Origin of the sequence: Pseudomonas nicosulfuronedens, assembly GCF_005877905.1 — a bacterium.
In the GTDB taxonomy this organism is placed as follows: domain Bacteria; phylum Pseudomonadota; class Gammaproteobacteria; order Pseudomonadales; family Pseudomonadaceae; genus Pseudomonas; species Pseudomonas nicosulfuronedens.
The window spans coordinates 1-114,236 of the sequence record NZ_SWDV01000004.1; the positions used below are offsets into that span (position 1 = coordinate 1).

The window sequence follows — 114,236 nt, forward strand, 5'->3', positions numbered from 1 at the left end:
GACCGGTGGTAATAATTAAAATCGGAGGTAGTCCAATTGTCGGTATAGTCAACAAGACGCGTAGCCAATCTGGCTTTCGCAGGAGGATATTTTTATGTCGAATATTTATTTGGATCGAGTGAGATCGGAGATAATTGCGAAAACTGAAGAGTTTTTGTCGCACGGCGGCGAAATTCAAGAGGTCAGACCAGGTAAAACTGGTTATAAGCCACCCGTCAGAAGATCCGAATGGGTCAAAGATATAGCTAAGAAACCTGAGCCATGACTGCTTATCGCGCTACTCCTGGTGGCATTGCTCAGGGCGCAACTGAGTAAGTCACGCTGCTCTTCGACACTTTTTCGACACCTTTCCGGCCCAGAAAACGCAAAACCCCCGAAACGCTAGGCATTTCAGGGGTTTGGCAGGGTGTTCTGGAGCGGGCGAAGGGAATCGAACCCTCGTCATGAGCTTGGGAAGCTCAGGTAATGCCATTATACGACGCCCGCTTGGGGGTGCCTTTTTACCAGAAGGGCGGGGCTTAGTGAAGCCTCGGCGTTCAGGTAGGGCGAGTGGGCGGAATTCGTGAGCGGGATGGTGCAGTGAAACACCGGGGACGGAGGGTCTGGGGCCGGCCCCCGGCTGTGTGCGCTGGCTGCATCAGCCCACCATGGCGGCGATGGGCACGCCCTGGCTGGCGGGCAGGTAGGGGTTGGCCAGGACCGGGTGGCGCTGCGGCTGGAGGAAGGTCAGGAGGGCGTCCTGGGTTTCCTGCCAGGCCTTCTTGTGCTCCACGTCGATGAAGTGGCCGGCGTTGCGGATGGTGCGGAACTCGCAGTCACGGATCAGTTGCTGGAACAGCTTCGCCTCGGCCGGGGTGGTGTAGATGTCCAGCTCGCCATTCATGAACAGCAGCGGGATGTCGATGGCCGCGAACTTCTCCATGTAGCTGTCCGCGCTGAGCTTGAGCACTTGGCAGATGTGGAAATGCATCTGCTGGTATTCGTGCTCGTCGAGGCCGCTGACGTGGCGGAAGTTGTAGCGCTTGAACAGCTGCGGCAGGTACTGGCCGATGGTGTCGTTCACCAGGTTGCCGACATTGGTGCGGTCGCAGGCGGACAGGTAGTCCAGGCCGCGGTGCAGGTAGTCGAGCATCGAGGCGTTGAGCAGCGGCGAGAAGGAGTTGATCACTGCCTTCTGGATCCGCGCCGGGCGTTCTGCCAGGGCCAGCAGGGTGGCGACGCCGCCCCAGGAGAAGGACATCACCACGTCGGCGCGGTAATGCTCGATCAGGCCGAGCAGCAACTGCGCCTCGTACTCCTTGGTGATGAACTCGCGGCAGTCGTTGTGCACCTTGGACTGGCCCGCATACGGCTGGTCGTAGCAGACCACGTTGAAGTGCGGTTGCAGGTATTTCACCGTTTGCGCGAAGGAGGCGGTGGTTGCCAGCGATCCGTTGACCAAAATGATGGTCTGGCGCGCTTCCCTGTTGGCGTGAAACTCCGTGTGTACCCGGTGTTGCTGAATCTCGACGACGGCGGTTTCCGGCCTCATGTCGTATTCCTCCAGACGCAGGTCATGGTGCGCATCCACCATCGGATGCGAAGAAAGTACCCAGGCAGAGGAAAGCGTCTTGACGTGACAGCTTCATGTCACTCGACGAAAGTTAACAATCTCTTGATTTTCAAATGGTTACGACACCAAAAGACAGCTATCCGAAGCCGGTTAGGCGCGGAGGATTGGCTTCTGATCAGGCGGGGGAAGGTGCGGCTTGGGGAACAGCTGCCGCGAAAATCATTGTTGGTTGCGCTGCGTGACTCATTGGTCATGCTTGAGCCTGAGTTAAGCAGGGTGGTCCGGCGCCTGCAACCGCCACTGGGCGCCTGAGTCACATCGGTTTGCCGAAATCCGACGAAATGACATTTCTCATCGCGATTCTCCGGCGCTTTGGAGAAGCCGGATTACACTCATGTGATGGCTGTAACGCCCCCTGCCGAAGACGAGCGATCTCGCCGTGCTCCCCCTGAGGCCGATACCGCGTGCGGAGCGGTTCAATGGCACTTCATCCACGGTTCTCCACATTGCTGGTCCTGGCCCCGGCCGCTTGGCTGTGTGCGGAAGCCATGGCCGAGGATCGCTACGGTTGCGAGCAGCCGATCTCCGTGGCCTATACCCGCAACGTCGTGTTCTTCCATGACGACGTGGGCATCGATCCAGACCTGATCGCCGAGTTGGGCAAGCGCACTGGCTGCCAGTTCGAGACTTCGATTCGCCCGCGCGACGAAATCTGGCGCAAGCTGGAAAACGGCGAGCTGCAGATGGGCACCAGTGGCGTGGCGACGCCGCAGCGCCGTGCCTACACCTACCTGCTGCCGTACCTGTACATGCGCAACAAGCTGATCGTGCGTGACGACCTGGGCGAAATGAACAGCCTGGATGCCTTCCACGACATGCCTGGTGCGCGTCTGGGAGTGATCGCCGGTTACCGCCACGGGGCCTATATCGATGGCATGTTGCGCATCCTCAGGGCCGAAGGACGAGTGCTCGAGTACAAGGACGACGCGACGCGTTTCACTGCGTTGCTCAACGGCAACGTGGAAGGCGTCATCGGCCATGAGATGAACCTTGAGGGCGCGGTGAGTGATCGTCGTCAACGGGACCGCTTTCATGTGATAGATGTGATGCCCGGGCCGGCGACACCCCATAACCTGATGCTTTCACGCAAGCGCTTTACCCCGGCGCAGAGCGCCGAGTGGATGCGCTTGATGGAGACATTATGGCTGGATGGAACCCTGGCCCGGATCATGCGTAAGAATGCACCGCCGCAACAGGCGGAAGGACTGCTCGACAGCGGCTATCGCTACAGCTCCACGGACAGAGGCTGGTAAAGGATGAAGGCATTCGAACGGGGCATTCCACTGCAACTGCTGGTGGCCGGCGCCATCATCGCCAGCATGCTGGTGCTGGCGGGGGCGTTGCTTATCCAGGGATACCGCGGTGTGGAAGGCGCGCTGGTGACGGCGGCGGGGGAGTCGGCCAGTCAGTTGGGCGCGACCATCAACGAACGGATCCGCCGCCTGATCGACCCGGCGGAAAGCGCACTGCGCCTGCTGACCCACGATCCCATTTCGCAGACCGACAACTTGCCGGCCCGCCTCGATCGCCTGCCGATGCTGGTGGAGAACCTGCGCGCCAACCGCACCCTGAGCGCGGTTTACATCGGCTATCCGAACGGCGAGTTTCTGCTGATCCGCGCGCTGCGGGTGCCGGAGGTGCGCCGTACGTTGCAGGCGCCGGACGCGGTGAAATACCTGGTGCAGAGCCAGACGCTCAACGGCCAGGGCGGCCTGCTCGGCGAGTGGCGTTTCTACGACAGCGACTTGCGCCTGCTGCGCGTACAGGAGCGCCCCGACTACAACTACGACCCGCGACAACGTCCCTGGTACAACGAGGCGCGTCTCACCAGCAAGACGGTGCTGACCCAGCCCTACGTCTTCTTCACCACCCGCGAGATCGGCCTGACCCTGGCGCACCGCAGTGTTGACGGTGCTGCGGTGATCGGCATGGACGCCTCGGTCAACGACCTGGGCGGCGAGATGGGTGACCTGCGCCAGACTGCCCACACGGAACTGGCGGTGGTCGACGGCAAAGGCACGGTGATCGCCTACCCGGATCTGTCCAGGCTGATGGTCCATGAAGGCAAGGACCTGCGCCTGGCCACGCTGGCCGAGCTGAAGGTGCCCGCCCTGAGCGAGCTCAATGCCGAGAATGTGCCCTCCGGTACGCCGCAGTCTTATCGGGTGAGTGGCGAGGACTGGTATGGCATCTGGGTGCCGCTGTCGAACTTCACCAGCAACGAGGTGAAGGTGCTGATCGCCATTCCCGCCGTGGAGCTGCTGGCAGGCGCGCGGCAACTGCTGTTCAACCAGGCCCTGTGGAGCGGCACGCTGCTGCTTGTACTGCTGCTGATCGGCTGGTACATCGGCCGGCGCATCGCCCGCCCGCTGACCGCGTTGGCTGACCAGGTCGGCGCGCTGGCGGCTTTCGACTTTGCCCGGCCGGTGGGCGTGGAGTCGAAGATCGCCGAGGTTCGTGACCTGAGCAGTGTGATGGGCAGCATGTCGCGCACCATCCATAACTTCCAGGCGATCACCTTGACCCTGAGCCGTGAGACGCGCCTGGAAAGCATGCTCGAGGGCGTGCTCTCGCGCCTGGTGGAAGCGACTGGCGTCATGGGCGGGGCGGTCTACCTGCTGGACGATGAGGAGTGCCGTTTGCGCCTGGCCTGCTCGGTGCAGGGCGAGCAGTACCCGCAATCCATGCTGATCGAAGGCTTCACCGAGTCGGAGCTGGCCGAGCGGGTGGACCTGGCGCTGGCCAATCGCGGACAGTACCTGGAGGTTTCCCTGCGCAACCGCTCGGACGAGCTGCTGGGCATTCTGGTCCTCCAGCTGGCTGAAGAAGGAGCCCTCAGCCGCCAACCGCGCAAACCGTTCAAGCGTTTCGTCGAGGAGCTCTCCGGCGCCGCCGCCGTGGCCATCGAGACCCGGCAACTGATCGAGGCCCAGCAGCGTCTGCTGGATGCGATCATCAAGCTGCTCGCCGACGCCATCGACGCCAAGAGCCCCTACACCGGCGGCCACTGCGAGCGGGTGCCGCAGCTGGCCGACCTGCTGCTGCAGAAAGTCATCGACTCGCATGACGGCGAGTACGCCGGCTTCACCATGAGCGACGCCGAGCGCTACGAGTTCCAGATCGCTGCCTGGCTGCATGACTGCGGCAAGATCACCAGCCCCGAGTACGTGGTGGACAAGGCGACCAAGCTGGAGACCCTGTATAACCGTCTGCACGAGGTGCGCACGCGCTTCGAGGTGATCTGGCGCGACATCGAGCTGGACTACTGGCGCGGCATCGCCGAAGGCAGCGATATTGGCCTGCTCGCCGCCCGCCGCGACGCGCTGCACGAGTCGCTGCGCGACGACTACGCCTTCGTCGCCCAGGCCAACGTTGGCGGCGAGTTCATGAAGGACGAGGACATCGAACGCCTCAAGCAGATCGGCGAGCGCCGCTGGCTGCGCTATTTCGACGACCGCCTGGGCATCTCCCATGACGAGGCCGAGCGGTTGCAGGGACGACCGGAACGGCCGCTGCCGGCGGAGGAGTTCCTCCTCGCCGACAAGGCCGAACACCGCGTGCCCTGGGGCGAGCGCAAGCCGCCGGTGGTGAAGGACGACCCGCGCAACATCTGGGGCTTCGACATGCGCCTGCCGCCTTACGCGAGCAACTATGGCGAGCTGTACAACCTGGGCATTCGACGCGGCACGCTGAACGATGAGGAGCGCTTCAAGATCAACGAGCACATCGTGCAGACGCTGATGATGCTCACCACCCTGCCGTTGCCGCGCAACCTGCGCCGTGTGCCGACCATCGCGGCCAACCACCACGAGAAAATGGACGGCACCGGCTACCCGCGCAAACTCTCCCGCGAACAGATGAGCATCCCCGAGCGGGTGATGGCGATCGCCGACATCTTCGAGGCGCTGACCGCCGCCGACCGCCCCTACAAGGCGCCAAAGACGCTGTCCGAGTCGCTGAAGATCCTCGCCTTCATGGCCCGCGACCAGCACATCGACGCCGACCTGTTCCGTCTGTTCATCAGCCAGGGGGTGTACCGCGAATACGGCGAGCGTTTCCTCCAGCCCGAGCAGATGGACTCCGTGGATGTGCGCGCGATCCTGGAGATACTCGATGGGGTGAAGGCGTAGTCCTTCCAGCAGGCCCCTGAAACGCAAACCGCCGGCATCAGCCGGCGGTTTGCGTTTGTGGGGCGAGATCAGCGCTTGGCGAGGTTGGTGGCGTAGCGGTTGATCTGCGGATTCTTCGCCACGGTGCAGCTCTGCCCGGCGAGGAACTGCGAGGTCTTCAGGTAGTTCTGCTGTGGGTAGTAGGCGAACACGTAGCTGCCGTTCTTCACCGTGTCGATCAGCTTCTGCGCGACTTGCGGACGCACCGCCGGGCAGCCCAGGCTGCGGCCGAGGCGACCGAGGCCGGGGACGACCTTGGGGTCGGCATAGGCAGCGGCGTGCATGACGATGGCGCGCTCTTCGCTGTTGTCGTTGAAGCCGGGCTCCAGGCCCAGCAGGCGCAGGGAGCGACCGTGCTTGCCGCTGTAGGTCTGGCCGGTCTGGTAGAGGCCGATGGAGGACTGGTTGCTCTCCGGGCGGTTGGAGAAGGAAGTGGCCATGTCGTCGCCACTCTTCTTGCCATGGGCGACCCACTCCTCGAAGAGCAGCTTGCGCTGCTTCAGGTCGAAGACCCAGAGGCGCTTGTCGCGGGACGGCTTGGAATAGTCGATTACCGTCAGCAACTGGTTCTGGCCACCCAGCTGGGTGCTGGCGCACTGCAGCGCGCTGAGCGCCAGACGCAGGGTTTCGGTGTTGGTCGCCGGCGCGAGGCGGTGCAGTTCCTCGGCCGTGGGCAGGCGGGCAGCGGACGCGGTCTGCCAGCTACCGATCGCGAAAAGCGCGGCACTGGCGAGCGAAATCCGGAAGAACCCCCGTAACTTCAAAAAAGTCAGCATGAATACAACATTCCCGTTGAATCGATATGGTTTTTTCTGGGAAACGCCGCATTGTGCGCGATTTTTGACCAGTAATGTGGTTGTTTTTTAATCAAGTATGGTTCCGCCCGTCGGTAATTACGAACTTTTCAGTGCGGGAAAGCGCCGCAGCGCGCCGGTTTCCGGGAAGGAGGGCGAAATAAGCTCGCCCCGGACAGGTGCCTGGATTCTTTGTGTTTCGAGATTCTTCGGCTGCTTGCACGGCAGGCTTGAGGCCGTCTGTCCGCGGGGGAGTGCTGGCAGTTTGAAGGGCGCTGGAGAGAGCCGGTGCAGTGGAATGATGAAGACACTGTCAGGGAAATCCGGAGCGCCCTGTCGTCGCTCCGGTTCATCGCGTTACTGCACGCTCTGGTTCTTGACCGGCTTCTGCTCGGCCTTGCGGTCGTTGGTGGTGATCACGGTGAAGTCCGGGTTGCTACGCATGTCGCGGGTGGACGGCAGGTCGGTGATCACCAGGGTGCTGCCCACATCCATGCTGGCCAGCAGGTTGCGCAGGAACTCGCGGTCGAGGCTGAACTTGCCCAGTTGCTCGGCGGGTGAAAGGCCGCGCTGCGGGTCGCTGACCTGTACGCTGGTCCAGCGCAGGTTCGGGTTTTCGCTGTCGATCTCGGCCTGGGAAGGTTTCTCCATGAGGGAGAAGGCGGCGACGCCGGTCTTCTCCTCCGGGTGCTCGAAGGCGACCGGCGCGGTGCCGATCTGCAGCCCGCCGCGGTAGACGTAGAGACGGCGGTCGGCGCGGCTGACCAGCACGGAGACCGGGCCCTTTTCGGCGCCAGGGTCGCTCCAGAATGGCACCACCATGCCGCTGTCGTCGTGCGGGCCGGCGGCGCGTCCGTCACTGACGATGGGGGCGAGCAGGCCGGGGTGGTAGACCTCCACGGGGGAGCTCTTGGCGTCGGAGATGATCACGGTGGTGGTACTGAAACCGGTGACCTCGTAGAGCTTCTTGGCGAAGGCCATGGGCAGTCGGATGCAGCCGTGGGACGCCGGGTAGCCGGGCAGGTTGCCGGCGTGCAGGGCGATGCCGTCCCAGGTCAGGCGCTGCATGTAGGGCATGGGGGCGCTGTTGTAGAGGTCGGAGTGGTACTCGACCTTCTTTTGCAGGATGGAGAAGACGCCGGTGGGAGTTTCCTTGCCCTTCTTGCCGGTGCTCACCGTGGCTACGCCGATGGCAATGCCGTTGCGGTACACGTAGGCACGCTGTTCAGTCAGGCTGACCACCAGGGTGACCGGACCCGCCGGGGAGATTTCCGGGTACCAGAGGAACTGGCCGGGCTTGAGTGTCTTCAACGCGGCCTGCAGGTCCGAGAGCGGCGAGGGCTTGCTCGGATTGGCAAAAGCGACGCTGGCGCTCAGGGCGATCAGCAGGGCAACCGACAGTTTCTTCATTACCTTTCCTTGGATCGCGGGCATGGCAGGGAGCTTAGCCAAGCGGCGCCGGAGGCTGCAAACTGCCGGGCTGAACGGTGCGCGTAGGGTTTTTCGGAACGTTGCTCAGGGCGTGGTACGCAGGAGCGGCTCAGCCGAGGTTGGCGATTTCCTGCGCGGTCAGTGCGCGGTATTCGCCCGGTTGCAGGGCGGCGTCGAGCGCGAGGCTGCCCATGCTCTCGCGATGCAGCCGCGTCACCTTGTTCTGGAAGTGGCCGAACATGCGCTTGACCTGGTGGTAGCGGCCTTCGTGCAGGGTCAGGCGCGCGGCACGCGCGCCGAGGATTTCCAGTTGGGCGGGCAGGGTGGTGAGGTCTTCGAAGGCGAAGTACAGGCCGTGCTCGAAGGTCGCGATGTAGTGCTCTTCGATAGGGTCTTCGGTCTCGACGTAGTAGACCTTGGGCAGCTTGCGCCCTGGCAGGGTCATACGCCGCGACCACTGGCCGTCGTTGGTGATGAGCAGCAGGCCGGTGGTGTTGTAGTCCAGACGGCCGCCGATGTGCAGCTCGTGCTTGTCCGGCTCGTCCAGCAGGTCGAGCACGGTGCGGTGCTCGGCGTCGCGGGTGGCGCTGACGCAGCCCGCGGGCTTGTGCAGCATGAAGTAGCGCGCCGGCTTGCCGGCCTGCAACAGTTCGACGTCCAGTTCTACGCGGGAGAACTCGCGCACCTCGTGGCGCCCGTCACGCACCACCTGGCCATCGACGCGCAGGCGGCCTTCGGCGAGCAACTGGCGGGCCTGTTGTCGGTTCAGGTGTGGCAGGTTGGCGATGAAACGATCCAGACGCATCAGGCGTTCTCGTCGTCCATGCCCTGCGGCGAAAGCCCGGCGGCGCAGCGTGGGCACAGGCAGGCGCGGTCGACCAGCTCCGGGGGGATGCGCTCCAGCGCGTTGCGGTCGATACGCGTGCTGAAGCACCAGCAGGACTGGCCTTCCAGCGCCGGGTCGGCCTGGGTGCAACGGTTGGACTGACCGCAGAGCGGGCAGCGATTGGGATCGGGAGCGACGTCGTTCATGGCCGGCCGGGCGAGCGTAGGCAGTGGAGCGGGCGCACAGGGTGCAGCGCCGATCCGCCTCGCGCAAGCGGATTCGGATCGGCGCGGGGTGTCGGTCAGGGAACTTCGACGCGTTCGATCCAGGGCTCCAGGCGCCGGCCGAAGGCGACTTCGGCGACGAAGGGCAGGGGCAGGCCGTCTGCGGTCCGATGCGGCTGCGCCGTGATTGCCTCCAGGCGTTCGCGCCACGCGTACGGCACGTTGATGTTGTCGGTGCTGATGGCGCTGGCGGTGCCGCCGAGTGTCCAGATGTGCTGGTAGTAGTTGGAGATGGGGCGCACACGACCGTGGATGATCAGGTAGCGCTGGCGGTCGGGGTAGCGCGCCCGAAGCGTCTGCAGGTCCAGGCCGACGTCCTTGAGCAGCAGGCGCGTGTCGGTCTTCTCCTCGCTGTCCAGTTCACGCCGGATGAAGTCGCGCTCGTCGGCCAGACGCGCATTCTGCGGTGCGGCGTCGGCGGCCTGGCGGGCCTCGTCGAGGCGCTTGCGCGTCAGTTGGACTTCGCGCTCGTACAGCGGGCCGGCCAGTTCCAGCACCAGCAGGGCGTTGCGCGATTGCTGGCGACCAAATTGTCGGGCGCTGTCGTCGTCCACCTGCTGGGGCATGTCGAAGCCGAGTTCCGCCATCTTGCGACCGTCGAGGGCAGGCTGCCAGCCGCGGTTGTGCTGGCGCGCCTCTTCATCCCGGCTGGGAGTGCGCCAGCGCAGGCGCAGGCTCAGGCCGCTGTTCTCGTTGTGCCAGGTGTTGTTGCGGAGTAGTTCGCGCTGGCTGAGGGGCAGTCGGCTGTCAGGCTCGGCCGAGCGGTTCCAGGCGACGCCGCCCAGGGCCACGGCATTGACCAGCAGGATCAGGCCGACGCCGCCGACCAGGGCGTGGGTGCGCGTCCAGTTCATGACGAAGTCCCTCCCAGCAGGCCATGGGCACGGCGCAGGCGGCGCAGCACCAGCAGGATCAGTACGGCGCAAAGGCCCAGCACGAGGAAGAACAGGTACTTGGGCATCACCTCCCACCACCAGTCGAAGAACTTGGTGTAGAGGAAGATCACGAAGAAGGTCAGCCCGGTGTTCACCACTTCCGGCCACTCGCGACGTGCGCCAAGCCAGATGACCAGCGCGGAGACGACGAAGCCTAGTACCTGGTAGAGATTCTCCACCGCGGCGAAGCCCAGCGGCAGGTAGCTGCCGCCACCCCAGTTGGCCAGTACCAGCATCGGCAGGAACAGCCCGAGGAGACCGAACACCCGGTAGATCGTGGCGAAGCCGTCGAAGCGGTTCTGCCCGATGAACGACGGGACGAGGAAGATCAGCAGGGCGGCGGGGAAGAAGTTCTCCGGGCGCTCCCCCACATCCAGCCAGTAGACGCCGCTCCAGGTGCCGACCCGCGCGGCGACGTAGCCCATCAGACAGATCAGCGCGGCTGCCAGCAGCAAGCGTGTATTGCAGGTGTAGGCGAGCAGCAGGGCGTAGGCGGCCCAAGGCAGCAGGGCCTTGTCCGAAGGCGTGATGTTGAAGATCTGCCCGACCATCACGACGTTCAGCACAAAGCAGGCGAACGCCAGCATGGCGCCGAGCTTGGCGAAGTAGCCGGAAGCGTCGCGGCGTTGCAGGAAGAGCGTCAGCAGCAGGCTGATCAGGGAGGCGCCGATGAGGGTGAGTACCTGGGCGGTTTCCGCGAACAGGCCCCAGAATTGGTAGAACAGGAAGAACAGGCTGGCGGCCAGTGCCAGCGCGCCGAGGAAAGAAGCGATGCGCATGCCGAGGGACAGGCGGTGGTCCTGGCTGTCGCGGTCGATGTCGAAGCGCGCGTGGTAGTCGGCGAGCAGGCGTTGCTGGTGGTCGTGCAGGCGGTCGCGCTGGGCGGTGTCGAGGACGAGGGCTCCCTCGTCGTGCAGGCGGCGCAGCTCGCGGTCGAAGGCCAGGATATCGTTGACGCGGTGCTGCGCCTGCTGGTGGCTGAGGTCGGGCATGACCGGTCCTTGCGGCGGGTGATGCTGGAACTCTAGCGGGTGGCGCGGCGGGGTTCCATGGGCGAATGGCCGCGGTGGGGCAAGCGTGGCGTTTTACGCCATCGCGGGCATGGCCCGCTCCTACAGGTCTGTGCCTCCTGCAGGAGCGGGCCATGCCCTCGATCACCGAGCGAAACGCGATTCAGAGCGCAAGGTCGTAGGATGGGTGGAGCGCAGCGATACCCATGCTGGCGGAGCATAGGACTGATGGGTATCGCTGCGCTCCACGCCATCCTACGGGGAGCCTGCCGTACTTAGCTGCGGCTCTGCAGCCAGGCTCGCCAACCGCCGAAGCGGCTGATGTCCTCGGCGCCATTCAGGCCCCAGGCGTCGCAGATGAAGCCGGTTTCCCAGCTGTCGTCTTCCAGCTGCACCTTGCCCAGTCCCAGTGGCGCCGGGATGCCGGTGAGGAAGGAGCCCAGCTCGGCGCTGGGCAGCTCCCAGACTTCCACCTCGATGGCCACGCCACCCTCGTCCACTCGCAGCATGCCGGGGCGCAGCGGCGGGCCGCCGGCGAGGGCGTAGAGCTTGTAGGTCGGGGCGCTTTGAGTCGCGCGCAGCAAGCGCGCGCCGCGCTGGCGCAACTGCCAGTTCAGCGCCAGGCCGTCCAGGTGCGCGCCGCAGACCACCAGGCGCACGCGGTCGTTGCGCGCGGTGTTGGCGGAAGACGCCGGGGCAATGGCGTTGCCGCCAGTGAGCGGCAGGTTGTGCCGGCGCTGCAGTGCATCGGCCACGCCGAGCAGGTACTGGTCGGTGAAGGCGCGACCGAACAGCGTCACGCCCCACGGCAGGCCGTTGTCCATGAGGGCGCTGGGTACGGCGACGGCGGCGTAGTCCAGCAGGTTCATGAAGTTGGTGTAGTACCCCAGGTCGGAGTTGCGCTTCACCGGTTCGGCGTGCAGTTCGTCCAGTGTCACCGGACGGCCGATGGTGGGCGTCAGCACGCAGTCGAGGTCGGCGATGATCGCGTCGCATTGCGCCTTTAGCTCCTGCAGCCGGTATTGCGCTTGGAATGCCTGTACGGCGGTTGCGCCGGGGGCTTTCGCCAGCACGTCGCGTATCACCGGCAGCACCGCCTGCGGGTCACGTTCGATCAGCTCGCCCGCCACGCTGTAGCGCTCGGCTACCCACGGGCCTTCATAGAGCAGGCGCGCGGCCTCGAGGAAGGGCGCGAAGTCGATTTCCCGCGCCTCGCCGCCGAGGGCCTTGAGCTGGTCCAGAGCGTCGGTGAACAGCACCGGGCCTTCGTGGCAGCCGAAGAATTCCAGCTGATTGGCGCGGGGGACGCCAAAGCGAAAGCGTTTGGGGGCGCCGAATGCACCGGCATCGTTCCACGCCGGGTTGGCGCGGCTGTAGCCGTCCTGCGGATCGAGCCGTGCAGTAAGGGCGAGCAGCTCGCTGGCCTCGGCGGCGCTGGCGGTGAAGTAGGTGATGCAGTCCAGTGTGCGGCAGGCCGGCACCAGGCCGTGATTGGACAGCAAACCCTTGCTCGGTTTCAGTCCCAGCAGGCCATTGAGCGCCGCCGGCACACGGCCGGAACCAGCGGTGTCGGTGCCCAGGGCGAAGCTCGCCACGCCCAGCGCCATGGCCAGCGAGGAACCGGCGCTGGAGCCGCCCGAGGGGTACTCCGGCAGCACGCTGTTGCGGCATTCGCCGTAGGGCGAGCGGGTGCCGTTGAGACCGGTGGCGAACTGGTCGAGGTTGGTCTTGCCCAGCGGGATGGCGCCCAGTTCGATCAGTTGCCGGACCAGTGTCGCGGAGGTTTCCGGTGTGTAGGCGAAGGCCGGGCAGGCGGCGGTGGTGGGGATGCCGGCGAGGTCGATGTTGTCCTTGATGGCGAAGGGGATGCCGTAGAGCGGCAGGCTTTCCGGGGACTTGCCGTCCAGGGCGGCGAGGTAGGGCTCCAGCTCTTCCAGGCTCAGCAGGTGGATGAACAGGTGGTAGTCCGGGTTCAGGGTGGCGGCCTTGTCACGCAGTTGGGCGATCAGCTGGCGCGGGGTGGCGCGGCCCTCGCGGTAGGCGGCGCGCAGGGTGGGCAGGCGGAGGTCGAAGGTGTTGGGCATGGTTGGGGTTCCTGTGCTGGGCGGCTACCCTCTCCCCGGCCCTCTGACTGGGCGTCCCCCCCATGAAGGGAGAGGGGGAAGAGCAGTCCGGCGCGGGGTTGAGTTCAATCCAAAGGCTTGGCCGTGGTTTCAGGATGAATCAGTTGCTGCTCCCTGCTCCGAACGGCTCCCTCTCCCGCTTGCGGGAGAGGGTTGGGGAGAGGGGCTCTCTGCAGTCGACTACGTCAGCTCAAGCCTCCTCCATCACCACCACCCGCTGCCCGGCCCGCACCGGCGAGCCGGGCTGCACGCGGACCTCGCGCACCACGCCGTCGCGCGGGGCGGTGAGGGGGATTTCCATCTTCATGGATTCGAGGATCACCAGGATGTCGCCGGCCTTCACGCTGGCGCCGGCTTCCACCTGCACCTGCCAGAGGTTGCCGGCGATGTGGCTTTCGACCGCGTGCTGGCCGACGCCGAGCGGAGCGTCCTCGCCGGTGTCGACGGCGGCTTCTTCGCTCTCGAAGTGCGCCTGGCCGGAGGCGATCCAGCGCTCGCGCTCGGCATCGAAGGCGGCACGCTGGTGGCTGCGGAAGGCGTCGATGCTCTCGGCTTCCTTGGCGAGGAACTGTTGGTAGTCGGCCAGGCGCAGTTCGCTGTGCTCGATGTGCAGCGGGTAGCGGCCCAGCGGGAAGTCGCGGCGAATGCGCAGCAGCTCCTCGGCCGAGACCGGGTAGAAGCGCACCTGGTCGAAGAAGCGCAGCAGCCAGGGCTTGCCGTCGAATGCCGCGACCTCGCGGTAGCGGTTCCACATCTGCAGGGTGCGGCCGACGAACTGGTAGCCGCCAGGGCCTTCCATGCCGTAGACACACATATAGGCGCCGCCGATGCCCACGGAGTTTTCCGCCGTCCAGGTGCGCGCCGGGTTGTACTTGGTGGTGACCAGGCGGTGGCGCGGGTCCAGCGGCGTGGCCACCGGTGCGCCGAGGTAGACGTCGCCCAGGCCCATCACCAGGTAGCTGGCCTCGAACACGGTGCGGTACACCGCTTCGAGGTCCGGCAGTTCGTTGATGCGGCGGATGAACTCCAGGTTGCTCGGGCACCAGGGCGCGTCCTTGCGCACGGTGGTCATGTATTTCTCGATGGCCAACTGGCAGGCCGGATCGTCCCAGGACAGCGGCAGGTGCACGATGCGGGACGGCACCTTGAGGTCCTGGGCGGCGCAGACCGCGTCCCAGAGACCAGCGACGGTTTCCAGCAGGCTTTGCAGCGGCAGGGTTTCCGGCTGGTAGTGCACCTGCAGCGAGCGGATGCCGGGGGTGAGATCGATCACCCCGGCGAGAGCTTTGGCTTCCAGCGCCTGCATCAGCGCGTGGGCGCGGAAGCGCAGCACCAGGTCCAGCTCGGGCTGACCGATTTCCAGCAGCAGGTGGGTATCGCCGGAGAGGCGGGCAACCAGGCGGGTGTCGTCCTGGCCGAGGTCGAGGACGATGGGAGACGTGAGTGAGGCGCTCGGACTGCCCTCACCCCCCGCCCTCTCCAGCAAGCGGGGGAGTGGGCTGTCTGTGCCACCGGCAAGCGCTGTGCTCGCAGGCGGCACCGAACTGCCCCCTCTCCCTCCGGGAGAGGGCTGGGGTGAGGGCAGACCGGCGGTGCCGGAGCTGACATCTCCTGTAGGAGCGAGCTTGCTCGCGAACCCGCCCAACTCCTGGAGCTCCGGCAGAATGCTTTCGCGAGCAAGCTCGCTCCTACAGAGAGCTCGGTATTCGGTGGTTTGGGAGCGGCTCAGCGATCGGGCGGTGGACAGGTCTACCGGCAGGAAGCGCACCTTGTCCCCTGCCTTGAGCTGGCCGAGCTGCCAGAGGTCGGCTTCGATCACCGTCACCGGGCAGACGAAGCCGCCCAGGCTCGGGCCGTCCGGGCCGAGGATCACCGGCATGTCGCCGGTGAAGTCCACCGCGCCGATGGCATAGGGATTGTCGTGGATGTTCGACGGGTGAAGGCCGGCCTCGCCGCCGCTTTCGCGCACCCACTCCGGTTTCGGGCCGATCAGGCGAACGCCGGTGCGGCTGGAGTTGAAGTGCACTTCCCAGTCGGTGGCGAAGAAGGTGTCGATGTAGGCCGGGGTGAAGTACTCCGGCGCGCCGTGGGGCCCATAGATCACGCGGACCTGCCGCACGGCCGGCAGAGAGGTGCGCAGTTCAGTCGGAAGGCTGGCGCCGTGAGTGTCGTCTGCCAGCTCCGCCAGGTGCAGCACATCGCCAGCCCGCAGGGCACGGCCGCCGTGGCCGCCGAACTGGCCGAGGGTGAAGGTGCTCTTGCTGCCCAGATAATCCGGCACCTGCAGGCCGCCGCGCAGGCACAGGTAGCTGCGCGCGCCGGTGCCGCCGACAGTGCCGAGGCTGAGCGTCGACCCGGCGGCGACGAACAGGGATGTGTCCATCGGCTGCTCGACGCCATCCAGGCTGATCGGCAATGCCGCGCCGGTGACGGCCACGACGGCATCGGTGTTGAAGCGCAGGGTCGGGCCGCTCATGGTGATTTCCAGCGCGGCAGCGCCTTCGGGGTTGCCCAGCAACTGGTTGCCCAGACGCAGAGCACGATCGTCCATCGGCCCGGACGGCGGCACGCCCACGGCCCAGTAGCCGAGGCGGCCGGGGTAGTCCTGCACGCTGGTCTGGGTACCGGCGCTGAGTACCTCGAAGGTTGTCGCGCGGTACCGTAGGCCTTCCAGGCAGCGGGTCCAGGGCGAGCCGCTGGCGAAGGGCGCGTCCGCCAGGATCTGCCGCAGGTAGTCGCGGTTGCATTCCACGCCGTAGAGCAGGCTGCCTTCGAGGGCGCGGTCGAGGCCAGCGCTGGCCTGCTCGCGGGTCGGCGCCCAGGCGATCAGCTTGGCGATCATCGGGTCGAAGTAGGGCGGAATCTCGCAGCCGGCCTCGACCCAGGTGTCGATGCGCAGGGTCTTGCCGTCGGTCGTCGGGAACTGCACGGCGGTGAGCAGGCCGGGGCAGGGCTGGAAGTCGCGACCGGGGTCTTCCGCGTACAGGCGCGCCTGGATCGCATGTCCGCTGGGCTTCAGCGCGTCGGCCAACTCGGCCAGGGGCGGCAGGTCACCGGCGGCCAGTTCGATCATCCAGCGCACCAGGTCGACGCCCCAGACCTGTTCGGTGACACCGTGCTCCACCTGCAGGCGGGTGTTCACTTCGAGGAAATAGAAGCGCTGTGCCTGGCTGTCGTAGACGAATTCCACAGTGCCGGCGCTGCGGTAGCTGACGGCTTTCGCCAGCTGGATCGCCGCCGCGCACAGGGCCTCGGCCATGCCGTCGGGCAGGTTGGGCGCCGGGGTTTCCTCCAGCACCTTCTGGTTGCGTCGTTGCACCGAGCAGTCGCGCACGCCGAGGGCGATCACCTCGCCCTGGCCGTCGCCGAACACCTGCACTTCCAGGTGGCGGGCGCGCTCGATGTACTTCTCGATGAACACGCCGGAATCGCTGAAGTTGTTCTGCCCCAGGCGTTTCACCGCATCGAAGGCGTCGCGCAGCTCATCCGCCGAGCGGCACACGCGCATGCCGATGCCGCCCCCGCCGGCGGTGCTTTTGAGCATCACCGGGTAACCGACTTCTTCACCCGCGAGCAGGGCGGCTTCGAGGTCGGGCAACAGATCGGTGCCTTCGAGCATCGGCACGCCCTGTTCGCGGGCCAGGGCGCGTGCCGTGTGCTTGAGGCCGAATACCCGCAGTTGCTCCGGCGTCGGGCCGACGAAGGCAATGCCGGCAGCTTCGCAGGCTTCGGCGAAGGCGGCGTTCTCGGAAAGGAAGCCGTAGCCGGGGTGGATCGCTTTGGCACCCGTGTCGCTGGCGGCCTGAAGAATCTTCTCCACCATCAGGTAGGTGCTGGATGCCGGGCCCTCGCCGAGGCTGATGGCCTGGTCGGCCTGCTGGATGTGCAGGCTGGCGGCATCAGCTTCGGAGTACACGGCTACGCCTTCTACTTGCAGCTCACGAAGGGTGCGCAGGATGCGGCAGGCGATGGCGCCGCGGTTGGCGATCAGGAGCTTGTCGAACATGAGGGCGTCCCCATGGGGTGGCGGGCCGTCCCGCCGTCATTCGGTGCGCGCCACGGTCGTCCGTGGCGTCGTTGTGCACTTCGTAGGAGCGAGCTTGCTCGCGAACCCGCTTAGCGCTGCTGTGTCAGGGGGGCTTGTTCGCGAGCAAGCTCGCTCCTACAGGTTCCGGTCACGCGCAGCGTGGGGCTGCACTGGGCGCTGCGGCTCTGGCAGAGCGCGAACAGCCAGCGGCGCAGGCGAGAGGTCAGTCCCATACCAGCAACTCCGCCGGCGTCGGGTTCCAGCCGTTGCAGGGATTGTTGAGCTGCGGGCAATTGGAGATCAGGACGATGACGTCCATGTGCGCGAGCAGCTCGACGTACTTGCCGGCAGCGGAGATGCCGTCCTCGAAGGTCAGGCCGCCTGCGGCGGTGACTGGCACGTTCATGAAGAAGTTGATGTTGTGGCTGATGTCGGCCTTGCTCAGGCGGCCGTCGTGAAGGCTGGCGCGCAGGAAGTTGTCGCGGCAGCTGTGCATGTAGCGCTTGTCCAGGGCGTAGCGCACGGTGTTGCTTTCCTGGGCGCAGGCGCCGCCGAGGGTGTCGTGGCGGCCGCAGGTGTCGGCGGTGATGGTCAGCATCGGGTTGCCGAGGTTGGACCAGAGCACGCTGCCGGCGCTGAGGTAGACCTGCCCCTGTTTGCGCAGGGTGCGCTGCACGTCGTAGCGCTCGCGCGGGTTGGCGGCGCTGAAGAACAGCGTGTCCACCGCCTGGTTGCCCTCCAGGTCGAGGATGCGCAGGGTCTGCCCGGCCTTGAGTTCGGTGAGGCTGGGTTCGCCGGCCGGGATCAGGGTGCGCGAGACACAGGCTTCGGGGTGTTTGTCGCTGGGGACGATGGGCATGCTCGCGCTCCTTACAGGTACTGGCGTTCGGTGTTGTGGAAGCCGCGGCCGTTCTCCGCGCGGGAAGTGCGGCAGAGCACGCTGATGCCGTCGGCGGCGACCTGCTGCCAGGTCAGGCCGATGGGCTTGGGTGCGTATTGCGGGTTCGGGTCCAGCGGGTGTTGCAGGGCGGTGAGGACGACGAGGGTGTCCATCGGTGCGTAGAGCTCGACGAAGTCGCCGGCTTTCGAGTTGCCCGGCGCGAAGTGGAAGCAGCCATCGGCGTCGACGTCCACGCGGCTGAACAGGTTCAGGCACATCAGCAGGTCCTGCAGGCGCATGTCCCACTTGCCCATTTCCACCAGCAGGTTGTCCACGCCGTTGCGGTAGAAGCCGTTGCGCAACTCCTGGTAGCGGCCCTGGCCGTATTTCTCCTGCACTTCGGCGGCGTTGAGCACGCCGCCGAAACTGTCGTGCCAGCCACAGCTGTCGGCGGTGATGGCAGCCAGTACGCGGCCCATGTCCGAGTACAGGCAATGGCCAGCGGTGAGCTTGGCGGTGTGCTGGCACTTGAGGCTGTCGGGCAGGTTCAGTCGCTCGCTTTTCTCGGCGGCACTGAACAGCAGCACGCTGGCGTTGCTGCCACCTTCCAGGTCGGTCAGGCGCAGCAACTGGCCGCGCTTGAGAACGAACGAGGTGTGGCCGCCGCCGGGGACGGTTTCTTCGTAGAGGGTGGTACGCAGGTCATTCATGGCGGGCTCCTTAGTAGGCCGGCGTGATCAGCGGGGCGGCGGCCGTTTCCAGGCGCGCGGCGAGCGGTTCGGGCAGGGCGGCGCGGGCGGCCTTGCGGTCGGCGTTGAGCGGGATGTCGTAGGTGATGCGGGCGCCATAAGCGGTGGGCGCCTGCGGATCGTGGCGGACCTTGTCGAAGACCAGCAGGCGGGTGCCCAGGCTGAAGCCCTCGGCCAGGTCGTGGGTGACCATGAATACGGTGAGGCGGGTTTCCTGCCACAGCTCCAGCAGCAGGGCGTGCATGTCCTTGCGAATGCCTGGGTCGAGTGCGCCGAAGGGCTCGTCGAGCAACAGCACGCGCGGCTTCATCACCAGCGCCTGGGCGATGGCCAGGCGCTGCTGCATGCCACCGGAGAGGGCGCTGGGATACTGCTTGAGCGCATGGCTGAGGCCGACCCGTTCCAGCAAGGCGGCGGCCTGTTCGCGGGCCTCGCGCTTGGCGCTGCCCAGCAGCCGTCCGAGCAGCGGCGAGCGTGGCAGTTCCAGGCCGAGGGCGACGTTGTCGAGCACGGACAGATGCGGGAACACCGAGTAACGCTGGAACACCACGCCACGGCTCGGGTCGGGTTCGCCGGGCAGCGGCTGGCCTTCGAGCAGCAGCTCGCCACGGCTGGGGCGCTCCTGGCCGAGCAGCAGGCGCAGGAAGGTGGACTTGCCGCAGCCGGAGGCGCCAACCAGGGTGCAGAACTCGCCTTCCTTCACCTCGAGGTTGAGGCGTTCGAGCACCACGTTGCCGTCGTATTCCTGCCAGACATTCTTCACGCTGATGAAACTCATGCCTTGCCTCCTTCGTACCAGGGGAAGGCGCGACGGGTGAGCGCACGCAGCGCCCAGTCCATCAGCCAGGCCAGCGCAGTGATCCACACCACGTAGGGCAGGATCACGTCCATGGCGAGGTAGCGGCGCACAAGGAAGATGCGGTAGCCCAGGCCGTCGGTGGAGGCGATGGCTTCGGCAGCGATGAGGAACAGCCAGGCTGAGCCGAGCATCAGGCGCAGGGAAATGAGCAGGCGCGGCATCAGTTGCGGCAGTACCACGCGCAGGATCAGCGTCCAGGTGTTGGCGCCCAGGGTCTGCGCCTTGATCAGCAGTTCGCGGGGGATTTCCCTCGCGCGCTGCTCGATGTCACGGGCGATGCAGGGAGCGACGCCGATGACGATCAGCACCACCTTGGACAGCTCGCCGAGGCCGAAGACGATGAACAGCACGGGCAGGATCGCCAGCGGCGGGATCATCGACAACACGGTGAGCAGCGGCGAGAGCGGCGCGCCGAACAGCGGCACGCTGCCGGCGGCGATGCCCAGCACCAGGCCGAGCAGGGCGGCAATGCCCAGGCCCAGACCGAGGCGTTGCAGGCTGGCGCCGGTGTCCCTCCAGAACAGCACGTCGCCGGTGCGCTTGTCCTCGCTGAAGGCCAGGCGGTTCACCGCGTCGGCCATCTGCGCGGCGCTGGGCAGCAGCTTGTCGTTGGGGTTTTCCGCCAGCCGCGATGCCGACCCGGTGAAGTAGGCGAACAGCAGCAGGGCGAAGGGCAGCAGTACCAGGAACAGGCGGCCGCTGCGGTCGGGGGTTCGGTTGATCAGGCGCATGGAGTGTACCTGTGGGGTTCCGGTTGAAGCCTCCCTCTCCCTAACCCTCTCCCTGAAGGGAGAGGGGACCGTTCTGTGCAGGTTGAAACTACGGCGTCAGTCGGCACGGACAGCTCCCTCTCCCTTCAGGGAGAGGGCGGGGGAGAGGGGCTTCGGGAATGAAATGAGGTGCCATGTGAGGGCGCCTTAGAGCTTCCCGTCAGCCGCCATCTGCACGTAGGTCGGGTCGAAGCGCAGCTTGAGGTTCTGCGCGTCACCGGTGGTCAGGCCGCCGGCGAAGCTCATGCCGACCGCCTCGGCGCTTTTCGCACCCTCGCCGAGCAGGCCGTGGCTGAAGGAGAAGGCCGCGACCTTGTCCATGGTCGCCGGCAGTTTCGGGCTGGTGGCGAAGGCCAGCGCTTCCTTCGGCGTGGCGAACAGCTTGGTGGTGGCGAGCTGGCCCTGGTAGCCGGCGAGGTCGGTGCCCGAGGCCTTGGCCATGTGCTCCAGCGCGGCGCGGGTTTCGGCGCTCTCGCCCTGCATCAGCGCTACCGTCTCGAACCAGGCGCCGGTCAGCGCCTTGCCCAGCGCAGGGTTGTCTTTCAGGACCGCGCTGTTGACCACCATCATGTCCATGATCTCCCCAGGGACCTGGCTGGAGTTGAACACCTCGGTGGTGCCCGGCTTGGCGCGGGCCTCGGCGAGCATCGGGTTCCAGGTGGTCACGGCCTGCACTTCATCGGTGTTGAAGGCGGCGGCGATATCGGCGTCGGAGGTGTTCACCGTCTTCACGTCCTTCTCGGTCAGGCGGGCACTTTCCAGCGCTCGGGCGAGCAGGTAGTGGGAGACCGAGAGTTCCACCAGGTTGACGTCCATGCCCTTGAGATCGGCCAGGGTCTTGCCTTCGCCCTTGAGGACGATGCCGTCGTTGCCGTTGGAGAAGTCGCTGACGATCAGCGCGGTGGAGTCGACGCCGCCGGCAGCGGGGATGGTCAGGGCGTCCATGTTGGTCATGGTGCAGCCATCGAACTGGCCAGCGGTGTACTGGTTGATCGACTCGATGTAGTCGTTGAGCTGGGTGACCTTGATCTCGATGCCGTACTTCTTCGCCCACTTGTCGACGATGCCGTGGCTGGCCGCGTACTCCCAGGGCATCCAGCCGGCGTAGAGGGTCCAGCAGAGGTTGAAGCTGTTCTTCGCGGCGGCGGAGGCAGAGAGGCTGAAGGCGGTAAGGCCGGCGGCGAACAGGGCGGTCAGAAGGGGCTTGCGCATGGAGCATCTCCAGTCGATTGTCGGGCAGGCAGGAGTCGGGCGGCACTTGTCGCTCTCGTCTCCCGGGCTTTTGTCCCGCCGTGTAACCTCGCTGGAGGTCGATGACTCTCGGACCAGTCACTCGCTGCGCGAGCCGGAACCCTAGTCATCCATTGTCAGATTGTGGTGCCGCTGTCCGAGTGGTTCGGATCGTTCCTGCACAGCCGATGCAAAGCGAGCGGCGTGCCAAGTTGGCGAAAGTGCCGAAGCAGAAGGGCTGCGGTGGCTCGGGGTGGATGTTTCGCTGCAAGCCGGGGCGTTCGCTCGCCCTCAAATGAAGCGCGACGCCGCATCCTGGTGCGTGGGCCAGTCGAAAGGCAGGAGCGTGCGCGGCGTGCCGGGCGGCAGACTGCGGTGACCTTCACTTGAGGAGTCCATCGCCATGTCCGAGTTGCTGAGCTTCGCCAAGGGCGCGCTGACCACGTTCTGGGTCGCTGCCGTGCTCAACCTGATCTACCCCTTCGGCGAGCTGCATCGCCCGCTGCTGTGGCTCTCCGCGATCCTGCTGGTGGTGCATGCGGGCGAGGTGCTGCTGCTGGCTCGCCGCCGTTCGATCACCGAGAAAGTACAGGTCCTGCTGTTCGGTGTGCTGCACCTGCAAAGCCGCAAGCTTCGTCGCCTGGAAACGGTAAACGGCTGATTTACCCAAGCTTTACCTTCGGCTGTGGCACCGCCTTCTGACAGACATGTCTGATCTAGCGAGACCGGAAGAATGTACGCCCCGCATCCCGGTGGGGCGGCCGGCTCGCCTGATGGAGGCGCCATGCGTCGTATCTTTGCTGCTGCACTGTTGTTTCTCCCGCTGGTTGGCTGCGTGATCCTTCCGCCGCCGGGACACGGTCACGGCGGTTGGCGGGATGGTCCTCGCTATTACCAGCCGGCACCGCCGCCGGCCTACTACGGTGGGCCGCACCAGGGGTGGCGTCGTTGACCTTCACGACGCGGCGTTGAACGCCGCGTCTTCCTCCAGCAGCAACTCGACGAACTGACTGGCCGCCGGCGACAGGCTGCGGCTGGCGTGGCGTACCAGGGCGTAGGCGGAGCCACGCCCTGAGGCGTCGGTACCGCCGGGCCAGGGCAATATTGCCAGGCTGCCGGCCTGCACGTCGGCTGCTACCACGTCCCAGGTGGCGAGGCAGAGTACGTCGCTGCCTTTCACCAGTTCCTTGAGCATCAGTACGTCGTCGCATTGCACGCTGAGCGGTTGGTCGCGACCCAGGGTGCGCACCATGCCTTCGTGGGCATCACGCGGCAGGCGCGGGCCGGCCAGCGGGAAGTCGAGCAGGCGCTCCACCGAGGGCGCGCTGCCGATCAGTGGATGTCCCGGCCGACAGAACAGCACACTGCGATGCACCCGCAGCGGCAGGATGTCGAGGCGGTTGTCGCCTTCGAGTTCGCGGTAGTCGGCAATGAACAGCTCCAGCTCGTCGTCCAGCAGACGCTGGTGCAGCTCGCTCCAGTTCTCGATGGAGAGCAGGACCGACACCTTCGGGTGTGCGCTGCAGTAGCGCGTGAGCACCTGGGGCATCAGCCGTGCGCCGGGGAATGGCCCGGCGCCCAGGCGCAGCTCGCCGGTTTCCAGGTCGGCCATCTGCAGCACGGCATTTTTCAGAGCCCGGTCACCGGCCAGCAGGCGACGGGCGTGCTCCAGCACCAGCTTGCCATGGGCGGTGAGGGTGACGCCGCGTGGGTTGCGGTCCACCAGTTGGCAGCTCAGTTGGCCTTCCAGCGCCTGGATGCTCCGCGACAGGGCGGGTTGACTAAGATTCACCGCATCCGCGGCGCGGGCGAAGTGACCGTGCTCGGCGAGGGCGACGAAGTGGCGTAGCTGGCGGAGATCGCTCATGCGCTTCCTGCATTGATTGTGAAATTGGAATGCATTGGAATTATTGGCGCGACGGCCGGCATAGTGCGAGCACAACTACAAATACCGGAGCCCTCCGATGTCCCGTCTTTCCGCTGCCGTGCTGCTGGCCGGCCTTTGCCCTGGCCTGCTGGCTGCCGCCGAGCAACCCAAGGCGCCCACGTCCTTTACCACTGCCGCCCAGGAGCAGGTGCGCCAGTCGCTGCCCTTCAGTGACCGCGCCGATTTCGACCGGGTGGAAAAGGGCCTGATCAAGCGCCCCGAGAACCTCGTGATCAAGAACGAGGACGGCACGGTGGCCTGGCAATTGGGCGACTACGACTTCATCAAGGCCGCCAAGGACGTGGCCAGCGTCAACCCGAGCCTGATGCGCCAGGCGCAGCTGAACCTCAGCTACGGCCTGTTCAAGGTCACCGACGGCATCTATCAGGTGCGCGGCTTCGACCTCGCCAACACCACCTTCATCGAGGGCAAGACCGGCTGGATCGTCATCGACACCCTGACCACCCCGGCGACCTCCAAGGCCGCCTACGCCCTGGTGAGCCAGGAGCTGGGTCAGAAGCCGATCCGCGCGATCATCTACAGCCATGCCCATATCGACCACTTCGGCGGCGTGAAGGGCCTGGTCAGCCAGGAACAGGTCGATAAGGGCGAAGTGCAGATCATCGCGCCCAAGGGCTTCATGGAAGCGGCGATCAAGGAGAACGTGCTGGCCGGCAACGCCATGCTGCGTCGTGCCACCTACCAGTACGGCACGCTGCTGCCCAAGGGGCCGAACGGCCAGGTCGACATGGCCATCGGCAAGGGGGTCGCCCACGGCCCGATGAGCATCATCGCGCCGACCAGGCTGATCGAGGGCAACCTGCAGGACCTGGAAATCGACGGCGTGCCCTTCACTTTCCAGAACACTCCGGGCACCGAATCGCCAGCGGAAATGAACGTCTGGCTGCCGCAGCAGAAGGCTCTGCTGATGGCCGAGAACGTCACCGCCACCCTGCACAACCTCTATACCCTGCGCGGCGCCGAGATTCGCGACCCGCTGGGCTGGAGCAAGTACATCAACGAGGCGCTGCACCGCTTCGGCGACCAGGCCGAGGTGATGTTCGCCGTGCACAACTGGCCGCGCTGGGGGCACGAGGACATCGTCCGCACCCTGGAGAAACAGCGTGACCTGTACGGCTACCTCAATGATCAGACCCTGCACCTGGCCAACAACGGGGTGACCATCAACCAGATCCACGAGCGCCTGAAAGTGCCGCCGGAGTTGGCCAACGAATGGTTCAACCGCGGCTACCACGGCAGCGTCAGCCACAACGTGCGCGCGGTGGTGAACAAGTACCTGGGTTACTACGACGGTAACCCGGCGACCCTGAACCCGCTGGCGCCAGAGGATTCGGCGGTGAAGTACGTCGAGTTCATGGGCGGCGCCGACCACCTGCTGCAGATGGCCAAGGCGTCCTACGACAAGGGCGAATACCGCTGGGTGGTGGAGGTGGTGAACAAGCTGGTCTTTGCCGACCCGAGCAACCAGGCGGCACGCAGCCTGCAGGCCGACGCCCTGGAACAGCTCGGCTACCAGGCGGAGAACGCCGGTTGGCGCAACAGCTACCTGGCGGCAGCGCAGGAACTGCGCAACGGCGTGCCCCGTGACCTGCCGCCGATGAAGTCGGGCAGCCCCGATGCGCTGGCGGCGATGGATACCGGCCTGCTGTTCGACTACCTCGGCGTGCGTCTGAACGCGGAAAAGGCCGAAGGCGAGGACTTCGCCATCAACCTGGTGCTGCCGGACAAGAACGAGCAGTACCTGCTGGAGCTGAAGAACTCGCACCTGAACAACATCAAGGGCGTGCAGAGCGAGAACGCCGGGCAAACCGTGACCATCGACCGTGCCGACCTCAATCGCCTGATGCTCAAGGAAGTCTCGCCGGTGCGCCTGGTGTTCGAGGGCAAGCTCAAGAGCTCGGGCAATCCGCTGCTGCTGGCCAAGCTGTTCGGCATGCTGGAGGACTTCAACTTCTGGTTCGACATCGTGACCCCGCCCGAGAAGAGCTGATCCCGCTCAAGCCCGCGTCACCCGGTGATGGCACAATGCAGTGATTGCATTGTGCCATTGTTTTTTTCGCGGCCAGTCTGCACCATGCCACCCCTGCGCCCGCAGCTGGTTGTTGGCGCTCGCAGTCGGGTAGTCGCGATCGTGTTCAGCCGTTGTTCCAGGACGTTGCGCCGTTGCTGGCCGGGCCCTTTGGCCCTGGTGCTGGTGACATCGCTCGGCGTCCTGGCGGGCGCCCAGCAGCTCGAGTGGGACTTCAAGCGCATTGGCGAACAGTCCACGCGGCTCTACGGCCCGCTGGGCGACGGTCAGGTGCGCATCGACGCCTGGCAGAAGCTGCTCGCGCAGCAGGCCTCCGCCAGCGAGCGCGAGCAGTTGCAGGCGGTCAACCGCTTCTTCAACGACCAGCTGCGTTTCACCGACGACCTGAGCCTCTGGCACGAAGTGGATTACTGGGCCACGCCGGTGGAGGCGTTGCTCAAGGGCGCCGGTGATTGCGAGGACTTCGCCATCGCCAAGTACATCAGCCTGCGACACCTGGGCGTGCCGGCACAGAAGCTGCGCATTACCTACGTCAAGGCATTGCGTTTGAACCAGGCGCATATGGTGCTGACTTATTACCCGAGGCCCGACGCCGTGCCGCTGGTGCTGGACAACCTGATCGGCAGCATCCTGCCGGCCAGCCAGCGCAGCGACCTGCAGCCGGTCTATGCGTTCAACGGCGAGGGCCTGTGGCTGGCCGGCAGTGGCGCGGGCGGCGGCAAGCAGGTGGGCGACAGCAAGCGGCTGTCGCGCTGGCAGGACCTGTTGAAGAAGATGAAGGCCGAAGGCTTTCCCGAGAACGAATAGCTCCTCTGACTGAGGCGAATAGCTCCATCGACGGAGCCTGGAGACACGATGTCCCTGTTCAAACAGTTGTTGATCGCCATCTGCCTGTTCCTGGTGGTCGCCTTCAGCGGCAGCTTCATGGTCGGCCTGGAAAGCTCGCGCGAGCAGTATGGCAACCAGCTGCGCTCCCATGCCCAGGATGCGGCTACCGCGCTGGGCCTGTCGCTGACGCCGAACATCGACGACCCGGCGATGGTCGAGCTGATGGTCAGCTCGATCTTCGACAGTGGCTACTTCGAGAGCATCCGGGTGATCGACCTGTCGACCAACAAGGTGATCGTCGAGCGCACTGGCGTGCCCGACGCGGTGGCAGCCAAGGTGCCGCAGTGGTTCATCTCGCTGATCGACCTGCACTCGGCCGGCGGTGACGCCATCGTCAGCCGTGGCTGGACCCAGGCGGCGCGGGTCGAGGTGCTCAGCCACCCGATGTTCGCCATCGCCAAGCTCTGGCAGAGCGCCCTGGGCAGCCTGCTCTGGCTGGTGCTGTGTGGCATCGCCAGCGCCGTGCTCGGCGCCATCCTGCTGCGCCGCCAGCTCAAGCCGCTGGACTACATGGTGGAGCAGTCCCACGCCATCGCCCGCCGTGAATTCCTCAGCCTGCCGGAACTGCCACGCACCCCCGAGCTGCGTCGCGTGGTGCAGGCCATGAACCAGATGGTGGAGAAGCTCAAGGCACTGTTCCAGGAGCAGGCCCAGCGCAGCGAACGCCTGCGCGACGAGGCCTATCAGGACAGCCTGACAGGGCTGGGCAACCGGCGCTTCTTCGACATGCAGCTGAACAACCGGCTGAGCGCCGAGGACCGGGTCAGCAGCGGCGTGTTGCTGGTCCTGCGGGTGAATGATCTCGCCGGACTGAACCAGCGCCTGGGCGGCCAGCGTGTCGACCAGTTGCTCAAGGCCGTGGCCGACCAGTTGCGCCTGGCTGGACAAGGGGTGGGCGCGGGCCTGACGCTGGCTCGCAGCCGTGGCGGCGAGTTCGTCATGCTGGCGCCCGGGCTGATGCCCGAGGACGCGCCGGCCCTGGCGATGCGCCTGGAAGGCATGCTCGCTGCGCTGGTCACCACCGGTGCCAGCGACGTCAGTCCGGTTGCCTGCCTGGGGCTGGTGCCTTTCGTTTCCGGCGAATCCGCCCAGGCGCTGTTGCAGCGCGCGGACGAGGCGCTGGTGCAGGCCGAGCGGCAGAACGACAGTTGCTGGGCCTTCCTCCAGGGCGGCGCTAAGCCGGTCGCCGAGGAGCGTCACAGCTGGCACCAGTTGCTGGACGAGGCGCTGGTGCACAAGCGCTTCCAGTTGCACTTCCAGGCCGTGGTGTCCTGTGCCGACCCGCAGGTGGTGCTGCATTACAAGGTGCTCTCGCGCCTGCCGGACGGACAGGGCGGCAGCATCGCCGCCGGGCGCTTCCTGCCCTGGCTGGACCGCTTCGGCTGGACCGCGCGGCTGGATCTGCTGATGCTGGAAAGCGTGCTGGCGGACATGGCGAAGCACAATCGACCGCTGGCGTTGAACCTGTCCGCTGCGCTGCTGCGTGACGAATGGGCGACCACCCGGGTGTTCGACCTGCTGAAGCAGCACCCGCAATTCGCCGGGCGCCTGACCCTGGAGCTGGAAGAAGACCAACTGCCGGCGCAGCCAGTGCTCGAAGCGCTGACCCGCCGTCTTGGCGAGCTGGGATATCGTCTGAGCCTGCAGCATTTCGGCGGGCGCTTCAGCATGATCGGCAACCTGGCCCGGCTGGGGTTGGCGTACCTCAAGGTCGATGGCAGCCACATCCGCCATATTGATCAGGAGAACGACAAGCGCCTGTTCATCGAGGCGATGCAGCGCGCGGCGCACAGCATCGACCTGCCGCTGATCGCCGAGCGCGTGGAGACGGCCGGAGAGTTCCGTGTGCTGAAGGAGATGGGTATCCAGGGCGTGCAGGGGCAGCTGTTCGGTGGGCCGGCGCCCTGGTGATTGACGTCAGGGCGGGGCGCTCCTGCGGGTAATTCGCCATGGCTTTGGCTCTGGCTCTCGAAGATTTCCAGAGAAATTTCCGCACGCTCCGGAGTGCCCCTTTCAGGAGGCCTCGTTGAACCGGAGTTTCAGGGGTTGAGCGGCATGGATGCCGCGAGAGCCGCGATGGGCCAGGGATGGCCCTTCGCGGCGTGCCCCTGAAGCTTCGGTTCAACGAGGGTATTTTTCGCCCCAAGCGAAAAACCGGATGGCAGGGGCGAGACCTTTGCCTCCTTTGGGTCTTTCCAAAGGAGGTCGCCCGAGGGGGCGAAACACGAAGTCCGCGCATACGCCGAAGCGGCGCAGAAATCCCCAGCCTGAGGCAAAAGCATTTCGAGCAAAGACTGATCTTGCACGTGGAAAGCGACGGCTTGGGCAGCGTCCGTAGTGGGTCGTGCCATGCGGTTCGCGAACAAGCTCGCTCCTACAGGGAGGGCTATGCAGCCGTCGCGCAAAAGAAAACGGGGCTCAGATCAGCCCCGTTTCCTCGTCGTCGTTGATCAGCCGGGTCAGCCCGCCCAGGGCTTCCCGAGCCTGGGTGCGGTTGAGCAGCTTCGAGCGTGCCGCCGGCGGCAGGTCGGTGATACGGATCACCCCCTTGGTGATCAGCACCGAGATCAAGTCCTCCAGTACCCGGATCATGTCCAGGTCGCTCTGCTTGAGTTGCAGCAGGCTGCTCTCGGCCGCCCAGGCCTGGATGTCCGGATGGTCCGCCGGCAAGGTACCGGTGGCGCCTTCGAACTCGGCGTCCTCGACGCGCGCGACTTTTCCCTCGGCGTTGCGCTGGATGTACAGCATCGACCCGTCCCCATGTCTCTTGATGTGAAGGAACGACAGCGGGACCACCCCGAAGGGTGGCCCCGCTGTCGTCGTGTCAGAGCCTGACCGTTTGGAAGCCTGGCGGCAACCGCGGATCAGTGATGCTCAGTCTTGACCACCGGGTCGGAACCCGCCACCAGCTTGTTGACGATCTCGGTGGAGGTCGAGCCGTAGCTGGAGAGGTCGACGCCGCTCAGCTTGATGGTCACGTCCGCTGCACCGCCACTGTTGATCTGCCCGGTGGTGCTCACCTGCAGAGTCGAGGTCGCGGTGTCCACCTTCAGGTAGCTGAGGATGTCGTTGTGCGCGGTCTCCGGCAGCAGGTCGCTGATATCGATGCGGTCACCTTCGCCGGCCTTGAAGTCGGTGATGGTGTCGTTACCGGTATCGCCGGCCTTCCAGATGAACAGGTCCGCGCCCGCACCACCGGTGAGGATGTCGTTGCCCTTGCCGCCGGTCAGCTGGTCGTCGCCGGTGCCGCCGATGAGGATGTCGTTGCCATTCTCGCCGAACAGGAAGTCGTTGCCGCCCTGGCCGTAGAGGATGTCGTTGCCCTCGCCGCCGTAGAGGTTGTCGCTGCCTCCACGGGTATCGCCCTCGACGTTGAACAGCGTGTGGTTGTTCTTGATGTAGTCGTACATCTCGTCGCTGGTCGCGGCGTGGCCGTTCTTCAGCTCCAGGAACGCCGACAGCGCGCTGACGCCGGAGCCCGCCGGCATGTCGGCCGGTTTCGCCGGATTGCCGTTGACGCCCCAGGGCAGGTTATCGGTGTTGATGGTGTCACCGAAGATGATGTCGTCGCCGGCACCGCCGTGGATGGTGTCGTTGCCCGACGGCGCCAGCTCGGTGCTGGTGGAACCGCCATGCAGCGCGGCAGTGAGGTCGCTGGCCTGCTTGACGATATCCACCTGGCCGACGGTTGCGTAGGTGGTGGTAGCCTGCTTGATGTTGTCGAGGTAGACCGTCGCGGTGCCGGTACTGGTGTTATCGGTCAGCACGAAGTCGAAACGATAGGTGCCTTCACCCACGCTCTTGCTGCTGTAGGTGTCGTTACTTGCGTTGTAATTCAGTGTGTGCGACTCGACCTCCGTCCAGACACCTTTGACGTTCTGCATCAGCTTCCAGGTGAAGGTGTCGCCGTTACGCATGGAGTCGCTGAATTCGAAGCTGAAGACCGAAGTGCTGTTCTTGCCGACCGTCAGGTCCGAGCTGTTGGCGGTGGTCGAGCCGGCCGCGTTGGTATCGGTCAGACGCAGCTCGCCTCCAGAGATCGCGGCCGTGCCGGTGGAACTCGGAGACAACGTCCAGCCGGTGAGTGCGGTGCCGTTGTTGAAGGTGAACAGCGTGGAGGACGAGCTCCAGTTCATCGACGAATCGATACCGGTGACGCTGCTGTTGTCGAAGTACTTGAGAATGTCCGAATTGACGTTGGTGCCGATGCCGATGGCGCGTACTTCGCTGAGGTCACTGAGGGCAACGAAGGCCTGGGCCGACTCCTTGACGATACTGTTGCTGGTGCTGGAGCCATCACCGTAGGTCTTCGACTCGGTCGGGTCGCCGTCGGTGAGGAACAGCGTGAGGTTGGTGTAGCCCTTGGTCTGGCCGTTGAACCAGCTGACCGCCTGCTCGAACGCCGCCTGGTAGTCGGTGCCGCCGGTGGCGGACAGGCCGTTGATGGCGGTGACCAGCTTGTCGATGTTGGCGCTGGTCAGGTCGGAGACGCTGACCTTCAGGCTGGCGGTGCTCTGGAAGCCGATCAGGGCGATGTTGACGACGCCGTCGTGGCCCTTGAGTTCGTTGGCCAGGTTGATCAGCGCGTCCTTGACCAGCTTCATGCGCGAGTCGTTGTACGCCGCGCCGGACTGGCCGGCGAGGTTGTAGGCCATGCTGCCGGAGGTGTCGATCACCAGGGCGATGTTGTAGTTGGTGCCGCCCTGAGTGAGGGTCTTGACGCCGCCTACGTCGCCGAGGATCACGTCGTCGCCCGAGCCACCGGTGAGGGTATTGTCGCCGTTGGGCGTGGTGCTCGGTATCTGCACCTGGCCGACGTGGATGTCGAAGCCATAGGTCGCCGAAGTATCGACGCCACCGTTGGCAGTGCCGCCGCTGTCCTGTACGGCGAAGCTGAAGTGAGCGTTGCTGCCCGAGCTGTCCGGGACGAAGGTCAGTTTGCCGCTGGAGATGTCACTGACGCTGATGGCCTGGCCGGCTTTCACCGCGGTGCCGTTGAGCAGCAGGCTGCCGGAGTCCGGCAGGGCCTTGACGATGACGTTCTGCAGGCTGTGGTTCTGGCCGTTGGCGGAGTCCGCTGTGTCGCTGAAGGCGAAGTCCTTGGTGCCGAAGGTGTAGGTCTTGCCGGCGTAGACGCTGGCCGAACCGTCCGCCGACAGCGGCGCATCGTTCACCGCGGTGACGGCGAAGGTCAGGGTACTCGACGAGCTGGAGAAGCTGTCGTGGCTGTCCTGCACCGAGAACTTCAGCGTCGCGTAGGTGGAGCCGGCGGCGTTGGCCAGGGGGGTGTAGACCAGGCTGGTGAGCAGGCTGACGGCGATCACCTGGCCGGCGGTCACCGACTGGCCGTTGAGGGTCAGGCTGCCGGCAGTGGGCAGGTTGTCGATGCGGATGGCCTTGAGCGCATCGCCAGCGTCCTTGTCGGCGAATCCGAAGTCGGCGGCGGTGAAGGTGCGGCTGCTGTCCTCGTTCAGGCTGACGGTCTTGTCGGTGCCGGTGGGGGCGTCGTTCTCGCCATTGATGGTGATGGTCACGGTGGCCGGAGCGCTGACCGCGCCCTGGACGTCCTTGGCGGTGTAGGTGAAGGTCACCTGGCGGGTTTCGCCGACGTTGAGCGAGTCGAACGCCGTGCCCGGGTTGTAGACGTAGCTGCCGTTGGCGTTGAAGGTCAGGGTGCCGGCGCTCGGGCCGCTGACCAGCGCGTAGCCGTTGGCGTCCACGGCGCTGTCGATATCGGTGGCGGTCGGAACCTGGCCGCTGATCGAGGTGTTCTCGCCAGTGGTCTTGCTGTCGCCCTTGGCTTCCGGCGCATCGTTCACCGCGTTGACGCCGACGGTGACGGTCGCGGTGCTGGTGCCGCCATGGCCGTCGCTGATGGTGTAGGTGAAGCTACCGCTGCCATTGAAGTCCTTGGCCGGAGTGAAGACGACGTTGCCGCCTTCGAGCTTCACGCTGCCGTTCACCGCGCCCTGCACGCTGACGATGGACAGGCTGTCGCCGTCCACGTCGCTGTCGTTGCCCAGCAGGGTCTGCGGGGCAATGGTCAGCGGGGTGTCCTCGTTGGTCACCAGCTCGCCCACGGCGTGGGTCAGCGCGGTGCCGCCCACGGTGGTGTAGGTGCCGCCCTGCGGACGCATTTCCACCTGCAGCTGGGCCTGGCCACCCTGATCCCAGTAGACGATCTCGATGCTGTGGTTGCCGCTCTGGGCGATGGTGAACACCGCCGATTCGCGACCAGTCGGGCTCTGGATGGCGTCGTACTTGAATACCTCCACGCCGTCGATCTTGATGCTGAAGCCGTCGTCGGCGTTCACCCGCAACTGGTAGCTGCCGGCGTTGAGGTTGATCGCGCCGGTGAGCTGGATGATCGCATCGGAGGTGTTCGCCGGGTCGGTGTTCAGCGAGCCGGCATCGTTGCCGAGGAACTTCTGCAGGTTGCCGTCGCCGCCCAGGTCACCGCCGCTGAGGTTGTAGTTCAGCGTGGTGGAGGTGAAGGTGGCGCTGGCGGCGTGACCGTTCATGAAGGCGGTCACCTGGCTCAGGCTGGTCAGGTTGCTGCCATCCGGGCCTTCGTTGTAGCCCCAGTATTTGCCGGTCAGGCCGCTGACGGTGAAGGTGTCGTTGACTGCCACCGGTGCATCGTTCACCGGGGTGACGTTGAAGGTCACCTTGTTCGGGGTGGCGTCGAAGGCACCGTTGCTGTCCTTCACCGAGAAGGTGAAGTTGGCGTAGTTGCTGCCGTTGCCATTGGCGGCCGGGGTGAAGACCAGCTTGCCGAGGTCGGCGGCGTCGATCACCTGGCCGGCGGTCACGGCGTTGCCGTTGAGCTTCAGGCTGCCGTTGGTGGGCAGGCTGTCGATCCGCACGGCGCTGAGGGCGTCGTTGTGGTCGACGTCGCTGAAGCCGAAGTCGCTGGCGCTGAAGCTGCGGCTGCTGTCCTCGTCCAGGGTGATGGTCTTGTCGGCGCCATTGGGGGCGTCGTTGGCACCGTTGACGGTGATGGTCACGGTGGCCGGTGCGCTGACTGCACCCTCGGCATCCTTGGCGGTGTAGGTGAAGGTCACCTGGCGGCTCTCGCCCGGAGCGAGGGAGTCGAAGTCAGTGCCCGGGTTGAACACGTAGCTGCCGTTGGCGTTGAAGGTGAGGCTGCCGTTGCCGCTGCCGACACCCTGGACCAGCGTGTAGCCGTTGGGGTTGACCGCGCTGTCCACGTCGGTGGCAGTCGGCACCTGGCCGTTGAGCGTGCTGTTCTCGCCGGTGGACTTGCTGTCGCTCTTCGCTTCCGGCGCATCGTTGACCGGGGTGACGTTGAGGTTCACTACGGAGTTGACGGTGCCGCCTTTGCCATCGCTGACCACCACGGTGAAGCTGTCCGAGCCGTTGTAGTCCTTGGCCGGGGTGTAGGTGTAGTCACCGGTGGCCGCGTTGAGCGTGACGGTGCCGTGGGCCGGCGCGCTGCCGGCCTTGAGGGTGTAGGACAGGGTATCGCCGTCGACATCGCTGGCGATGATCTTGCCGGTCACCGCGGTATCTTCGGCGGTGGTCTTGGACTGGTCGGCGGTGGTCGGCGCGTCGTTGACCGGGTTGACGGTGATGCTCACCACCGAGTCGACGCTGCCGCCCTTGCCGTCGCTGACGGTGATGGTGAAGCTGTCCGGGCCGTTGTAGTTGGCAGCCGGCGTGTAGGTGTAGTCACCCGTGGCGGTGTTGAGCACCAGTTGACCATGGGCGACGCCGCTCTTCACGGCGTAGCTCAGGGTGTCGCCGTCGACATCGCTGGCGATGATCTTGCCGCTCAGCGGGCTGTCTTCGTCGACGGTCTTGGTCTGGTTGCCGGTCGTCGGCGCGTCGTTCACCGGGGTGATGGTGAGGCTGACGACCTGATCCACCACGCCACCGTGACCGTCGTTGACGGTGACGGTGAAGCTGTCGCCGCCGTTGTAGTCCTTGCTCGGGGTGTAGGTGTAGTTGCCGGCGGCGTCGACCACGATGCTGCCGTGGCTCGGCCCCGACTTCAGGCTGTAGGTGAGGCTGTCGCCATCGACGTCGGTGGCGCTGACCTTGCCGGTCAGCGGGGTGTCTTCCGGCGTGGTGGTATTGCTCGGCGCATTGAACACCGGTGCATCGTTGACCGGGGTGACGGTGATGCGCACCACCGAGTCCACGCTGCCGCCCTTGCCGTCGCTGACGGTGATGGTGAAGCTGTCCGGACCGTTGTAGTTGGCAGCCGGCGTGTAGGTGTAGTCACCCGTGGCGGTGTTGAGCACCAGTTGACCATGGGCGACGCCGCTCTTCACGGCGTAGCTCAGGGTGTCGCCGTCGACGTCGCTGGCAGCGATCTTGCCAGTCAGCGGGCTGTCCTCGGCGACGGTCTTGCTCTGGTCGCTGGTGGTCGGCACGTCGTTGACCGGGTTGATGCCGACCTTGACCACCTGCTCGACGCTACCGCCTTTGCCATCGCTGACCACCACGGTGAAGCTGTCGCTGCCGTTGTAGTCCTTGGCCGGGGTGTAGGTGTACTGGCCGTCACTGCCGAAGGTCACGGAACCGTGCGCTGGGCCGCTGCCGCTCTTCACGGCATAGCCGAGGCTGTCGCCGTCCACGTCGCTGGCGTGGATCTGCCCCGAGACCGGGGTGTCCTCGTCGGTGGTCAGGTTCTGTGCGCCACTGACGGTCGGCGCGTCGTTCACCGGGTACACGGTGACGTTGAGGTCGACGGTACGGGTCGCCGCATCGTTGTTGCTGCTTTCGGTCGCGGTGGCGCTGACTTCCAGCTTGATGGTGCCGTTGAAGTCGGCTGGCGGAGTCAGGGTCAGGGTATCGAGGTTCCAACCCTTGAGGTCGACGCTGTTGTGGGTGGCGTCGGCGGTGAAGCTGTTCTTGCCGTCGCTCAGGGTGGCGCCGACCGGAATCTTGCCGATGCTGACCGAGAGGGTTTCCGAGCCGTCGGTGTCGACCAGTGCAGCCTTGATCTTCGACAGGTTGATGGCGGTGTCTTCGTTGCCTTCATTGAGGCCGAAGACCTTGTAGTGGGTCTGGCCAGAACTGCCGGTCAGGTCGGACAGGCGCTCGCCGCCGGAAGTCAGTTCGCCGGCGTTGTGGTACACCAGCGCACTGCCGGTGCCCAGCACCTGCGCGCTGCTGCCGTTGTCGGAGATGCTCAGGGTGTAGTTGCCCGGGCCGCTCTGGTTGTGCTGGTAGAGCGCGATCGGGTAGTAGCCGCTTTCGGTCGGGGTGAAGGTGCCGCTGAACTGGCCGCTGGTGCCGCCGGTGCCGCCCCAGGTGGCCTGGGCGACGGTGCTGCCGCCGATGACCAGGCGCACGCTGTCATCGCCTACACCGGTGAAGGTGTAGGTGTGGCCGGCCTCGAGGAAGATCAGGCCGCTGACCTTGGTGGCAGTGCCGGCGGTGACGTCGGTGTTGCTCACGCTGTTGGTGGAGCCATGGGTGGTCGGGGTGCCGGCGGCGTCGATCTTCGCCTGCAGGTCGGCCGGCGCTGCGCCGTTGCCGCCATTGCCCAGGGCCAGGCCGGTCCAGGTGTCCACAGTCAGGCCGGTGGCTTTCGGATGGCTGCTGCTGCCGTCCAGGCTCAGGCTGGGTTTGTCCGCCACGGCCTCGATGCTGACCGTCACGGTGGAGGTGGAGGTGCCGCCTTTGCCGTCGCTGATGCTGTAGGTGATGGTGTCGGAGCCGCTGAAGTTTTCCTTCGGCGTGTAGCTCAGGCTGCCGTCCTGGTTGATCACGACGGTGCCATTGCCGGCGCTGGCGCCGGTGACGATCAGGGCGTCGTGTTCGGCGTCGGTGTCGTTGCCCAGCACGTCGATACGGATGGCCGTGTCTTCGTTGGTGTGTGCGGTGTCAGGTACAGCCACCGGCGCGTCATTGGTGCCGGTGACGGTGATGGTGATGGTCTGCGGGTCGCTCAGGGCGCCGTTGTTGTCCTTCGCCTGGTAGGTGAAGGTGACGTTCTCGCTCTGGCCGGCGGCGAGGTGATCGAAGGCGGTGCCGGGGGTGAAGGTGTAGCTGCCGTCGGCGTTGAAGGTCAGCGTGCCTTTGCCCTGGGCCACATCGGTCGCCAGCTGGTAGCTGGCGATGGTGCCGTCGATATCGGTGGCGACCGGGACTTGCCCCTGGAGAACGGTGTTCTCTTCGGTGGTCTGGGTGTCGGCGTAGGCCACCGGCTTGTCGTTGGTACCGGTGACGGTGATGGTGACCGTCTGCGGATCGCTCAGCGCGCCGTTGTTGTCCTTCGCCTGGTAGGTGAACGTGACGTTCTCGCTCTGGCCCTGGGCCAGGTGATCGAAGGCGGTGCCAGGGTTGAAGCGGTAGCTGCCGTCAGCGTTGAACGTCAGGGTGCCCTTGCCGGCAGCGACGTTGGTCGCCAGCTGGTAACTGGCGATGGTGCCGTCGACGTCGGTGGAGGCCGGTACATGGCCATCCAGCACGGTGTTCTCGCCGGTGCTGGCGGTGTCGGCGAAGGCTACAGGTTTGTCGTTGGTACCAACGATGGTCACGGTCACGGTGGCGCTGGTGCCGTCGGCGGCCTTGACGGTGAAGCTGTCGGTCAGTTTTTCACCTTGCTTCAGTTCGTTGTAGGCGCTGTCGGCGACATAGGTCCAGGCACCATTGGCGCCGATGCTGAACTTGCCATAGTCGCCGGCGGAGTTGGTCTGCGCCTGGAAGCTGGCCGGGCTGTCGACGTCGCTGATGTCCAGCTTGCCGCCGATGGTGACCGGGGCATCGGTTTCGTTGGCGCTGCCGCTGGCCTGGCCGGTGATCACGGCCGCGTCATTGCTGCCAGTGACGGTGATGGTGATGGTCTGCTGATCGCTCACGGCACCGTTGTTGTCCTTCGCCTGGTAGGTGAAGGTGACGGTCTCGCTCTGGCCGGCGGCCAGGTGGTCGAAGGCGGTGCCCGGATTGAAGGTGTAGCTGCCGTCGTCATTGAAGGTCAGCGTGCCCTTGCCCTGGGCGACGTCTTTGACCACTTCGTAACGGACGATGGTGCCGTCGATGTCGGTGGCGACCGGGACCTGGCCGTGGAGTACGGTGTTCTCCTCGGTGCTCTGGCTATCGGAGAAGGCAACCGGGCGATCGTTGGTGCCGATGATGTTCACGGTCACGGTGGCGCTGGTGCCATCGGCGCTCTTGACGGTGAAGGTGTCGGTGTAGCTCTGGCCGACTTTCAGCTCGTTGTAGGCGTCCTTGGCGACATAGGTCCAGGTGCCATCGGTGCCGAGGTTGAAAGTGCCGTACTTGCCGGCGACGTCGGTCTGCGCCTGGAAGGTTTCCGGGCTGTCGACGTCACTGACGGTGAGCTTGCCGCCGGTGCTGATCGGCGCATCGGTCTCGTTGACGGAGCTGGACTTGACGCCGCTGATGACGGCCGCGTCATTGCTGCCGGTGACCGTGATGGTGATGGTCTTGGGTTCGCTCAGCGCGCCGTTGTTGTCCTTCGCCTGGTAGGTGAAGGTGACGGTTGCGCTTTCGCCGGCGGCCAGATGGTCGAAGTCGCTGCCCGGATTGAAGTGGTAGGTGCCGCTGGAGTTGAAGTTCAGCGCCCCCTGGCCCTGGCCGACATCGGTGACCAGCTGGTAGCTGGCGACGCGGCCGTCCGGATCGGTGCCGGCCGGCACTTTGCCGTTCACGCGGCCGTTCTCGTCGACGCTGACGCTGTCGTCGTAGGCGGTGGGGGCGTCGTTGGTGCCGAGGATGTTCACGGTGACGCTGGAGCTGGTGCCGTCGGCGGCCTTCACGGTGAAGGTGTCGGTCAGGGTCTCGCCCGGCTTGAGTTCGTTGTAGGCGTCCTTGGCGACGTAGGTCCAGGCGCCATCGGTGCCGAGGTTGAAGGTGCCGTACTTGCCGACGACGTTGGTCTGGGCCTGGAAGGTTTCCGGGCCGTCGACGTCACTGACGCTCAGCTGGCCACCGGTGGTGATCGGCGCATCGGTCTCGTTGACGTTGACGATCTTCGCCCCGCTGATGATCGCGGCGTCGTTGTTGCCGGTCACGGTCAGGGTCAGGACGCTCTCGTCGGTCGCGCCGTGCTCGTCGGTGACGATGAACTTGATCTGCAGCTCGAGGGTTTCACCTGCGCCAAGCTGCTGGTAGTCGGCATGGTTGCCGTCGAAGCTCCAGGTGCCGTCCTGGTTCAGAGTGAAGCCGCCGGGCGCTGCGTCTTTCAGGCTGAAGGCGAGCGTGTGACCGTCATCCACGTCGGTGGCGGTGAGCGTGCCGCTGGAGAGGTTGTCTTCGTTCACCGAGGCGCTGGCGGCCTGAGCCTGTGGCGCATCGTTGGTACCGATGACAGTGATGGTCAGGGTGCTGGAGCTCTTGGCGCCGTACTGGTCGGTGACGCTGTAGTTGACGGTGAAGGTCTGCGTGTCACCTTCGGCCAGGTGCTGGTAGGCGGGGTTGTTGGCGTCGAAGCCCCAGCGACCGCTGCTGTCGCTGCCGAAGCCTGCCGGCAGCGGGCCGGTGGTGCTGTAGGTCAGTTGGGCGCCGTGGTCGACGTCGCTGCCGGGCAGCGACCCGCCGATCCAGTTGTCTTCGTGGACGGTGCCTTCCGCCGGACCGGCTACCGGGGCGTCGTTGGTCCCGGTGACGGTGATGGTGATGGTCTGCGGGTCGCTCAGCGCGCCGTTGTTGTCCTTGGCCTGGTAGGTGAAGGACACGTCGCGGGTTTCGCCCTGGGCCAGGCTGTCGAAGTCGTTGCCGGGGTTGAAGCTGTAGCTGCCGTCATTGTTGAAAGTGAGGGAGCCGTTACCGGTGCCGACATTGCTGGCCAGCTGGTAGCTGACCACGGTGCCGTCGATATCGGTGGCCACCGGGACCTGGCTGGAGAAGGTCGCGTTCTCGCCGGTGGCCTTGGTGTCGCCATAAGCCACCGGTGCATCGTTGGTACCGACGATGTTCACGGTGACCGTGGCGCTGGTGCCATCAGCCGCCTTGACGGTGAAGCTGTCGGTCAGTTTTTCGCCCTGCTTGAGCTCGTTGTAGGCGTCGCTGGCGGTGTAGGTCCAGGCGCCGTCGGTGCCCAGGCTGAAGGTGCCGTACTTGCCGCTGACGTTGCTCTGTGCCTGGAAGCTGGCTGCACCGTCGACATCACTGACGGTCAGCTGCCCGCCGGTGGTGATGGGGGCGTCGGTCTCGTTGACATCGACCGTGGCCACGCCGCCGATGACGGCCGGGTCATTGGTCCCGGTAACGGTAATGGTCAGCGTCTGGGTATCGGTGGCGCCGTGCTCGTCGGTGACGATGTACTTGACCTGGATGTCCTTGGTCTCACCCTCGGCCAGGGACTGGTAGGCCGGGTTCTTGCCGTCGAAGGTCCAGCTACCGTCAGTCTTCAGGGTGAAGCCGGCGGGCGGGTTGCCGGAGACGCTGAAGCTCAGCTTGGCGCCGTCGTCCACGTCGGTGGCGGTGAGCTGGCCCTTGCTGACGGCGTCTTCGGTGGCGGCTGCGGTGGCAGCGTCTGCCCGCGGTGCGTCGTTGGTGCCGGTGACGGTGATCACCAGCACGCTCTGGGTGCTGGCGCCGTGCTCGTCGGTAACGGTGTAGGGGACGTTGATGATCTGTACGGCACCGGCCTTCAGGTGCTGGTAGGCGGCATCGCTGGCATCGAAGCTCCATTTGCCGTCGCTGCCCAGGGTCAGGCCGGCCGGGGCGGCCTTGTTCAGGCTGAACGTCAGCTGGGCGCCGTTATCGACGTCGATGGCCTTGAGCTCGCCGCTGATCTGCGCGTCTTCGCGGACGAAGGTCAGCGAGGGCAGGGCGATGGGGGTGTCGTTGGTGCCGGTGACGGTCAGCGTCAGGGTGTTGGTGATGGTGGCGCCGTGTTCGTCGGTGACGGTGTAGTCGATCGACAGCACCTTGGTCTCGCCAGCGGCCAGGCTCTGATAGGCCGGGTCGAGGCCGTTGAACAGCCAGCTGCCGTTCTTGGCCAGGGTGAAGCCGGCCGGAGCTTTATCATTCAGGCTGAAGCTGAGCTTGGCGCCGTCATCGACGTCGGTAGCGGTGAGTTTGCCGATGCTGAGCTTGTCTTCGCTGGCGTTGGCGCTGATGGCATCGGCCACCGGCGCATCGTTGGTGCCGGTGATGGTGATGGTCAAGGTGCTGGAGCTGGTGGCGCCGTGTTCGTCGGTGACGGTGAACGGCACGCTGATGACCTGGGTGGCACCGGCTTTCAGGTGCTGGTACTCGCTGGCGCTGGCATCGAAGGTCCACTTGCCGTTGGCGTCGACGCTGAAGCCGGCCGGGGCGGTCTTGTCCAGGGTGTAGCTGAGCTGGGCGCCGTTGTCGGCGTCGGTGGCGGCGAGCTGGCCGCTGATCTGTGCGTCTTCCTTCACCGCGCCGCTGGTGGCGCTGGCGACCGGCGCGTCGTTGCTGCCGGTGACGGTGATGGTGATGGTCTGCGGGTCGCTCAGTGCGCCGTTGTTGTCCTTCGCCTGGTAGGTGAAGGTAACGGTGTCGCTCTCGCCGTCGGCCAGGTGGTCGAAGTTCGTGCCTGGATTGAAGCTGTAGCTGCCGTCGCTGTTGAAGGTCAGCGAGCCTTTGCCCTGCGCCACATCGGTGGTCAGCTGGTAGCTGGCAATAGTGCCGTCGACATCGGTGGCCGCCGGGACCTGGCCGTTGAGAACAGTGTTCTCTTCGGTGGTGACGGTATCGGCGTAGGCGACCGGGGCGTCGTTGGTGCCGGTGACGGTGAGGGTCAGCGTCTGGGTATCGGTGGCGCCGTGCTCGTCGGTGACGATGTACTTGACCTGGATGTCCCGGGTCTCACCCTCGGCGAGGGACTGGTAGGCCGGGTTCTTGCCGTCGAAGGTCCAGCTGCCGTCGGTCTTCAGGGTGAAGCCGGCGGGCGGGTTGCCGGAGACGCTGAAGCTCAGCTTGGCGCCGTCGTCCACGTCGGTGGCGGTGAGCTGGCCCTTGCTGACGGCATCTTCGGTGGCGGCCGCGGTGGCAGCGTCTGCCCGCGGTGCGTCGTTGGTGCCGGTGACGGTGATCACCAGCACGCTCTGGGTGCTGGCGCCGTGCTCGTCGGTGACGGTGTAGGGGACGTTGATGATCTGTACGGCACCGGCTTTCAGGTGCTGGTAGGCGGCATCGCTGGCATCGAAGCTCCACTTGCCGTCGCTGCCGAGGATCAGGCCGGCCGGGGCGGCCTTGTTCAGGCTGAAGGTCAGCTGGGCGCCGTTATCGACGTCGATGGCCTTGAGCTCGCCGCTGATCTGCGCGTCTTCGCGGACGAAGGTCAGCGAGGGCAGGGCGATGGGGGTGTCGTTGGTGCCGGTGACGGTCAGCGTCAGGGTGTTGGTGCTGGTGGCGCCGTGTTCGTCGGTGACGGTGTAGTCGATCGACAGCACCTTGGTCTCGCCAGCGGCCAGGCTCTGATAGGCCGGGTCGAGGCCGTTGAACAGCCAGCTGCCGTTCTTGGCCAGGGTGAAGCCGGCCGGAGCTTTATCATTCAGGCTGAAGCTGAGCTTGGCGCCGTCATCGACGTCGGTGGCGGTGAGTTTGCCGATGCTGAGCTCGTCTTCGCTGGCGTTGGCGCTGATGGCATCGGCCACCGGCGCATCGTTGGTGCCGGTGATGGTGATGGTCAGGGTGCTGGAGCTGGTGGCGCCGTGTTCGTCGGTGACGGTGAACGGCACGCTGATGACCTGGGTGGCACCGGCTTTCAGGTGCTGGTACTCGCTGACGCTGGCATCGAAGGTCCACTTGCCGTTGGCGTCGACGCTGAAGCCGGCCGGGGCGGTCTTGTCCAGGGTGTAGCTGAGCTGGGCGCCGTTGTCGGCGTCGGTGGCGGCGAGCTGGCCGCTGATCTGTGCGTCTTCCTTCACCGCACCGCTGGTGGCGGTGGCGACCGGGGCATCGTTGGTGCCGTTGATGGTGACGGTCACTGTGGTGCTGGTGCCGTCGGCGGCGAGGACGGTGAAGGAGTCGGTGAGATGTTCGCCAACCTTCAGTTCGTTGTAGGCACTGTCGGCAACGTAGTTCCAGGTGCCGTCGGCAGCGACGCTGAACTTGCCGTAGGTGCCGGCGGTGTTGGCCTGGGCCTGGAAGCTGGCCGGGCTGTCGACATCGCTGATGGTCAGTTTGCCGTTGAGGCTGACCGGTGCGTCGGTCTCATCGGTACTGCCGCTGGTCTGGCCAGCGATCACGGCGGCATCGTTGGTGCCGGTGACCGTGATGGTGATGGTCTGCGGATCGCTCAGTGCGCCGTTGTTGTCCTTCGCCTGGTAGGTGAAGGTGACGTCGCGCGATTGACCGTCAGCGAGGCTGTCGAAGTCCTTGCCCGGGTTGAAGACGTAGCTGCCATCGGCGTTGAAGGTCAGCGAGCCATTGCCTTTGCCGACGTCGCCCACCAGCTGGTAGCCGGCGATGCTGCCGTCCACGTCGGAGGCGGCCGGGACCTGGCCATTGAGCACGGTGTTTTCTTCGGTGGTGGCGGCGCCCGGCAGGGCGACCGGCGCGTCGTTGGTGCCGGTGACGGTGATGGTGATGGTCTGCGGGTCGCTCAGTGCGCCGTTGTTGTCCTTCGCCTGGTAGGTGAAGGTGACGTCGCGGGATTGGCCATCGGCGAGGGCGTCGAAATCCTTGCCGGGGTTGAAGCTGTAGCTGCCGTCCGGGTTGAAGGTCAGGGTGCCGTTATTGGCGCCGACGCCGGTGGTCAGCTGGTAGCCGGTGACGTTGCCATCCACGTCGGAGGCGGCCGGGACCTGGCCGTTGAGCACGGTGTTCTCTTCGGTGGTGGCCGCGCCCGGCAGGGCGACCGGTGCGTCATTGGTGCCGGTCAGGGTCACGGTGAGGGTGGCGGTGCTGGTCGCGCCGTGCTCATCGGTGACGGTGTAGGGCACCTGCACGACCAGGGTCTCGCCCTCGGCCAAGTGCTGGTAGGCCGGGTCCTTGCCATCGAAGGTCCAGCTGCCATCCGGCTTCAGGGTGAAGCCCGCTGGCGGATTGCCGTTGGTGGTGAAGGTAAGGGTGCTGCCGGTGTCGCGGTCAGTGGCCACCAGTTGGCCGCCGATCACGCTGTCTTCGTTGCCGCTGGCCTGGCCATCCTGGGCGACCGGGGTGTCGTTGGCGCCCTGGACGTTGATGGTGATGACGCGGGTGTCGGTGGCGCCGGACGGGTCGGTCACGGTCACCGTGAAGCTTTCGCTCGGGTTCTGGCCCAGGGGGAGGGCGTTCACCGCGTTGGCGTCGACCACATAGGTGTAGCTGCCGTCGGCGTTGACGGTCAGCTCGCCGTAGGCGCCCTTGGCGCTGCCGCTCCAGGTCAGGTTGGTGTCGTCGACATCGGTGGCGGTCAGTTGGCCCTTGATGTCGGCGAAGCTGTCGTTGGCGGCGGTGTCAGTGACGCTGCTGGTGTAGGTGCCAGTGGCCACCGGGGCGTCGTTCACCGGGGTGATGCCGACGTTCACCACCAGAGTGCTGGTCGCGCCGCGGGCGTCGGTGACGATTACGCTGAAACTGTCGGCACCGTTGTAGTCGCCATTGGGGTTGTACTGCCAGGTGCCGTTGGGGTTGAGCACCAGCAGGCCGTTGGCCGGAGCCTGACCGACGCTGTAGCTGATGGTGTCGCCATTGGGATCGCGGGCGGCGAAGGCGCCGGTGAGCAGGGTGTCCTCGGCGGTGGTGAGGTTCAGCACGCCGTTGCTGCCTTCGGAGAATTCCGGGGCGAGGTTGGGCGGCAGTTCGCCCTGCCTTTCGTCGGATGCGTCGCCGCCGTTGCCCAGGCCGGCGGTGTCGTAGCCGATGGTCGGATCGACGCGCCCGGCCGTAGCGTCCAGCACCACGAAGCTGTGACCACCACCGACGCCACCGTTGCCGGCGGCCGAAGGCGCGGCGCTCGGGCCGGCTGCAGTGGGGGCGAGGGCCTGGGTCGGGTCGAGGCCGGCGGCGATGGCCTTCTGCAGGTCCTCGGTACTCGGCACGTCGTTGGCCTGCGTGGTAGCGCGGGGAGCCTCGGCCTGCGGCAGGTCGGCGCTGCTCCACTGGCTGTCACGGCCCAGGTCCACCAGCTTGCCGTTGCCGACGTCGAGTGTCACCGCACCCGCGGCGCCGGTGAGCAACTGATCGCCCTGGTAGATGCGGTCACCTTCCACCAGGACGCGCTGGACGCCTTCGGGGGATACCGCAATCACTTGGCCGATGATGCTTTTGACGACGGCGACGACGCTGCTCATGCACTTCTCCTGGTGAGGCTTGCCTGGTTGCCGACCGGCCGGATCGTAGTCGGCTCAGGAGGCATTCCCTTGTCTGTAAGAGCAAAAAGTTTGGCGTCAAAAACATGGCTTATAGCGGATGGAAATTACGTATATGCCAATGTATTGACCATTCGATTGCCATCCTAAACAATTGGCAAATCGATGTCACTTTGATATCGGGTGCTCGCGTAAAAAAATTTAGCGTGAAATACATCACGCTTTTCGATGCTTCCTAGCAGCGCATTCGCCGGTCTTTTGACGCTATTTGCGGCAATCGAATCGCTGCGGCTATCCCATTGATAAGGATGTTTTCCTCATGCGCATGCGATTCGCTGCTGTAGTGCCCTTTGCCCTCTCCTTCGTCCTGCCAGCCCACGCTGACACGCTCAACCAGGCCATGCAGAAGGCCCTGGAGTACCACCCGGAAATCCAGGCCGGGGTGAATTCGCGTCTCGCTGCGGACAAGCAACTGCGCGCCGCGAAGGGTGGTTACCTGCCGTCCGTCGACCTGACCGCCGGTTACGGCCGCGAAGGCTCCGACAACACCACTACCCGTGGCCAAGGCGACCACTGGGAAACCCTGAACCGGGGCGAGTCCAACCTCGCCCTGCGCCAGATGGTGTTCGATGGTTTCGCCACCTCCAGCGAAGTCGGTCGTCAGCAGGCCAACGTGAACTCCCGTGCCTATGCGCTGCTGGGTACTTCCGAGCGCACCGCGCTGAACGTCGCCCAGGTCTACACCGACGTGCTGCGCCGTCAGGAAATGGTTCGTCTGGCCGAGGAAAACCTGAAGAGCCACCAGCGCGTCTATGACCAGATCAGCCTGCGCAGCGCCCGTGGCGTTGGCCGTCTCGCCGACCAGGACCAGGCCGAGGCCCGCCTGGCCCAGGCGCAGAACAACCTGATGACCGAGAAGACCAACCTGGCCGACGCCCGTACCAACTACTACAGCGTGGTGGGCAGCGATCCGGTGGAGCTGAGCGAGCCGACCGGTCTTGTCGGCCAGCTGCCGGAAGACCTGCAGGCAGCTCGCCGCCAACTGGTGGAGAACAGCCCGATCCTGCGCTCCGCAGAATCCGACGTGGCCGCCGCCGAGAAGCAGTACGACGCGGCGAAATCGACCTTCTATCCGAGATTCGATGCAGAACTTTCCCGAGGTGCCGATAACAACCTCGACGGAGAAGAAGGCCACAACAACGAATGGCAGGCCATGTTGCGCATGCGCTACAACCTGTTCGCCGGTGGCAGCAACAAGGCCGAGCTGGAAGCCAAGTCCTACGAGGCGAACCAGGCCCTGGATATCCGCAACAACGCCTTGCGCCAGCTGAACGAGGAACTCGGATTGTCCTGGAACGCCCTGAACAACGCCCGCGACCAGCTGCCGATCGCCCGCCAGTACGTGGACTACAGCACCCGCGTGCGCGAGGCCTACCAGAAGCAGTTCACCATCGGCGAGCGCACCCTGCTCGATCTGCTGGACAGCGAGAACGAACTGTTCAACGCTTCGCGCCGTCTGGTCGACCTGAAGTACACCGAGCTGTTCACCCAGTACCGCATCAAGGCCACCATGGGCGAGCTGCTCAAGAGCCAGGGCGTGGTCGCGCCGATGGCCGCGGTGGCTTCCGAAGACATCAAACCGAAAGTCCAGCTGCCCGGCCTCAACTAACCTGCCCGAGAGAGCATCCGCGTGGATCAAGAAGTCAGCGAAGTACCCCTAAGCCATGATCCGCGCGGTCTGCTGGATGACCCGCTGCTGGACAGCCTGCTGACGCTCTGTCAGCTGCACCAGAAGCCGGCCAGCCGCGCCATGCTCACCAGCGGCCTGCCGCTGCCCGGCCAGCGCCTGTCCGCCGAGCTGCTGCCTCGTGCGGCGGCCCGTGCTGGCCTGCAAGGACGCCTGCTGCAGCGCAAGCTGGAGCAGATTCCCGCGTTGGCGATGCCCGCCATGCTGTTGCTGCGCGAGGGGCGCTGCGCGGTGCTGCTGGGCTGGGAAAACAATGGCGATGCCCGCTTGCTGCTGTCCGAGAGCGACGGCGGCGAGGTGCGCGTCACCCGCGAGTTGCTCAGCGAGGACTACGCCGGCCAGGCGTTCTTTGCCCAGCCGCAGCACAAGTTCGACCTGCAGCACGGCGAGCTCATCCCGCGCGCCAAGAGCTGGTTCCGCGATACCCTCAAGCGTTCGCGCTGGCTCTACGTCGACGCCGTGGCCGCGAGCCTGCTGATCAACCTGATCGCCCTGGCCGCGCCGCTGTTCGTCATGAACGTCTACGACCGCGTGGTGCCCAACCAGGCTGCCGCCACCCTCTGGGTGCTGGCCATCGGCATCAGCGGCGCCTACCTGTTCGACCTGCTGCTCAAGACCATGCGCGGCCTGTGCCTGGACCTGGCCGGCAAGAAGACCGACCTGATCATTTCGGCGACGCTGTTCGAGCGCATCGTCGGCATGAGCATGAAGTACCGACCGGCGCGGGTCGGCTCGTTCGCCCAGAACATCCATGAGTTCCAGACGCTGCGTGACTTCCTCAACTCGCTCACGCTGACCACCCTGATCGACATGCCCTTCACCCTGCTGATCCTGCTGGTGATCGGCATCATCGGCGGGCCGCTGGTGTTCGTTCCGCTGATCGCCTTCCCGCTGGCCGCGGGCCTGGGCTGGCTGCTGCAGAAGCCGTTGGTGGAGACCATGAACCGCACCATGGCGCTGGCCGCCGAGCGCCAGTCGAGCCTGATCGAGACCCTCGCCAGCCTCGACGCGGTGAAGGTCAACAACGCCGAGAGCGAGCGCCAGTACCTGTGGGAACAGACCATCGGCACCCTCAGTCGCCTGGAACTGCGGGTCAAGCTGCTGTCGACCCTGGCGATGAACATCACCGTGCTGATCCAGGCCCTGGCCGGGGTCATCATGATCATCGGCGGCGTCTACCTGATCATCGCCGGCGACCTGTCCATGGGAGGCCTGATCGCCTGCTACATGCTCAACGGCCGCGCCCTCGGCCCGCTGACCCAGCTTTCCGGGCTGATCCAGCGCTACCAGCAGGCGCGCCTGTCCATGGCCACCACCAACCAGATGATGGAGCTGCCGCAGGAGCGCAACGCCGACGAACGTCCGCTGACCCGCTCGCAACTGCGTGGCGGCATCGAGATGCGTGGCCTCGACTTCGCCTATCCGAACCAGCAGGTGGCGGCGCTGCACGGCATCAACCTGCAGATTCGCGCTGGCGAAAAGATCGGCATCATTGGCCGCAGCGGCTCGGGCAAGAGTTCGCTGGCCAAGCTGATCGTCGGCCTGCACCAACCCGAGAACGGCAACCTGCTGGTGGATGGCGCCGATGTGCGCCAGCTGGACATCAGCGAGTTGCGCCACAACATCGGCTACGTGCCGCAGGACATCAGCCTGTTCAGCGGCACCTTGCGTGACAACCTGGTCAGCGGCGCACGCTACATCGATGACGAGCGCGTGCTGGAAGTGGCCGAGCTGACCGGCGTGAACGAGTTCGTCCGCCTGCACCCGCAGGGTTACGAACTGCAGGTCGGCGAGCGCGGCCACAACCTCTCCGGCGGCCAGCGCCAGAACGTCGCCCTGGCCCGCGCCTTGCTGCTCGACCCCCCGATCCTGCTGTTGGACGAACCCACCAGCGCCATGGACAACGCCGGCGAAGAGCGCCTGAAAGCGCGCCTGCAATCGATCATGGGCGAGAAGACACTGCTGCTGGTCACCCACCGCGCCTCCATGCTCAGCCTGGTGGACCGCCTGGTGATCATCGACAAGGGCCGCATCATCGCCGACGGTCCAAAGGACGTGGTCATGGATGCACTGAAGAAGGGGCAGATCAGTGTCGCTTAATCCTCTGGGCAGTATCCGCCACTCTGTCCGTGGCTATTTCAAGGGCGGCGACAACCTCTCCGGCCAGCCGCTCCCGGAAGTCAGTAAGGCGCTGATCGAGGACGCACCGCGCGTGGTGCGCCTGACCATCTGGATCCTGATCGGCTTCGTTGCCTTCCTGCTGCTCTGGGCGCATTTTGCGCAGATCGACGAAGTCACCCGTGGCGAGGGCAAGGCGATTCCTTCGTCCAAGGTGCAGAAGATCCAGAATCTGGAAGGCGGCATCGTCTCGCAGATATTCGTCCATGAAGGGCAGGTGGTGCAGGCCGGCGAACAGCTGATGCGCCTGGACCCGACGCGCTTCCAGTCCAACGTCGGCGAGACCGAGGCCGACCGCCTGGCGATGTTCCTGCGCGTGGAGCGCCTGTCCGCCGAGGTGGAAGAGCGCCCGCTGAACATTCCCGACGACGTCCGCGCCAAGGTGCCGGGCCAGGCCAGCAGCGAAGAAGCGCTGTTCCACAGCCGCCAGCAGCAGCTCAAGGACGAGACCGACGGCCTGCAGCAGCAACTGGTGCAGAAGCAGCAGGAACTGCGCGAGTTCGTCTCCAAGCAGGCACAGTACCGCAACAGCCTGAACCTGCTGCGCCAGGAAATCTCCATGTCCGAGCCGCTGGTGGCCCAGGGCGCGATGTCCCAGGTGGAGCTGCTGCGCCTCAAGCGCGGTGAAGTGGAGAACCGTGGCCAGCTCGACGCTACCACCCTGGCGATCCCGCGTGCCGAAGCGGCCGTGAAGGAAGTGGAACGCAAGGTCGCCGAGACCCGGTCGCGCTTCCGTAGCGATGCGCTGAAGGAACTCAACGAAGCCCGCACCGAGCTGAGCAAGGCCACGGCCACCGGCAAGGCGCTGGAAGACCGCGTCAGCCGCACCCTGGTCACCTCGCCAGTGCGCGGCATCGTCAAGCAACTGCTGGTGAACACCATCGGCGGCGTGATCCAGCCGGGCAGCGACCTGATCGAGATCGTCCCGCTGGACGACACCCTGCTGGTGGAAGCGCGCATCCGTCCGCAGGACATTGCCTTCCTGCGCCCGGGCCAGCATGCCATGGTCAAGTTCACCGCCTACGACTACACCATCTACGGTGGCCTGCAGGCGGACCTGGAGCAGATCGGCGCGGATACCGTCACCGACGAGGACGGCAACAGCTTCTACCTGATCAAGCTGCGCACCCGCAAAAGCCACCTGGGCACGGATGACAAGCCGCTGCTGATCATCCCTGGGATGATCGCCACCGTGGACATCATGACCGGCAAGAAGAGCATCCTGAGCTATCTGCTCAAGCCCATTTTGCGGGCCAAGGCGGAGGCATTGCGGGAGCGGTAAGCCGGGGCGACCCGCGTAGAAAAGGCCATCCCGTGGGATGGCCTTTTTTGTTTGCGCGGGGTTAAGAACACTCGGGCTTCGGCTGGAGCAGGAGCGGACGTTCTCGGCGAAACCCTCCGCCCCGTGATCAGCTGTAACCGGCGAGCTTCGCGTATCAGCTAGCGCAGGAGCGGACTCCGTCCGCGATGTGTTTGCCTCGCTCGGAGGCTTCCAGCGCCGCCTCGGTACGCGCGCTGGCTTCCTGTTTCGCCCCCTCGGGCGACCTCCTTTGGCAAACGACGGATGTCCGCCCCACCCAAAGGAGGCAAAGGTCTTGCCCCGGACATCCGGTTTTTCGCTTAGGCGAAAAATTCCCTCGTTGAAACGAAGTTTCAGGGGCCCGCGTTGACGGGCCATCCCCGGCCCGACAACGCTCTCGCGACAGCCATGTCGCTCAACCCCTGAAACTCCGCTTCAACGAGGCCTCCTGAACAGGGCGGCTCGGAGTGTTTGGGTATTTCTCTGGAAGCTTTAAGGAGCCAGAGCCAGATCGGGGCGGGAGCGTCTCGCCCTTTTGTAGGAGCGAGCTTGCTCGCGAACCAGCCGATGCGAATCAATAAGCCACGGTGAACCGCTGCTGGTGATGGTTGGCCTGTTCGGCCTCGTCGATCATCGCCACCGCCAGGTCCGGCAGGGAGATGCGACTTTCACCGTTGCCATCGAACAGTACCTGGTCGCCGCCGACGCGGAAGCTGCCGGTGCGGGTTTCGCCGTCGAGCAGCATCGCCGGGCTGAGGAAGGCCCAGTCCAGTTCCTTTTCGCCACGCAATTGCTCCAGCGCGTCAGCGGCGCCCAGCGCGCCTTGCTTCCACTGCTCCGGGAATTCCGGGCTGTCCACCAGGCGCTGGCCGGGGGCGATTTCCAGGCTGCCGGCGCCGCCAAGCACCAGCAGGCGCTTCACGCGTGCCGCCTTCACACCGTCGAGGATGGCTCGGCTGCCATTGGCATGGGCTGCACGGATATCCGGGTTGGCCCAGCCGGCGTTGAACGCGCTGACTACGACATCCTGGCCAGCTACGGCTTGGGCGACCTGGGCCGGATCGTAGATGTCGGCCTGGACCACCCGGAGATTGTCACGCGCCGGCAGCTTCGCCGGATCGCGCACCAGCGCGGTGACCTGATGGCCGCGCCGCAGGGCTTCTTCGAGGAAGTAATGGCCGACGTGGCCGGTGGCGCCGATCAGGGCAATGTTCATGGAATCACCTTTGTGGGATGGCTTGCCGCACGGTGGCGGCGGGTGATTCATCTTCGGCTTGTGAAGGTTGACGATAAAGACGGGTTGAAACCATGCACTCGTAAGCCTGGCTTCACAATCAGTCCTTGCTGTCGTCGCTCATCAGGCTCAACCCTCTCGCTACTGCCAGTGCGATGAATAATGCTCCCATGATGGCCTCGCTGCCCGCCAGCAGGCGCGGCAATGGGTGCACCGGGACAATGTCGCCGTAACCGATGGTGGTCAGGGTGATCATGCTGAAGTAGACAAAACTGGCCATGTCCAGCGGGCCGTTGGCGGACACGAAACTATGGGGACTCAGACGTTCGATCAGGTTGTAGGTGAGGGCGAAAGCCAGCACGAAGTTCAGGTACAGCGCGCAGAGCCCGTAGAGTAACTCGCGGGTGACCGGCCGCTGCTGGGTGACCCGATGGAAGATGCTGACGACCAGCAGCAGGAGGAAGGTGATCTGCGGAATGCCGCGTTTCAGGAAGGGATGGATGTGCCAGCTGGGAGGGACGAATGTCATGAACAGGCTCAGCGTGCCCATCGCGCAAATCAGGTGGAACCAGCGGTTGTGGCTACGCACGGTGTTGATGCCGGCCAGGACCAGCAGTAGCAGGCTGCTCAGCTCCAGCAGCAGGGGCGGAGAGGGGATCGACAACACCAGCAGCACCAGCAGGACGCTGTTGAGCAGCAGGCGGAAACGGTAGTGCGACAGAAACTGCTTCAAGAGGGCCGCCAGGGGTACAGCTCGGGAAGGGCTGGCCAGTCTGATTCAGCGCCTCATCGGACTTCCAGGCACGAGCCTAGGAATCGAAGAGTTTCTGTATGACGGAAAAGTCCTGTTCACCATGGCCTTGTTTCACCAGCAGCCGATACAGCGCCAGCGCCAGGCTGCCCATCGGTGTGCTGTTGCCGCTGACCTGTGCCGTCTCTTGCGCAAGGCCCAGGTCCTTGGTCATCAGGGCGGCCATGAAACCGCCGGTATAGCCACGCGAGGCGGGGGCGTTCTCCATCACGCCGGGCCAGGGGTTGTACACCTCCAGCGCCCAGTTGCCGCCGGAGCTGCGGCGCATGATTTCCGACAGCACCACTGGGTCCAGGCCATTGGCCGCGCCGAGGGCGAGGGATTCGGCAGTGCCGATCATCAGCACGGCGAGCAGCTGGTTGTTGCACACCTTGGCCACTTGTCCGGCACCGTCGCCGCCGGCGTGGAAGATGTTCCGGCCCATGGCGGAGAACACCGGGTGGGCGCGTTCGAGCACCTGTGCGTCGCCGCCGACCATGAAGGTCAGGGTGCCGGCGATGGCGCCACCGGTGCCACCGGAGACCGGGGCGTCGAGCATCGGGATCTTGCGTTCGGCGGCGGCCTGGTGGACTTTGCGCGCCGAGGCGGGGGCGATGGTGGAGCATTCCAGCACCAGGGTGCCGGGGACAATGTGCGCCAGCAGGCCCTCGTTGCCGAGGTAGAGCCCCTCGACGTGCTGGCTGGCCGGCAGCATGGTGACCACCACGTCGGCGCCGTCCACCGCGTCGTGGGCGCTGCGCGCGGCACTGGCGCCCTGGGCGATCAGGCCGTCGATGGCGCTCTGCACCAGATCGAACACGCGCAGCAGGTAGCCGGCCTTGATCAGGTTGGCGGCCATGGGGGCGCCCATGTGGCCGAGGCCGATGAAGGCGATGGTTTGCATGCTGGTTTCCTCCTGTTCACCGACGACAGGCACTCCAGCGCTTGGCTCTTCGTAGGAGCGAGCTTGCTCGCGAACAGACTCGCAGCGTGGGCCGGTTCGCGAGCAAGCTCGCTCCTACAGGGGACGGCAGGGGCGGCTACAGGTCCGCCAGCGGATGCTCGCCCTCCCAGGTCGCGTCGAAGTGCGCATTCACCACAGCAACAGGTATGGCAGCGATATCCGGCCAGTGCCAGTGCGGGGTGTTGTCCTTGTCGATCAGCCGGGCGCGCACGCCCTCGGGGAATTCCGGGTGGCGGCAGCAGTTCAGGCTCATCGCGTACTCCATGCGGAACACCTCGGCAGTCGACAGATGGCGCGCTCGGCGGATCTGTTCCCTGACCAGATGAGCGGTCAGCGGGCAGCCGGAGGCGAGGGTCTTCGCCCCGCGGGCAATCAGCGCGTCCTCGTCGTCGACCAGCGCGGTCAGCGCGTTCCAGGCCTCGGCGATGTTGGCGCTGTCGAGCACCGCATCCAGGCGCGCGCGGCGCGGTAGCAACTGGGCTTCGGGCATTTCGCCACGGGCTTCATGCTCCAGCGCCTGGAGCAGGCTGTGCAGCTGCACGTCGGCCTGTTCGCGCCAGTTCAGCTGAACCAGGCCTTCGATCAGGTCTTCCTGCTGGGTGTCGAGCAGGAAGCGGTCGGCGAGGTCCAGGTCCAGCGCGTCGCGGGCATTCATCTGGGTGGCGGTCAGGCCGAGGAACAGGCCGAGGCGGCCGGGCAGGCGGGCGAGGAACCAGCTCGCGCCGACATCCGGGTACAGGCCGATGTTCACTTCCGGCATGGCCAGTCGGCTGCTCGGGGTGACGATGCGCACACCGGCGCCCTGCATCAGGCCCATGCCGCCGCCCATCACGTAGCCGTGGGCCCAGCAGATCAGCGGCTTGGAATAGGTGTGGATGAGGTAGTCCAGGCGGTATTCGTCGGCGAAGAAGCGGCGGGCCAGTTCCGGTACTTCGCCGGGCTTCTCGCGGCAGGCATCGACCAGCTTGCGCACGTCGCCGCCAGCACAGAAGGCCTTGCCGCCGTTACCGCGCAGCACCACGCAGGCAATCTGCGCGTCGTCCTGCCAGACGCGCAGCTGGTGGTTCATCGCCTCGATCATCGGCAGGCTGAGGGCGTTCAGGCTCTTTTCCGCGTCCAGCGTCACCACGCCGATGCGGAAGCCGTGCAGGCCGGGGCGTTCTTCGAACATCACATTCATGGTTGGGGCCTTATTGGTTGCGCCAGTGCGGGTCGCGTTTTTCCAGGAAGGCATTCACGCCTTCGCGGGTGTCGTCGGCGTCGAACAGGTCGACGAAGCGTTCACGCTCCTCCGGCAGCCAGGTGGTCGGGCCGCGCTCGCGGGCGCCCTGGATCAGCGGCTTGATGGTGCGTACCGCCACCGGGCTCTGCCGCGCGACCTTGGCCGCCAGCAGCAGGGCGGTGCCGCGTGCCTCGCCGGTATCGACGACCTGCTCGATGAGGCCGATGCGCAGGGCGGTGTCGGCATCGACGCGCTCGCCGCAGAGAATCATGCGCTTGGCCCAGCCTTCGCCGACCAGCCACGGCAGCGCCTGGGTGCCGCCGGCGCAGGGCAGCAGGCCCACGGTGGCTTCGGGCAGGGCCATCTGCGCCTGGCGTTCGGCGATGCGGATGTCGCAGGCCAGCGCGCATTCCAGGCCGCCACCCATGGCGTAGCCATTGATCGCGGCGATGGACACGCCGCGGAAGTCGCGCAGCGTCTCGAAGGCTTCGCCGAAGCGGCGGGCCATCTCGCGGGCACGGGCCTTGTCGCCGTCGGCGAACATGTTCAGGTCAGCGCCGGCGGAGAAGAATTTCGGGCCCTGGCCGGTCACCACCAGGGCGTAGATGTCGTCGTCGCGGTTCAGGTGTTCGACTACCTGGCGCAGGCCGATCAGCGAGTCACGGTCCCAGGTATTGGCCGGCGGGTGGTTGATGGTGATCAGCGCGGTATGGCCGTGCTTTTCCACCGTCAGCTTGTGGGTCAGGTCGAAGACTCCGGGTTTGTAGGGTTCCAGGGCGTTGCTCATGGGCATCTCCTTGTCGGTCATGGGCATGGACTCTAGGTGTGCGCGGCAGGGCGCGTCCATGTCCGATCTGTTCGATTGCGCCCGCGTTGGCGGGCGGTTTTTCCAGTGGTTCCACTGCGGACCACAACCGCTGGCGCTTCATGTAGGGCGCATAACGCGTCAGCGTTATCCGCCATCCAGGGGCCGGCGGATAACCTGTTCCAGGTTATGCGCCCTACGGTTCGGCCATTTGATTTCAGAGCAAACGGTCCAGCATCCCGCCCTGTTCCAGCAGGCGGCGGGCGACGATGACGCGCATGATCTCGTTGGTGCCCTCGAGGATCTGGTGCACACGGCTGTCGCGCACCCAGCGCTCCAGCGGGTAGTCATTGAGGTAGCCGTAGCCGCCATGCAGTTGCAGCGCCTCGTTGCACAGGGCGAAGCAGCGGTCGGTGGCGAAGCGCTTGGCCATGGCGCAATACAGCGTCGCCTCGCCGTCCTTGTGGTCCAGCTTGTGCGCAGCCAGGCGCACCATCTGCCGGCTGGCGGTGAGGTCGGTGAGCATGTCGGCGAGCTTGAATTGCAGCGCCTGGAACTCGGCCAGCGCCTTGCCGAACTGCTTGCGCTCCTCGACGTAGCGCAGCGACTGCTCCAGCGCGGCCTGGGCCGCGCCAAGGGAGCAACTGGCGATGTTCAGGCGGCCGCCGTCCAGGCCCTTCATGGCATAGACGAAACCCTGGCCTTCCGGGCCGATGCGGTTGCCGGCGGGGATGCGCACGCCCTCGAAGGTGATGGTGCGGGTCGGCTGCGCTTTCCAGCCCATCTTGTCCTCGTTGCGGCCGTAGCGGATGCCCTCGGCGTTGGCCGGCACCAGGAAGCAGGAGATGCCCTTGGCGCCTTCCTCGCCGGTGCGCGCCATGACGATCAGCACGTCTGTGCTACCCGCGCCGGAAATAAAGGTCTTGGCGCCATCGAGCACATAGTCGTCGCCGTCGCGTTTGGCGCGGGTGCGCAGGCGCGCGGCGTCGGAGCCGGCGTCCGGTTCTGTGAGGCAGTAGGAGGCGAGCAGCTCGCCGCCGATCAGCCCCGGCAGCCACTGCTCCTTGAGCGCGGCGTCGCCGAAGCTGGCGAGCATCCAGCTGGCCATGTTGTGGATGGTCATATAGGCGGTGGTGGCGACGCAGCCCGCCGCCAGTTGCTCGAAGATCAGCGAGGCGGACAGGCGTGACAGGCCCAGGCCGCCGTCTTCCTCGGCGATGTACAGGCCCAGGTAGCCCTGCTCGGCGGCGCGGCGGATCACCTCCACCGGGAAGTGGTGCTGGCGGTCCCAGTCGGCGGCGTGGGGGGCCAGTTCGCGGCTGGCGAAGGCGCGAGCGCTCTCCACCAGCAGGCGTTGTTCTTCGGACAGATCGAAATGCATGCAGCTACCTCTGCTTGTTCTTGTCGGCTACCGCTTCGCGCTTGTGGCGCGCGCTCTTTGGTAAAGAGGCTCTTGGGTAAAGAGTCCTTCGGTTATAGCCGTTGCGCCATCGGCTGTGGATTGACGATCTTGTGTTGGAGATGGACGATCTTGGCATTGTTGCCTTCGGATTCGCACCCATGTCCCGCCCACTGATTTCCACCTGGCCGCTGCCGCAGCAGGGCGTGCGCTTCATCACCCCGCCGCGCCTGCGCCGTGCGTTGGACCGTCATCCGCTTGGCCAGGCTTGCTATCCGCTGGCCCTGGGTTATTACCCAGCAGCGGTCGGGCATCGTATGGAGCGGGAGAGCCCGGATGATCACCTGCTGATCTACTGCAGTGCCGGGCAGGGCTGGCTGGAGACGGCGGATGGACGATTCGAGGTAACCGGTGGTGATCTTCTGGTACTGCCCAAGGGCCGCGCCCACGCCTACGGGGCCGACCCCCAGAGACCCTGGTCGATCTTCTGGGTACATCTGGAGGGCCGGCTGGCCGAGGACTTTCTACGCCCGCTGGGCAAGTCGCCGCGCCTGCGCGTGGGAGTGCAGCCGCGCCTTCTGGGGGAGTTCGACGCGCTATTGGCGCTGCGCCGCCAGGGCCTGAGCCTGCCGCACTTCATCCATGCCGCCCATCTGCTGCAGAGCCTGCTGACTTCTCTCGCCCTGCGCCCGGCGCGGGCGAGGTTGAAGTCTGGGCGCATGTTGGACGTCGAGGCGGTGCAGGCCATGATGCACGAGCACCTGCACGATGCTCTGAATCTCGACGAACTGGCGGCGCAGTTCCGCCTGTCACGCTTCCACTTCGCCAAGACCTACCGCGCACTGACTGGCCAGGCGCCGATCCAGGATTTCATCCGGCTGAAAATGACCCACGCCTGCCGCCTGCTCGACCAGGGCAACCTGGAGGTACGCCAGGTTGCCGAGCAATTGGGCTACGCCGATCCGTACTACTTCTCGCGGCTGTTCAAGCGTGTGGTGGGCATGGCGCCCAGTCACTACCGGGCGCTGCATACCGGCTGAGTTACTGCAGGGTCAGCGGCTTGCCCGCGGCGCGGCGTTCGGCCTGCCATTCGGCGAGGGTCGGGGCCGCTTCTGGGCCGTCCATGTGCTCGACGATCTCGAAGTAGTCCTGGTGCAACGGATCGCGCAGCACCTCGTCGCGTGGTTTCACCTTCACCACGTAGACGCGCTGGATATTCTGGTGGTCGAAGTCACGCCATTGCTGCTCGCCCTTGAGCAGGCTGTAGCGATGGCCTTCCAGCGCCTTGACCAGCGCGTCGCTGTCCAGGCTGCCGCTGCGCTTCGCGGCGTCGGCCCACTGGTAGACGATGCTGTAGGCCGATGCAGCGGAGCTCGCCGGGTAGACGCCGTAGCGTTGGGTGAAATCGCGCACGAAAGCCTGGCCGCGCGCCGAGCCTTCGCGCTCGGGCACCTGCCAGGTCCAGGGTTCGGTGCCGATCACGCCCTGCATCAGGCCGGGGCCGGCCAACTCGACCATGCTCTGGGTCAGGTTGGGGGCGATGATCTGGTGGTTGCGCGTCAGGCCCAGTTCGTCGGCGATGCGCATGGCGTGCACCAGATCCTCGCCGAACAGTGCCAGTACCAGCACGTCGGCCTTGCTCGCCGCTGCCTGGGTCAGCGCATCGCGGTAATCGGAAAGCCGTGCGCCGGGGAAGGGGACCTTGATCGACGGATGCCGGGCGGCGTCCTCGGTGCCGGTGTAGTGGCGCAGCGAGCTTTCGGTGGTCAGGCCCCAGGTGTAGTTGGCAGTGACATAGAAGTAGCGCTTGCCCGGCAGTGTGCGGCCCAGGTAGCTGCCCAGGGCGCGGGCGCTCATCCAGGCGCTGTTGCACTCGCGGAACAGGTAGCGCTGGCCGTCCTTGCCGGTGGTGTCGTTGGAGTAGGTGAGGGTGCCGAAGTACAGCAGCTTCTTCTGCGCCGCCCGTTCGCCGGCGGCGATGGCCACCGCGCTGGAAGCGCCGCCGAAGAACATCGCTGCGCCGTCGGCGGCCATGGCGTCGATATTGCGCAGGGCTTTTTCCGGGCGCGAGGCATCGTCCTTGCTCAGCAGGTGCAGCGGTCGGCCAAGCACGCCGCCCTGGGCGTTGATCTCGTCGATGGCGAGCAATGCGCCGCGCATCTGCGCGAGGCCTTCTTCCTTGTAGGAGCCGGTGCGGGGGTAGTTGAGGCCGAGGTTGATCGGTTCGGCGGCTTGCGCCAGGCAGCTGAGGGCAGCCACCAGCGAGAGTGCGGCAGTCAGAAATCGCATGTTCGTTCCCTGTTGTTTTTATTGGCGGGTGAAGCGAAGAAGGGACTGTGCACAGACTGGTCGGCCGCTCCCATTGGTCTTTGGTCGAATCCCCGCGCGGCCGATGGACGCAGGGTGGCGCGTGGCGTCGCCTGCGCTGGCGTACTCGACCGTGCGCGCAGCGGTGCGGCTCGCTAGTCTTCGCCGACCCCCCGGAGAAGGATCTGCCCGATGCTGCCCGTGATTGCCGAACTGCTGTTGACCCTGGCCTGCACCGTCGCCGCCTGGCTTGCCCTGCGAGAGCAAATGGGCTGGCGGGCGCTGGGTTTCCTGTCCATGGCCATCGCGGCGCTTCTCGGTGCGCTGGAGTACGGCGGCATTGCGTTGTTGGCCGAGCCGCATCATCTGGCGAGTGTGGTGTCCGGTGCTGCCGGGCTACCGCTGATTGCGCTCGGTCGGCTGTCCGGCGCACCCGTGCAGCGTGCAGTTGTGCTATTGGCGTGCATGGCGCTGGTGATGATGCCTTCCCAGGTCACACTGCTGACCAACCTCGTTGCGCTGCTGGTGATCGCCTGGCCAGGACGTTCGCGGCGCTATGTGCTGGCCCTGCTGGGTGCGCTGCTGTTCATCGGCAGTGGTTTGCTGATCGGCACCCAGGGTGAGCTGGCTGGCATGGCGCGTCGCGAACTGTTCCATCTGGGCCTGATGGCGGCCATCGTCGCCTGGGCGTTTGCACGGCTGGGCAGCGGGTTGCCCCGGTTGCAACGGGCGCTGGCGGCGCGGCACAAGTCGCCTTGACTTGGCCGGGGCGCTTGCTTAGCGTGCCGGTTCGTTTCACCAGGCAGACGCACCATGACCAACGAAGATCGGATCAAGCTGGAACCCAGCTGGAAAGAAGCCCTCCACGAGGAATTCGAGAAGCCCTACATGAAGCAGCTGGGCGAGTTCCTGCGCGCGGAGAAGGCGGCCGGCAAGGTGATCTTCCCGCCCGGTCCGCTGATCTTCAATGCGCTGAACACCACGCCGCTGGAGCGCATCAAAGTGGTGATCATTGGCCAGGACCCGTACCACGGCCCAGGCCAGGCCCACGGCCTGTGTTTCTCGGTGCAGCCGGGCGTGCCGACGCCGCCGTCGTTGCAGAACATCTATAAAGAGCTGCAACGCGACCTCAACCTGCCGATTCCCAACCACGGCTACCTGCAGCACTGGGCAGAGCAGGGCGTGCTGCTGCTCAACACCTCGCTCACCGTCGAGCAGGCCCGCGCCGGCTCCCACGCCCAGGCGGGCTGGGGCCCGTTCACCGACAAGGTGATCGAAGTGGTCAGCCAGCGCTGCGAGAACCTGGTGTTCCTGCTCTGGGGCTCCCACGCGCAGAGCAAGCAGAAGCTGATCGACGCGCAGAAGCACCTGGTGCTCAAGTCCGCGCACCCGTCACCGCTGTCGGCCTACCGCGGCTTCCTCGGCAACGGCCATTTCAGCCGTACCAACAAGTTCCTGGAGCAGCACGGGCTTACGCCTATTGACTGGTCGTTGCCTCCGGTATGACCCGGTGCGCAGGGCTGGCGCTCCTGCCGGGTCTGCTGCTCGGCGGGAACTGCCTCGCTACCAGCCTCGATGCCTGGCACTCTACTGAGTCGGTTCAGGGGCTGTACGAGATCGACCAGGCGGCCCGCGCCTTCGTGGCTGCCGAGAATGCTCGCGACAACGGCGAACGGGTTGTCGCCGAGCCTAATCTGAAGACCCTTGTTGCGCGGTGCTCCGTTCCATTGAGCACTCGCTGGGGCGAGGTACGCCTGTTCGCGCCGGATGGCCGCGAGCTCACCCGCAAGGTCGTCGAAGTGGTTTGCAGCAAGCCGGTCAGCGGCGAGCGCTGGACCATTCCGCTACGCGTTTCTCCGGCTTCCTGACTCGCCCCACTCGTCCAAAAAAGAGGCCCGCACAAAGGCGGGCCTTGAAAGTCGCCGCGTGTCTCTCGGCGCGGCGAGCGTGGTTACCTTTTACGCAGCGTCAGCCAGCGTCTCACGGGAGCGGCGAGCGCGCTTGCGCCAGGCGCGGTACAGCGGCAGGCCGAGCATCAGCGCGACCAGCGCCCAGGTGCCGATGGCGATGGGGCTGGACCAGAGGATGCCCAGCTCGCCATTGGAGATGGACAGCGCGCGGCGCAGGTTCTGCTCCATCAGCCCGCCGAGGATGAAGCCCAGCAGCAGCGGCGAAAGCGGGAAGTCCAGCTTGCGCAGGATGTAGCCGAGGATGCCGATGGCGACCATCAGGAACAGGTCGAAGGTGGTGGCGTGCACGGCGTACACGCCGATGGCGGTGATGATCGCGATGCCCGGCACCAGTGCCCAGTTCGGCACCGAGAGGATGCGGGTGAACACCCGGACCATCGGCACGTTGAGGATGATCAGCATGACGTTGGCGATGAACAGCGAGGCGATCAGGCCCCAGACGATGTTCGGCTGTTCCTGGAACAGCAGCGGGCCGGGGGTGATGTTGTACAGGCTGAGCGCGCCGATCATCACCGCGGTAGTGCCCGAGCCGGGGACGCCGAGGGTCAGCATCGGCACCAGTGCGCCACAGGCAGAGGCGCCGATGGCGGTTTCCGGGGCGGCCAGGCCACGCAGGTCGCCCTTGCCGAACTTGCCCGACTCGCCGGCCATCTTCTTCTCGGTCATGTAGGCCACGGCGCTGGCCAGGGTCGCACCGGCGCCGGGCAGTACGCCCATGATGAAGCCGAGCAGGCCGCAGCGCAGGTTCACCACCGCCACTGAGGCGGCTTCCTTGGCGTTGAACAGCATGCGTCCGCTGGCCTCGACCATCTTGTGGCCGTGGTGGGTCTTCTCCAGCAGCAGGAGTATTTCGCTGACCGAGAACAGGCCAAGTACCAGCACCACGAACTGGATGCCGTCGGAGACGTGGATGTTGTCGAAGGTGAAGCGGTACACGCCGCTGTTGGCGTCGATCCCGACGCTGGAGAGGAATAGCCCCAGCAGCGCCGCCAGCAGCGTCTTCAGCGGTCGGTCGCCGGCCAGGCCGCCCAGGGCGACGATGGCGAAGACCATCAGCACGAAGTATTCCGCCGGGCCGAAGGCGATCGCCCATTTCGCCAGCAGCGGGGCGAACAGCACCATGCCGCAGGTGGCGATGAAGGCGCCGATGAACGAGCTCCAGGCCGACAGCGACAGGGCCACGCCGGCCAGGCCGTTGCGGGCCATGGGGTAGCCGTCGAGGGTGGTCATCACGGTGGAGGCTTCGCCGGGAATGTTCAGCAGGATCGAGGAAATCCGGCCGCCGTACTCGCAGCCCAGGTACACGGCGGCCAGCAGGATCAGCGCCGACTCCGGCGGCAGGCCGAGGGCGAAGGCGACCGGGATCAGCAGGGCCACGCCGTTGATCGGGCCCAGACCCGGCAGCAGGCCGACGACCGTGCCGATCAAGGTGCCGATCAGTGCGGTGATCAGGTTGTACGGGGTCAGGGCGACGCCGAAGCCTTGCCCGAGGTAGCTCAATGTTTCCATGACGGTTTCCTCAGAGCAGAGGGTCGAGGATGCCCAGCGGCAGCGGGACGTCCAGGGTGCGGTCGAACAGCACGTAGAGGCCGATGGCGAGCAGCGTGGCGGTGATGACGCTGGCCACCGGACGACCGCCGTAGATCAGCGCGATGAAGGTGCCGACCAGGGCGCTGGCGGGGATGAAGCCCAGCGGCTCGAACAGGCCGGCATAGACCGCCAGCAGGACGACGCAGAGCACCACCTTGCCCAGCAGTGCGCCCTCCAGCGCGGGCTCGTCGTCCTCGCGCTTGATTGGCGTGGGCCGCACGATCAGCCAGGCCAGGCCGGCGGTCATCAGGCCCAGGCAGAGCAGCGGATAGGCGCGCGGGCCGACCGGTTCGTAGGAAAAGGGCGCCTGGAGTTGCCAGGCGATCAGGGCGAAGGCGACGCAGGCGAGCAGCCAGGCGCCGGCGAACAGCCGCTGGAAGAGGCTGGTACGGGACATGGGGAGTCTCCTTGCGCCGCCTTCGCTGAAGGCGGCGCCGCACGGGGCGTTACTGGATGAGGCCGAACTCGCGGGCCAGCTGCTTGTACTGGGCGACCTGCTGCTTCACGTAGGCGTCCAGCTCCGGACCGGTCATGGCGAAGGGGAACAGCTCGCGCTGGTCACGCAGCCTGGCGAAGTCCTCCGAGGCCAGCAGCTTGTCGAAGGAGGCCTTCCAGAACTGGTAGTCCTCGTCGCTCACCTTCGGCCCGACGTAGAAGCCGCGCACCACCGGCCAGACAATGTCGAAGCCCTGCTCCTTGGCGGTAGGGATATCGGCCATGCCTTCATCCTTCAGGCGCTCCTCGGAGAACACCGCGAGGATGCGCATCTTGCCGGCGCGGATGTGCGGCATGGAGTCGGAGATGTCCGTGCTGCCCACCTGGATGTGCCCGCCGAGCAGCGCCGTGGCGATCTCGCCGCCGCCTTCGAGGGCGACGTAACGCAGCTGCTTCGGATCGATGCCGGCGGCTTTGGCGATCAGCGCGGTCTGCATCCAGTCCTGGCTGCCGACGGTGCCGCCGGAGCCGATCACTACCTTGCCCGGATCGGCCTTGAGCGCGGCCACCAGGTCGCCGAGGTTCTGGTACGGCGAGTCGCTGGGCACGGCGATGGCGCCGTAGCTGGTGCCGACGGCGGCCAGCCACTTCACGGCGTTCTCGTCGAAACGGCCGAATTTGCCCTGGGCCAGGTTCAGCAGCGAGCCGCTGGAGAAGGCGGTGATGGTGTTGCCGTCGGCCGGTCGCTGGGCGACTACTGCGTTGTAGGCCACGGCACCGACGCCGCCGGGCATGTAGGTGACGCGCATCGGCTTGGTCAGCAGCTTCTCGTCCACCAGGGCGCTCTGCGCCAGCTTGCAGGTGAGGTCGAAGCCGCCGCCGGGAGAAGCCGGGGCAATGCATTCCGGGCGCTTGGGCTCGGCCATCAGTTGGCTGGCGGCGAGCAGCGTGGCGCCGGCCAGGGTCAAGTTGCGCAGGACGGTGGACATGGTGCGATTCCTCTCTTGTTGTTGTCGGTTTACCAGATCGCCAGCGAGTAGCTGAGGTAGATGCGCGTCTCGTCGGCATCGCGCGCGAAACTGGAGCGGTAAGTGGCGTTGCGCACGCGCACTGCCACGTCCTTGAGCGGACCGCTCTGGATCACGTACTTGATGTCGGTGTTGCGCTCCCATTCCTTGCCGTGACCGTCCATGCCGTTGATTTTGGCATTATCGCCACTGATGTAGCGATTCATCAGGGTCAGGCCGGGGAGGCCGAGGCCGGCGAAGTCATAGTCGTGGCGCACCTGCCAGGAGCGTTCGTCGGTCTCGGCGAAGTCGCCGACCTGGACGAAGTTGACGAGGTAGGGGTTGCTGCCATCGATGTAGGGGAAGGCGCTGTCGCCGCTCATCTGCTGCCAGCCGAGGCTGAACTTGTTGGCGCCCAGGGTGTAGGCGAGCATGCCGTTGAAGGCGCGGTTGTCGATCTCGCCGCCGCGTGCTTCGCCCTGGTCGTCGCTGATGGCCAGGCGCACGTCGGCGCTGAACTTGCCAGGGCCGAGCGGATAGGTTGCGAGCAGGCCGACGAAGTGCTGGCGGTAGACTTCGTCCAGCTGCGCGTAGTGGTAGCGGCCGGTGAGGTGATCGGTGAGTTTGTAGTCGCCACCGACCAGGTCGTAGTGCTTGCCTTCGGCACTGCCGCCGGAGAAGCGGCGGTTCTTGTTGTTCAGCGCGAGGTCCTGCCAGTCGGTGGAGTCGCGGTCCTTGACCTTCTCCAGGCGCCCGCCGGTGAAGTTCAGGCCCGGCAGGTCGGTGGAGTTGAGCAGCCCGCCTTCGAAGGTCTGCGGGAACAGGCGGCTGTCATTGGGCTGCAGGGTCGGCAGGTCGGGGATCAGGCTGCCGACTTTCAACTCCGTCTCGGAGGCCTTGAACTTGGCGGTCAGGCCCAGCTTGCTGTACTCGTCAGCGGCGCGGCCGTCGTCGTGGGTCGGCAACAGGCCGGTGCCGGTGCGGTCTGGCGAGGAGTCGAGCTTCAGGCCGAGCATGCCCATGGCATCGAGGCCGACGCCAATGGTGCCGGGCGTGTAGCCGGACTGGAAATCGAGGATGAATCCCTGCGCCCATTCTTCGCGCTTGGACTGGCCGGCGCCGTCGCGGAAATCGCGGTTGAAGTAGATGTTCTGGGTGCTGAGCGTGGCGCTGCTGTCTTCGATGAAGCCGGCGGCATCGCACAGTGGGGCGACCCCGGCAAAAGCCAGCAGGGCGGGCGTCAGGCAGCGGGAGTTGGGCTTGGCAAAAGCCGTTGCAGCCAAAGGCTGGGCGGTCATCTGTGGTCTCCGTTCTTGTTGTTGTCGCGAAAGGGCACCACGCCGCCTTCCGCTCTGTTGACGGTCTTTGCCGTCATCGAGTCCGCTGCTCCCGCCGTTGCGCCTGGGCAGTCGGCGCTGAAAAAAACGGGGTTGGGAGGCGGCTCGTTGGCGATGCTAACGGGCTAAGCTTTCGCCAGGCTTTCAGTCTCCTTTCGCAGTGATTTCAGCGAATTTCCCCCATTCACAGTGGCGCGCGGATGGGTAAACTGCCGGCCCGAACCTGTCGTCCGAGGGGGACAAACGCATGCGAATTCTCCTGGTTGAAGACCATCCGCAACTCGGCGAAAGCGTCGCCCAAGCACTCAAGGGCGCCGGTTGGACCGTGGACCTGCTGCAGGACGGCGTGGCCGCCGACCTGGCTCTGGCTAGCGAGGACTACGCCCTGGCGATCCTCGATGTCGGCCTGCCGCGCCTGGACGGCTTCCAGGTGCTAGCGCGCCTGCGCGAGCGCGGCAAGACCCTCCCGGTGCTGATGCTCACCGCCCGTGGCGAGGTGCGCGACCGCGTGCACGGGCTGAACCTGGGCGCCGACGATTACCTGGCCAAGCCCTTCGAACTCACCGAGCTGGAGGCGCGGGTGAAGGCCCTGCTGCGCCGCAGCGTGCTCGGTGGCGAGCAACAGCAACGTTGCGGCGAGCTGGTCTACGACCTTGGCGCGCGGCGCTTCACCCTGGCCGAGCAGGCGATGAACCTGACCTCCCGCGAGCAGGCCGTGCTCGAAGCCCTGATTGCCCGGCCGGGTCGGGTGATGAGCAAGGAGCAGCTGGCGGCGCAGGTATTCGGCCTCGATCAGGACGCGAGCGCCGATGCCATCGAGATCTACGTCCATCGCCTGCGCAAGAAGCTCGAAGGCAGCTCGGTACGCATCGTCACCTTCCGTGGCCTGGGCTACCTGCTCGAGGCCCAGGATGGCTGAACGGCGCTGGGTGCTGCCCGGCACGGGAAGCCTGCGAGGGCGCCTGCTCTGGCGCCTCGGCGGCCTGCTGCTGGTGCTGTTGCTGATCGGCAGCGCGGCCACCTACTGGCGCGCCAGGCATGCCGCCGACATCGCCTATGACCGCACCCTGCTGGCGTCGGCGCGGGATATCGCCGATGGCCTCTACGCCAGCGACGGTACCCTGCGCGCCAACGTGCCCTATGTGGCGCTGGACAGCTTCGAGTACGACAGCGCCGGGCGCATCTTCTACCAGGTGATCGACCCCCAGGGGAACATGATTTCCGGCTATGAGAACCTGCCGGCGCCGCTGCCGACTACGCCGCGCACCGACGACTATCCGGCGTTGGCCAAGTTCTACGACGCTACCTACGAAGGGCAGGGCGTGCGGGTGGTCAGCCTGTTGCAGCCGGTGAGCCAGCCGACGGTCAATGGCATGGCGGAAATCCGCGTCGCCGAAACCATGGGCGCCCGCGAGCGGCTCGCACGCAACCTGCTGGCCGATACCCTGCTCAACCTCGCGCTATCGGCCATCGCCGCGCTGATGATGGTCTGGTACGCGGTGAGCGCCGGCCTGCGCCCGCTCGACCGTCTGCGCGAAGCGGTGGAGGAGCGCCAGCCGGACGACCTGCGGCCGTTGCCGGAAGTCCGCGTGCAGAAAGAGCTGCGCCCGCTGGTGGCGGCGCTCAACCACTTCACCGTGCGCTTGCGCGGGTTGTTCGACCGCCAGTCGCAGTTCATCGCCGAGGCTTCCCACGAGTTGCGCACCCCGCTGGCGGCGCTCAAGGCGCGGCTGGAGCTGGGCCTGCGTGAACAGGACCCGCAGCAATGGCGCGCGACGCTGGTGGACGCGGTACTGAACACCGACCGGGTGACCGGGCTGGCCAACCAGTTGCTCTCCCTGGCGCGCGTGGAAAGCGGCGCGAGGGCTATCGCCGAAGGCGCGGGGGAACGCATCGAGCTCGGCCAGCTTGCCCGCGAACTCGGCCTGGCGCTGGCGCCGCTGGCGTATTCGCGCGGTGTGTCGCTGGCGCTGGAGGCGGACGAGCCGGCCTGGGTGAAGGGCGATCCGACCCTGCTCAACGAGCTGCTCAGCAACCTGGTGGACAACGCCATCGCCCACGCGCCGGCGGATGGCAATGTGATCATCCGCGTGCGCGCGCCAGCGGAGCTGGAGGTCGAGGACGACGGCCCCGGCATTCCGACGGAGGAGCGCGACAAGGTGTTCCGCCGCTTCTACCGCCGCCGTCAGCAGGGCACCGGCCTGGGCCTGGCGATCGTCGGCGAGATCTGCACTGCGCACCGCGCCCGTATCGAACTGGGCCAGGGAGAACTGGGCGGGTTGCTGGTGCGGGTGACCTTCCCGGCGGAAAACGCTTGAGCCAGAAACGCGAAACCCGCCGGCGAGGGCGGGTTTCGGGAGCAGCACGACAGCAAGGCGGTCTTTTATAGGAGCGAGCTTGCTCGCGAACGGGCTTGCCGGCAGCACGGGCGCTTGGCCTTTCGCGAGCAAGCTCGCTCCTACGAAGATCCCTGCGCCTGAACCGCAGGTTGGGGGGGCAGGGGTTCTATGGCCGGTGTTACTGAAGCATGCTCATGGCCGCTTCCATGGCGGCGGAGAGGTCTTCGTCTTCCTTCACGTCCGCCTTCGGGTCCAGACCCAGCTTGGCGAAGGCCGGGATGGTCGCCCAGTCCAGCTCGGTGTAGGGGTGCTGGCTGCCGAGGTAGCTCTGCAGGGTGGCGACCTGGACGATGTCCACGTAGTCGACCTTGGCCGAGTCGCGGCTGAAGTCCAGGTGCTGGCCCGGCACGGCGGCGATCGGCGCCGGGAAGTCCCAGGCCTTGAGGATGCGGTCGCCGATGACCGGGTGGATGCGCTCGATCACGTGGTTGAGGCTGATGGAGTCGGCCAGCAGTTCGCTGTGCTCCTCGGCGTAGGTGAGGATCGGCAGTACGCCGATCTGGTGCACCAGGCCGGCCAGGGTCGCCTGGTCCGGCGCCAGTCGGGTGTAGTGACGGCACAGGGCGTGGCAGATGCCGGCGATCTCGGTGCTCTTGTTCCACACCTCGCGCATCTTGCGGTCGACCACATCGGAAGTGGCCTGGAACATCTGCTCCATGGCAAGGCCGGTGGCCAGGTTGCAGGTGTAGTTGATCCCCAGGCGGCTGATCGCCATCTGCAGGTCGGTGATTTCCTTGTTGGTGCGCAGCAGCGGGCTGTTCACCACCTTGATGATGCGCGCGGTCAGGGCGGCGTCGTTGCCGATCACCTTGGCCAGGTCCTGGATGCTGATGTCCGGGTCTTCCGCCGCTTCCCGGACGCGCAGGGCGACTTCCGGCAGCGTCGGCAGCACCAGCTCATCGTTGTCGATGGCCCGCAGCAGTTCCTGTTGTACTTTTTCGGCAAGCTTGCTCATGAAGTGTCCTTCAGGGAAAGCCGGGCTCCCCGCCCGGCACGAAATTCAGCGCTGGATCTCGCGGTCGCTGTCCAGAACGTAAGGCAGATCCAGCAGGCGCAGGGGCTGGTCCTCGCCCAGGCGCACGTTGCCGTCGGTCGCGGCGTCGTCCTGCAGCACGGCGAGCAGCTCCACGCCATCGGCCGCACGGGCGGCCAGTACCACTTCACCGACGCTGGTGGAGTGTACCGGCGAGAACAGCTCGCGGCCCGGCTCCGGCAGTTCGGCGCTATCGAGTTTCAGGCGCTGCAGGCGGCGCTTGAGGCGGCCGAGGTACTGCATGCGCGCGACGATTTCCTGGCCGGTGTAGCAGCCCTTCTTGAAGCTGACACCGCCCACGGCCTGCAGGTTGATCATCTGCGGGATGAACTGCTCGCGAGTGGCACCGAACACCTGGCCGACGCCGGCGCGAACCTGGCCGAGCAGCCAGTCGTTGAGGTTGGCGTGGGGCAGGCGGGCCTGCAGCAGGTCGGCGATGGCGACGGCGCGTTCGGCCGGGGCCCAGAGCTCGACACGGCCCTGGCCAAGGCCGATGGCGATCAGACCGTCGGCCCGCGCTACCTGGTCGGCTTCTCCGGAGAGGCTCAGGCCCAGTTCAGCGAGGACGGCATCCGCACCGCTGAGGCCGAAGCGCGCCCACTGGGCGCTGTCATCGGAGAGGGTGGCCTTGGAGAACACCGCGTACTTCTTCAGGTCCGTCAGCTGGCTTTCCAGCAGGTCGTTGGCCATGGCCAGCAGAAAGCCGTCGCCTTCGGCGAGGATGCGGAAGCTGGAGGTCATGCGCCCCTTGGGCGTGCAACGGGCGCCGAGGCTGGAGTATTCGGCATTGAGGTAGTTGAGGTTGCAGGTCAGCTGGCCCTGGAGGAATTTGGCAGCGTCCGCGCCACGGACGGCAAGAATCCCTTCGTGATTGAGTTCGGTGTAGAAAGCAGAGTCGGTCATCACGATTCGCTGGAAGAAAGTTAGGGGACTCATGATAGAGCTCAGGCCCAGCCTTGTCAGCGGGTGCCGGGTGGGCCGAGCATGCGTATAATGCCGCTCGGCTCGCGCCGTCCGTCGATTTCGCGAGCGACTAGACGTATTCGCCCGCTGTTAATCGAGGTGCCCCGCAGATGACTGACGAAATCGAACTCAAACGCCTTTTCTGGCACAGCCGCCGCGGCATGCTGGAACTGGACGTCCTGCTGGTGCCCTTTGTCCAGGAAGTCTACCCGGGCTTGCCCGCCGACGATCAGGCGCGCTTCCGCAAGCTGCTGGAGTGCGAGGATCAGGACATGTTCGGCTGGTTCATGCAGCGCGGCGAGCCGGAAGATGCCGACCTACGCATCATCGTTCGCATGATCCTGGACCGTGTCCAGCCGAAGTGACCCCTTCGAGTGCCGCTGGCAGCCGTCCATCGGCTTGCTGGCGGCCTACATCGCCGCGCAACTGGGCGCCGTTCTGGCGCTGCTGCTCGCGGACATTCCCCTCCACTGGAAAACGCTCGGTCTGAGCCTCTGCCTGCTGCATGCCTGTTGGGTTGTGCCTGGGCGGATTCTATTGCGCGCGCCGGATTCGGTGCGTGCGCTGCGCCACAACGCCGAGGGCTGGCAGTTGTGGAGCGAGCGGGAGGGGTTTCAATCGGTGCAGTTGATGGCGGACAGTCTGGCGCTGCCCTCATTGATCGTCCTGCGTTTCCGCCGTCCCGACGACTGGCTGGCGCGCAGCGTTTGCGTTCCGGCCGATGCACTGGCGCCGGAGTTGCACCGGCGCCTGCGCGTGCGACTGCGCTTCAGCCGCAATAGGTGGACGGCGCCAGGATAGTGTCGCGGGCCTCGGGCAGCAGGTCCGGGTAGTCCAGCGTGTAGTGCAGGCCGCGGCTCTCGTGGCGCTGCATGGCGGAGAGGATGATCAGCTCGGCCACCTGGGCCAGGTTGCGCAGCTCGATCAGGTCGCGGCTGACCTTGTAGTTCGAGTAGAACTCGTCGATCTCGTCCAGCAGCAGGCGCACGCGGTGCTGGGCGCGCGCCAGGCGCTTGTTGGTGCGCACGATGCCCACATAGTCCCACATGAAGCGCCGCAGTTCGTCCCAGTTGTGGGCGATGATCACGTCTTCGTCCGAGTCGGTCACCTGGCTGGCGTCCCAGCAGGGTAACGCGACCAGCGTCTGGGCCTTGGGCAGTTCGGCGAGGATGTCGGCGGCGGCCGATCGGGCATAGACGAAGCACTCCAGCAGCGAGTTGCTGGCCATGCGGTTGGCACCATGCAGGCCGGTGAAGGTGGTTTCGCCGATGGCATAGAGGTTCGGTACATCGGTGCGGCCCTGGGAGTCGACCAGCACCCCGCCGCAGGTGTAATGCGCCGCCGGCACCACCGGGATGGGCTCGCAGGTGATGTCGATGCCGAAGTCCAGGCAGCGCTCGTAGACGGTGGGGAAGTGCTCGCGGATGAACTCGGCCGGCTTGTGGCTGATGTCCAGGTAGACGTAGTCGATGCCCAGGCGCTTCATCTCGTGGTCGATGGCGCGGGCCACCACGTCGCGCGGGGCGAGTTCGCCCAGGGTGTGGAAGCGAGGCATGAAGCGCTCGCCGTTGGGTAGGCGGAGCAGAGCGCCTTCACCGCGCAGTGCTTCAGTGATCAGGAAACTCTTGGCCTGCGGGTGGTACAGGCAGGTCGGGTGGAACTGGTTGAACTCCAGGTTGCCGACCCGGCAGCCGGCGCGCCAGGCCATGGCGATGCCGTCGCCGGAGTTGCCGTCAGGGTTGCTGGTGTAGAGGTAGACCTTGCTGGCGCCGCCGGAGGCCAGCACGGTGAAGCGTGCGCTGAAGGTATCCACTTCGCCGGTGGAGCGGTCGAGGACGTAGGCGCCGAGGCAGCGTTGACCGTCCATCCCCAGTTTCTGCTCGGTGATCAGGTCGACGGCGACCCGTTGCGACAGCAGTTCGATGTTCGGCCGCTGCCGGGCCTGTTCCAGCAAGGCGTTGAAGATCGCGGCGCCGGTGGCGTCGGCGGCGTGGATGATCCGGCGATGGCTGTGGCCGCCTTCACGGGTCAGGTGAAATTCGAAACTGCCGTCCTCGCGGCCCGGCTCGTGGTCGCGGGTGAAGGGCACGCCCTGTTCGATCAGCCACTGGATCGCCTCGCGGCTATGCTCGACGGTGAACTTCACCGCGTCCTCGCGGCACAGGCCGGCGCCGGCGACCAGGGTGTCCTCGACGTGGGACTCCACGGTATCGGTATCGTCCAGCACGGCAGCGACGCCGCCCTGGGCCCAGAAGGTGGAGCCCTGGGAAAGTTCGCCCTTGCTCAGCACGGCGATCTTCAGGTGCGAAGGCAGCGTCAAAGCCAGCGTCAGGCCGGCGGCCCCGCTGCCGATCACTAGGACATCGTGCTGGAAATGCTGACTCATACCCGGCTCCACAAAATGGCGCCCTAGTATATAGAAGGGGGCCACGGCACAATACTGGCGAACCGATGACACCGAAGGCTCGTGCGGTGGGGCGGCAGTCGCAGGGCGGGAAGCTTTCTTCTCCGCTCAAGCCGGTCCGGCAGGCGCCAGGGGTAGCGTCGAAGTCATTGAACGATCACGGCAAATCACCGGAACTTTTTCAGGCGTTCCGGTTCGAACTCGGAATACCCAATCAACTTTGCGCGCAGATTGACATTGCGCGGAAGGGGAGCGGGTGTTCCGCCCGGTGCAGTTGAATTTGACGGGCTTCGGACACATGTCGGGGTCCGATTGCCGCAAATGTGAAAAAACTGTGCGGCGCATGCTTGGAGGGGAGAACTTTTGCAAAAGACCCGAGTCTATCTTGGCAGGACGATTCACCAGGGTGCTCGAAGCTCCTCCAGGTTTTCAGAGGAGCATTCATGCTAACCCAGGAAACGGATCAGCAACTGGTTGAACGGGTACAGCGCGGAGATAAACGGGCATTCGACCTGCTGGTGCTGAAGTACCAGCACAAGATTCTGGGGCTGATCGTGCGATTCGTGCATGACGCCCAGGAAGCCCAGGATGTTGCACAGGAAGCATTCATCAAGGCGTATCGCGCCTTGGGTAACTTCCGGGGTGACAGTGCCTTTTATACCTGGCTGTACCGTATCGCCATCAACACCGCGAAGAACCATCTGGTTGCGCGCGGTCGGCGGCCGCCGGACAGCGATGTCACGGCAGAGGATGCGGAGTTCTTCGATGGCGATCATGCCCTGAAGGACATCGAGTCGCCGGAAAGAGCCATGCTGCGGGATGAGATCGAGGAAACCGTCCATCGCACCATCCAGCAGCTGCCCGATGATCTGCGCACGGCTTTGACCCTGCGCGAGTTCGAAGGCCTGAGTTACGAAGATATCGCCACCGTGATGCAGTGTCCGGTGGGGACCGTCCGCTCACGGATCTTCCGTGCGCGGGAAGCGATCGACAAAGCTTTGCAGCCTTTGTTGCATGATGAAGTCTGATACAGCGGCAGAAGCCAAGAGAGGTACCGCTATGAGTCGTGAAGCCCTGCAGGAGTCGCTGTCCGCGGTAATGGATAACGAAGCGGATGAGCTTGAGCTGCGGCGTGTGCTTGCAGCCTGCGGCGAGGACGCCGAATTGCGGGCCACCTGGTCCCGTTACCAACTGGCCCGTGCCGTGATGCACCGCGAGCCGGCCATGCCCAAGCTGGACATTGCTGCCGCCGTGTCCGCCGCGCTGGCTGATGAAGCCGTACCGGCGCCGCGCAGTCGCAATCCGTGGCGCAACGTCGGCCGCCTGGCTGTCGCCGCCTCGGTGACCCTGGCTGTTCTGGCCGGTGTGCGCATGTACCACCAGGATGACAGTGTTGCCAACGGCCTTGCCCAGCAAGGCGCCACTCCGCAGATCGCCCTGCCGCAAGTGCAAGGTCCGGCGGTACTGGCAGGCTACACTCAGGACGAGGCGCCGCAGGTGATCACCAATGCCCAGGGTGGGCAGACCACCTGGCACGAGCAGCGTCTTCCGGGTTACCTGCGTCAGCACGCGCAGCAGTCCGCCGTCAGCGGCACCGATAGCGCCCTGCCTTATGCGCGCGCCGCGAGCCTGGAAAGCCGCTGATTTGCGACCTTAAGGAGCGACATGCGCGCGACTACAGCACTGTTGTTCTTCCTCGGCGGTCTGCTGGCTTTGCCAGTCCAGGCCGCCGATGCGTTGGACTGGATCAAGCGCCTCTCCGAGGCTGATCAGCAACAGAACTTTCAGGGTACTTTCATCTACGAACGCAGCGGAGCCTTCTCCACCCACGATGTCTGGCATCGTGTGGAGAGTGACGGCTCTGTGCGCGAGCATCTGGTCCAGGTCGATGGGCCGCGCCAGGAAGTGGTGCGCGTCGATGGCGCTACCCAGTGCGTAGGTGGAGGTATGTCGGGGCAGGTGTCGACTGGCGAGATGTGGCCGGCACGCAAGCTCAACCCTGCCGAACTGTCCACTTACTATGACGTTCGTGTCGCTGGCGAGTCGCGCATTGCTGATCGCCCGGCGGTGGTGCTGGCGGTGATACCGCGTGACCAGCATCGCTATGGCTTCGAGCTGCACGTGGACAAGCAAACCGGCCTGCCGCTCAAGTCCCTGCTGCTCAACGACAAGGGCCAGATCATCGAGCGGCTGCAGTTCACTCGCCTCGACATGGCAGCGCCCGACGACGGTGAGTTGCAGCCGAGCGCGGCCTGCAAGCCGGTGAAGGAAGCCAAGGCTGCTGAAGTGAAGACCAGCTGGCATTCGGAATGGGTGCCGCCGGGCTTTACCCTGAATAGCACGCTGCAGGAGCGCAGCCCAGTCTCCAATGACCAGGTCCTGTGTCTTGCCTATGGCGACGGTCTGGCACGCTTCTCGGTGTTCCTCGAGCCGTTGCACGGCGCCAAGGTCGACGATGCCCGCACCCAGCTGGGCCCTACTACGGTGGTGTCGAGGCGGTTCGCCAGTGAAGACGGCGGCACCATGGTGACGGTGGTCGGCGAGATACCCAGTGGCACGGCTGAGCGCGTGGCGTTGTCCATGCGGCCAACGGGAGCCCAGCCACAGTGATCCATGAGCGGGGGAGGGTGATTGCGGTCGAGTCTGGAGCTGTCCAGGTCGAAACGCTGCGCCGCTCCTCCTGCTCGGGATGTTCGGTCAACGCCGGTTGTGGCCAGGGCCTCCTGGAACGGCTGGGTGTTTCTCGGGGGCGCGGTCAAGTACGCGCACTGACCCCGGCGAATCTGGCCTCCTTGAATCTGACGCCCGGCGATGAAGTCCTGCTGGGCGTGGATGAAGACCTTCTGCTGAAAAGTGCCCTGCTTTTCTATCTCTCTCCGCTGATCGGGTTGTTCGCGCTGGCACTACTGGCGGCGCGCCTCGATCTGGGGGAACCTCTCATCATCGTGGCCGGGCTGGCGGGTTTCCTGCTGTCCTGGCTGCTCGTGCGCCGCTACACGCGACGCCATACGGATGATCCGGCGATGCAACCGGTTGTGCTGCGTGCGCTGGTCGGTGGGCCGCCCGGCCCTGTTTAGTGATCTTCCCAATCAACATCACGGGAGCTGTAGTCAATGCAAACCCTGAAACGCAGCATGGCTGCGCTGGTCGCCCTGCTGGCCCTGAGCCTGTCGGTCACCGCGCGGGCTGAACTACCGGACTTCACCCCGCTGGTCGAGAAAGCCTCGCCGGCGGTGGTCAACATCAGTACCACCCAGAAGCTTCCCGACCGCTCCAACGCGCAGATGGGCATTCCGGACCTCGACGGCCTGCCGCCGGGCCTGCGCGAATTCTTCGAGCGCAGCATTCCCCGTGGCCAGGGCGGCCAGGGGCAGGCTCCCCGTGGTCAGCAGCGCGAGGCGCAGTCCCTGGGTTCGGGCTTCATCATTTCCGATGATGGCTACATCCTCACCAACAATCACGTGGTGGCCGATGCCGACGAGATCCTCGTTCGCTTGTCGGACCGCAGCGAGCACAAGGCCAAGCTGGTCGGTGCAGACCCGCGCAGCGACGTGGCCGTGCTGAAGATCGACGCCAAGGGCCTGCCGACGCTCAAGCTGGGCGATTCCGACAAGCTGAAGGTCGGTGAGTGGGTGCTGGCCATCGGTTCGCCGTTCGGCTTCGACCACTCGGTGACCGCCGGTATCGTCAGCGCCAAGGGCCGCAGCCTGCCGAACGAAAACTATGTGCCGTTCATCCAGACCGACGTGGCGATAAACCCGGGCAACTCCGGTGGCCCGCTGCTGAACCTGCAGGGCGAAGTGGTGGGTATCAACTCGCAGATCTTCACCCGTTCCGGCGGCTTCATGGGCCTTTCCTTCGCGATCCCGATCGATGTGGCGCTGAACGTCGCCGATCAGCTCAAGGCGGGCGGCAAGGTCAACCGTGGCTGGCTGGGCGTGGTGATCCAGGAAGTGAACAAGGACCTGGCTGAATCCTTCGGTCTCGACAAGCCGGCCGGCGCGCTGGTGGCGCAGCTGGTGGAAGACGGCCCGGCAGCCAAGGGTGGCCTGCAGGTGGGCGACGTGATCCTGAGCCTGAACGGCCAGACCATCAACGAATCCGCCGACCTGCCGCACCTGGTGGGCAACATGAAGCCGGGTGACAAGGCGTCTCTGGAAGTGATCCGCGACAACAAGCGCCAGACCCTGAGCATGACCATTGGCAGCCTGCCGGACGACGACGATGCCGTCGCCGCCGTCGAGGGCAAGGGTGCCGAGCGCAGCAGCAACCGCATGGGTGTGACCGTGGCGGAGCTGACTGCCGAGCAGCGCAAGTCCCTGGATATCAAGGGCGGTGTGGTTATCAAGGAAGTGCAGGGTGGCCCGGCAGCCATGATCGGCCTGCGTCCGGGCGACGTCATCACCCACCTGAACAACCGTGCGGTGGACTCCTCGAAAACCTTCAGCGAGATTGCCAAGGCGCTGCCGAAGGACCGTTCGATCTCCATGCGCGTGCTGCGCCAGGGGCGTGCGAGCTTCATCACGTTCAAGCTGACGGAGTAAGGTTGGTGCACCAGAAAAGGGCGACTTCGGTCGCCCTTTTTCATGCCTGACCGTCCGGCGCGGCGTGACGCATCAGGCTGTAGTCAGGTAAACTCCCCCGCTATTTTTCGGCGGACCGCCGCCTTCAGCCTTCCGAGTGTGTTCGCCGTGAGTGACCTGAGTCATATCCGCAATTTTTCCATCATCGCCCACATCGACCATGGCAAGTCGACGCTGGCAGACCGCTTCATCCAGATGTGCGGCGGCCTGTCCGACCGCGAGATGGAGGCCCAGGTACTGGACTCCATGGACCTGGAGCGTGAGCGCGGTATCACCATCAAGGCGCACAGCGTCACCCTTCACTACAAGGCGAAGGACGGCAAGACCTACCAGCTGAACTTCATCGACACCCCCGGTCACGTCGACTTCACCTACGAAGTCAGCCGTTCGCTGGCCGCCTGCGAAGGCGCCTTGCTGGTGGTGGACGCGGGCCAGGGCGTGGAAGCGCAGTCGGTCGCCAACTGCTACACCGCCATCGAACAGGGCCTGGAAGTCATGCCGGTCCTGAACAAGATGGACCTGCCGCAGGCCGATCCGGACCGCGTGAAGGACGAGATCGAAAGCATCATCGGCATCGACGCCACTGACGCCGTGGCCTGCTCGGCCAAGAGCGGCATGGGCGTGGAAGACGTGCTGGAGCGCCTGGTCACCGCCATTCCCGCTCCGGAGGGCGAGATCGACGCGCCGCTGCAGGCGCTGATCATCGACTCCTGGTTCGACAACTACCTGGGCGTGGTCTCGCTGGTGCGCGTGAAGCATGGCCGCGTAAAGAAAGGCGACAAGATCCTGGTGAAATCCACCGGCAAGGTCCACCAGGTGGACAGCGTCGGCGTCTTCACCCCGAAGCACACCGAGACGCCGGACCTCAAGGCTGGCGAAGTGGGCTTCATCATCGCCGGCATCAAGGACATCCTGGGTGCGCCGGTGGGCGATACCCTGACCCTGAACAACACGCCCGACGTGGACGTGCTGCCGGGCTTCAAACGTATCAAGCCGCAGGTCTATGCCGGCCTGTTCCCGGTCAGCTCCGATGACTTCGAGGACTTCCGCGAAGCCCTGCAGAAGCTGACCCTGAACGATGCCGCACTGCAGTACGAACCGGAAAGCTCCGAGGCCCTTGGCTTCGGCTTCCGCATCGGCTTCCTTGGCATGCTGCACATGGAGATCATCCAGGAGCGCCTGGAGCGCGAATACGACCTGGACCTGATCACCACCGCTCCGACCGTGATCTTCGAGATCGTGCAGAAGAACGGCGACATCCTCTATGTCGACAACCCGTCGAAGCTGCCCGACCTCTCGTCCATCGACGAGATGCGCGAGCCGATCTGCCGCGCGACGATCCTTGTGCCTCAGGAGCACCTGGGCAACGTCATTACCCTGTGCATCGAGAAACGCGGTGTCCAGCGCGACATGCACTTCCTCAGCGGCCAGGTCCAGGTGATCTACGATCTGCCGATGAACGAAGTGGTGCTGGACTTCTTCGACCGCCTGAAGTCCACCAGCCGTGGCTATGCTTCGCTGGACTACAGCTTCGACCGCTTCGAGCCGGCCAACCTGGTTCGTCTCGATGTACTGATCAACGGCGAGAAAGTTGACGCCCTCGCCCTGATCGTCCACCGCGACAACGCCCCGTACAAGGGCCGTCAGCTGGTGGAGAAGATGAAGGAATTGATTCCGCGGCAGATGTTCGACGTCGCGATTCAGGCGGCCATCGGTGGGCAGATCATCGCCCGCTCGACGGTCAAGGCGCTCAGGAAGAACGTGCTGGCCAAGTGCTACGGTGGTGACGTGAGCCGTAAGCGCAAACTGCTGGAGAAGCAGAAGGCCGGTAAGAAAAGGATGAAGCAGGTCGGTAGCGTGGAGATTCCGCAGGAAGCCTTCCTCGCTGTGCTCAAAGTGGACAGTTGAACCCTATGACCCTGAATTTCCCGCTGTTGCTGGTGATTGCCGTTGCGGTATGCGGCGTTCTCGCCCTGGTGGACCTGGTGCTGTTCGCACCGCGCCGCCGGGCGGCCATTTCCGCCTACGAAGGTTCGGTCAGCGAAGCTGACCCGGAAGTGCTGGATAAGCTGAACAAGGAGCCGGTGCTCGTCGAGTACGGCAAGTCGTTCTTCCCGGTGCTGTTCATCGTGCTGGTGCTGCGTTCGTTCCTGGTCGAGCCTTTCCAGATCCCGTCGGGTTCGATGAAACCGACCCTGGAAGTGGGCGATTTCATCCTGGTGAACAAGTTCGCCTACGGCATCCGCCTGCCGGTGCTCGACACCAAGGTTATCCCGGTGGGTGACCCGCAGCGTGGCGATGTCATGGTGTTCCGCTATCCCAGCGACCCGAACATCAACTACATCAAGCGCGTCATCGGCGTACCGGGCGATACTGTCCGCTACACCAGTGACAAGCGCCTGTTCATCAACGACCAGGCCGTGGCCGAGTCGCTGGTGGGCGAGGAGCCGGGCACCCTGGGCAGTGTGACCCTGTACCAGGAGAAGCTGGGTGCCGTGGAGCACATGATCCGCAAGGAAATGACCCGCTTCCGCATCGAGCCGGGCAAGCAGTGGAAAGTGCCGGCCGGCCATTACTTCATGATGGGCGACAACCGCGACAACTCCAACGACAGCCGCTACTGGAACGATCCGAAGATTCCGAAGGACCTGCTGGGCATGGTTCCGGATCGCAATATCGTCGGCAAGGCCTTCGCGGTCTGGATGAGCTGGCCGGATCCGAAGATGCGCAATCTGCCGAATTTCTCGCGAGTCGGCGTGATTCACTAAACTGGTGAGACGCTCCAGGCCCGCATGGCTGGAACGGTGCTAGAAAAGGGCGGGGCTGCACGCGGGGAGCGAGGCGGCCCCGCTTCACTTGGACCTGCCGCGGCTGGCGGGCAAATAAGAAAGATACCGACATGAGGTCGATATGACGTACGCACGTTCGCAGAAGGGAATGTCGTTGCTGGGTTGGCTGGTCGTTCTTGCCGTCGTGGCGTTTCTCGCCAGTGCTGCGTTCAAGATCATTCCGCATTACCTGGACTACTACGCCATCGAGAAGGCCATCACCTCGGTGGAAACCGATAAGGCCGCCGAAGTGCGCACTGTCCCGGAGTTCTACTCTTACGTGGATAAGGCTCTGATGCTCAACAACATCCGCGACCTCAAACTGGATGACGCGCTGGACGTGAAGCTCGAGAACAACGAGTTCCGCGCCCACCTGAAGTACGAAGAACGCGAGCCACTGGTGCAGAACATCGACCTAGTGGTCAAATTTGACAAAGAATTCCGTGTACGAATGCCGTGAGTAACAACAGTCTGGATCGACTTGAGCGCAAGCTCGGCTACACCTTCCGTGACCAGGACCTGATGGTCCTGGCGCTGACCCATCGCAGTTTCGCCGGGCGCAACAACGAGCGCCTGGAGTTCCTCGGTGACGCCATCCTCAACTTCGTCATTGGCGAAGCCCTGTTCACCCACTTTCCCCAGGCCCGCGAAGGCCAGCTGTCGCGCCTGCGAGCTCGACTGGTGAAAGGCGAGACCCTGGCCCTGCTGGCCCGCGGTTTCGAAATCGGGGATTACCTGCGACTGGGCTCGGGCGAGCTGAAGAGCGGTGGTTACCGCCGCGAGTCGATCCTGGCTGACGCCATGGAGGCGCTGATTGGCGCCATTTATCTGGACACCGGCATGGATTCCGCCCGTGAGCGGATCATGGATTGGCTCGGCCCGCAGCTGCGCGAGCTGACCCCGGTGGATACCAACAAGGACCCCAAGACCCGCCTGCAGGAGTTCCTGCAGTCTCGCGGGTGCGAATTGCCGCGTTACGACGTGGTGGATATCCAGGGCGAACCGCATTGCCGCACTTTCTTCGTGGAGTGCGAGGTGGCCCTGCTGAACGACAAGACCCACGGTCACGGCGGCAGCCGCCGCATCGCCGAGCAGGTGGCCGCCGCCGCCGCGCTGGCAGCCCTGGGCGTGGAGAATGGCCATGAGTGAGCACGAGCAAGACCAGCACGACCCATCCGAGCACGATGAAGCAGGAGCCGTCCGTTGCGGTTACGTCGCCATCGTCGGCCGCCCCAACGTCGGCAAGTCGACCCTGCTCAACCACATCCTCGGGCAGAAGCTGGCGATCACCTCGCGCAAGCCGCAGACCACCCGCCACACCCTGCTGGGCATCAAGACCGAGGGTGACGTGCAGGCGGTGTATGTCGATACCCCCGGCCTGCACAAGGACAACGACAAGGCGCTCAACCGCTACATGAACCGGTCGGCCAGCGCCGCGCTGAAGGACGTTGACGTGGTGATCTTCGTCGTCGACCGCAACCGCTGGACCGACGAAGACCAGATGGTCTACGACAAGGTCAAGTACGTGAGCTGCCCGGTTCTGCTGGCGGTGAACAAGGTCGACCGCATGGAAGACAAAGGTGAGCTGCTGCCGCACCTGCAGTGGTTGGCCGAGCAACTGCCCAATGCCGAGGTCGTGCCGATTTCTGCCCAGCACGGGCAGAACCTCGACGTGCTGGAAGGCCTGGTGGCCGAGCGCCTGCCGGAGAGCGAGCACTTCTTCCCGGAAGACCAGATCACCGACCGCAGCAGCCGCTTCCTCGCCGCCGAACTGGTGCGCGAGAAGATCATGCGCCAGCTGGGCGCTGAGCTGCCGTACCAGGTCACCGTGGAGATCGAAGAGTTCAAGCAGGACGGTCCGATCCTGCACATCCACGCTCTGATCCTGGTGGAACGCGACGGCCAGAAGAAGATCATCATCGGCGAGAAGGGCGAGCGCATCAAAAGCATCGGCCAGAACGCTCGCAAGGACATGGAAGTGCTGTTCGACTCCAAGGTCATGCTCAACCTCTGGGTGAAAGTGAAGGGCGGCTGGTCCGACGACGAACGCGCGCTGCGTTCGCTGGGCTACGGCGACCTTTGATCCTTGCTGCCCCGCGAGCCTTCGCGGGGTGCACCCTCCGGGCGCCTGAGTGCACCCGTCTTCCGACTCCCACTCCAGGCGCAGCGCCATGAGCCTCGCTTCTACTGCCCAAGCCGCCTTCGTCCTGCACAGCCGCCCTTACAAGGAAACCAGTGCGCTGGTGGATTTCTTCACCCCTCAGGGGCGTCTGCGCGCTGTCCTTCGCGGTGCTCGGGGCAAGGCTGGCGCGCTGGCACGACCGTTCGTGCCGCTGGAAGCCGAATTCCGTGGACGCAGCGACCTGAAGAACGTTGTGCGCCTGGAGCCCAACGGCATCCCCAACCTGCTCAGTGGCGAAGCGCTGTTCAGTGGCCTGTACCTGAACGAGCTGATGATTCGCCTGCTCCCGGTCGAGGACCCGCATCCCGGACTATTCGAGCACTACCGTGCGACCTTGCCGTTGCTGGCTGCCGGCAGTCCGCTGGAACCGCTGCTGCGCTCGTTCGAATGGCGGCTGCTGGACGACCTGGGCTATGGTTTTTCCCTGGACAGCGATATCGTCGGCCAGCCTGTCGCGCCGGATGGCCTCTACCGCCTGCTGCCCGACTCGGGCCTCGAGCCGGTGGGCAGTCTGCAGCCGGGCCTGTTCCATGGTGCCGACCTGCTGGCCATGGCCGAAGCCGACTGGAGCGCTCCCGGTGCCCTGGCGGCGGCCAAGCGCCTGATGCGTCAGGCCCTGGCACCCCATCTTGGCGGCCGACCGCTGGTCAGCCGCGAGCTCTTCATGAATCGCAAGGACAACTCCCGTGACTGAAGCCAACCGTATTCTGCTCGGCGTGAACATCGACCACGTCGCCACCCTGCGCCAGGCCCGCGGTACCCGTTATCCCGACCCGGTGAAAGCCGCGCTGGACGCCGAGGAAGCCGGCGCCGACGGCATCACCGTGCACCTGCGCGAGGATCGCCGGCACATCCAGGACCGCGACGTGCGCGTGCTCGCCGAAGTGCTGCAGACGCGCATGAACTTCGAGATGGGCGTCACCGAGGAGATGATGAAGTTCGCTGAGATCATCCGCCCGGCCCACGTCTGCCTGGTCCCGGAGACCCGCCAGGAGCTGACTACCGAAGGCGGCTTGGACGTCGCCGGCCAGGAAGCACGCATCCGCGAAGCGGTGCAGCGCCTGGCGGCTGCTGGCTGCGAGGTGTCGCTGTTCATCGACCCGGACCCGCGCCAGATCGAAGCCTCCGCCCGCATCGGAGCCCCGGCTGTGGAGCTGCATACCGGCCGCTACGCCGACGCCCATAACCCGGCCGAAGCGGCCCATGAGCTGGCGCGCATTCGCGATGGCGTGGAGTTCGGCCTGTCCCATGGGCTGATCGTCAATGCCGGCCACGGCCTGCATTACCACAACGCCGAGCCGGTGGCGGCGATTGCCGGGATCAACGAGCTGAACATCGGCCACGCCATCGTCGCCCATGCGCTGTTCGTGGGCTTCAAGCAAGCGGTCGCCGAGATGAAGGCGCTGATCGTGGCGGCGGCCAATCGCTGATTGAGGATGGTTCGCGAGCAAGGGCTAGGCGCCCTCTGGACCTACAAGGAGCACTGCTCTTCGTAGGAGCGAGCTTGCTCGCGAACCTGTCGAGACTTACGGCTTGCGCGCGACCAGCGTGGCGCGCAGCGGCGCTGGCAGGCCTTCGAGGGTGCGGCTGTGGTCGTCCGGATCGAGGAAATCCGGCAGCGACTGGTAGCGCATCCAGTCGGTGGCGCGTTGTTCGTCCACCGAGGTGCGGCTGATATCAACGCTGCGCACGTCGGTGAAGCCCGCGCGACGCAGCCAGAGTTCCAGCGCCGGCACTGACGGCAGGAACCACACGTTGCGCATCTGCGCGTAACGGTCTTCGGGCACCAGCACGGTGTTCATGTCGCCGTCCACCACCAGGGTTTCCAGCACCAGTTCACCGCCCCGGCGCAGGCAGTCCTTGAGCGCCAGCAGGTGGTCGATGGGCGAGCGGCGGTGGTAGAGCACGCCCATGGAGAACACCGTATCGAAGCCTTCCAGCTTCTCGGGCAGGTCTTCCAGGGCGAAGGGCAGGTGCCAGGCCGGCAAGTCCGGCAGGTAGCGCTTCATGGCGAGGAACTGGCAGAAGAACAGCCAGTTCGGGTCCACGCCGACCACGCTACGCGCGCCGGCACCCAGCATGCGCCATTGGTAGTAGCCATTGCCGCAGCCGACGTCGAGGATGCGCTTGCCCATCAGGTCGATGTGCGGCGAGACACGCTCCCATTTCCAGTCCGAGCGCCATTCGGTGTCGATGTGTACGCCGAACAGGTTGAACGGCCCCTTGCGCCACGGGATCAGCCCTTGCAACGCGAGTTTGAGCTGGGCGCGGGTGTCCTCGTCGCAATCGCCTTCGAGGTTGAAGCGCTCGCGCAGCTCGACGGCGGCGGCTTGCAGCTCCGGCAGGCGATCTACCGCGGCTAGCCAGCGTTCGAGATCGCCGTGGCCATCGTCGACCTTGCTGGCCAGTTGCGCGGGCAGCGAGGCAGCCCAGGATTCCAGTGGCGTGCCGGCCAGTTCAAGGCGCAGGCGGTCGAGGTCGAAGCGTTCGATCATGGCAGGGCAATCAGGGAGGCGAAGTTGAGGCACTGGAACCAGGGCACGACCTTGGAGAAACCGGCTGCCAGCAGGCGCTCGCGGTGGGTATCCAGGGTGTCGGGGCGCATGACGTTCTCGATGGCGGTGCGTTTCTGGGCGATCTCCAGCTCGCTGTAGCCATTGGCGCGCTTGAAGTCGATGTGCAGGTCGGTGAGCAGGTCGTGCTCCTGCTCGTCGGCGAAGCGCAGTTTTTCCGAGAGGATCAGCGCACCGCCGGGCAGCAGGGCACTGTGCAGGCGGGTAAGCAGCTCCAGGCGTTGTTCGGGAGCGATGAACTGCAGGGTGAAGTTCAGCGCGATCAGCGAGCAGGGCTTGAGGTCCAGCTTCAGGATGTCCGCCTCGATCAGTTCGACCGGCAGCAGTTCCTGGTGCATGGCGTCCTGGGCGCGCAGGTATTCGCCGCAGCGCTCGATCATCGGCGCGGAGTTGTCGACGCCGATGACGCGGCAGCCATCGCTCTTTACGTGGCGGCGCAGCGCCTGGGTCACGGCGCCCAACGAGCAGCCGAGGTCGTAGAGCACGCTGTTCGGCGTGGCGAAGCGCGCACCGAGCACACCGATGTTCTCGACGATGGTGGGGTAGCCCGGTACCGATCGCTTGATCATGTCCGGGAAGACGCGCACCACGTCCTCATTGAAGGTGAAGTCGGGAACCTGGGTTTGCGGCTGGGCGAAGATGCGGTCGGATTCGCTCACGCTGGAGGGGGCCTCGTTACACTGGAACAGGCAGCGGGGCGCGGGGCGCCCCGATTGCCGGGGCGCGCATTGTAGCCGAGGCGCGGGGCGCGCCCAACCGTTAGCGGACGAGGGTCACTTGAGCTGGTCGGAGAAGTACTCGCCAGCGCCTTGCAGTGGGCCGAGGGGGTTCTTCTTGTCTTCCATGCGGCGGATGTTCGGTTCGCCGTTGCTGGTCTTGTGCACCACCACGTCGTCGATCAGCACGAACACCGGACGGAACGACCAGCCCTGCACCTGGCGGCGCTTGCGGAAGTTGAAGATGTCGGCCCAGAAACTGCCCACACGCTGGCTGTCGGTCTTGTTGAAATCGAAGGCGTAGCCGATGCAGCGGTCCTTGGCCTGCAGGCAGGTCACCAGGCCGTCGGGCAGGTAGTCAATGGGGATGTTGGGCTGCACGAAGAGCAGGCGCACGTCGATGAACGACAGCATCTTGGCGTTGCCCTGGGACAGCGGATCGAAGCCCAGCGCGTAGAGCTGCGACTTGGTGGTCTTGCCCGGATCGACCTGGTTGTAGCGGCTCTGTGCGTCCTGGTAATCCAGGAATGGTGATTGCACTTCCGCGCGTTCGCTGGGCAGCAGGCTGCCACAGGCCGAGAGAGTCAGGCAGGCTCCCAGCAACAACATCGAGCGAACTACTGCACGCATGGAGCTCCCCTTTTCCCAGTCTCTTATTGATTGATCTATAGCCGATGACAGAGGGCTCTGCCGGACTTTTCTCACGCCTTCGCAGGACTAGTCAACGGCGATGCCGTAACCCTGCATCAGGGGTTTCCACTGGTCATTGCGGCGCAGTTCGCGCAGGCCCTCGTCGAGATCGGCCAGGCGTTCCTGCACGCCCTCCAGGCGAGGGTTGAGCGCGACGTACATGGGACGTTTATCGGCGAGCTCCCCGGCCGCTTGAATGCGTTCCGACAGGCCGTGGCGCTGCAGGTAGTGCTCGACGATCTGGCTGTCCTCGAGCAGCACCGTGATGCGCCCGAGCAGCAGCTTCTGGATGTTGCGTTCGAGCACCTTCTCGCCGCTGAGCACCTGTACCTGTTCGTGATTCGACAAGTGTTCGTCACGCCAGGTATCCAGCTCCCTGCCGTAGGAGTAGCCCTGGGCGAGACCGATGGACTGGCTGCTCAGCGAGGCCGGCCCATTCCAGCTCCAGGGATTGTCGTTGCGCACGTAGAAACGCATGGTCACCCAGCCGATGGGCTCCTTGCCGATCAGCAATTCCTCGGACTCTTCGCTGTAGGCGCCGACCACACCGTCCACCAGGCCCTCGCGCGCCATCTGCAGGGCGCGTGGCCACGGCAGAGGTTCGAACAATGGCGGTTGCGGCAGGACCCGGCCCAGGGCTTCGAGCAGGTAGCCGGGCTTGTCCGGGTCGTCCGGGCAGAGGTAGGGGCACCAGTCGTCGCCGGCCAGGCGCAGGGGTTCGGCGCTGGCCAGCGCCGAACAGAGCAGCAGCAGCGGTGAAGCGATTCGCAGCATGTCAGGCCCGGGAAGTGGTTTGTCCTTCCGAGTATGGCAGAGCGACATGACGGGATGTGACGGACGCGGCGATGCCGAACTGGCCGAGCCAGTAAGTCAGCATGATGGCGTAGGAGGAGCCGTCGAAGGCGGCGACGAAGCGGCTGATGCCGATCATCGAATCGGAGCTGACGAACAGCAGTGCGCCTAGGGCGGCGAACATCCGGCTGGCGTTGGCGATCGAGGGCACGCCCAGGCGGGCGATGGCGCGCCAGAGCATCGCACTGATGGTCAGACTGTACAGCGCGATAGGCAGCAGCAGCGGACCCAGGCCGCGGCTGTAGAGCAACGCGAACAGGCCGCCACCTACGCTGCCGGCGATCAGCAGGCCGAGCGGGGCGAAGCGTCGGGTGTCGCCCAGGTAGGCGACCAGGTAGGCGAGGTGTGCCAGCAGGAAGGCGGCCAGCCCAGGCACGAAGGCGTTGATCGGCCATTCCAGCAGGATGTCGCCGAGCATCGACAGCACCAGGCCGACGGCGACCCAGCGGCGATAGCCGTCAGCGGGCGTGGCGAGAATCCACAACAGCATCGCCAGCACCGGCAGCGGCTTGCACAGCATGCGCAGGGCGGGTAGGTCGAAGGTGACGGCGAACAGGTAGGCGGCACCGCCGATCAGTGCCAAGAGTGCCCAGCGCATGGGGTTCCCTCCCGAGGAAATGAACGCCCACTGTGCCGCAGCGCGACGCCAAGCCTACAGGCCGAAGGCGTCAGCGCGAGCGGCTTATGGCGCCTTCGTTGTCTGCGCTTACTTGACGAGGATGGGGCAGACGAAGGTCTGCGCCGGTGCGACTTCCGCTTCCCAGGGACGGCGGTACGCCAGTTCGAGCTTGTCCTCGCCAGCGGCGGTGACACGGAAGCGCCAGGTGGATTCGCCGGCGCTGCCGACCAGGCCTGCGTCTTCCGGGTTGCTGTAGACCTCCGGGCCGAGGGCGCGCAGCAGGCCGTTGGCGGCGTTGCGCAGTTCCCAGCGGAAACCGGTGGTGGGGTTGCTCGGCAGGATCAACACCAACTCCTGGCCGGTGTGCAGTTTCAGCGGTTTGCAGTCGCTGGCATCTTCCAGGGTGACCACGGGTTTGCTCTGTCCGGCGCAGCCGGCGAGCAGAGCCAGGGTGAGGGGCAGCAACGAGCGGTACGACGGCATGACGGCTCCTGGGTGGGGACAGGTTGGGCCGCAGGATAACGCAATCATGTGAGAAATAGAGGTTTCGCGGGGAAGGCGTTTGGCGCGGGTGCGGATTCGGGGTGTTCGCCGAGGGCAGGGGAATTCTCCATGTTCAGAATTCAAGTCCACACCTAAATCACGACGGAGCAGGAATGTAGGATGGGTGGAGCTAGCGATACCCATGCTGTCGGTGCGACCGAGTCGATGGGTATCGCTGCGCTCCACACCATCCTACGCCGGTGTTTGCCGGAGGCAGCGATAGCGTTCGCCGTGAATAAGCGTCGCTCCTACGAGGAGAGAGAACGGAAAGGAAGCAGTGATCTTGCGAATCACGCCCATGGGGGTGATTCGCAAGCGTGGCCCGCTTCTGCGGGTTCATTCAGGACATCAGGCCGGGAACAACACCCTCGCCACATCGCCGAAACGCTTGGCGAAATGCACCGTGATGCCTTCCTTCAGGTACTCCGGCAGTTCCTCGAAGTCCCCCCGGTTGGGCTCGGGCAGGATCAGTTCGAAGATCTTCTGCCGGCGCGCCGCGATGACCTTCTCGCGCACCCCGCCAATGGGCAGCACCTGGCCGGTGAGAGTCAGCTCGCCGGTCATGGCCACGCCTTTCTTCGGCGCCTGGTTGCGCGCCAGTGACAGCAGGGCGCTGGCCATGGTCACGCCGGCGCTGGGGCCGTCCTTGGGCGTGGCGCCCTCGGGCACGTGCAGGTGGACGAAGGCCTGGTCGAAGAAGGTCGACTCGCCGCCGTACTTCTTCAGGTTCGAGCTGATGTAGCTGTAGGCGATCTCCGCCGACTCCTTCATCACGTCGCCCAGTTGCCCGGTGAGCTTGAAGCCCCGGTTCAGCGTATGGATGCGCGTCGCCTCGATCGGCAGGGTCGCGCCGCCCATGCTGGTCCAGGCCAGACCGGTGATCACGCCGACCCCGGAGAGTACCTGCTCGGTTCGGAACACCGGCATGCCCAGGTATTCCTCCAGGTCCTTGGCGCCGATCTTCACCACCGATTCCGGATCTTCCAGCAGCTTCATCACCGACTTGCGCACCAGCTTGCCGAGTACTTTCTCCAGTTGGCGCACGCCGGCTTCGCGGGCGTAGCCCTCGATCACCGCGCGCAGGGCCGCGTCGTTGATCGACAGGCGACTCTTCGGCACGCCAGCCTTTTCCAGCTGCTTGGGCCACAGGTGACGCTTGGCGATGGCCAGCTTCTCCTCGGCGATGTAGCCGGACAGGCGGATGACCTCCATGCGGTCCAGCAGCGGGCCGGGGATGGAGTCCAGGGTGTTGGCGGTGCAGACGAACAGTACCTTGGACAGGTCCAGGCGCAGGTCCAGGTAGTGGTCGAGGAACTCCACGTTCTGCTCCGGATCCAGCGTCTCCAGCAGCGCCGAGGCGGGGTCGCCCTGGTAGCTGCTGCCGAGCTTGTCGATCTCGTCGAGCATGATCACCGGGTTCATCACCTCGACGTCCTTCAGCGCCTGCACCAGCTTGCCGGGCAGGGCGCCGATGTAGGTGCGGCGGTGGCCCTTGATCTCGGCCTCGTCGCGCATGCCGCCGACGCTGAAGCGGTAGAACGGCCGCCCCAGGCTCTCGGCGATGGACTTGCCGATGCTGGTCTTGCCCACGCCGGGCGGGCCTACCAGCAGCACGATGGAGCCGGCGATCTCGCCCTTGAAGGTGCCGACCGCGAGGAATTCGAGGATGCGGTCCTTCACGTCTTCCAGGCCGGAGTGGTGCCGGTCGAGGACCTTGCGCGCATGTTTGAGGTCGAGCTTGTCGACGCCCATCAGGCCCCATGGCACGGAGGTCGCCCAGTCGAGGTAGTTGCGCGTGACGGCGTATTCCGGCGAGCCGGTCTCCAGGATCGACAGCTTGTTCAGTTCTTCATCGATGCGCTTCTTCGCCTGGTCGGGCAGGGTCTTGCCTTCCAGGCGGGCGCGGAACTCATCGGAATCCGCGCTCTTGTCATCCTTGGTGATGCCCAGTTCCTGCTGGATGATCTTCAGCTGTTCCTGCAGGAAGAACTCGCGCTGGCGCTCGCCGATCTTGCGGTTGACCTCGGCGGACAGCTCCTTCTGCAGGCGCGCGACTTCCACTTCCTTGCGCAGCAGCGGCAGCACTTTTTCCATGCGCTTGAGCATCGGCACGGTGTCCAGCACGCCCTGCAGCTCGGCGCCGGGCGCGGTGGTCAGCGCGGCGGCGAAGTCGGTCAGCGGCGACGGATCGTTGGGGTTGAAGCGGTTGAGGTAGTTCTTCAGCTCTTCGCTGTACAGCGGGTTGAGCGGCAGCAGTTCCTTGATCGCGTTGATCAGGGCCATGCCGTAGGCCTTCACCTCGTCACTCGGGTCGTTGGGGGTGTGCGGGTATTCCACCTCCACCAGGAAGGGCGGGCGGTGGCGCTTGATCCAGCCGCGGATGCGTACGCGGGACAGGCCCTGGGCGACGAACTGCAGCTTGCCGCCTTCGCGGCTGGCGTGGTGCACGCGCACCAGGGTGCCGTGCTCGGGCAGGCTGTCCGGGTCGAAGTGGCGCGGGTCTTCCGGCGGGTTCTCCATGAAGAACAGCGCCAGGCTGTGGTGTTCGGTCTTGGCGACCAGTTCCAGCGTCTCGGCCCACGGCTCCTCGTTGACGATCACCGGCAGCACCTGCGCCGGGAAGAACGGGCGGTTGTGGATCGGAATGACGTACACCGTGGTCGGCAGGTTCTGCCCCGGCAACACCAGCCCGGTGTTGCTGACCTCTTCGGCGCTATGGATATCGTGAATCTCGTCGTGGTCGCTCATGAGGCACCTGACTGATTGAACATGACAGTCTAGATGGGGAAACCGGCTCGGGGTTTCAATCCCATTGTTCGAAGGATGTGTCTGGGGATGTTGCGGTCGATTGTGGACGACAGGAGCTTAGGAACGGATTAGCGACGCGGCCGCAGGAAATCGCTGGGCGGCCGGCCGAACTGGCGGCTGAACATGGCGCTGAAGGCGCTGGGCGTGCTGTAGCCCACTTCCAGCGCCACGCTCAGCACGCTCTCGCCCAGGGCCAGGCGCTCCAGCGCGGCCAGCAGGCGTGCCTGTTGGCGCCATTGGCCGAAGGTCAGCCCGGTCTCGGCGCAGAACCAGCGTTGCACCGTCTTGCTGTCGACGCTCAGCCGGGCGGCCCAGTCGGTGAGGCTGGCATGGTCGCCGGGCTGGGATTGGATGGCCTGGCACAGCGCACGCAGGCGCGGATGGGCGGGCAGGGGCAGGTGCAGTGGCAGCATGGGGTCTTCGCGCAGTTCATCGAGCATCAGGCCGAGAACGCGGCCGTCGCGGGAGTCCGGGGTGACCTCGCCGCTGATCGACAGCGCCGCCAGGATCAATTCCCGCAGCAGCGGCGAGACCGCCAGTACGCAGCAGTCCGCAGGCAGGTGTGGGGCGCTGCCCGGCTCCACATAAAGGGTGCGCACCTGCACGTCGCCGACCATGCGCGTCCAGTGTTCCACTCCGCCGGGTATCCACAGGCCACGGTTGTCCGGCACCACCCACTGGCCGCTGGCGCTGCCCACCACCAGTACGCCACGGACGGCGTAGAGCAACTGCGCACGGTGATGGCTGTGCGCGGGCACTTGATGGCCATCGGGGAAGTCCAGGGCGATGGCCGCCACCGGGCTGGCGGCCCGTTCGTCACCGTGGTTTTCCAGCGGTTGGGGCGGAATGTCCTTTTTGCGCATCTGGATGCCTGTTTGTCGTTAGACGACCACTTTCCTCCATCGTTAGGCTGCTGAACAGTCCCCTCTGCCTCGATGATCCCGCCATGAACGACATGTCCCTGATCGCCGAGCAACTGGCCCGAATCGCCCGGTTGCTCGAACAATCCCTGCCTGCGCGCGCCGAGCTGGCGCTGGACGAAGACGCCATCGCCCATCTCTGGGAGTACCGCCAGGGCCAGCCGCGCCTGACGCCGGTGATCGAGCCGGCGCTGATTGCCTTCGATGACCTGCGCAATGTCGACCGGCAGAAGGCGCTGATCGAGCAGAACACCCGCCAGTTCGTTTCCGGCCGCCCGGCCAACAACGTGCTGCTGACCGGCGCCCGCGGTACCGGCAAGAGCTCGCTGGTGAAGGCTTGCCTGCATGCCTTCCACGCCGAGGGACTGCGCCTGATCGAGGTGGACAAGGAACACCTGGCCGACCTGCCGCAGATCATCGACCTGCTGCGTCATCGCCAGGAGCGCTTCATCCTGTTCTGCGACGACCTCTCGTTCGAGGATGGCGAGACCGGCTACAAGGGCCTGAAGACTGTGCTCGATGGCTCGGTCGCCGGGCAGTCCGGCAATGTGCTGATCTACGCCACGTCGAACCGCCGCCATCTGCTGGCCGAACGCGCCGAGGACAACCTGTCGTTCCAGCGCAGCGAGAGCGGCGAGTTGCACCCCGGCGAGGCGGTGGAGGAGAAGATCTCGCTCTCCGAGCGTTTCGGTCTGTGGATATCTTTCTATGCCTTCAGCCAGGAACAGTACCTTGAGGCGGTCGCGCGCTGGCTGGAGTACCACGGCCTGGGCGGTGTGCAACAGGACGAGTGGGAACAGGCGGCGATCCGCTGGGCGACCCATCGCGGGTCGCGGTCCGGGCGGATCGCTGCGCAATTCGCCCGGGATTACGCCGGGCGTCGGCCGTAGCTCAGGTCAGAAGGCGACCTTCACTCCCGCCTGGATACCTCGACCACCGGCCGGCACGCTGTCGCGCAGGATCGAACTGGCGTAGCGCACGGTCTGGTTGGTCAGGTTCTCGCCCTTGACGAAGGCCAGCCAGCGGCTGTCGCCCAGGTCGAATCGGTAGCCAACGCTGGCGCCGAGAGTGGTATAGCCGTCGGTGCGCAGTTCGTTCTCCGGCACGCGGTTCTGGTCGGCGGCGTATTCCACGTCAACCCGTGCCTGCCACTGTTGCAGTTCCCACAGCAGTGCGCTGTTCAGGCGTAGCGGGGCGATGCGCGGCAGGGCTTCGCCGGTATCCTTGTTCTTGGCGCGGGTGTAGTCGCCGGAGAGCTCCAGGTCGAAGCGGCCGTAGGGACTGTCCAGCAGGTGGATGCGGTCCTGCGCCTCGACGCCGTAGAAGTCCGCCTTCACGCCGCTGTAGAGGTACTCGGGCAGCGCCTCGTCGTCGCCGGCATCCACCACGGCGCCTTCCTCGTCGCGATAGCGCCCGCTGGCCAGCAGGCCGATGTAGTTGGAGAAGCGGCTGTAGAACACACCGACGCTGCCCTTGTGGCGGCCGTTGTCGAAGCGCAGGGCGAGGTCGGTGGAGACGGCTTTTTCCTTGCTTGCGTCGGCATCGCCCACTTCATAGGTGCCGGTAGCGGCGTGGGCGCCGTTGGCATACAGCTCGTAGAAGGTCGGTGCCCGCTCGGTGTAGGCCAGGGTGCCCGCCAGCGACCAGATCGAAGTCAGCTTGTACACCGCGCCCGTGGACAGGCTGCCGGCGGTGAAGCTGCGCGAACCGTCATTCTCGGCGAAGCGCTCGTTGTCCTTGGCGTTGGGCTCGATGCGAGTGTGCTCGGCGCGTCCGCCCAGGTTCAGCGCCAGGCGTTCGGTGGCTTGCCAGTTCTCGAGGAAGAACAGTGCGGCGCTGTCAGTCTCGGTATGCGGCACGAAGGCTTCTTCGCCAAGCGCGGAGAAGCGGCTGTTGGCGATCTGCGCGCCGACCACGCCGTCCAGTGGCCCGATGGGTTTGTGCCGGGCCTCGATGCGTGCCTCGTAACCGTCGTTCTTGAAGGTGGTGCCGGTTTCGCCGTCCTCGATCTCCTTGTGCTGGTACTCGGTGTAGGCCGCGTCCAGCTTCACCGAGCTGAAGGGGCCGTCGAGGTCGCGGACTTCCGAGGCGAAGGCATAGCGATCCTGCTGCATCTTCAGACGCACGTCGTCTTCGGCGGGCGAGCCGTAGTTGCTGTCGTAGCCGCTGTAGGAGAGGCCGGCATAGCCATGATCCCAGTGGTAGCTGCCGCCAATGGCGCCACTGTCCTGGCGGCCGTCGCTGTTGTTCACGCGGTGCCTGGAGTCGTCGCCATCGGTCTGGCGCTGGCGTGACGAGTGGGCATAGCCGGGGATGCGCAGGTCGTTGAATTCGCGGGAGCCGGCGTCCAGGTGCAGGGCGAAGGTGCCGTCGCCGGCTTCCAGCGCGCCGGCGGCGCTGCGGGTGGTATCCGAGCCGCCGTAGCGCAGCTCGCCCTGGCCGTGGATGCCGTCCACTGGTTCGCTGGGGATGCGGTTGTCGAAGCTGTTGACCACACCGCCGATGGCGTTGCCGCCGTAGAGCAGGGCGGCCGGGCCGCGCACGACTTCGATGCGTTCGACCACGTTGGGGTCTTCCGGCACGGCGTGGTCGTAGGACAGCGAGGAGGCATCCAGCGCGCCCACGCCATTGCGCAGGATGCGGATGCGATCACCGTCCATGCCACGGATTACCGGGCGGCTGGCGCCGGGGCCGAACCAGGTGGAGGAAACGCCGGGCGTCCCGTTGAGGGTTTCACCCAGGCTGCCTTTCTGCCGCAGGGTCAGCTCGTCGCCCGACAATACGCTGCTGGGGGCAGCTGGCGAGGCGTCTCCCAGCGGGTTGGCGGTGATCACCTGGGGCGCAAGTTCCGTGGGGGCGGCATCGGCCAGCGAGGGCGCACCGGCGCACAGGGCCAGGCCCAGCGGTGCTAGACGCCAGCGCGGGCGGGAAAGGGATGGGGGCATGACGAACTCCTGGTTTTTCTTCTGGCAAAACGACCCCCTCCCAAGTGGTCAGGGATACGCCAGGCGGCGGGGAGGGGAAACTGGAATGTGTTATTTGTTATAACATAACATATCTATCAGTTAGCAAGACTTTCCGGCTTAGATGCTTTGGTGCTTTCATGTCCTTGGAGTTGCGCCCGGTTGCACCTGTGCGCTGGGCAGGGCTGGCCGAATCCCGTACCATGCTCAAAATTTGATCAGTTCGAGCCATGTTCGATACCCGCCTCGCCACGCTGTCCGACCAGACCGACCAGCACGCCCATGACCATCACCAGTTGGTGATGTCCCTGAGCGGCCGCGCGGAATTCGAGATCGGCGGCGCTGGTGGCGAGGTCTGCCGCATGCGCGCCTGCCTGGTGCCGGGGGATGTAGGCCACGAGTTCGCCGGGCTGGGCGACAACCGCATGTTGATCGTCGACCTCGATGAAACCGGTGCCGCCGAACAGGACCGCGAACTGTTGGCGCGGCTGTTCGAGGTGCCGCGCTACCCGACCCTGGATGCGGATTTCCAGCATCTGCTCAGCTACGCCGGAGCGGAGATCGCTCGTTACGGTGGTGATCCTCTGCTCGCTCGCGCCCTGGGGGGCGTGCTACTAAGGGCATTGCACCTGCGTCTGTTCGGCGAGGACCGCGCGCCGCACAACGGGCCGCTGGACCTGGAGCGGCTGGACAGCTACATCGCCGATCACCTTTCCCGGCGCATCAGCGTGGCCGAATTGGCGCAGGTCGCCTGCCTGAGCCCCAGTCACTTCCATGCGCAGTTCAAGGATCGCGTCGGCCTGACGCCGCACCAGTATCTGCTGCGCCAACGACTGGACCGCGCCGCGCGCCTGCTGCGGGAATCCGATCTGCCGTTGGTCGGCGTCGCCGGGGAATGCGGTTTCTCCAGCCAGAGCGCGTTGACCACGGCGATGCGCCGTTACCTGGGCTTGACCCCGGGCAGCCTGCGCCGCTCTTGAATCCGCTAGCCTGCGTCACCCCTGATTGCTGATCGAATGGTCAATTGTCGACCTGTGGGTGCCGGAGTCTTTTGCAAGAACTCCAGAGCTTTCAGCAAGAATTTCGCAGGGTGCAACCCATAGAGTCCGCCCACCGCGTTGCTGGTGTTCCAAGGTGCAACCCGGTCAGACCAAGAACAACAGCCAGCTCGATACGCGGGAGGGGCAGCATGCCCATCACCGGTTTTGTCTTTGCCTGTAGCGCGCCCGCACCTGGCCGCATACACCTCTCCACGGCCCGGCCTGCAGTGCCCGCCCGTGGCCTTGCGCCGTCACCGGTCGGGCCGGTGCAACCGCATCGCCCACTTTCTGTACAATCCGCGCCCTCGCGCGCCGGCCACCCCCTGCCGCACCTCCCTGCGCGCATGAACACAGTTTCGAATCGCTCCGGCCAGCAGGGCCGCCTGTCCGCAGGGCGGCGCGCGTTGCATTGCCGGGGTGCTGGCGCCCATTCCGGCGCCTGAAGGATCACCGGGCACAGCCCGGGAAACGGCCCGCACCTCGCTCACCGGCGAAGGCGGGACGGAGGTCGCCGTGGTGAGACGGTGGCTGCAGGAAGGCGCCAGCAAGGACGAGGGCGTGCCTGCGTCGGGATGCGTAGCGGTTCGGTGCCGGATGGCGCCACGCGCAACCCGGTTTGCTGTGAGCAAGCGCTAACCGGTCGGCGTCAACAGCGCCGACTGTCAGTCAAGGGTCCGCGATACCCCGCGAACCTGGATAAAAACAAGCTGTAGGGGAGTCCCCATGAGCGTCAACACGCCAACACTGATCACCTTTGTGATCTACATCGCGGCCATGGTTCTGATCGGCTTGGCCGCCTATCGTTCGACCAACAACTTCTCCGACTACATCCTCGGTGGCCGCAGCCTCGGCAGCTTCGTCACCGCGCTGTCGGCCGGTGCTTCGGACATGAGCGGCTGGCTGCTGATGGGCCTGCCGGGCGCCATCTACCTGTCGGGCATTTCGGAAAGCTGGATCGCCATCGGCCTGATCTGCGGCGCCTACCTGAACTGGCTGTTCGTCGCCGGCCGCCTGCGCGTGCACACCGAGCACAACGGCAACGCGCTGACCCTGCCGGACTACTTCAGCACCCGCTTCGAGGACAACAGCCGCCTCCTGCGCGTGATCTCCGCGCTGGTGATCCTGGTGTTCTTCACCATCTACTGCGCCTCCGGCATCGTCGCCGGCGCCCGTCTGTTCGAAAGCACCTTCGGCATGTCCTACGAGACCGCCCTGTGGGCCGGTGCTGCCGCGACCATCGCCTACACCTTCGTCGGTGGTTTCCTGGCGGTGAGCTGGACCGACACCGTGCAGGCTTCGCTGATGATCTTCGCGCTGATCCTCACGCCCATCATCGTGCTGTTCGCCACCGGTGGCGTGGAACCGACCTTCGCGGCCATCGAACTGAAGGACGCAGCCAACTTCGACATGTTCAAGGGCGCTTCCTTCGTCGGCGTGCTGTCGCTGATGGCCTGGGGCCTGGGCTACTTCGGCCAGCCGCACATCCTGGCGCGCTTCATGGCCGCCGATTCGGTGAAGTCGATTCCGGCTGCCCGCCGCATCTCCATGACCTGGATGATCCTCTGCCTGGGCGGCGCCGTCGCCGTGGGCTTCTTCGGCATCGCCTACTTCCAGGCGCACCCGGAGCAGGCTGGCGCGGTCGGTGAGAACCACGAGCGCATCTTCATCGAGCTGGCGAAGATCCTGTTCAACCCGTGGATTGCCGGCGTGCTGCTGTCCGCCATCCTCGCGGCGGTGATGAGTACCCTGAGCTGCCAGCTGCTGGTGTGCTCTTCTGCCCTGACCGAAGACTTCTACAAGGCCTTCCTGCGCAAGAACGCCAGCCAGCTCGAGCTGGTGTGGGTCGGTCGCGCCATGGTGCTGCTGGTGGCGCTGGTGTCCATCGCCCTGGCCGCCAACCCGGAAAACCGCGTACTGGGCCTGGTGTCCTACGCCTGGGCCGGCTTCGGCGCCGCCTTCGGTCCGCTGGTGCTGTTCTCCGTGCTGTGGAAGGGCATGACCCGCAACGGCGCGCTGGCCGGCATCATCGTCGGTGCGGTCACCGTGATCGTGTGGAAGCAGTTCGGTTGGCTCGGCCTGTACGAGATCATTCCGGGCTTCATCCTCTCCAGCCTCTCCATCGTGGTGTTCAGCCTGATCGGCTCGGCACCGTCGAAGGCGATGATCCAGCGCTTCGAGGAAGCCGAGGCGGAATACGCCGAGGCTACTCAGCCGGCCGGCACTGCCGTGACCAGCCGCTGATCCTGAGCTGAATGAAAAAGGCCGCGTTCCCGAAAAGGGGCGCGGCCTTTTTCGTTGGGGTGTCCCGTGATGTGTTTCGGGCTGACCGGGTGCGCTTTTGTAGGATGGTGTGGAGCGGAGCGATACCCATCATTCGCGGCGCCAACAGCATGGGTATCGCTCCGCTCCACCCATCCTACGCTGGAGCTCCCAGCGCCGCAGGGCGGATAACCTGGAACAGGAAATCCGCCGAGCCTGGGACGGCGGATAACGCTGGCGCATTATGTGCCCTACGAGAACCGGTAGCGCTGGCGCAGGGCGATCAGCGCGAGGTGTTGCCGCTCAGCGCTGCCGCATAGCGCCAGCAGGCGAACAGGCAGAGCAGCAGGCCAGCCACCGCCAGCGCGCCGCCGACGTAGCCGATCCATTCCAGTCCCATGCCCACCGCTACGCGGCTGCCCAGCAGCGCACCGCCGCCGATGCCGACGTTGTACAGGCCCGAGAACATCGCCATGGCCACGTCGGTGGCGTCGTGGGCGAGCTGTAGCACCTTGGCCTGTAGCGCCAGACCGAAGCAGAGGATCGCCGCGCCCCAGAACAGGCTCAGGCCCAGCAGTGCCGTGGGCGAATGGGCGAGCGGCATCAGCAGCAGGAGCGTGGTGCCGAGTACGCCGATGGCCAGGCACGGGAAAGCGCGCGGGAAGCGCTCGCTGTAGCGACTGAAGAGGATCGAGCCGAACATCCCGGCGCCGCCGAACAGCAGCAGGAGCAGGGTGGTCTGGCGGCTGTCCAGGGCAGCGACCTCGCGGGCGAACGGTTCGATGTAGCTGTAGGCAGTGAACTGCGCGGTGATCACCAGAACGGTGAGCACATACATCGACACCAGCGCCGGGCGTCGCAACAGCAGCGGCAGGCTGCGCAGCGAGCCGGAGTTCTGGCTCGGCAGCAGCGGCAGGGCGCGGGCCAGCCAGAGCACCACGACCACCGAGACACCGGCGATGGTGAGGAAGGTCGTGCGCCAGCCCAGCGCTTCGCCGAGCATGCGTCCCAGTGGAATGCCCAGCACCATCGCCAGGATGGTCCCGGTGGCCAGCAGGCCGAGAGCCTTCGCCTGCTGCCCCGGCGGCGCCACGCGCACGGCGAGCGAGGCGGTGATCGACCAGAACACCGCGTGGGCGAAGGCGATGCCGAAGCGGCTGATCATCAGCACGGTGAAGTTCCAGGCGAAGCCGGAGAGCACATGGCTGACGATGAACAGGCAGAAAATCACCACCAGCAGGCGGCGGCGTTCCATGTTGCGAGTCAGCTGCATCAGCGGCAGCGAGGCCAGCGACACGACCCAGGCATAGAGCGTGAGCATCAGCCCGGTCTGTTCCGGACGCATGTCGAAGCTCGCGCCGATGTCGCTGAGCAGGCCCACCGGGACGAACTCGGTGGTGTTGAAGATGAAGGCGGCGATGGCCAGGGCGATGACGTTCAGCCAACTGCCGGAGCGGGTTTCTTGCGCGGTGGTCATGGGAATCCTGAGGTGAAGTGGGGCTCAGGCCGTGCCTGGGGATCACGCGCGGGGCGTGTCGCGGGCAAAGAAGAATTGTTGTTGCGGCGATGGATCATTCTACGCAGGCATCCGGGGCCGCGCACGGCAAAGGAGCACATGCGCGGGCGCAGCGGCAGGCTCAGGCGGCGTTGCCGATCAGCGGGTCGGCCGCCTGCGCCACTTCTTCGGCCAGCCAGTCGAGGAATGCGCGCACCGGCGGGTGGCGCTCGCGGCCGGGTACGCAGAGCGCGGTGTAGCGGGCGCCGGGTACGTTGATCTCCGGGCGGTAGGGCACCAGCAGGCCCTTCTCCACGCTTTCCGACACCAGCAGCGAACTGGCCAGTACCAGCCCCTGGCCGGCGATGGCGGCCTGCAGGGCATAGAACTCTTCCTCGTACTCGCGCTGCACCGCCTGGGTCAGCAGACATTCCTCGCCGGCCACCTGGCACCAGGCCTTCCAGCCGCGCTCGTAGAGCTCGGAGTTGTGCCAGCGCACGCTGATCATCTCCGGCACTTCCACGTCGGCAGTGGCGACCAGCGCCGGCGCGCCATAGACGGCGAAGCGTTCCGCCAGCAAAAACTGGCTGTGCATGCGCGGGTAGTCGCCGAAGCCGTAGCGGATGGCGAGGTCGACGCTGGCGTCCTGCTGCAGGTCGAGCAGCTCGCACTGGCTGTCCAGGCGCAGGCGGATGTGCGGATGGCGCGCGTAGAAGCGACCGAGGCGCGGCACCAGCCAGAGCGCAGCGAAGGCCGGCGTGGTGGAGATCGTCAGGCTGCTGGCGCTGCGCCGTGGGCGCAGGCTGTCCACCGATTGCGATACCTCCAGCAGTGCGCCATGCAGGCTGCGGAACAGTCGCTCGCCGGCTTCGGTCAGGCGCACCTGGCGCGGCAGGCGCTCGAACAGCGGCAACCCCAGCCATTCCTCCAGCGCGCGCACCTGGTGCGAGACCGCCGTCGGCGTGACTGCCAGTTCCTGAGCGGCGGCCTTGAAGCTCAGCTGGCGCGCGGCGGATTCGAAGGTGCGCAGGGCGGGAAGCGGCAGGTTGGCAAACATGTGATGCTCCATGGATGAGCTGGATTCATCTGGAAGGAAATCCCCTCAGTTGTCCGGTTGTCAGCCTGGAAATAGCTTAGGCAGCAACTGGAGGCCAGTCAGGACCTCCGCAGTGTACACCTTGAACAAGGAAAGACAGATGAACAGGATTCTCGCCATCCAGGCCAGCCCCCGCGCCGACCGCTCGCATTCCCGCCGATTGGCCGAGGGCTTCCTCGCCGCGCTGCCGCAGGCCGGGATCACTCGTCGGGAGGTGGGTCGCGCCGACCTGCCTCATGTCAGCGAAGGTTTCATCGCCGCCGCCTTCCACCCGCAGCGCGAGCATCGCCCGGCCGAGTTGCAGGCGGAGCTGGCGCTGAGCGATGAGCTGGTGAACGAACTGCTTGCCCACGACGTACTGGTGATTTCCACGCCCATGTACAACTTCAGCGTGCCCAGTGGATTGAAGGCCTGGGTCGACCAGATTGTCCGTCTCGGCCGCACCTTCGACCTGCATGTGAAGGACGGCGAGGCGGAATACGAACCACTGCTCAAGGGCCGCAAGGCACTGATCATTACCAGCCGCGGCGGTGCCGGCATGGGGCCGGGCGGCGAGCTGGAGTGGATGAACCACGCTGACGCCTGGCTGCGCGTGGCCCTGGGTTTCCTCGGCATCGAGGACGTGCAGGTGATCGCCGCCGAGGGCGAGGAGGGCAATCCCGAAGCTTTCCGCGCGTCTTATCAACAGGCTGAAAAGGCCCTGGCCGATCTCGCCGAGAGCGAGTGGGCGCGTGCGTGATGGCCTGGGCCATGCTGATGGTGGCAGCAGTGTTCGAGGTAATGTTCGCGGTATCGATGAAGTATGCCGAGGGCTTCACCCGGCCGCTGCCGACGGTGGTGACGGTGCTGGCGGTGATCGGCGGGATCTTCTTCCTCACCCTGGCCATGCGCCAGTTGCCGGTGAGCATTGCCTACCCGATCTGGACGGCCATTGGCACGCTGGGCACGGTGTTCTTCGGCTTCCTGCTGCTGGGGGAGGCGTTGACGCTGACCAAGCTGGCGTCGGTCGCCCTGATCATCGCCGGCGTGGCGGGGCTGAGGGCCTGATCGCCCGAAGCGGTGGCAGATGCTAAGGTGCCGCGCATTCTCTGCACGACGACACCGACATGACCGACAAACCGAAGAACCCGCTGCACGGCGTGACCCTGGAAACCATCCTCAACCAGCTGGTGGCGCAGTACGGCTGGGATGGGCTGGCCAAACGTATCGACGTGCGCTGCTTCAAGAACGCCCCGAGCATCAAGTCCAGCCTGACCTTCCTGCGCCGCACGCCGTGGGCGCGGGAGCAGGTCGAGGCGCTGTACGTGAAGACTGTCCAGAAGGGTTGAGGGTGGGACGCGTGTAGGAGCGGGCTCCGCCCGTGATAGGCCTGCATTGCGCCGGAGGCCATCGCGGACAGAGTCCGCTCCTACGCTCGATGTTGATGTCGATGTCGGGAATTTCCCTCAGTCGGCCGGCATAAAGAGGTGTGTTTTGCGTAGGAGCGAGCTTGCTCGCGAACCTGCCTGACACTTCGGCATCAAGCGCTTCGCGAGCAAGCTCGCTCCTACAGACTCAGCCTTGCAGCGGCGATCAGCGCCAACTCACCCGCAGATTATCCAGCCGCTCCTGGCACCCGGTGCTGATCCCCGGCTCGAGGTAGCCAGTCAGCAGCGGCGCCATTCCCTTGAGCACCTGCACCGGCAGCGCCGAGGTGAACTTGAAGCCATCGGACTCGCTGCCGGCCACATAGGCGGTGAGCGTGCCGAAGTGGCGTGGGCCGATGTAGAAGACGAAGGTCGCCGTGCGGTTCATCGCCTTGGAGCTCTTCACCCAGCCGCTGCGGGTCACGCTTTCGATGCGGTTGTCGCCGGTGCCGGTCTTGCCGCCCATCACCAGCGCATTGCCATCGGCCAGCTTGAAGGTCCCGGACAGGCGCCGCGCTGTGCCTGCATCCACCACCTGGGACAGCGCGGTGCGCAGGGCCTGGGCAACCTCCGAACGCATCACCTGGCGGCCATTGCCCGACTCCGGGCCAAGGGTGACCTCATAGGGCGTGGCAGCGGCGAAGTGCAGGCTGTCGATGCGCAGGGTCGGCAGGCGCACGCCATCGTTGAGGATGATCCCCATCAGCTCGGCCAATGCCGCCGGGCGGTCGCCCGAGCTGCCCAGCGCGGTGGCCAGCGACGGCACCAGGTGGTCGAACGGGTAGCCCAGGCGCTTCCACTGTTCATGCAGGTCGAGGAAGGCTTCCACCTCCAGCATGATGCGGATGCGCTTGTCGCGGGCGTACTTGTGCCGTGACTTGAACAGCCAGCCATAGACTTCCTTGCGCTCGGCACTGCTGGCGGCCACGGCGTCGGCGAAGGTCGCTGCCGGCTGGCGTTGCAGGTAGCCCAGCAGCCACAGCTCCAGTGGGTGCACGCGGGCGACGTAACCCTGGTCGTTGAGGTTGAAGGCGCCCGGCCCGTAGCGGGTGTAGAGGTCCTCGATGCGCTTGTCGGTGAGCTTGTCGCCAGCGTAATGGCCCTGCTTCAGACGGTCCTGCAGGAAGGCGGCGAAGGTCGGGACATCCGCCTGCGGCTGCAGGTAGCGGTGGATCGCCGCCAGCCGTACCGGCCAGGCACGCAGGCCGTCGAGGAAGGTCGTCAGGCGCGCGTCGTTGTCCTTGCCCTTGTACTTCTGCCAGAACCGCAGCAGGTAGACCTGGCTTTCCTTGTCGACGAACCGATCGAGGTAGTCCTGTCGGCGCGGGTCCTTGTCGTCGGCCAGCACGGTCACCTTGCTGCCCTCATTGGCATAGATGTCGTGGCGCACCAGGTCGCGCAGCAGGCGTACGAAGGGCAGGTTGATCGACTCGCGCAGGGCGTCCTGCAAGGTCGGGATTCGCCCGTTGTCTTCCTTGCGGAAGTTGCTGAAGGTGTGGATGCCGCCGCCGGTAAAGAAGCTCTCGTACGGGCTGGCGGAGTACTTGCGCTGCAGGGCGGCGGCGAGCATGTCCGGCAGGTCGCGGTCCTTGGCGGTGATCAGGTAATCGATGGACCAGCGGGTGAGGAAGTCCAGCGGCTCCACCGGCACTTTTTTCAATTCGGCGACAGACAGCGGCGCGTACTGCTGGTGCAGGTCGGCGATGGTTTCCAGGTAGGTGGCGAGCACCCGCAGCTTGGCGGTGGAACCCAGCTCCAGCTTGCTACCCTCGTTGATATCGAAGGGCTGCTCGGTACTGTCGGTCTGCACGCGCACGCGGTTACCGCTGGGAGTGCGCTCGAACAGGGTGAAGCTGTAGCGCACGTCCTTTGTCTTGTCCTTGGACAGCAGGTGCTCGCCGAACAGGCCGATCTGCTCGGCGAATGCCGGGTCGGAGAGCTGCCGCAGGTAGCCGGTGACCTGCTCCTGCAACTCATGTTGCAGGGTGGTGGTGAAGCTCATGTCGAAGCGGTCGAGATCGTACAGCGGCACGTCGAGCATGCCGGCCAGTCGCGTGCGGGCCAGGCCGATGCCCTTGTTGTTCTCCAGCGGGGTGAAGCTCGGCTCGCTGCGCGGATCGCGGAACACCAGTTTCTGTTTGAGTGCGGCGTCGCGCAACTCGGGGGCGATCACGTTGTTCTGCGCCAGCAGGCGCAGGTAGCTGTCGGTCAGCACGGCGAGCTGGTCGCGGCCGCGCGCCAGGTACCAGGAGGGTCGACGGTGGGCGATCATCAGCGACACCACCTGGCGCAGCGCCTTGCCCTGGGCGGCCAGTTCCGCGCCGGAGCCCGGTGGAGCGTTGAGCAGCTTGTTCACCTGCTGGTAGTCGGCCCCGTACCAGATCCACAGGCCGTCCGGCAGGCCGCTGACTTCGCCGTAACCCGGCTGCGCGGAGAGGGGAACGGAGTTGAGGTAGGTAAGGGCGACGTTGCGCCGAGCAGCCATGTTCTCCGCACCGTTCTGGTAGGTGCGCACGCTGGCCGAAGCCATCTGCCGCAGTTTGTCGGTGATCGAGTTGGTGCGGCCATCCTCGGAATGGCGGTACTTCTCGATCTGCGTGGCCAGGGTACTGCCGCCGGGTGCGTGATTGCCCAGGCCGACCAGCTTGCCCACCTGCGCCACGGACGCCTGGGTGAAGCGACTCCAGTCGATGGCCGGGTTCAGGTAGGGACGGTCGGGGTCGAGCAGGTCGCGGTTCTCGATATACAGCAGGCTGTTGACGATGGCCGGCGAGATGCTCTCGAAGTTGGCGTAGAGCCGCTGCGGGTAGCGGAAGTTGTAGATCGGCAGGCCACGGCAGTCGGCGATGTCGACGCCGGCCTGGGCCTTCTCCGGATAGGGCGGGAACATGCCATGGCCGGTGTACTGCATCAGCGGGTCGGAGAAACGCGCCTGGCTCAGGGTGACGAAGTTGCGCTCGTGCAGGCGGCCCAGGAAGGTCGGCAACTGCTGGTAGCCCAGTCGCCGGTCGAAGGGCCCGCCCTGTGGATAAACCACGTCGTCGGTGCTGCCTTGCCCCAGGTTCCAGGTCAGCCCGGTCGCGTAGCGCGCCAGCTCGCGCGCCTGCAGCTTGGAGGTGCGCGCTTCATAGAGCAGCGCCGCACCCATGGCGGCCAGCAACGGCAGGAGAAACAGGAAGAGGATGAGGAAACGGTGGTGATGCACTTTCTGTGGGGAAAGGCCGGGCCCCAGACTTCCCGGTTGACCTGCCACTTGCGTACCGGAATGCTTCGAGTTGCCCATCTTCACGCCCCGCCCATGCTTGTACGACAGCCCAGGTAGCGGACTCCGCCCACGTGATGGCCGGCACCTTCCTGGCGCCGCGAAAGCCGCTGTCCCCCGCGGCTTTCCTAACTTCCAGCGTAGTCGGCGGCGAAAAAACTGCGCACCGGCTGGCGCCGTTGATGGCTGTGCGGATTGATTTGCCGACGGCCAGCAGGTGCAATGTACTGACTTCGACAGGAACCCTCCCCGATGCGTTCGCCTTTTCTGCCTTGTAGCCTGCCCCGTGTTCTGCCTCTGGCCGCTCTGCTGCTGGCGTCCTTGAGCGCCCAAGCCGCGCCGATGCCGTTCTATCGCTGGCAGAGCAAGCTCGATGGCGCCTATACCTGCCAGCAGACGTCGCCGGGCAGTGGCTGGCAGAAGATCGGCGGGCCGTTCCGCGACGCCGGCTGTCGCGAAGCGTTGCCGCAGACCCCGCCGCCCAAGGGATTGGCGGTTCCCAAGGTGCTGAAGGGGCAGTAGTCCACTGTTTCAGCAGGAGCGGGCCTCCGCCTATCTCACGCACGGAGTTCGTCATGACCGACCACGACGCCCGAATTCGCCAGAGCTGGCTGGCCAACGCCGATGCCTGGACCCGCGCAGTACGCGAGCAGCGCATCGAGAGCCGGCGGCTGGTGACGGATGCGGCGATCCTCGGCGCCATCGCTGAGGGCCCGGCGCTGCGTGTGCTCGATATCGGCTGTGGCGAAGGCTGGCTGTGCCGCGCGCTGGCGGCGCGGGGCAGCGAGTGCGTCGGTGTGGACGCCTCGGCGCCCCTGGTCGATTCGGCGCGGACAGAGGGCGGCGCACGCTTCGAGGTCATGGATTACGCGGCGCTGATCGAGTCGGGTAGCAGCCTGGGCCAGTTCGACGTCCTGGTGTGCAACTTCGCGCTGCTCGACGAGTACATCGCGCCCTTACTGAGCGCATTGCGCGAGCGGCTCAACCCTGGCGGGCGGCTGCTGATCCAGACTGTGCATCCTTGGGCTGCCTGTGGTGACGAACCCTACGCGGACGGCTGGCGCCTGGAAACCTTCGCCGCCTTCGGGGGGGAGTTCAGCTCGCCGATGCCCTGGTTCTTCCGCACCCTGGAGTCCTGGCTGGCGCTGCTGACCGCCAGCGGCTGGCGTCTGCGGCAGCTGCGCGAACCGCGCCATCCGGACACTGGCCAGCCCTGCTCGCTGTTGCTGGACCTGCACGCGCTGGCGGGCTGAAGCGCTCTACACCGGCCCTGTCCGGGCACGCGGATGTGGCGATACGCCGCTATTCCTTTGGTCACATTGCACCTTGGTGGTGCAGACGTTTCCCAAGTACTTGTGTAACACTCGCCCGCGACCTCAGCCGTGGTCCTCCCGCAATGCCCACGTCCGCTTCACAAGAGCGGGCAGCCTCTTCCGGTGTGCCGTCCTGGAACTGCCAGACACTTCTCCCTCCGTGCCGCCCGGCGCGGTGGCGAAGCCTTTGCGGTGGTTCCGCACCCTGACTGCACTCAGAGTCCGCAGCTGATTACTCCCAAGAACAAAATGAGGTTGCATCACCATGTCGTCCCACGATCTCCAAAGGGATCTCAACGAGCGGCACATCCGTCTCATGGCCCTGGGCGCCTGCATCGGCGTCGGTCTGTTCCTCGGCTCCGCCAAGGCCATCCAGATGGCCGGCCCGGCCATCATGCTGTCCTACATCATCGGCGGTCTCGCCATCCTGGTGATCATGCGCGCCCTCGGCGAGATGGCCGTGCACAATCCCGTGGCCGGCTCCTTCGCCCGCTACGCCCAGGACTACCTCGGCCCGCTGGCCGGCTACCTGACCGGCTGGAACTACTGGTTCCTCTGGCTGGTGACCTGCGTCGCGGAGATCACCGCGGTGGCCATCTACATGGGCATCTGGTTCCCCGACGTGCCCCGCTGGATCTGGGCGCTGGCCGCGCTGGCGAGCATGGGCACCATCAACCTCATCGCCGTGCGCGCCTTCGGTGAGTTCGAGTTCTGGTTCGCGCTGATCAAGATCGTCACCATCGTCGCGATGATCCTGGCCGGTGCCGGCATGATCTTCTTCGGCCTGGGCAACGGCGGCATCGCTACCGGCATCTCCAACCTGTGGAGCAACGGCGGTTTCATGCCCCACGGCATCACCGGCGTGCTGATGTCGCTGCAGATGGTGATGTTCGCCTACCTGGGCGTGGAGATGATCGGCCTCACCGCCGGTGAAGCGAAGAATCCGCAGAAGACCATCCCCGGCGCGATCAACTCGGTGTTCTGGCGCATCCTGCTGTTCTACGTGGGCGCGCTGTTCGTGATCATGTCGATCTACCCGTGGAACGAGATCGGCACCCAGGGCAGTCCGTTCGTGATGACCTTCGAGCGCATGGGCATCAAGACCGCTGCCGGCATCATCAACTTCGTGGTGATCACCGCCGCGCTGTCTTCCTGCAACGGCGGCATCTTCAGCACCGGTCGCATGCTCTACAGCCTCGCCCAGCATGGCCAGGCTCCGGCCGTGTTCGCCAAGACCTCCAGCGGCGGCGTGCCGCGCAATGCGCTGTTGCTGTCGATCTTCGCGCTGCTGCTGGGCGTGCTGCTGAACTACCTTGTGCCCGAGAAGGTGTTCACCTGGGTGACCTCCATTGCCACCTTCGGTGCGATCTGGACCTGGGCGATGATCCTGCTGGCTCAGCTGAAATTCCGCCGCGGCCTCTCCGCTGCCGAAGCCGGCAAGCTGCAGTTCAGGATGTGGCTGTACCCGCTCAGCTCCTACCTGGCGATGGCCTTCCTGGTGCTGGTGGTGGTGCTGATGGCCTTCTTCGAGGACACCCGCATCGCGCTGTACATCGGCCCGGCGTTCCTGGTGTTGCTGACGGTGCTGTACTACGTGCTGAACCTCGCGCCGAAAGGCGAGCAGGGCGCTGCTGCCAGCCGTGCCTGATGCTCGGTTGAGTGAATGAAAAAAGGGCCTCTTCGGAGGCCCTTTTTCTTTCTCGTGGCAACTCAGGCGCTGGGCAGGCTGCCGGCCATGCGCGTCAGGCTGCGGTCGAGCTCGGTGATTTCCAGTTGCAGGCCTACGGGGCGTTTGTCGATGAGCGCGGCCAGGGTTTGCTCGGCGGTGGCGAACAGGGTATCGACGATGCGCTGGCGCAGTTCTTCCGGGCGGCCGGGGGCGATGCGGATCTGGATATTGACGAAGCCTTCGTTCCGGGTGTCGGCACCGACGTGATGCTGGTCGATGGCGCGGGCGAAGGTGCGCAAGCCGTTCAGGGGGAACACTCCCAGACTTATTGCCGCTTCGTGGAGCTTGCGGGGCAGTTCCAGTGGGTGTAGGTCGTCGGTGAGGTTGGCGGTGTAGTCGATGGCGATGTGGGGCATGGGGACAGTCCGGCATCAGTGATGCCAGCCATCCTAGGGCGATAGGTTCGCTGGAGATATGCGGGTGACTACGTATTTGACGGGGCCGATCTGCAGAAACACCCGCGGGTGCGATTCGGGGTTTCCATCCACATCAAATATACGGGTGAAGCATCAACGTAGGATGGCGTGGAGCGAAGCGATACCCATCGCTGCCTGTGCACCGAAGTAGCATGGGTATCGCAAGCTCCACCCATCCTACGAATGCGTTCGCCGGGGAGGGCGGCAGAGAAGGTTCGCTGCGGGGTGGGGGTAGGAGACGTTTCAGCTCGCCAGCAAAGGCGGCATCGGGCAGTCCAGGATGTCCGCCACCGCACGCATCAGCTCCGCCTCGCCGGCAGTTATGTGGCCGTCATGCTCGATGCAGCGTGCCAGCGCCTTGAGCAGTTGCGGCTTTTGCAGTGGGCGCAGTTGCTCCAGTTGCTTCAGTGCGGTTTCAAGGTCGCGCAGACTGGCAGCAACGGGGAGCGGCCGCGGTGCGAAGGGCAGACCGCTCCAGGCATCGGCGAACGCCTGCTCGGTCTGCAGGTCGCTGGTTTCCCCGACACGGGCGAGGAAGGCCAGCAGCGTCGCGCAGGCTTCGGACAGCTCCGCCAGCGCCACATTGCCGATCTTTCCGCTGCCCGGACGCAGGTTGCGCTCGATGATGCGCAGCAGTGTCCACTCCAGCAGCTTCACCTTGCCGTCCAGCTTGATCAGTAGCGCCATGCTCTCGCGCAGGGCAACGAAGGCTTTGGCGTCCAGCTGCTTGAGCGCCGGCATGGCCAGGTCCAGTAGCGGCAGGCGTTGGCCGGGGTCGAGCCGCAGCAGCGAATCCTCCAGCAGGTCCAGTTGCAGTGCCAGGCTCAGGTTCAGGCGTTGTTTGATCGCTTCCAGCTGGCGCGCGCGCAGACCGGGCTCGCTGTCCAGCAGCAGGCCGTAGATCAATGCTTCGGCGCCCTCGCGGTCATGGGCGGCGCGTTGCAGGCGCTCGTCCAGGCGTTGCAGGGTGCTGCGGGCTTCCTGCAGGTGCGCAACGGTGGGAGCACCGACAGCGGCGACGGCCACTTCCACGGCGCTGGGCTGGTAGGGCTGGCCGGTCACGGCAGCGGTCCAGGCGTCCTTGTTCATCAGCGCCACGTCCAGGCGCGGCTCGAACTTCGGGTAGCGACCGTCCCAGCCCGGGTCGACCCGGCGGATGCGATCCTTCAGCGGCGGGTGGGTGTCGAACCAGCTGCTGCCCACGCCATCGCCGAAATACAGGTGGCTGAACTCGGCCGCGCGCGGCGCGCTGAGCAGGGCGCCCAGCGGGTTGCCGCCGATCTTCTTGAGAGCGCCAGCGATGGTCGAGGGATCACGGGTGAACTGCACCGCCGAGGCGTCGGCCAGGTATTCGCGCTGGCGACTCACCGATGCCTTGATCAGCTGGCCGAAGAAGGTGCCGACATAGCCCAGCACATAGAGCACCACGCCCGCGCCGATCACCAGCAGCACCACGCTGCCACCGCCGTCCTTGTTATTGCTGCTGCTCCGGCTGCTGACGCGGACGCCGGTGCTGGTTTCGCTCCAGCCGCGCAGCAGCATGCCGCCGATCAGGCCGAGCAGGAGCATGCCGTGGAGCAGGGCGGTGAGCCGGGTGTTGAGCCGCATGTCGCCGTGGTGGATATGGCTGAATTCGTGGGCGATCACGCCCTGCAATTCATTGCGGTCGAGCTGCTCGATGGCGCCACGGGTGATGCCGATCACCGCATCGCGTGGCGTCAGTCCGGCGGCAAAGGCGTTGATCGAGCCGTCTTCCAGTACGTACACCGGCGGCACCGGCGAGCCGGAAGCCAAGGCCATTTCCTCGACGACATTGAGCAGGCGGCGCTCATCGGCGTTGCCGGCGCTGAGGTTGAGCAGGCGGCCGCCCAGGCTCTCGGCGACCACCTTGCCGCCGGCGCTCAATTGCACCTGCTTGTACAGCGCACCGAGGACGACCACGCCGACGATCACCGCGGCCACCGACAGGTAGAGCTCCGGGTCGGGCAGGGAGGCGCGCGAGGTCAGGTGCAAAGCCGGCTCACCCAGGTGGCGCCAGAGCCAGCCCAGGGCGAAGCTGGTGATGGTGACCAGGCAGACCACCGCCACGCTCAGCAGCAGGACCAGGCGCCCGGTCTGCTTACGGGCGCGGTCCTGGTGTTCGAAGAAGTTCATCGCGCGTCCTGCGCCGGGTTTTTAGAAAGCGACTTTCGGCGCGGACTGGATTTCCTTGCTGTCCTCGAACTCCAGCAGACTGGCGTCCTTGCTGTGGCCATAGGTGGTGGCCAGGAAGTTGGCGGGGAACGACTGGCGGTAGGTGTTGTACTCCATCACCGCGTCGTTGTACGCCTGGCGGGCGAAGGCCACCTTGTTCTCGGTGCTCGACAGCTCCTCGCTGACCTGCTGCAGGTTCTGCGAAGCCTTGAGGTCCGGGTAGGCTTCCAGGGTCACGTTGAGGCGCCCCATGGCACCGCCCAGGGCGTTTTCGGCGGCGGCCAGTTGCGCCATGCGGCCGGCATCGCCGGGTTGCTCGGAAGCGGCCTTCAGACCAGCGACCGCAGCATTACGCGCGGCGATCACCGCTTCCAGCGTCTCGCGCTCGTGCTTGAGGTAGGCCTTGGCGGTTTCCACCAGGTTGGGGATCAGGTCGTAGCGGCGCTTGAGCTGCACCTCGATCTGCGCGAAGGCGTTCTGGTAGCGGTTGCGCAGCGCCACCAGGCGGTTGAACACGCTGATCAGCAGGAAGATGACGCCAGCGATGATGGCGAGGGTAATGATCGAAGAAACGCTCATGGGATGTCCTTATCGGCGGGGCGATCGAGCGTCGATAATAGCGGAAAGCCAGCGACGTGTTGGGCAACTTCTCACGTCTTGATTCGCCGATTCGTCGGCAGTGTCGTGGCGCGTTTCTGAACGAAAAAGGGCCTCCCTGGAGGCCCTTTTTCCAAACCCTGTGGATCAGCGGTTCAGGTAGTCGGCGGTGGACACGACTTCGGCGTAGGCAAATGCCAGGGAGGCCATGTAGGACGCATGCACCTGAGCGGCAGGAACCTTCACGCCATTGAACTCCAGGTCCAAGGTGGCACAGGCATCGTGCAGCACGGTCACCGGGTAGCCGAAGTCGGCAGCGGCGCGCACCGCACCATCCACGCACATGTGGCTCATGTGGCCGACCACCACCAGCGACGCCACGCCATGCTGGTCGAGGATCGCCTTCAGGTCGGTGTCGCGGAAGGCGTTGACGAAGTGCTTGAGCACCACCGGCTCGCCGGGCAGATTGGCGACCTTGCCGTGGATCTTCGCGCCGTCGCTGCCGGGGGCGAAGAACGGGGCGTCGGCACTGTCGAATTCGTGGCGCACGTGTACCACCAGGTCACCGCGCTCGCGGAAGGCGGCCAGGACCTTGGCGGCCTGGTCGGCAGCGGCTTCGATGCCGACCAGCGGCCACTTGCCGGAAGGGAAGTAGTCGTTCTGGATATCCACTAGGATGAGCGCTTGCTTGGCCATGTCCGCATTCCTTTCTTGAGTCTTGGGTAGTGAGTGTCGAGTGGTGGGGAAGTGGAACCAGTATGGTTCGCTGCGCGCCGCGCGGGGATCAGGCGGAACGACAATAACCGGGGGAAAACTGACAATGGCTGTGGAACGGAGCGTCGTCGAGATCGGGTTGCTGCTCTATCCCGGTGTGCAGGCGGCGGCGCTGCATGGGCTCACCGACCTGTTCGCCGTGGCCGAGCGGATCGCCGCCGAAGAGGCTGCCGGGCAATTGCCGGCGCTGCGGGTCAGCCATTGGTCTGGTGAGGATGGCAGCGAGCCCCGACGCGTCTTCGACACGCATCCGGGCGTCGCCAGCCGGCTGGTGGCGGTCCTCGTCCCGCCGTCGCTGTTTGGCCTGCCGGACGCCGCACCGTTGCACAACCTCACCGACTGGCTCGCCGCGCGCCACGGCGAGGGCGCCATCGTCGGCTCAGTGTGCATCGGTGGTCTGCTGGTGGCGGAAGCCGGATTGCTCGACGGACGCAGCGCTACTGCCCACTGGAGCGGCGCCGAGGCCTTCGCCGAACGCTTCCCGCGCGTGCGCCTGGAGCCGCACAAACCCATCGTCGATGACGGCGACCTGATCACCTCTGCAGGGCTGATGGCCTGGTCGGACCTGGGCCTGCGCATCGTCGACCGCCTGCTCGGCCCGAGCATCGCCAACCGCACCGCGCGCTTCCTGGTGGTGGAGCACAGCGACAGCGCCCAGCAATGCGGCAGCAACTTCGCGCCGCTACTGGGCCATGGCGACGCTGCCATCCTCAAGGTGCAGCACTGGCTGCAGGGCAACGGCGCAGTGGATGTCAGCCTCGCCGCCATGGCAACCCAGGCCGGGCTGGAGGAGCGCACCTTCCTGCGCCGCTTCCGCGCCGCCACCGGGCTCAAGCCCACCGAGTACTGCCAGCACCTGCGGGTGGGCAAGGCGCGCGAGCTGCTGGAGTTCACCAACGGCACGGTGGACCATATCGCCTACACGGTCGGCTACCTCGACCCGGGGTCGTTCCGCAGCACCTTCCGCAAGATCACCGGGATGGCGCCGAGCGATTACCGCAAGCGCTTCGGCGCCAAGGCGGGGGCAAGTGCACTCAGCGATTGAATTCCTGCTTGCGCTGCTGCATCACTTCGGCCATCAGTGGCGCCAGATCCTGGTCGGTCAGGGCCGGGTGAACCTGCATATCCAGCAGGTCGTTCCACTGCATCATCCAGCGCTGTATTTCGATGGGGCTCTCGGCTTCGGCCAGGCCGAAGCCAAGCATGTGCCCGACGGCGTGCCAGCGTCCGTGCAGCACCACCTTGTCGTGAGGCTGCGCGCCGGTCTTGAGGAACCGCTCGATGGCGGCATCGCGGTTTTCCATGGGGATAGTCCAACTCACCAGATAGAGCATTTCGCACCTCTGGCCCGGGTCCGGGCAGTCAAGTGTCGCGGACCCGAATCGGCACCGCCGCCAGAGTCACGCCTGTTGTTTCCCAGGCGTTACAGCCTCCGGCTGGGAGCGGTTTCCTCCCGTCAGGCATAGCAGCCGTTGTGCGACAGGGAGAGGCCGCTGATCGGCGCCGCGCGTTGCTGTCGATCGACGGTCACACCCAGCGATCATTCTCCGCCGTGCGCTCGCCGCCCTGGTCGCCGGTGTTCAGCACGCCGCGCGGCTCGATCAGCATCACCTGTACCTCATGCTCGGCATAGGGCTTGTGCTCGACGCCGCGCGGTACCACGTACAGCTCGCCGGCGCGCAGGGTCAGCGGGCCGTCGCGGAAGTCGATGCGCAACTCGCCGTCGAGCACGATGAAGGTTTCGTCGGTGTCGGCGTGGCTGTGCCAGACGAAGTCGCCGCGCAGCTTCACCACCTTGAACTGGTAGTCGTTCATCTCGGCGATCACCCGTGGTTGCCAGGTTTCAGTGATGCGGCCGAGCTTGTCCTGCAGGTTGATCGGTTGGCGCTGGGTCACGGTGGATTTCTCCTCTTTCTGATTCGGCTGACACTAAGGCCGTGCAGGCAACCGGTCTTGCAGGAAATTGCGCTTCGCTTGTCGGTCGCCGCATCGCTCTGAAGCGGCGCAAAGGCACGACTATGCTGGAAAGGACGCGCCCATCCCGCGTCGGAGATCGCCATGCCCCAGCCCGCACCTGCTGTACGCCCCAGCGTCATCCCCTGCCTGCGCTACCGCGACGCGCCCCAGGCCATCGACTGGCTATGCGCCACCTTCGGCTTCCAGCGGCAGTTGGTGGTCGCCGATGAGCACGGCGGCATTGCCCATGCGCAACTGGCGCTGGCCGATGGCAGTGGCCTGGTGATGCTCGGCTCGCTGCACGACAACGAGTACGGCCGACTGATGCGTCAGCCCGACGAGATCGGCGGCTGCACCCAGAGCATCTACGTGGTGGTGAAGGATGCCGAGGCGTTGTACCGCGCGGCGGTGGACGGCGGTGCGCAGATCGTCATCGACATCAAGGATGAGGACTACGGCGGGCAGGGTTTCACCTGCCGCGATCCGGAAGGCCACATCTGGAGCTTCGGCACCTACGACCCCTGGCACTGACGCCGCCCTGCAACATCCTGCCGCAACCCCTGCCC

The 114,236-nt window shown here is 65.5% G+C and carries 92 protein-coding genes, 1 tRNA gene and 1 riboswitch; of the genes, 42 read left to right on the forward strand and 51 right to left on the reverse strand.

The genetic code is table 11. The annotated features are described in order from the left end of the window. The first annotated feature begins 94 nt into the window (after positions 1-94). Positions 95-265 carry a hypothetical protein gene (locus FAS41_RS31400; RefSeq protein WP_425467695.1) on the forward strand — a complete coding sequence of 57 codons (171 nt, stop codon included), beginning with the start codon at positions 95-97 and terminating at the stop codon, positions 263-265. A 147-nt stretch (positions 266-412) separates the two neighbouring features. Here FAS41_RS31400 and FAS41_RS05480 read toward each other — a convergent pair. Further along, positions 413-486 (reverse strand) — tRNA-Gly (locus tag FAS41_RS05480). A gap of 151 nt (positions 487-637) precedes the next feature. Next, a complete protein-coding gene (locus FAS41_RS05485) occupies positions 638-1,531 on the reverse strand; it encodes an alpha/beta fold hydrolase (RefSeq protein ID WP_138520614.1) in 894 nt (297 codons plus the stop codon). A gap of 500 nt (positions 1,532-2,031) precedes the next feature. On the opposite strand from FAS41_RS05485, the gene FAS41_RS05490 reads away from it, so the two are divergent. Together FAS41_RS05490 and FAS41_RS05495 are read left to right on the forward strand one after the other, a co-directional pair. Beyond that, positions 2,032-2,865: a substrate-binding periplasmic protein gene (locus tag FAS41_RS05490; RefSeq protein WP_138520615.1), complete on the forward strand. Its 834-nt coding sequence runs from the start codon at positions 2,032-2,034 to the stop codon at positions 2,863-2,865. Between the two features lie 3 nt (positions 2,866-2,868). Beyond that, positions 2,869-5,742: an HD domain-containing phosphohydrolase gene (locus tag FAS41_RS05495; protein ID WP_138520616.1), complete on the forward strand. Its 2,874-nt coding sequence runs from the start codon at positions 2,869-2,871 to the stop codon at positions 5,740-5,742. Between the two features lie 68 nt (positions 5,743-5,810). Here the strand turns inward: FAS41_RS05495 and FAS41_RS05500 are convergent, their stop codons facing one another. From FAS41_RS05500 to FAS41_RS05560, 14 genes are all read right to left on the reverse strand, one after another. After that, positions 5,811-6,557, reverse strand: coding sequence for a murein L,D-transpeptidase catalytic domain family protein (locus FAS41_RS05500; protein ID WP_138520617.1), 747 nt, complete (start codon positions 6,555-6,557; stop codon positions 5,811-5,813). A gap of 375 nt (positions 6,558-6,932) precedes the next feature. Next, on the reverse strand, positions 6,933-7,985 hold the full coding sequence (locus FAS41_RS05505; RefSeq protein WP_138520618.1) for a L,D-transpeptidase: 1,053 nt from the start codon (positions 7,983-7,985) through the stop codon (positions 6,933-6,935). A 130-nt stretch (positions 7,986-8,115) separates the two neighbouring features. Next, positions 8,116-8,811: a pseudouridine synthase gene (locus tag FAS41_RS05510; protein ID WP_138520619.1), complete on the reverse strand. Its 696-nt coding sequence runs from the start codon at positions 8,809-8,811 to the stop codon at positions 8,116-8,118. Continuing rightward, positions 8,811-9,038: a cysteine-rich CWC family protein gene (locus FAS41_RS05515; RefSeq protein WP_138520620.1), complete on the reverse strand. Its 228-nt coding sequence runs from the start codon at positions 9,036-9,038 to the stop codon at positions 8,811-8,813. The genes FAS41_RS05510 and FAS41_RS05515 overlap by 1 nt, the downstream gene beginning before the upstream one ends. Before the next feature lie 95 nt (positions 9,039-9,133). After that, entirely contained in the window at positions 9,134-9,970 is an 837-nt protein-coding gene (locus FAS41_RS05520; protein ID WP_138520621.1) for a DUF4824 family protein, read from the reverse strand. Beyond that, entirely contained in the window at positions 9,967-11,043 is a 1,077-nt protein-coding gene (locus FAS41_RS05525) for a DUF2157 domain-containing protein (RefSeq protein ID WP_138520622.1), read from the reverse strand. The genes FAS41_RS05520 and FAS41_RS05525 overlap by 4 nt, the downstream gene beginning before the upstream one ends. A 293-nt stretch (positions 11,044-11,336) precedes the next feature. Then, positions 11,337-13,145: an allophanate hydrolase gene (gene atzF / locus FAS41_RS05530; RefSeq protein WP_138520623.1), complete on the reverse strand. Its 1,809-nt coding sequence runs from the start codon at positions 13,143-13,145 to the stop codon at positions 11,337-11,339. 229 nt (positions 13,146-13,374) lie between these two features. Continuing rightward, positions 13,375-17,190, reverse strand: a complete 3,816-nt coding sequence (locus tag FAS41_RS05535) for a 5-oxoprolinase/urea amidolyase family protein (RefSeq protein WP_138520624.1) — start codon at positions 17,188-17,190, stop codon at positions 13,375-13,377. 110 nt (positions 17,191-17,300) lie between these two features. Next, a complete protein-coding gene (locus tag FAS41_RS30790) occupies positions 17,301-17,444 on the reverse strand; it encodes a hypothetical protein (RefSeq protein WP_171049444.1) in 144 nt (47 codons plus the stop codon). Further along, complete coding sequence (locus tag FAS41_RS05540; protein WP_138520625.1) at positions 17,435-18,070, reverse strand: urea amidolyase associated protein UAAP2; 636 nt, start codon at positions 18,068-18,070, stop codon at positions 17,435-17,437. Before FAS41_RS05540 ends, FAS41_RS30790 begins: the two co-directional genes overlap by 10 nt. Before the next feature lie 11 nt (positions 18,071-18,081). Continuing rightward, positions 18,082-18,801: an urea amidolyase associated protein UAAP1 gene (locus FAS41_RS05545; RefSeq protein WP_138520626.1), complete on the reverse strand. Its 720-nt coding sequence runs from the start codon at positions 18,799-18,801 to the stop codon at positions 18,082-18,084. A gap of 10 nt (positions 18,802-18,811) precedes the next feature. Beyond that, positions 18,812-19,618, reverse strand: coding sequence for an ABC transporter ATP-binding protein (locus tag FAS41_RS05550; protein WP_138520627.1), 807 nt, complete (start codon positions 19,616-19,618; stop codon positions 18,812-18,814). Beyond that, positions 19,615-20,430, reverse strand: coding sequence for an ABC transporter permease (locus FAS41_RS05555; RefSeq protein ID WP_138520628.1), 816 nt, complete (start codon positions 20,428-20,430; stop codon positions 19,615-19,617). The genes FAS41_RS05550 and FAS41_RS05555 overlap by 4 nt, the downstream gene beginning before the upstream one ends. A gap of 186 nt (positions 20,431-20,616) precedes the next feature. Beyond that, on the reverse strand, positions 20,617-21,681 hold the full coding sequence (locus tag FAS41_RS05560) for a putative urea ABC transporter substrate-binding protein (protein WP_138520629.1): 1,065 nt from the start codon (positions 21,679-21,681) through the stop codon (positions 20,617-20,619). 57 nt (positions 21,682-21,738) lie between these two features. Continuing rightward, positions 21,739-21,837, reverse strand: a riboswitch (guanidine-I (ykkC/yxkD leader). 265 nt (positions 21,838-22,102) lie between these two features. Here FAS41_RS05560 and FAS41_RS05565 point away from each other — a divergent pair. Beyond that, positions 22,103-22,360 (forward strand): DUF1145 domain-containing protein, encoded by a 258-nt coding sequence (locus tag FAS41_RS05565; RefSeq protein ID WP_138520630.1) that lies wholly within the window; start codon positions 22,103-22,105, stop codon positions 22,358-22,360. A gap of 123 nt (positions 22,361-22,483) precedes the next feature. Then, positions 22,484-22,651, forward strand: coding sequence for a hypothetical protein (locus tag FAS41_RS30795; protein WP_156160365.1), 168 nt, complete (start codon positions 22,484-22,486; stop codon positions 22,649-22,651). A gap of 3 nt (positions 22,652-22,654) precedes the next feature. Here FAS41_RS30795 and FAS41_RS05570 read toward each other — a convergent pair whose 3' ends face one another. Next, positions 22,655-23,566 (reverse strand): LysR family transcriptional regulator, encoded by a 912-nt coding sequence (locus tag FAS41_RS05570; RefSeq protein ID WP_138520631.1) that lies wholly within the window; start codon positions 23,564-23,566, stop codon positions 22,655-22,657. A 97-nt stretch (positions 23,567-23,663) separates the two neighbouring features. Between FAS41_RS05570 and FAS41_RS05575 the strand changes: the two genes are divergently transcribed. From FAS41_RS05575 to lapD, 3 genes are all read left to right on the forward strand, one after another. Beyond that, on the forward strand, positions 23,664-25,637 hold the full coding sequence (locus tag FAS41_RS05575; RefSeq protein ID WP_138520632.1) for an alkyl/aryl-sulfatase: 1,974 nt from the start codon (positions 23,664-23,666) through the stop codon (positions 25,635-25,637). A 189-nt stretch (positions 25,638-25,826) separates the two neighbouring features. Continuing rightward, positions 25,827-26,483, forward strand: coding sequence for a cysteine protease LapG (gene lapG, locus FAS41_RS05580; RefSeq protein WP_138520633.1), 657 nt, complete (start codon positions 25,827-25,829; stop codon positions 26,481-26,483). 48 nt (positions 26,484-26,531) lie between these two features. After that, positions 26,532-28,475: a cyclic di-GMP receptor LapD gene (gene lapD / locus FAS41_RS05585; protein ID WP_138520634.1), complete on the forward strand. Its 1,944-nt coding sequence runs from the start codon at positions 26,532-26,534 to the stop codon at positions 28,473-28,475. Between the two features lie 507 nt (positions 28,476-28,982). Here the strand turns inward: lapD and FAS41_RS05590 are convergent. Continuing rightward, positions 28,983-29,312 carry a hypothetical protein gene (locus FAS41_RS05590; RefSeq protein WP_024767779.1) on the reverse strand — a complete coding sequence of 110 codons (330 nt, stop codon included), beginning with the start codon at positions 29,310-29,312 and terminating at the stop codon, positions 28,983-28,985. Between the two features lie 116 nt (positions 29,313-29,428). Continuing rightward, positions 29,429-44,755 carry a retention module-containing protein gene (locus FAS41_RS05595; RefSeq protein ID WP_138520635.1) on the reverse strand — a complete coding sequence of 5,109 codons (15,327 nt, stop codon included), beginning with the start codon at positions 44,753-44,755 and terminating at the stop codon, positions 29,429-29,431. 337 nt (positions 44,756-45,092) lie between these two features. Between FAS41_RS05595 and FAS41_RS05600 the strand changes: the two genes are divergently transcribed. From FAS41_RS05600 to FAS41_RS05610, 3 genes are read left to right on the forward strand one after another with little or no spacing between them, the layout of a single operon-like run. Beyond that, complete coding sequence (locus FAS41_RS05600; RefSeq protein ID WP_138520636.1) at positions 45,093-46,442, forward strand: TolC family outer membrane protein; 1,350 nt, start codon at positions 45,093-45,095, stop codon at positions 46,440-46,442. A 21-nt stretch (positions 46,443-46,463) separates the two neighbouring features. Next, the gene (locus tag FAS41_RS05605) at positions 46,464-48,620 is read left to right on the forward strand and encodes a type I secretion system permease/ATPase (protein ID WP_138520637.1); all 2,157 of its coding nucleotides are present in this window, start codon (positions 46,464-46,466) and stop codon (positions 48,618-48,620) included. Further along, entirely contained in the window at positions 48,610-49,980 is a 1,371-nt protein-coding gene (locus FAS41_RS05610) for an HlyD family type I secretion periplasmic adaptor subunit (protein ID WP_138520638.1), read from the forward strand. The genes FAS41_RS05605 and FAS41_RS05610 overlap by 11 nt, the downstream gene beginning before the upstream one ends. Before the next feature lie 592 nt (positions 49,981-50,572). Here FAS41_RS05610 and FAS41_RS05615 read toward each other — a convergent pair. The 6 genes from FAS41_RS05615 to FAS41_RS05640 all read right to left on the reverse strand — a co-directional run bounded on the left by FAS41_RS05615 (position 50,573) and on the right by FAS41_RS05640 (position 56,394). Continuing rightward, the gene (locus FAS41_RS05615) at positions 50,573-51,214 is read right to left on the reverse strand and encodes an NAD(P)-dependent oxidoreductase (RefSeq protein ID WP_138520639.1); all 642 of its coding nucleotides are present in this window, start codon (positions 51,212-51,214) and stop codon (positions 50,573-50,575) included. A gap of 118 nt (positions 51,215-51,332) precedes the next feature. After that, positions 51,333-51,965, reverse strand: coding sequence for a potassium channel family protein (locus FAS41_RS05620; RefSeq protein WP_171049445.1), 633 nt, complete (start codon positions 51,963-51,965; stop codon positions 51,333-51,335). 76 nt (positions 51,966-52,041) lie between these two features. Then, positions 52,042-52,926 (reverse strand): 3-hydroxyisobutyrate dehydrogenase, encoded by an 885-nt coding sequence (gene mmsB / locus FAS41_RS05625; protein WP_138520640.1) that lies wholly within the window; start codon positions 52,924-52,926, stop codon positions 52,042-52,044. 136 nt (positions 52,927-53,062) lie between these two features. Next, the gene (locus FAS41_RS05630) at positions 53,063-54,166 is read right to left on the reverse strand and encodes an enoyl-CoA hydratase/isomerase family protein (protein WP_138520641.1); all 1,104 of its coding nucleotides are present in this window, start codon (positions 54,164-54,166) and stop codon (positions 53,063-53,065) included. A gap of 10 nt (positions 54,167-54,176) precedes the next feature. Beyond that, entirely contained in the window at positions 54,177-54,995 is an 819-nt protein-coding gene (locus FAS41_RS05635; RefSeq protein WP_081517615.1) for an enoyl-CoA hydratase, read from the reverse strand. Positions 54,996-55,230: 235 nt separating this feature from the next. Continuing rightward, entirely contained in the window at positions 55,231-56,394 is a 1,164-nt protein-coding gene (locus FAS41_RS05640; protein WP_138520642.1) for an isobutyryl-CoA dehydrogenase, read from the reverse strand. A gap of 179 nt (positions 56,395-56,573) precedes the next feature. On the opposite strand from FAS41_RS05640, the gene FAS41_RS05645 reads away from it, so the two are divergent. Beyond that, complete coding sequence (locus tag FAS41_RS05645) at positions 56,574-57,452, forward strand: AraC family transcriptional regulator (protein WP_138520643.1); 879 nt, start codon at positions 56,574-56,576, stop codon at positions 57,450-57,452. A gap of 1 nt (position 57,453) precedes the next feature. Here FAS41_RS05645 and FAS41_RS05650 read toward each other — a convergent pair whose 3' ends face one another. After that, positions 57,454-58,701, reverse strand: coding sequence for an ABC transporter substrate-binding protein (locus tag FAS41_RS05650; protein ID WP_138520644.1), 1,248 nt, complete (start codon positions 58,699-58,701; stop codon positions 57,454-57,456). 210 nt (positions 58,702-58,911) lie between these two features. Between FAS41_RS05650 and FAS41_RS05655 the strand changes: the two genes are divergently transcribed. The 3 genes from FAS41_RS05655 to FAS41_RS05665 are packed head-to-tail and all read left to right on the forward strand — an operon-like array spanning position 58,912 to position 60,587. Continuing rightward, positions 58,912-59,478: a hypothetical protein gene (locus FAS41_RS05655; RefSeq protein WP_138520645.1), complete on the forward strand. Its 567-nt coding sequence runs from the start codon at positions 58,912-58,914 to the stop codon at positions 59,476-59,478. A 54-nt stretch (positions 59,479-59,532) separates the two neighbouring features. Continuing rightward, positions 59,533-60,225, forward strand: coding sequence for a uracil-DNA glycosylase (ung, locus tag FAS41_RS05660; protein WP_138520646.1), 693 nt, complete (start codon positions 59,533-59,535; stop codon positions 60,223-60,225). Further along, positions 60,222-60,587 (forward strand): hypothetical protein, encoded by a 366-nt coding sequence (locus FAS41_RS05665; RefSeq protein ID WP_138520647.1) that lies wholly within the window; start codon positions 60,222-60,224, stop codon positions 60,585-60,587. The genes ung and FAS41_RS05665 overlap by 4 nt, the downstream gene beginning before the upstream one ends. A gap of 90 nt (positions 60,588-60,677) precedes the next feature. Here the strand turns inward: FAS41_RS05665 and FAS41_RS05670 are convergent, their stop codons facing one another. Genes FAS41_RS05670 through FAS41_RS05685 form a run of 4 tightly spaced genes read right to left on the reverse strand, consistent with a single transcriptional unit; the run spans position 60,678 to position 65,019 of the window. Further along, complete coding sequence (locus FAS41_RS05670) at positions 60,678-62,198, reverse strand: tripartite tricarboxylate transporter permease (protein ID WP_138520648.1); 1,521 nt, start codon at positions 62,196-62,198, stop codon at positions 60,678-60,680. 10 nt (positions 62,199-62,208) lie between these two features. Continuing rightward, positions 62,209-62,676 carry a tripartite tricarboxylate transporter TctB family protein gene (locus FAS41_RS05675; protein ID WP_138520649.1) on the reverse strand — a complete coding sequence of 156 codons (468 nt, stop codon included), beginning with the start codon at positions 62,674-62,676 and terminating at the stop codon, positions 62,209-62,211. A gap of 49 nt (positions 62,677-62,725) precedes the next feature. Further along, entirely contained in the window at positions 62,726-63,703 is a 978-nt protein-coding gene (locus FAS41_RS05680; RefSeq protein ID WP_138520650.1) for a Bug family tripartite tricarboxylate transporter substrate binding protein, read from the reverse strand. 29 nt (positions 63,704-63,732) lie between these two features. Then, the gene (locus FAS41_RS05685) at positions 63,733-65,019 is read right to left on the reverse strand and encodes an OprD family porin (RefSeq protein WP_138520651.1); all 1,287 of its coding nucleotides are present in this window, start codon (positions 65,017-65,019) and stop codon (positions 63,733-63,735) included. 286 nt (positions 65,020-65,305) lie between these two features. Between FAS41_RS05685 and FAS41_RS05690 the strand changes: the two genes are divergently transcribed. Continuing rightward, positions 65,306-65,977: a response regulator gene (locus FAS41_RS05690; protein WP_024765529.1), complete on the forward strand. Its 672-nt coding sequence runs from the start codon at positions 65,306-65,308 to the stop codon at positions 65,975-65,977. Positions 65,978-65,990: 13 nt separating this feature from the next. Beyond that, entirely contained in the window at positions 65,991-67,376 is a 1,386-nt protein-coding gene (locus FAS41_RS05695; RefSeq protein WP_171049450.1) for a sensor histidine kinase, read from the forward strand. Positions 67,377-67,575: 199 nt separating this feature from the next. On the opposite strand, the gene FAS41_RS05700 is transcribed toward FAS41_RS05695, so the two are convergent. Together FAS41_RS05700 and ygfZ are read right to left on the reverse strand one after the other, a co-directional pair. Next, entirely contained in the window at positions 67,576-68,412 is an 837-nt protein-coding gene (locus tag FAS41_RS05700; protein ID WP_081517625.1) for an HDOD domain-containing protein, read from the reverse strand. Between the two features lie 45 nt (positions 68,413-68,457). Further along, complete coding sequence (ygfZ, locus tag FAS41_RS05705; protein WP_138520852.1) at positions 68,458-69,393, reverse strand: CAF17-like 4Fe-4S cluster assembly/insertion protein YgfZ; 936 nt, start codon at positions 69,391-69,393, stop codon at positions 68,458-68,460. 170 nt (positions 69,394-69,563) lie between these two features. Here ygfZ and FAS41_RS05710 point away from each other — a divergent pair, with 170 nt between their 5' ends. Continuing rightward, positions 69,564-69,818 carry an FAD assembly factor SdhE gene (locus FAS41_RS05710; protein ID WP_015476083.1) on the forward strand — a complete coding sequence of 85 codons (255 nt, stop codon included), beginning with the start codon at positions 69,564-69,566 and terminating at the stop codon, positions 69,816-69,818. Next, entirely contained in the window at positions 69,802-70,254 is a 453-nt protein-coding gene (locus tag FAS41_RS05715; RefSeq protein WP_138520653.1) for a protein YgfX, read from the forward strand. Before FAS41_RS05710 ends, FAS41_RS05715 begins: the two co-directional genes overlap by 17 nt. Here the strand turns inward: FAS41_RS05715 and nadB are convergent. Next, complete coding sequence (gene nadB, locus FAS41_RS05720; RefSeq protein ID WP_138520654.1) at positions 70,223-71,839, reverse strand: L-aspartate oxidase; 1,617 nt, start codon at positions 71,837-71,839, stop codon at positions 70,223-70,225. The two genes, FAS41_RS05715 and nadB, sit on opposite strands and share 32 nt — an antisense overlap. A gap of 461 nt (positions 71,840-72,300) precedes the next feature. Here nadB and rpoE point away from each other — a divergent pair, with 461 nt between their 5' ends. The 12 genes from rpoE to pdxJ all read left to right on the forward strand — a co-directional run bounded on the left by rpoE (position 72,301) and on the right by pdxJ (position 82,880). Further along, positions 72,301-72,885, forward strand: coding sequence for an RNA polymerase sigma factor RpoE/AlgU (gene rpoE, locus FAS41_RS05725; protein ID WP_024765535.1), 585 nt, complete (start codon positions 72,301-72,303; stop codon positions 72,883-72,885). Positions 72,886-72,916: 31 nt separating this feature from the next. After that, a complete protein-coding gene (locus FAS41_RS05730) occupies positions 72,917-73,501 on the forward strand; it encodes a sigma-E factor negative regulatory protein (protein ID WP_024765536.1) in 585 nt (194 codons plus the stop codon). 21 nt (positions 73,502-73,522) lie between these two features. After that, positions 73,523-74,467 (forward strand): MucB/RseB C-terminal domain-containing protein, encoded by a 945-nt coding sequence (locus FAS41_RS05735; protein WP_138520655.1) that lies wholly within the window; start codon positions 73,523-73,525, stop codon positions 74,465-74,467. Next, positions 74,464-74,934: a SoxR reducing system RseC family protein gene (locus FAS41_RS05740; protein WP_138520656.1), complete on the forward strand. Its 471-nt coding sequence runs from the start codon at positions 74,464-74,466 to the stop codon at positions 74,932-74,934. Before FAS41_RS05735 ends, FAS41_RS05740 begins: the two co-directional genes overlap by 4 nt. Before the next feature lie 36 nt (positions 74,935-74,970). After that, on the forward strand, positions 74,971-76,401 hold the full coding sequence (locus FAS41_RS05745) for a DegQ family serine endoprotease (RefSeq protein ID WP_054908996.1): 1,431 nt from the start codon (positions 74,971-74,973) through the stop codon (positions 76,399-76,401). 147 nt (positions 76,402-76,548) lie between these two features. Continuing rightward, positions 76,549-78,348 (forward strand): translation elongation factor 4, encoded by a 1,800-nt coding sequence (gene lepA / locus FAS41_RS05750; protein WP_024765539.1) that lies wholly within the window; start codon positions 76,549-76,551, stop codon positions 78,346-78,348. Positions 78,349-78,353: 5 nt separating this feature from the next. Next, a complete protein-coding gene (lepB, locus tag FAS41_RS05755) occupies positions 78,354-79,208 on the forward strand; it encodes a signal peptidase I (protein WP_138520657.1) in 855 nt (284 codons plus the stop codon). A 142-nt stretch (positions 79,209-79,350) separates the two neighbouring features. Then, complete coding sequence (locus FAS41_RS05760) at positions 79,351-79,728, forward strand: DUF4845 domain-containing protein (RefSeq protein ID WP_138520658.1); 378 nt, start codon at positions 79,351-79,353, stop codon at positions 79,726-79,728. After that, on the forward strand, positions 79,725-80,417 hold the full coding sequence (rnc, locus tag FAS41_RS05765) for a ribonuclease III (RefSeq protein ID WP_017517395.1): 693 nt from the start codon (positions 79,725-79,727) through the stop codon (positions 80,415-80,417). Before FAS41_RS05760 ends, rnc begins: the two co-directional genes overlap by 4 nt. After that, positions 80,410-81,351: a GTPase Era gene (gene era, locus FAS41_RS05770; protein WP_138520659.1), complete on the forward strand. Its 942-nt coding sequence runs from the start codon at positions 80,410-80,412 to the stop codon at positions 81,349-81,351. The genes rnc and era overlap by 8 nt, the downstream gene beginning before the upstream one ends. A gap of 88 nt (positions 81,352-81,439) precedes the next feature. Then, the gene (gene recO, locus FAS41_RS05775) at positions 81,440-82,144 is read left to right on the forward strand and encodes a DNA repair protein RecO (protein WP_138520660.1); all 705 of its coding nucleotides are present in this window, start codon (positions 81,440-81,442) and stop codon (positions 82,142-82,144) included. After that, positions 82,137-82,880: a pyridoxine 5'-phosphate synthase gene (gene pdxJ / locus FAS41_RS05780; RefSeq protein WP_138520661.1), complete on the forward strand. Its 744-nt coding sequence runs from the start codon at positions 82,137-82,139 to the stop codon at positions 82,878-82,880. The genes recO and pdxJ overlap by 8 nt, the downstream gene beginning before the upstream one ends. Before the next feature lie 96 nt (positions 82,881-82,976). Here pdxJ and cmoB read toward each other — a convergent pair whose 3' ends face one another. The 8 genes from cmoB to FAS41_RS05820 form a co-directional block, all read right to left on the reverse strand. Next, on the reverse strand, positions 82,977-83,945 hold the full coding sequence (gene cmoB / locus FAS41_RS05785) for a tRNA 5-methoxyuridine(34)/uridine 5-oxyacetic acid(34) synthase CmoB (protein WP_138520662.1): 969 nt from the start codon (positions 83,943-83,945) through the stop codon (positions 82,977-82,979). Continuing rightward, on the reverse strand, positions 83,942-84,682 hold the full coding sequence (gene cmoA, locus FAS41_RS05790) for a carboxy-S-adenosyl-L-methionine synthase CmoA (protein ID WP_138520663.1): 741 nt from the start codon (positions 84,680-84,682) through the stop codon (positions 83,942-83,944). Before cmoA ends, cmoB begins: the two co-directional genes overlap by 4 nt. A 114-nt stretch (positions 84,683-84,796) precedes the next feature. Continuing rightward, positions 84,797-85,369, reverse strand: a complete 573-nt coding sequence (locus FAS41_RS05795) for a hypothetical protein (protein WP_026078837.1) — start codon at positions 85,367-85,369, stop codon at positions 84,797-84,799. 87 nt (positions 85,370-85,456) lie between these two features. Next, on the reverse strand, positions 85,457-86,203 hold the full coding sequence (locus tag FAS41_RS05800) for a substrate-binding periplasmic protein (RefSeq protein WP_138520664.1): 747 nt from the start codon (positions 86,201-86,203) through the stop codon (positions 85,457-85,459). A 1-nt stretch (position 86,204) separates the two neighbouring features. Then, positions 86,205-86,879, reverse strand: coding sequence for a lysoplasmalogenase (locus tag FAS41_RS05805; RefSeq protein WP_138520665.1), 675 nt, complete (start codon positions 86,877-86,879; stop codon positions 86,205-86,207). Between the two features lie 108 nt (positions 86,880-86,987). Next, positions 86,988-87,383, reverse strand: coding sequence for a protease inhibitor I42 family protein (locus FAS41_RS05810; RefSeq protein ID WP_138520666.1), 396 nt, complete (start codon positions 87,381-87,383; stop codon positions 86,988-86,990). Positions 87,384-87,791: 408 nt separating this feature from the next. Next, positions 87,792-90,191: an endopeptidase La gene (lon, locus tag FAS41_RS05815; RefSeq protein ID WP_138520667.1), complete on the reverse strand. Its 2,400-nt coding sequence runs from the start codon at positions 90,189-90,191 to the stop codon at positions 87,792-87,794. Positions 90,192-90,319: 128 nt separating this feature from the next. Continuing rightward, the gene (locus tag FAS41_RS05820; RefSeq protein ID WP_138520668.1) at positions 90,320-91,114 is read right to left on the reverse strand and encodes an AraC family transcriptional regulator; all 795 of its coding nucleotides are present in this window, start codon (positions 91,112-91,114) and stop codon (positions 90,320-90,322) included. A gap of 83 nt (positions 91,115-91,197) precedes the next feature. Between FAS41_RS05820 and FAS41_RS05825 the strand changes: the two genes are divergently transcribed. Further along, positions 91,198-92,061, forward strand: coding sequence for an ATP-binding protein (locus FAS41_RS05825; protein WP_138520669.1), 864 nt, complete (start codon positions 91,198-91,200; stop codon positions 92,059-92,061). A gap of 6 nt (positions 92,062-92,067) precedes the next feature. On the opposite strand, the gene FAS41_RS05830 is transcribed toward FAS41_RS05825, so the two are convergent. After that, positions 92,068-94,116: a TonB-dependent receptor gene (locus FAS41_RS05830; protein ID WP_138520670.1), complete on the reverse strand. Its 2,049-nt coding sequence runs from the start codon at positions 94,114-94,116 to the stop codon at positions 92,068-92,070. 248 nt (positions 94,117-94,364) lie between these two features. Here FAS41_RS05830 and FAS41_RS05835 point away from each other — a divergent pair, with 248 nt between their 5' ends. Next, positions 94,365-95,114, forward strand: coding sequence for an AraC family transcriptional regulator (locus FAS41_RS05835; protein WP_138520671.1), 750 nt, complete (start codon positions 94,365-94,367; stop codon positions 95,112-95,114). A 783-nt stretch (positions 95,115-95,897) separates the two neighbouring features. Further along, positions 95,898-97,415 (forward strand): sodium/proline symporter PutP, encoded by a 1,518-nt coding sequence (gene putP, locus FAS41_RS05840; protein ID WP_138520672.1) that lies wholly within the window; start codon positions 95,898-95,900, stop codon positions 97,413-97,415. A 301-nt stretch (positions 97,416-97,716) separates the two neighbouring features. Here the strand turns inward: putP and FAS41_RS05845 are convergent, their stop codons facing one another. Together FAS41_RS05845 and FAS41_RS05850 are read right to left on the reverse strand one after the other, a co-directional pair. Continuing rightward, positions 97,717-98,910, reverse strand: coding sequence for a sugar transporter (locus FAS41_RS05845; protein ID WP_138520673.1), 1,194 nt, complete (start codon positions 98,908-98,910; stop codon positions 97,717-97,719). Between the two features lie 160 nt (positions 98,911-99,070). Then, positions 99,071-99,985: a LysR substrate-binding domain-containing protein gene (locus FAS41_RS05850; protein WP_138520674.1), complete on the reverse strand. Its 915-nt coding sequence runs from the start codon at positions 99,983-99,985 to the stop codon at positions 99,071-99,073. Positions 99,986-100,124: 139 nt separating this feature from the next. Here FAS41_RS05850 and FAS41_RS05855 point away from each other — a divergent pair, with 139 nt between their 5' ends. The 3 genes from FAS41_RS05855 to FAS41_RS05865 are packed head-to-tail and all read left to right on the forward strand — an operon-like array spanning position 100,125 to position 101,352. Further along, positions 100,125-100,763 carry an FMN-dependent NADH-azoreductase gene (locus FAS41_RS05855; protein ID WP_138520675.1) on the forward strand — a complete coding sequence of 213 codons (639 nt, stop codon included), beginning with the start codon at positions 100,125-100,127 and terminating at the stop codon, positions 100,761-100,763. Continuing rightward, positions 100,763-101,071 (forward strand): DMT family transporter, encoded by a 309-nt coding sequence (locus tag FAS41_RS05860; RefSeq protein ID WP_024765558.1) that lies wholly within the window; start codon positions 100,763-100,765, stop codon positions 101,069-101,071. Before FAS41_RS05855 ends, FAS41_RS05860 begins: the two co-directional genes overlap by 1 nt. 59 nt (positions 101,072-101,130) lie before the next feature. Then, positions 101,131-101,352 (forward strand): VF530 family protein, encoded by a 222-nt coding sequence (locus FAS41_RS05865; RefSeq protein ID WP_138520676.1) that lies wholly within the window; start codon positions 101,131-101,133, stop codon positions 101,350-101,352. 244 nt (positions 101,353-101,596) lie between these two features. On the opposite strand, the gene FAS41_RS05870 is transcribed toward FAS41_RS05865, so the two are convergent. Then, positions 101,597-104,713: a transglycosylase domain-containing protein gene (locus tag FAS41_RS05870; protein ID WP_138520677.1), complete on the reverse strand. Its 3,117-nt coding sequence runs from the start codon at positions 104,711-104,713 to the stop codon at positions 101,597-101,599. Positions 104,714-104,944: 231 nt separating this feature from the next. Between FAS41_RS05870 and FAS41_RS05875 the strand changes: the two genes are divergently transcribed. The 3 genes from FAS41_RS05875 to FAS41_RS05885 all read left to right on the forward strand — a co-directional run bounded on the left by FAS41_RS05875 (position 104,945) and on the right by FAS41_RS05885 (position 107,653). Next, entirely contained in the window at positions 104,945-105,214 is a 270-nt protein-coding gene (locus FAS41_RS05875) for a hypothetical protein (RefSeq protein WP_081517656.1), read from the forward strand. Positions 105,215-105,267: 53 nt separating this feature from the next. Next, entirely contained in the window at positions 105,268-105,945 is a 678-nt protein-coding gene (locus FAS41_RS05880; RefSeq protein WP_138520678.1) for a class I SAM-dependent methyltransferase, read from the forward strand. 325 nt (positions 105,946-106,270) lie between these two features. Beyond that, on the forward strand, positions 106,271-107,653 hold the full coding sequence (locus FAS41_RS05885; protein WP_138520679.1) for an amino acid permease: 1,383 nt from the start codon (positions 106,271-106,273) through the stop codon (positions 107,651-107,653). Positions 107,654-107,715: 62 nt separating this feature from the next. On the opposite strand, the gene FAS41_RS05890 is transcribed toward FAS41_RS05885, so the two are convergent. From FAS41_RS05890 to FAS41_RS05905, 4 genes are all read right to left on the reverse strand, one after another. After that, the gene (locus FAS41_RS05890; protein ID WP_138520680.1) at positions 107,716-108,090 is read right to left on the reverse strand and encodes a 5-carboxymethyl-2-hydroxymuconate Delta-isomerase; all 375 of its coding nucleotides are present in this window, start codon (positions 108,088-108,090) and stop codon (positions 107,716-107,718) included. Between the two features lie 303 nt (positions 108,091-108,393). Continuing rightward, positions 108,394-110,304: a M48 family metallopeptidase gene (locus FAS41_RS05895; RefSeq protein WP_138520681.1), complete on the reverse strand. Its 1,911-nt coding sequence runs from the start codon at positions 110,302-110,304 to the stop codon at positions 108,394-108,396. Between the two features lie 21 nt (positions 110,305-110,325). Beyond that, the gene (locus tag FAS41_RS05900) at positions 110,326-110,922 is read right to left on the reverse strand and encodes a LemA family protein (protein ID WP_138520682.1); all 597 of its coding nucleotides are present in this window, start codon (positions 110,920-110,922) and stop codon (positions 110,326-110,328) included. A gap of 165 nt (positions 110,923-111,087) precedes the next feature. After that, on the reverse strand, positions 111,088-111,636 hold the full coding sequence (locus tag FAS41_RS05905; protein ID WP_138520683.1) for a cysteine hydrolase family protein: 549 nt from the start codon (positions 111,634-111,636) through the stop codon (positions 111,088-111,090). A gap of 124 nt (positions 111,637-111,760) precedes the next feature. Between FAS41_RS05905 and FAS41_RS05910 the strand changes: the two genes are divergently transcribed. Then, positions 111,761-112,759: a GlxA family transcriptional regulator gene (locus tag FAS41_RS05910; RefSeq protein ID WP_138520684.1), complete on the forward strand. Its 999-nt coding sequence runs from the start codon at positions 111,761-111,763 to the stop codon at positions 112,757-112,759. Here FAS41_RS05910 and FAS41_RS05915 read toward each other — a convergent pair. Both FAS41_RS05915 and FAS41_RS05920 read right to left on the reverse strand, forming a co-directional pair. Continuing rightward, on the reverse strand, positions 112,749-113,048 hold the full coding sequence (locus tag FAS41_RS05915) for a DUF3303 domain-containing protein (RefSeq protein WP_138520685.1): 300 nt from the start codon (positions 113,046-113,048) through the stop codon (positions 112,749-112,751). The genes FAS41_RS05910 and FAS41_RS05915 overlap by 11 nt on opposite strands. Positions 113,049-113,241: 193 nt before the next feature. Next, positions 113,242-113,610, reverse strand: coding sequence for a cupin domain-containing protein (locus FAS41_RS05920; RefSeq protein ID WP_138520686.1), 369 nt, complete (start codon positions 113,608-113,610; stop codon positions 113,242-113,244). Positions 113,611-113,772: 162 nt separating this feature from the next. Between FAS41_RS05920 and FAS41_RS05925 the strand changes: the two genes are divergently transcribed. Beyond that, complete coding sequence (locus FAS41_RS05925) at positions 113,773-114,201, forward strand: VOC family protein (protein ID WP_138520687.1); 429 nt, start codon at positions 113,773-113,775, stop codon at positions 114,199-114,201. Positions 114,202-114,236: the final 35 nt, after the last annotated feature.

Excerpts from the sequence above, each read along its gene's own strand:
- nadB (WP_138520654.1), bottom strand. The coding sequence starts at position 71,839 with ATGAGTCAGCATTTCCAGCACGATGTCCTAGTGATCGGCAGCGGGGCC.
- FAS41_RS05545 (WP_138520626.1), bottom strand. The coding sequence starts at position 18,801 with ATGAATGACCTGCGTACCACCCTCTACGAAGAAACCGTCCCCGGCGGC.
- FAS41_RS05860 (WP_024765558.1), top strand. The coding sequence starts at position 100,763 with ATGGCCTGGGCCATGCTGATGGTGGCAGCAGTGTTCGAGGTAATGTTC.
- lapD (WP_138520634.1), top strand. The coding sequence starts at position 26,532 with ATGTCCCTGTTCAAACAGTTGTTGATCGCCATCTGCCTGTTCCTGGTG.
- FAS41_RS05495 (WP_138520616.1), top strand. The coding sequence starts at position 2,869 with ATGAAGGCATTCGAACGGGGCATTCCACTGCAACTGCTGGTGGCCGGC.
- FAS41_RS05535 (WP_138520624.1), bottom strand. The coding sequence starts at position 17,190 with ATGTTCGACAAGCTCCTGATCGCCAACCGCGGCGCCATCGCCTGCCGC.
- putP (WP_138520672.1), top strand. The coding sequence starts at position 95,898 with ATGAGCGTCAACACGCCAACACTGATCACCTTTGTGATCTACATCGCG.
- FAS41_RS05890 (WP_138520680.1), bottom strand. The coding sequence starts at position 108,090 with ATGCCCCACATCGCCATCGACTACACCGCCAACCTCACCGACGACCTA.
- ygfZ (WP_138520852.1), bottom strand. The coding sequence starts at position 69,393 with ATGACCGACTCTGCTTTCTACACCGAACTCAATCACGAAGGGATTCTT.
- FAS41_RS05590 (WP_024767779.1), bottom strand. The coding sequence starts at position 29,312 with ATGCTGTACATCCAGCGCAACGCCGAGGGAAAAGTCGCGCGCGTCGAG.
- FAS41_RS05595 (WP_138520635.1), bottom strand. The coding sequence starts at position 44,755 with ATGAGCAGCGTCGTCGCCGTCGTCAAAAGCATCATCGGCCAAGTGATT.
- FAS41_RS05515 (WP_138520620.1), bottom strand. The coding sequence starts at position 9,038 with ATGAACGACGTCGCTCCCGATCCCAATCGCTGCCCGCTCTGCGGTCAG.
- FAS41_RS05810 (WP_138520666.1), bottom strand. The coding sequence starts at position 87,383 with ATGCCGTCGTACCGCTCGTTGCTGCCCCTCACCCTGGCTCTGCTCGCC.
- FAS41_RS05485 (WP_138520614.1), bottom strand. The coding sequence starts at position 1,531 with ATGAGGCCGGAAACCGCCGTCGTCGAGATTCAGCAACACCGGGTACAC.
- FAS41_RS05845 (WP_138520673.1), bottom strand. The coding sequence starts at position 98,910 with ATGACCACCGCGCAAGAAACCCGCTCCGGCAGTTGGCTGAACGTCATC.
- FAS41_RS05640 (WP_138520642.1), bottom strand. The coding sequence starts at position 56,394 with ATGCATTTCGATCTGTCCGAAGAACAACGCCTGCTGGTGGAGAGCGCT.
- FAS41_RS05500 (WP_138520617.1), bottom strand. The coding sequence starts at position 6,557 with ATGCTGACTTTTTTGAAGTTACGGGGGTTCTTCCGGATTTCGCTCGCC.
- FAS41_RS30795 (WP_156160365.1), top strand. The coding sequence starts at position 22,484 with ATGCGTCGTATCTTTGCTGCTGCACTGTTGTTTCTCCCGCTGGTTGGC.
- FAS41_RS05670 (WP_138520648.1), bottom strand. The coding sequence starts at position 62,198 with ATGGAAACATTGAGCTACCTCGGGCAAGGCTTCGGCGTCGCCCTGACC.
- atzF (WP_138520623.1), bottom strand. The coding sequence starts at position 13,145 with ATGCCCAACACCTTCGACCTCCGCCTGCCCACCCTGCGCGCCGCCTAC.
- recO (WP_138520660.1), top strand. The coding sequence starts at position 81,440 with ATGAGCCTCGCTTCTACTGCCCAAGCCGCCTTCGTCCTGCACAGCCGC.
- FAS41_RS05650 (WP_138520644.1), bottom strand. The coding sequence starts at position 58,701 with ATGCGATTTCTGACTGCCGCACTCTCGCTGGTGGCTGCCCTCAGCTGC.
- FAS41_RS05520 (WP_138520621.1), bottom strand. The coding sequence starts at position 9,970 with ATGAACTGGACGCGCACCCACGCCCTGGTCGGCGGCGTCGGCCTGATC.
- FAS41_RS05565 (WP_138520630.1), top strand. The coding sequence starts at position 22,103 with ATGTCCGAGTTGCTGAGCTTCGCCAAGGGCGCGCTGACCACGTTCTGG.
- FAS41_RS05855 (WP_138520675.1), top strand. The coding sequence starts at position 100,125 with ATGAACAGGATTCTCGCCATCCAGGCCAGCCCCCGCGCCGACCGCTCG.
- FAS41_RS05760 (WP_138520658.1), top strand. The coding sequence starts at position 79,351 with ATGACGTACGCACGTTCGCAGAAGGGAATGTCGTTGCTGGGTTGGCTG.
- FAS41_RS05655 (WP_138520645.1), top strand. The coding sequence starts at position 58,912 with ATGCTGCCCGTGATTGCCGAACTGCTGTTGACCCTGGCCTGCACCGTC.
- FAS41_RS05730 (WP_024765536.1), top strand. The coding sequence starts at position 72,917 with ATGAGTCGTGAAGCCCTGCAGGAGTCGCTGTCCGCGGTAATGGATAAC.
- FAS41_RS05710 (WP_015476083.1), top strand. The coding sequence starts at position 69,564 with ATGACTGACGAAATCGAACTCAAACGCCTTTTCTGGCACAGCCGCCGC.
- FAS41_RS05830 (WP_138520670.1), bottom strand. The coding sequence starts at position 94,116 with ATGCCCCCATCCCTTTCCCGCCCGCGCTGGCGTCTAGCACCGCTGGGC.
- FAS41_RS05690 (WP_024765529.1), top strand. The coding sequence starts at position 65,306 with ATGCGAATTCTCCTGGTTGAAGACCATCCGCAACTCGGCGAAAGCGTC.
- FAS41_RS05865 (WP_138520676.1), top strand. The coding sequence starts at position 101,131 with ATGACCGACAAACCGAAGAACCCGCTGCACGGCGTGACCCTGGAAACC.
- FAS41_RS05910 (WP_138520684.1), top strand. The coding sequence starts at position 111,761 with ATGGCTGTGGAACGGAGCGTCGTCGAGATCGGGTTGCTGCTCTATCCC.
- FAS41_RS05560 (WP_138520629.1), bottom strand. The coding sequence starts at position 21,681 with ATGCGCAAGCCCCTTCTGACCGCCCTGTTCGCCGCCGGCCTTACCGCC.
- rpoE (WP_024765535.1), top strand. The coding sequence starts at position 72,301 with ATGCTAACCCAGGAAACGGATCAGCAACTGGTTGAACGGGTACAGCGC.
- FAS41_RS05850 (WP_138520674.1), bottom strand. The coding sequence starts at position 99,985 with ATGTTTGCCAACCTGCCGCTTCCCGCCCTGCGCACCTTCGAATCCGCC.
- FAS41_RS05820 (WP_138520668.1), bottom strand. The coding sequence starts at position 91,114 with ATGCGCAAAAAGGACATTCCGCCCCAACCGCTGGAAAACCACGGTGAC.
- lon (WP_138520667.1), bottom strand. The coding sequence starts at position 90,191 with ATGAGCGACCACGACGAGATTCACGATATCCATAGCGCCGAAGAGGTC.
- FAS41_RS05540 (WP_138520625.1), bottom strand. The coding sequence starts at position 18,070 with ATGCCCATCGTCCCCAGCGACAAACACCCCGAAGCCTGTGTCTCGCGC.
- FAS41_RS05880 (WP_138520678.1), top strand. The coding sequence starts at position 105,268 with ATGACCGACCACGACGCCCGAATTCGCCAGAGCTGGCTGGCCAACGCC.
- FAS41_RS05925 (WP_138520687.1), top strand. The coding sequence starts at position 113,773 with ATGCCCCAGCCCGCACCTGCTGTACGCCCCAGCGTCATCCCCTGCCTG.
- era (WP_138520659.1), top strand. The coding sequence starts at position 80,410 with ATGAGTGAGCACGAGCAAGACCAGCACGACCCATCCGAGCACGATGAA.
- FAS41_RS05795 (WP_026078837.1), bottom strand. The coding sequence starts at position 85,369 with ATGCGTGCAGTAGTTCGCTCGATGTTGTTGCTGGGAGCCTGCCTGACT.
- FAS41_RS05665 (WP_138520647.1), top strand. The coding sequence starts at position 60,222 with ATGACCCGGTGCGCAGGGCTGGCGCTCCTGCCGGGTCTGCTGCTCGGC.
- FAS41_RS30790 (WP_171049444.1), bottom strand. The coding sequence starts at position 17,444 with ATGGGACTGACCTCTCGCCTGCGCCGCTGGCTGTTCGCGCTCTGCCAG.
- ung (WP_138520646.1), top strand. The coding sequence starts at position 59,533 with ATGACCAACGAAGATCGGATCAAGCTGGAACCCAGCTGGAAAGAAGCC.
- FAS41_RS05825 (WP_138520669.1), top strand. The coding sequence starts at position 91,198 with ATGAACGACATGTCCCTGATCGCCGAGCAACTGGCCCGAATCGCCCGG.
- FAS41_RS05875 (WP_081517656.1), top strand. The coding sequence starts at position 104,945 with ATGCGTTCGCCTTTTCTGCCTTGTAGCCTGCCCCGTGTTCTGCCTCTG.
- FAS41_RS05490 (WP_138520615.1), top strand. The coding sequence starts at position 2,032 with ATGGCACTTCATCCACGGTTCTCCACATTGCTGGTCCTGGCCCCGGCC.
- FAS41_RS05600 (WP_138520636.1), top strand. The coding sequence starts at position 45,093 with ATGCGCATGCGATTCGCTGCTGTAGTGCCCTTTGCCCTCTCCTTCGTC.
- FAS41_RS05685 (WP_138520651.1), bottom strand. The coding sequence starts at position 65,019 with ATGACCGCCCAGCCTTTGGCTGCAACGGCTTTTGCCAAGCCCAACTCC.
- FAS41_RS05745 (WP_054908996.1), top strand. The coding sequence starts at position 74,971 with ATGCAAACCCTGAAACGCAGCATGGCTGCGCTGGTCGCCCTGCTGGCC.
- FAS41_RS05525 (WP_138520622.1), bottom strand. The coding sequence starts at position 11,043 with ATGCCCGACCTCAGCCACCAGCAGGCGCAGCACCGCGTCAACGATATC.
- FAS41_RS05675 (WP_138520649.1), bottom strand. The coding sequence starts at position 62,676 with ATGTCCCGTACCAGCCTCTTCCAGCGGCTGTTCGCCGGCGCCTGGCTG.
- FAS41_RS05895 (WP_138520681.1), bottom strand. The coding sequence starts at position 110,304 with ATGAACTTCTTCGAACACCAGGACCGCGCCCGTAAGCAGACCGGGCGC.
- FAS41_RS05570 (WP_138520631.1), bottom strand. The coding sequence starts at position 23,566 with ATGAGCGATCTCCGCCAGCTACGCCACTTCGTCGCCCTCGCCGAGCAC.
- FAS41_RS05835 (WP_138520671.1), top strand. The coding sequence starts at position 94,365 with ATGTTCGATACCCGCCTCGCCACGCTGTCCGACCAGACCGACCAGCAC.
- cmoB (WP_138520662.1), bottom strand. The coding sequence starts at position 83,945 with ATGATCGAACGCTTCGACCTCGACCGCCTGCGCCTTGAACTGGCCGGC.
- FAS41_RS05900 (WP_138520682.1), bottom strand. The coding sequence starts at position 110,922 with ATGAGCGTTTCTTCGATCATTACCCTCGCCATCATCGCTGGCGTCATC.
- FAS41_RS05575 (WP_138520632.1), top strand. The coding sequence starts at position 23,664 with ATGTCCCGTCTTTCCGCTGCCGTGCTGCTGGCCGGCCTTTGCCCTGGC.
- FAS41_RS05555 (WP_138520628.1), bottom strand. The coding sequence starts at position 20,430 with ATGCGCCTGATCAACCGAACCCCCGACCGCAGCGGCCGCCTGTTCCTG.
- FAS41_RS05645 (WP_138520643.1), top strand. The coding sequence starts at position 56,574 with ATGTCCCGCCCACTGATTTCCACCTGGCCGCTGCCGCAGCAGGGCGTG.
- FAS41_RS05680 (WP_138520650.1), bottom strand. The coding sequence starts at position 63,703 with ATGTCCACCGTCCTGCGCAACTTGACCCTGGCCGGCGCCACGCTGCTC.
- FAS41_RS31400 (WP_425467695.1), top strand. The coding sequence starts at position 95 with ATGTCGAATATTTATTTGGATCGAGTGAGATCGGAGATAATTGCGAAA.
- FAS41_RS05800 (WP_138520664.1), bottom strand. The coding sequence starts at position 86,203 with ATGCTGCGAATCGCTTCACCGCTGCTGCTGCTCTGTTCGGCGCTGGCC.
- FAS41_RS05905 (WP_138520683.1), bottom strand. The coding sequence starts at position 111,636 with ATGGCCAAGCAAGCGCTCATCCTAGTGGATATCCAGAACGACTACTTC.
- FAS41_RS05700 (WP_081517625.1), bottom strand. The coding sequence starts at position 68,412 with ATGAGCAAGCTTGCCGAAAAAGTACAACAGGAACTGCTGCGGGCCATC.
- FAS41_RS05510 (WP_138520619.1), bottom strand. The coding sequence starts at position 8,811 with ATGCGTCTGGATCGTTTCATCGCCAACCTGCCACACCTGAACCGACAA.
- FAS41_RS05615 (WP_138520639.1), bottom strand. The coding sequence starts at position 51,214 with ATGAACATTGCCCTGATCGGCGCCACCGGCCACGTCGGCCATTACTTC.
- FAS41_RS05735 (WP_138520655.1), top strand. The coding sequence starts at position 73,523 with ATGCGCGCGACTACAGCACTGTTGTTCTTCCTCGGCGGTCTGCTGGCT.
- FAS41_RS05550 (WP_138520627.1), bottom strand. The coding sequence starts at position 19,618 with ATGAGTTTCATCAGCGTGAAGAATGTCTGGCAGGAATACGACGGCAAC.
- FAS41_RS05630 (WP_138520641.1), bottom strand. The coding sequence starts at position 54,166 with ATGAATGTGATGTTCGAAGAACGCCCCGGCCTGCACGGCTTCCGCATC.
- FAS41_RS05635 (WP_081517615.1), bottom strand. The coding sequence starts at position 54,995 with ATGAGCAACGCCCTGGAACCCTACAAACCCGGAGTCTTCGACCTGACC.
- FAS41_RS05505 (WP_138520618.1), bottom strand. The coding sequence starts at position 7,985 with ATGAAGAAACTGTCGGTTGCCCTGCTGATCGCCCTGAGCGCCAGCGTC.
- FAS41_RS05870 (WP_138520677.1), bottom strand. The coding sequence starts at position 104,713 with ATGGGCAACTCGAAGCATTCCGGTACGCAAGTGGCAGGTCAACCGGGA.
- FAS41_RS05915 (WP_138520685.1), bottom strand. The coding sequence starts at position 113,048 with ATGCTCTATCTGGTGAGTTGGACTATCCCCATGGAAAACCGCGATGCC.
- FAS41_RS05885 (WP_138520679.1), top strand. The coding sequence starts at position 106,271 with ATGTCGTCCCACGATCTCCAAAGGGATCTCAACGAGCGGCACATCCGT.
- lepB (WP_138520657.1), top strand. The coding sequence starts at position 78,354 with ATGACCCTGAATTTCCCGCTGTTGCTGGTGATTGCCGTTGCGGTATGC.
- mmsB (WP_138520640.1), bottom strand. The coding sequence starts at position 52,926 with ATGCAAACCATCGCCTTCATCGGCCTCGGCCACATGGGCGCCCCCATG.
- FAS41_RS05805 (WP_138520665.1), bottom strand. The coding sequence starts at position 86,879 with ATGCGCTGGGCACTCTTGGCACTGATCGGCGGTGCCGCCTACCTGTTC.